We start from the raw sequence: 114,271 nt of genomic DNA, 5'->3' as shown, positions 1-114,271 counted from the left end.
TCGACATCTACGACGGCTGCGTGGACGAGGGCATAGAAGTCGTCGACGTACGCCACGAACAGGTCGCCGCCCACGCCGCCGACGGCTACGCACGCATCACCGGCCGGCCCGGCTGCGCGGTCGTCACGGCCGGGCCCGGCACCACCGACGCCGTCACCGGCGTGGCCAACGCCTTCCGCGCGGAGTCCCCGATGCTGCTCATCGGCGGCCAGGGGGCGCTCACCCAGCACAAGATGGGCTCCTTGCAGGACCTCCCGCACGTCGACATGATGACGCCGATCACCAAGTTCGCGGCGGCCGTGCCGGACACGGCACGCGCGGCGGACATGGTGTCGATGGCGTTCCGCGAGTGCTACCACGGCGCGCCCGGGCCCTCCTTCCTGGAGATCCCGCGCGATGTGCTGGACGCCAAGGTGCCGGTGGCCAAGGCGCGCGTGCCCAGGCCCGGCGCCTACCGTGCCTCCACCCGCTCGGCCGGCGACCCGGCGGCGATCGAGAAGCTCGCCGACCTGCTGGTGCACGCCGAGAAGCCCGCGATCCTGCTGGGCAGCCAGGTGTGGACGACCCGGGGCACCGAGGCGGCCATCGACCTCGTCCGGACGCTGAACGTCCCGGCGTACATGAACGGCGCCGGCCGCGGCACCCTGCCCCCCGGCGACCCGCATCACTTCCAGCTGTCGCGCCGCTACGCCTTCTCGAACGCCGACGTGATCGTGATCGTCGGCACGCCGTTCGACTTCCGCATGGGCTACGGCAAGCGGCTGTCGCCGGACGCGACCGTCGTCCAGATCGACCTCGACTACCGCACCGTCGGCAAGAACCGCGACATCGACCTGGGGATCGTCGGCGATGCGGGACTCGTGCTGAAGTCCGTCGCCGAGGCCGCCTCCGGCCGCGTCAACGGCGGGGCGTCCAGGCGCAAGGAGTGGCTCGACGAGCTGCGCGCCGCCGAGCAGAGCGCCCTCGACAAGCGGCTGCCCAGCCTGAGGTCCGACGCCTCGCCGATCCACCCCTACCGCCTGGTCAGCGAGATCAACGACTTCCTCACCGAGGACTCGATCTACATCGGCGACGGCGGCGACATCGTCACCTTCTCCGGGCAGGTCGTGCAGCCCAAGTCGCCGGGCCACTGGATGGACCCGGGCCCGCTGGGCACCCTCGGCGTCGGCGTCCCCTTCGTGCTCGCCGCCAAGCAGGCGCGGCCCGACAAGGAGGTCGTCGCCCTCTTCGGCGACGGCGCGTTCTCCCTGACCGGCTGGGACTTCGAGACCCTCGTGCGTTACGACCTCCCGTTCGTCGGCATCGTCGGCAACAACTCCTCCATGAACCAGATCCGCTACGGCCAGGCCGCCAAGTACGGCCCCGAGCGCGCACGGGTCGGCAACACCCTCGGCGACGTCCACTACGACAAGTTCGCGCAGCTGCTGGGCGGCTACGGCGAGGAGGTGCGCGACCCCTCCGACATCGGCCCCGCCCTGCGGCGCGCCCGCGAGTCGGGCAAGCCGTCGCTGATCAACGTCTGGGTCGACCCGGACGCGTACGCCCCCGGAACGATGAACCAGACGATGTACAAGTGAGGTGCCCCCGATGACCCCCATGACCTCCACGACGGCCGGGACAGCCAGGACGGCGACGGCCGGCAAGGCTCTCGAAGGCATCCGCGTCCTCGACATGACGCACGTCCAGTCGGGCCCGTCCGCGACCCAGTTGCTCGCCTGGCTCGGTGCGGACGTCGTCAAGCTGGAGGCGCCCTCCGGTGACATCACCCGCAAGCAGTTGCGCGACCTCCCGGACGTCGACTCCCTCTACTTCACGATGCTCAACTGCAACAAGCGCAGCATCACCCTCAACACCAAGACCGAACGCGGCAAGGAGATCCTCACCGAGCTGATCCGGCGCTCCGACGTCATGGTCGAGAACTTCGGACCGGGCGCGGTCGACCGGATGGGCTTCACCTGGGGCCGCATCCAGGAGATCAATCCACGGATCGTCTATGCCTCCATCAAGGGGTTCGGGGACGGCCCGTACACCGACTTCAAGGCGTACGAGGTCGTCGCTCAGGCCATGGGCGGGTCGATGTCGACCACCGGTTTCGAGGACGGGCCGCCGCTGGCGACGGGAGCCCAGATCGGGGACTCGGGGACGGGTGTGCACGCCGTGGCGGGGATTCTCGCGGCGCTGTACCAGCGGGAGAACACCGGGCGCGGGCAGCGGGTCAACGTGGCCATGCAGCATGCCGTGCTCAACCTCTGCCGGGTGAAGTTGCGCGACCAGCAGCGCCTGGCCCATGGACCGCTCGCCGAATATCCCAACGACGACTTCGGCGACGAGGTTCCCCGGTCCGGAAACGCGTCCGGCGGCGGCCAGCCCGGCTGGGCGGTCAAGTGCGCGCCGGGCGGCCCCAACGACTATGTGTACGTCATCGTGCAGCCCGTCGGCTGGCGGCCGATCAGCGAGCTCGTCGGCCGGCCCGAGCTGGCCGACGACCCCGAATGGGCGACGCCCGAGGCCCGGCTGCCCAAGCTCACCAAGATGTTCCAGCTGATCGAGGAGTGGTCCTCGACCCTGCCCAAGTGGGAGGTGCTGGAGAAGCTCAACTCCCACAACATCCCGTGCGGGCCGATCCTGTCCACCAGGGAGATCATCGAGGACGAGTCGCTGGCCGCCAACGAGATGGTGGTCCGGGTGCCGCACCCGCAGCGCGGCGAGTTCGTGACCGTGGGCAGCCCCCTGAAGCTCTCCGACTCCCCCGTCGAGGTGACCGGCTCACCGCTGCTCGGCGAGCACAACGAAGAGGTCTACATCGGCGAGCTCGGCCTCGGGGACGAGGAACTGCGCCTGCTCAAGTCGAACGGGGTGATCTGACGTGATGGCCGAGGACCGCGCGCCGCGGGTGCGCGCCCTGCTCGACGCGGTGCGGGCCGAAGGGCGGACCGCGCTGACCGCGCCCGAGGGCAAGGTCATCGCCGACGCGTACGGGATCGCCGTCCCGGGCGAGGAGCTGGCGAGGGACGTCGACGAGGCCGTCGCGTACGCGGCGCGCTTCGGCGGGCCCGTGGTGATGAAGATCGTCTCGCCGGACATCCTGCACAAGACCGACGCCGGCGGAGTGGTCGTCGGGGTACAGGGCGCGTCGGACGTGCGGGCGGCGTTCCACGCAATCGTCGACAACGCGCGCGCGTACGACGCCGCGGCCCGGATCGAGGGCGTGCAGATCCAGGAGTTGCTGCCGCCGGGCCAGGAGGTCATCGTCGGCGCGGTCACCGACCCGACGTTCGGCAAGGTGGTGGCGTTCGGGCTCGGCGGGGTGCTCGTGGAGGTGCTCAAGGACGTCACGTTCCGGCTGGCTCCCGTGGACGCCGACGAGGCGCTGTCGATGCTGGACTCGATCCGCGCGGCGGAGATCCTGCGCGGGGTGCGCGGACAGCGGGCCGTGGACCGGTGGGCGATCGCCGAGCAGATCCGGCGGGTGTCGCAACTGGTCGCGGACTTCCCGGAGATCGCCGAGGTGGACCTCAACCCGGTGATCGCCACGCCCGAGGGCGCGGTCGCCGCCGACATCCGGGTGATCCTGTCCGACGCGCCCGTCAAGGAACGTCGACGCTACACGCGCGTGGAGATCCTCGCCTCGATGCGCCGGCTGATGCAGCCGCGTTCCGTGGCGGTGATCGGCGCCTCCAACGAGCAGGGCAAGATCGGCAACTCGGTGATGCGCAACCTCGTCGACGGCGGCTTCGCCGGCGAGATCCATCCGGTGAACCCCCGGGCCGATGACATCGTGGGCCGCAAGGCGTACAAGAGTGTCACCGACGTTCCCGGAGAGGTGGATGTGGCGGTCTTCGCGATACCCGCCAAGTTCGTGGCCGCGGCCCTGGAGGAGGTGGGACGCAAGAACATCCCGAACGCCGTGCTGATCCCCTCCGGGTTCGCGGAGACCGGGGAACACGCGCTCCAGGACGAGATCGTGGCGATCGCCGAGCGCTACGGCGTCCGGCTGCTCGGGCCGAACATCTACGGCTACTACTCGACCTGGCAGGACCTGTGCGCCACGTTCTGCACGCCGTACGACGTCAAGGGCGGGGTCGCGCTGACCTCGCAGTCCGGTGGCATCGGGATGGCCATCCTGGGCTTCGCCCGCACCACGAAGACGGGCGTGTCGGCGATCGTGGGGCTCGGCAACAAGTCGGACCTGGACGAGGACGACCTGCTGACCTGGTTCGGCGAGGACCCGCACACCGACTGCATCGCGATGCACCTGGAGGACCTCAAGGACGGGCGCGCCTTCGTCGAGGCCGCGCGGGCGACCGTGCCGAAGAAGCCGGTCGTCGTCCTCAAGGCGGGCCGCACGGCGGCGGGCGCCAAGGCGGCCGGTTCGCACACGGGCGCGCTCGCGGGCGACGACGCCGTGTACGACGACATCCTGAAACAGGCCGGCGTCATCAGGGCTCCCGGGCTGAACGACATGCTGGAGTACGCGCGCGCGTTGCCGGTGCTTCCCACCCCCAAGGGGGACAACATCGTCATCGTCACCGGGGCCGGCGGCAGTGGCGTGCTCCTCTCGGACGCGGTGACCGACAACGGGCTGACGCTCATGGAGATCCCGCCGGATCTCGACGCGGCCTTCAGAAAGTTCATCCCGCCCTTCGGCGCGGCGGGCAACCCGGTGGACATCACCGGGGGCGAGCCGCCGTCCACGTACGAGGCGACGATCCGGCTGGGGCTCGAGGACCCGCGCATCCATGCGCTGGTGCTCGGCTACTGGCACACGATCGTCACTCCCCCGATGGTCTTCGCGGAGCTCACCGCGCGCGTGGTGGCCGAATTCCGCGAACGCGGCATAGAGAAGCCCGTCGTGGCATCGCTCGCGGGTGACGTCGAGGTCGAGGAGGCCTGCCAGTACCTGTACGAGCGGGGGGTCGTGGCGTACCCGTACACGACCGAGAAGCCGGTGGCCGTGCTCGGGGCGAAGTATCGCTGGGCGCGGGCGGCAGGACTGTTGGGAGCGCCGTCATGAGGTGAGCGAGGGCGGGGGCGGCCGACGGGTGCGCGTCGGCCGCCCCCGGGACCCGTGCGCGCACGAAAGGCAATGGACAGGGGGCGCTGGCCAGAACTTTCGACGCTAGGGGTGCGACACACATGACAACCACCGACATCTCGACAGCCCTCCCCTACCGGGAGGTGGCGGACCGCAACGGCCGCGTGTACCGGGTCGGGGAGAGTGACCGGGACATCATGGGACGGCCACGATGGACCATGGTGCTCTTCCCGTGGATGGGCATGCTGGGCATCAGTTCTTCGGAGTACGCGTTCACGTCCGCCGAGGACACCCTGCACGAGGCCCATCTGTGGAGCAGTGGGCACATCTTCTGGCTGATGGGCGTCTGGGTGTTCTTCCAGGCCGCCGTCGCCTTCCCCGCCGGGCAGCTGCGGGAGAGCGGCAGGCTCCCCGCGCGGTACGCGATGCTGCTGGGCGCGCTGGGCACGATCCTGGGGTACCTCTCGCTCGCCTTCGCGCCGCATGTGATCGTCGCCTACATCGGCTTCGGCATGTTCAGCGGCATCGGCGCCGGCCTCGTCTACGCGACGTGCGTGAACATGGTCGGCAAGTGGTACCCGGAGCGCAAGGGCGGCAAGACCGGCATGGTCAACGGCGGTTTCGCCTATGGCTCGGTGCCCTTCGTCTTCCTGTTCACCTCGTACATGGACCTGAGCAACTACAAGGGCGTCCTGGTCATGGTGGGCGTCATCTGCTGCTCCGTCGTGGCGTTCGCCGGGTGGTTCTTCAAGGACCCGCCGAAGAACTGGTGGCCGCCGCACGTGGACCCGCTGCGGGCCACCGACGACCCGAAGATCCGCCGGGCGCTGGAGAAGAACCCGCCGGCGGTCAAGCAGTACACCCCCAAGGAGGCCCGTCGCACCCCCGTCCTGTGGATGATGTGGTTCTGCCTGCTGTGCACGGCCGGCATCAACATCTTCGGCATCGCCTTCCAGGTGCCGTTCGGCAAGGACATGGGCTTCGCGGGCGGGATCGTGGCCACGGCGATGTCCCTGAAGGCCATCGTCAACGGCACCGGGCGCGGTGTCATCGGCTGGATTTCGGACCGCTACGGGCGGCGCAACACGCTGATCATCGTGTGCATCGTGCTCGGCAGCGCGCAGTTCGGCGTGCTGATCTCCGGCCAGATGGGCAGCATGCCGTTCTTCCTGTTCTGCTCCATGGTCTCCGGCTTCGGCGGCGGCGCGATCTTCCCGCTGTTCGCGGCCATGACGGCGGACTACTTCGGCGAGAACAACAACGCCACCAACTACGGGATGGTCTACAGCTCCAAGCTGATCTCGGGTCTCGTCGGCTCCGGCGTGGGCTCGATCGTGGTCGGCGTGTGGGACTACGAGGGCGCGTTCGTCATCGCCGGTTCCATCGGTCTCGCCTCCGCCGTCCTGGCCACCTTCCTGAAGGCGCCGGGCCGGCCGAAATCCCGGAGCGTCGCACCCAACCCGCACCCGCTCGGCGAGGAGACGGTGACCTGACGGCGGCGACCCCGAGCAGACCGCCGGACGGCCGGAGGGCCCTCCCCGCGTGGGCACGTTCGCGGGGAGGGCCCTCCGGCGCGTCGTCAGTGGCGCGTCGTCAGCAGCGCTTCTTGCGCAGGGCCGCCAGGTTGTCGTAGCCGATCTTCGCGTACGCCAGGGACTGCCCGGGGTCGGTGGTGCTCGGGGCGTTGTCCTGCTCGACCATCGGGTTGTGGTAGTCCCGCTCGCCGACGCGCGAGAAGAACGTCCGGTAGTCGATGACGCCGGCGCCGAACGGCACCATGTCGTACCCCATGCCGTTCGTCGTGTTGACCGTGCCGTCCTTGGCGTGGAAGAGCGGGTAGCGCTGGTTGTTGCGGGCGACGAGCCCCGCCGGGTCGAAGACCTTCTCCCGGGTGGATCCGTCGTGGGCGGTGTAGGTGTGGAACTTGTACTGGGCCACGTGCGCCCAGAAGACGTCCATCTCCAGCCAGACCGACTTCGGGTCGGTGACCTTCAGGAAGTACTCCAGCTTCCGGATGCCGGAGCTGCGGGTCGGGCGGCCCTGGGCGTCCGGCGGGCCCCCGTCGAGCAGGAAGCCGTAGGCCGCGTCGTGGTTGTGGGTGTACAGCTTGACGCCCTCGCGGCGGGCGATCCGGCCCAGAGCGTTCCACTTGTCGGCGGCCACGTCCCAGTCGGCGCGATACGAGCTGCCGGTGGGGTCGCCGCCGGTGCCCATGTGCGCCATGCCGAGGATGTTGGCGATCTCCAGGTGCTTCTTGAAGGTGTCCAGGTCGGCCGTGGTGAGCGGCCAGGACGGCGGTATGAAGCCGTGGTTGCCCTGGGCGCGCAGCCCGTAGTCGTCGAGCCACCCGCGCAGCAGCTTGGCGCCCGCGACGGATTCCAGGCTCGCGCCGCCCGGGGCGCCTGCGTGCTGGCCGTATCCGGCGAACTCCACCTGCCGGTAGCCGAATCGCGAGAGCTGTTTGAAGACCTCGCGGAAGCCGGACGGCAGGTCGGTGGCGAGCGGGTCGCGGCCCGTCGCGTCGCGGACGGTGTAGAGGATGATGCCGCGCCGGTGCGCGGGGACGAGTGCCTCGCCGCCGTGGTCGTGGCCTCTGCCCCGGTCCTGTGCCACGGCGGGTGCGGCGCCCAGGACGGGGGCGGCGATCACCGCGGTCGCGGCGGCGGTGCAGGTGCTGAGGAAACGGCGGCGGTTGACGCCGAGAGCGCGACGCAGGGCGTCGCCGGTTCCGGATTCGTCGTTGAACGCGGTCACGGTTTCTCTCTTTCGGGTCGGTGTTCAGCGGTGGCGGATGCCTTGCGGCGGACGCGTTGTCAGTGGCGCGTGTTTCACTTTCCGTAGTCGCTCGTCACGGCTCGTCAGGTCTCGTCAGCCGAGGCCGGCCAGGTCGAGCAGCAGGGATTTCACTTCGGTGGCCGCGACGCGGCCGGTTACTGCATGGGGGGTGGAGCAGATGAGGAGCGGACCGTCGTCGTCGCTCGTGGGGAGGCGGCCGTGGCTGCCGCGAACGGGTGCGGGATCGAGAGGCACGACCGCCATGCGGTAGCGCATGCCGAGCTTCTTGCGGGCCAGCGCCGTGGCCGCCTTGACCTTCACGTAGGGGTCACGGGGGTCCATGAACAGCTCGGCCGGGTCGTAGCCGGGTTTGCGGTGGATCTCGACGAGGCGCGCGAAGTCGGGCGCGCGGGCGTCGTCGAGCCAGTAGTAGTACGTGAACCAGGCGTCCGGCTCCGCCACGGCGACGAGTTCGCCCGAGCGCGGATGGTCGAGGTGGTGGGCCTTCTTGCCCTCGTCGTCGAGGAGTCGCTCGATGCCGGGCAGCTCGGCGAGCGCGGTGCGGACGGCGTCCAGGTCCTCGGGGCGGCGCACGTAGACGTGGGCGATCTGATGGTCGGCGACGGCGAACGCGCGGGACGCCATCGGGTCCAGGTACTCCATGCCGTCCTGGGTGTGCACCTCCAGCAGTCCGGCGCGGCGCAGGGCGCGGTTGACGTCCACGGGCCGGCTCACCCGGGTGATGCCGTACTCGGAGAGCGCGACGACGGTACGGCCCTCGGCGCGCGCGTCGGCCAGGAGCGGGGCCAGGGCCCGGTCCAGGTCGCCGACGGCCTTCAGGGAGCGGGGGTCGTCGGGGCCGTGGCGCTGCAGGTCGTAGTCGAGGTGAGGGAGGTAGCAGAGCGTCAGATCGGGGTGGCGGGTGCGGATGATGTGGCGGGTGGCGGCGATGATCCAGCGGCTGGACGTCAGGTCCGCGCCGGGGCCCCAGAAGCGGAAGAGGGGGAAGGTGCCGAACTCGGCGGTGAGTTCGTCGTGCAGAGCCGCGGGCCGCGTGTAGCAGTCGGGTTCCTTGCGGCCGTCGGAATAGTAGATCGGACGGGGGGTGACGGTGATGTCGGTGTCGGCGCCCATGGCGTACCACCAGCAGATGTTGGCGACCGTGTAGCCGGGGTGGGCGCGGCGGGCGGCGTCCCAGAGCTTGTCCCCGGCGACGAGCCCGTTGTGCTGGCGCCACAGCAGGACGTCGCCGAGTCCGCGGAAGTACCAGCCGTTGCCGACGATGCCGTGCTCGGCGGGGTGGGCGCCGGTGAGGAAGGTGGACTGGGCGGCGCAGGTGACGGCGGGCAGGACGGTCCCGAGCGACGCCTGGGAGCCGGATCGGGAGAGCGAGCGGAGGTGGGGCATGTGGTCGAGGAGACGGGGGGTGAGGCCTACGACGTCCAGGACGAGGAGGGGGGTGGGGGCCGCCGCTGTGCCGGGGGCCGGGGCCGTCATGGCAGCTCCTTGAGGCCGAGGTCCGTGAGGAGGTCGCGGGCGAAGGCGAGTTCGGCGGCGATGCCGTCGGCGAGCTGGGAGCGGGCGCGCGGCCGCAGCTCGGGCGGGAGGGCCTGCCAGGTGTAGGTCTCGACCTCGAGGTGCCGGGTGAGCGGGTGCGGGCCGCCGACGAGGCGGGCCAGCGCGGCCCTGAGCACCGGGAGGGTCGCGGTGAGGGGCGCGACGGGGGCCGCGTGCAGGGGGATGTGGAAGTGGGCGCGCCAGGGCGTCCCGTCGGGCAGGGCGCCGCCGGCGAGGGCTTCGCCGAGGTCGTCGGTGCCGTGCAGGCGGGTGGTGGTGGCGGTGGGGGTTGCGGTGGCCGTTCCGGCGGTGGGGGCCGGGGCGGTGGCGGTGGCCGATCCGGCGGCCGTGGCCGGGGCGGGGGCGGTGGCCGTTCCGGCGGCGGGGGCCGGGGCTGTGGCCGTTCCGGCGACGGTGGCTGGGGCGGGGGCGGTCAGCGTGCGGGTCTGGTGCAGGAAGCGGGGTTCGTCGAACTTGGCGAGCGCTTCGCGGACGGCTGGGAGACGGGGGTGTTCGGCGTGCAGGGCGGCCGACAGCTGGGATTTGACGATGGGGACGCGGGCCTCGGTCAGCGCGTCCAGGGCGGTGTCCGGGTCTTCGAAGGAGGTGGCGAGATGGCAGGTGTCGACGCAGACGCCGATGCGGTCGTGCGCGATCGCGGTGAGCGGGGCGAGGGCGTCGGCGGTGGTCTCGACGATGCAGCCGGGTTCCGGTTCGAGTCCGACGCGGACGGAGCGGCCGGTCAGGTCCGCCAGCGCGTCGAGGCGTTCGGCGAGGGTGAGCAGGGCGGTGTGGGCCGTCTCGGCGCGGTCGGCGTCCCAGGCGGTGCGCCAACCCAGCGGAAGGGTGGAGACGGTGCCTTCGGTGACGTCGTCGGGGAGGAGTCCGGCGAGCACCCGGGCCAGGGCCGTGGTGTGGTCGAGCCGTTCGGGGTCGGCCCAATCCGGCTTGTACACCCGGTACTTGACCTCCTCGGCGCCGAAGCCCTCATAAGGGAAGCCGTTGAGGGTGACGACCTCCAGGCCGCGCCGGTCGAGTTCGGTGCGCAGCCCGCGCAGCGCCGCCGGGTCGGCGTCGAGCGCACGCGCGGCGTCCCTGGCCAGCCACAGGCCGATGCCGAGCCGGTCGCGGCCGAGCCGGCGGCGGACGGGTTCGCAGTGGTCGCGAAGTTGCGCGAGGACGCCGTCGACGGTCTCGGCGGGGTGGACGTTGGTGCAGTAGGCGAGGTGGACGGTCGTGCCGTCGGGATGGCGGAAGCGCATCGCTCACTCCCCGCCGCGCAGGATGGAGTTGCCCTCGTGAGTGGCGTCGACGGTGGCCACGTCGAGACGAAGTCGGCCGCTGAGGCCGTAGAAGGCGACGGGGTTGCGCCACAGGACGAGATCGACGTCGTCCTCGGAGAAGCCCTCCGCGAGCATGAGGTCGGCGACCCTGCGCGTCTTGAGGGGGTCGCTCCGGCCCCAGTCCGCGGCCGAGTTCACCAGCGCCTTCTCCGGGCCGTGCACGCGCAGGATCTCGATCATGCGGTGCTCGTCCATCTTGGTGTCGGGATAGATGGAGAAGCCCAGCCAGCAGCCGGCGTCCTTGGCCTCCTTCACGGTGGTCTCGTTGAGGTGGTCGAGCAGGACCCGGTCGGGGGACAGGGCGGACTCCCGCACGACGTCGAGGGTGCGGCGCAGGCCGGCGAGCTTGTCGCGGTGCGGGGTGTGCACGAGCGCGGGCAGGGCGTGCTCGGCGGCCAGCTGGAGCTGGGCGGCGAGGGCGGTGTCCTCGGCGGGGGTCATCGAGTCGTAGCCGATCTCGCCCACGGCCACGACGTGGTCCTTGACCAGATAGCGGGGCAGCTCCTGGAGGACGGGCGCACAGCGCGGGTCGTTCGCCTCCTTCGGGTTGAGGGCGAGCGTGCAGTGATGGGCGATGCCGTACTGGGCGGCCCGGAAGGGCTCCCACCCGAGGAGGGAGTCGAAGTAGTCGAAGAACGACGCCGGGGACGTGCGGGGCTGGCCCAGCCAGAACGCCGGCTCGACGACGGCGCGGACGCCGGCGGCGTGCATCGCCTGGTAGTCGTCGGTGGTGCGCGAGGTCATGTGGATGTGGGGGTCGAAGATGCGCATCAGGACTCCTTGCCGTGGGGGTGGGCCGGGCGGTGGAGACTTCCCGTGCCGTGGGGGTCCGTGCGGTGGAGATCAGGGCTGTTGGGGCTTTCTGCCTCGTCCGGGCCTGTCGTGCGGGAGGGCGTGGCGGGCGTGATCGGTGTGGTGGGCGGGGTCGGCGTGTCCGGGTCGGTCAGCGTCAGGACGCGTTGCAGGTCCGCGGGTACGGGGCGGCCGGCGGCGGTGCGTTCGGCGGCGTAGTCGCCGAGCATGCGGGCGAGTTCGCCGTCGGCGCGGGCGCGCTGTTCGAGGCCCGCCACCTCGTCGACGGGCACTCCCGCGAACAGGCACTTCAGCACGGCGTGCCGCCAGGCGTGGGCGTCGAGGTGGCGGGCCGCGTAGGGGCCGACCGCGGCGGCGATGAGCCGGGTGTCGTGGGTGCGCAGGGCGTCCTCGACGAGCGGGCGGGCCTCGGCGCCGGGCACCAGGTGGGGCAGCGCGTGCAGGACCGCGCGACGCTCGTCGGCGGTGCCCTGGTAGTAGACGCGGGCCAGGGCGGCCGGGTCGGCGCGGGCGGCGTGGAGGATGAGCACGCGGGCGGCGTCGGCGTGCCGGCTGCCGCAGCGGCGTCCGGCCTCGGCGAGCCTCAACTCCCATACGGAGATGGGTCCGTGGGTGCCGGGGTGGGCGGCCGCCTCGGCGAGCGCCTGGCCGAACCAGGCGGAGGCGGCGGCATCGAGCCGGGTGTCGAGCTGGCCGCGCAGGGCGTCGAGGGAGGTGCGGGCGGGGGTGGGGCCCGTCTGTTCCGCTTCCGGGGTCGCCGGGGTGGGGTGGGGCTGCGTCATGGGGTGCTGGTGCTCCCTTCCGGGGTGGCGGAGGGCTCGCCGGGTGGTGCAGCAGGCGGGTTCGCGGCCGGGTGCGGGCGGCCTGGAGGCGGGGTGACGGACGTGCGGGCGACGGATGGGAGGTGCGTGGGCGGGCGGACGGTGGACGGGCGGGCGGTGGGCGGGCGGGCGGTGGGCGGGCGGGCGGTGGTCTCGGTGGCTGTCTCCGCCGCGCTGCGGAGGAACGGGAGGGAGAGTTCGGCGTAGTGCGGGCCGGCGTGGGAGTGGCGGGGCAGTTCGACCACCGTCAGCCCGCGGTAGCCGGTGGCGGCCAGGGCCGCGAGGACGGCCGGGAAGTCGATCTCGCCCTCGCCGAGCGGGAGGTGTTCGTGGACCCCGCGGCGCATGTCCTCGATCTGGACGTGCCGCAGCCAGGGGCCGGCGGCGCGGACGCAGTCGGCGGGCGGGAGTGGTTCGAGGCACTGGCAGTGGCCGATGTCGAGGGTGAGGCCGAGGGACGCCGGGTCGTCGAGGCTGCGGCGCAGCCGGTGGAAGTCGGCGAGCGTCGCGAGGAGGTGGCCGGGTTCGGGTTCGATCGCGAGGGGGATGCCTGCGGTCGCGGCGGCGTCCAGGACGGGGGTGAGGGTGTCGGCGAGGCGCTGCCATGCCGTGTCCGGGTCGGTGCCCGGCTGCATCGTCCCGCTGAAGCAGTGGACGGCGTGCGCGCCGAGGTCGCCGGCGATCCGGACGGCGCGCAGCAGCAGGTCGACGCGGCGGGCGCGGTCGTCCGGCACCGGGTCCAGCAGGGACGGACCGTGCTTGCGGCGCGGGTCGAGGACGTAGCGGGCGCCGGTCTCCACGGTGACGCCGAGCCCGAGCGCGTCCAGTCGCCGCGCGAGGTGTCGGGTGCGGGCGGCGAGGTCGGGGGCGAGCGGGTCGAGGTGCATGTGGTCGAGCGTCAGTCCGACGCCGTCGTAGCCGAGGTCGGCGAGGAGGCCGAGGGCGTCGTCGATGCGGAGATCGGCGAGGCCGTTGGTGCCGTAGCCGAAGCGGAGCGGGGGCCGGGCGCTCTCCGCCTCCGCGTATCCGACGGCTCCCCGCGCCGCCCTCCGATTCGTGCTCACCCCGTCTCCCCGCCGGACCTCGTCCCGGCCCCGCGTTGCGCATCGGGGGTCTCCCGTGCGCCGCGGCCGCCGCTCCCCCCGCCCTCGCCGAAGCCGCCTTCGCCGGATGCGGCGGATGCGGCGGATGCGGCAGATTCGGCGGCTGCTCCGGATGCGTCGCGTTCACCGGAGTCGTCGGGCTCGTCGGACTCGCTGGGCCCGGTGGGTCCGCCCCTCAACCGCTGGGCGAACCGGGCCAGTTCCGTGTACTGCTCGGCAAGGGCCGACGGTGCGTCGCCCACCGGGTCCTTGAAGAAGTAGGCGAGTTCGGTGAGCGGTCCGGACAGCGCCGCCTCGTGGGCCCGGGCCGCGAGGCGGGCCAGATCGAGGACGAGGGGCGCGGCGAGCGCGGAGTCGCAGCCCTGCCAGATGGTCTGGAGGACCATGCGGGCGCCGAGGAAACCGTCGAAGGCGACGTGGTCCCAGGCCGTCTTCCACTCCCCCAGGACGGGGACGTCGTCGATGTGGACCCGGCCCTCGGGAACGGCGCCCAGCGTGTCGGCGAGGACGCGTTCCTTGCCCGCGTTCTTCGCCTCGGCCGCGGCCGGGTCGGCCAGGGCGGCTCCGTCGCCGCCGCCCAGCAGGTTGACGCCGGACCAGGCCCGGACGGCGAGCGCCCGCCCGGCGAACATCGGACCGAGGACGGAGCGCAGGAGCGTCTGGCCGGTCTTGCCGTCGCGGCCCGCGTACGGGAGCCCGCTCGACTCGGCCAGGGAGGCGAGCGCCGGGTGGTGCAGCCCCGTGGACGGGGTGAAGTTCACGTACGGGCAGCCCGCGCGCAGGGCGGCCGCCGCGTACAGCGAGCTCGGCGGGAGCGCGAGGCCGGTCGCCGCGGGTTCCGTGGAGGCCACGTTCACGACCACCGCACGGGCCAGCCCGGACCGTCGCACGAAATCCCGGATGTCGGCGGCGAAGGCTGCGATCAGCTGTTCCTCGGTCCGGGTGTCCCCCGGGACGGGGCCACCCGGTCTGATCTCCCGGTCGGCGGCGACGAGTTCCGCGTCGACCGCCGCCGGGAGGCCGAACGGGAGGACTCCGCCGGCCGCGAGCTGCTCGGCGCGTTTGGGCAGGGGGCAGTCGGTCGTGTCGTGGCCGCCGAATACCAGACGGGACAGGGCCGGCAGGCCGCTGTCGGCGAAGGCGGGCGTCTCGGTGACCAGGCCCGTCGGCGGATGCAGACCGGCCGTGACGGCGGCGTGCCCCGCGACCACGGTCGTGGCCACGGAACCGCGGGCCCCGATCAGCCAGACGCCGACGCGCGCGGTACGGGAACGGGAGAGGGACGCGGACATGAGCAGCCTCCTTGTCGTGCGCGAACCCCGGAGAACGAGGAGGAAGGGCGGGCAGGCGAGCCGGAGGTCCGCAGTTGGGGAGGGGCACGGTGGAGACGGCGGGCGGGGGTCCGGCGTCCCCCGCCCGCCGCCGTTCAGTCGCCCTGTACGGGCCGTTCCCCGCCGGACGGTTCTCCGCCGGGCAGTTCCCTGCTGGGCAGTTCCTTGATCCGGACGTCGCGGAAGGACACCTGGTCGTCGGCTCCGTGGTTCTGCAGGCCGAGGTGTCCGTCGCGCAGGCTGCGGGCCGGATCGGTGTTGGTGAAATCGTTGATCTTCACGCCGTTGAGCCAGACGCGCAGGCGTTCGCCCTCCACGCGGATCTCGTACGTGTTCCACTCCCCCGGCGCGTTCAGCGCACGGTCCCGCTTCCCGAGGTCGGCGGACTGGAAGCCGTAGACGGACCCGGTGGTTTTCTCGGGGACGTCGGTGGCGTCGATCTGGATCTCGTATCCGCTGTTCACGGCGGACCACGGGTCGTCCGACAGCGGAAAGCCCACGAACACACCGGAGTTGTCCTCTCCGGAACCGGAACCGGAACCGGAACCGGAACTGGCACCGGAGCCGCCCGGATCGCCGGCCGTGGTCCTCCAGTCGAGCTTCAGGGAGTACGACCCGAAGCTCCGATCCGCGTACCAGAGCAGGCCCATGCCGCCCGTCGACGTCAACGTCCCGTCGTCGGAGAGGGTGAAGGAACCCGGTCCGGCCTGTCGCCAGCCTTCCAGGGACGCACCGTCGAACAGTGGACGGTATCCGTTCTCCGGTCGACAGTCCGCCTGCATCCCGTCGACTGCATACAGGATCCCGCCCAGCAGGTGTCCACGGAATACAGGATCCGCGTAGGACTCCTTCGTGTGGCCGCCCCCGGTGTAGAAGGCGCGGCCGCCCCGGTAGTTCTGGCACCAGGCGATCGGATGGTCGCCGTCCATGGTGCCGCCCGTGTAGGACGACTCGTCGAGCGAGGCCAGGACGTGCACCCGCTCGCGCGGATTGGAGCGGTAGTTGTACCACTCGTCGGTACGGTTCCAGGTGCGATCGAGTCCGGAGGTCGCCGGGTGGGCCCGGTCCTCCACATCGATCGTCGCGGACTGGATCGCCGGGTGCGACTCGAACCAGGCGCCCACGAGGCCGCCGTAGAACGCCCAGTCGTACTCGGTGTCGGCCGCCGCGTGGACTCCGACGTAGCCGCCGCCCTGTCGGATGTAGCCCTCGAAGGCGGCCTGTTGGGCGACGTTCAGGACGTCCCCGGTCGTCGACAGAAACACGACGGCGTCGTAGCGCCGCAGGTTCGCCGGCGTGAACGCGCCGGCGTCCTCCGTCGCGTCGACCCGGAAACCGTTTGTCGCGCCCAGTTCCCGCACCGCCGTGACGCCGTCCGGGATCGAGTCGTGCCGGAAACCGGCTGTCTTCGAGAAGACCAGCACGCGCTTCCCGCCGTCACCCTTCCCGTCGGGTCCGGAGTGCGAGGCGGCCGGGCCCGAGACGCTGCCGAGGAGCAGCGTCGCGCCCACCGCCACGGTCGCTAGTCTGCGGGTTGCGGGCATCATGCGCCCTCCTCTCAGCCGGTCGTGAAGGTGAAGTCGTCCACGTCGAAGAGAGCTCCGGAGCCGCCCTTGAAGACGAGGTAGAGCGTGGTGGTGCCACGCGGCGTGCGGGACAGGTCGGCGCTGACGTCCTGGAAGGTCTCCCAGCCGCCGGTCACCGGGACGGTGGCCTTGCCGAGCAGGGTGCCGGTCGGCGAGCCGGCGCGGATCTCCAGCCGTCCGCCCGAGCCGCCCGAGGAGACCCGTGCCGTGATCTTCTTGGCGTTGCTGACGACGTACGGCGTGAAGGAGATCCAGTCGCCGTTGTCGATGTCGCCGACCGTCCTGCCGCCGTGGGCGACGTCCTTGGCGATGACCGTGACACCGGAGGAGTCGCCGAAGTGCTCGGCCTGACGGTGGCGCGGCTGCAGGACGCTCTGGTCGTGCGAGGTGAGCGCGGCCTGGCCGCCGCCTCCGCCGTCGGTGTACTGCGCGTCGAGGACCCCGAAGATGTTGGCGTCCTCGTCGTGCCCGCCGTCGGCACTGGTCTGGAGGGTTCCGGTGCAGCCTGTCGCCGACGTCACCGGGTGGCCGTGGCTGTCGTGCCCGAGGACGAAGGTGACCTCGACCTTGGCGCAGTCGATCGCCCTGCCGTCCTCAGGGTCGGTGACCTTCACCTTGAACGGGATGGCGTCGCCGAAGCTGAACAGCTGCCCGTCCTTCGGGGTCTCCAGGACCACCTTGGGCGCCGTGTTTCCCACGACGATCTGCACACTCGCGCCGCCGGTGCGGCCGGAGGCGTCCTGGGCGGTCAGGGTCGCGGTGTACGTGCCGTTCTTCTTGTACTTGTGGGTGGGGTTCGCCGCCGTCGAGGTGCCGCCGTCGCCGAAGTCCCAGCTGTAGGTGAGCGCGTCGCCGTCCTGGTCGGTGGTGCCGGCGGAGGAGAAACGCACCTTCAGAGCGGCCTGCCCCGAAGTGCGGTCGGCCGCGACCTGGGCGACCGGGGAGTGGCCGTCGGTGGCGTTCTCGATGCGGTACAGACCCGAGTGCTCGTCGCCGCCGAACCAGGCGGTGCCGTAGTCGAGGACGTACAGCGCGCCGTCGGGCCCGAACGCCATGTCCATCACCTGGGTGCCGGTCCACGGGATGGAATTGATCGACTGCACGCCGCCGTTCGCGTCGCTGGCGATGCGCTTGATCCAGCGGCGGCCGAACTCCCCGGCGAAGAAGTCACCGTCGTAGGCCTCCGGGAACTTCACGGGCGAGTCGAGCGAGGCGTCGTAGTGGTAGACGGGGCCGCCCATCGGGGACTCCGAACCGTCGCCCAACTCGGGCACCGACGGGCCGTCGTAGGGGATCCAGGCGGGCTGGGCCGGGGGCAGGTCGGTGAGGCCGGTGTTGTGCGGCGAGGTGTTCTTCGGGGCGGCGCAGTCGAAGGGCGCGCCGGAGACACCGGTCGCGAAATCGTATGCGATATACGGGTCATTGTCGCCCGTGCAGAACGGCCATCCGAAGTTGCCGGGGCCGGTGACGCGGGCGAACTCGACCTGGCCGGCCGGTCCACGGGCCGGATCGGCGGCGCCGGCGTCGGGACCGTAGTCGCCGACGTAGAGGATGCCGGTGGCCTTGTCGACGCTGAAGCGGAACGGGTTGCGGAACCCCATCGCGTAGATCTCGGCCCGCGTCTTGTCGGTGCCGGGCGCAAAGAGGTTGCCGTCGGGGATGGCGTAGGAGCCGTCGGCGTTCACCTTGATGCGCAGGATCTTGCCGCGCAGGTCGTTGGTGTTTCCGGAGGAACGGCGGGCGTCGAAAGCGGGGTTGCGGCCTTCGCGATCGTCGATGGGCGTGAAGCCGTCCGACTGGAAGGGGTTGGTGTCGTCCCCGGTGGACAGGTACAGGTTCCCCGCCGCGTCGAAGTCGATGTCACCACCGACATGGCAGCACAGGCCGCGCGACGCGGGCACGTCGAGGATCTTCGTCTCGCTCGCGGCGTCGAGGGTGCCGTCCGTCTTCAGCACGAAGCGGGAGAGGCGGTTGACGCCGTCGAAGGCGGCGAAGTCGGCGGCCGTTCCGGTCTCGGGAGCGTCGCCCGCCGGGGTGTCCAACGGCGGTGCGTAGTAGAGGTAGATGAAGCGATTGGCCGTGAACTCCGGGTCCACGCCGATGCCTTGGAGACCTTCCTCGTCGTGCGAGTAGACGTCGAGCTTGCCGGCCAGTCGGGTGTTGCCGGCCGCGTCGGTGATACGGAGTTCGCCGTCGCGTGAGGTGTGCAGGACCGAGCGGTCGGGCAGCACCGCGAGCGACATCGGCTCGCCGACCTCGGCCTCCCCCTTGGCCAGGGTGACCTGCTGGAAGTCCTCGGCGGCCGCGACCACCGGGTCGGCGACGGCTGCGCCGGCCTGGGGTGTGGTGAGGGTGAGGGAGGCGCCGGCCAGCAGCGCGCCGCTCAGGAGGGCGATCGCTCTGCGCAGCGTGGGGCGTCGTCTGGGGGTCTCGGCTCTGCGGGTGCCGGTGGTGGGGTCGTTCCCGTGCACGGATGCCTCCAGGAAGGGGCTGGTTGTACGGGCGGGTGCGTACGCCGGGATGCGCCGTCATCCCGGAGACTGGTGGAGCGTCAGGGGACGCGCTCAGATCTGACGTACAGTCAGAGAGCGGCGATGCGAGCTCAGTTACCGAAGGCCGCGTCGAAGGCGGCGGACGGCGGTTCGAAGTCGTAGGCCTTGAGGCGGGTCAGGGCCTCCGGGGCGCCCTGCAGTCGGTCCATGCCGGCGTCCTCCCACTCCACGGAGATCGGCCCCTGGTAGTCGATGGAGCGCAGCATACGGAACACGTCCTCCCAGGGGACGTCGCCGTGACCGGCGGAGACGAAGTCCCAGCCGCGGCGCGGGTCGCCCCAGGGCAGATGGGAGCCGAGGCGGCCGTTGCGGCCGTCGAGGCGCTTGCGGGCCTCCTTGCAGTCCACGTGGTAGATGCGGTCGCGGAAGTCCCACAGGAAGCCGACCGGGTCGAGGTCCTGCCACACGAAGTGACTGGGGTCGAAATTGAGGCCGAAAGCCGGTCGACGGTCGACTGCATCCAGCGTGCGTACAGTCGTCCAGTAATCGTATGCAATCTCGCTGGGGTGGACCTCGTGCGCGAACCGCACGCCCTGCGCGTCGAAGACGTCGAGGATCGGGTTCCAGCGCTCGGCGAAGTCCTCGTAGCCGCGCGCGATCATCGACTCGGGGGCGGGCGGGAACATGGCGACCAGGTGCCAGATGGCGGAGCCGGTGAAGCCGATCACCGTGTCGACCCCGAAGGCCGCCGCGGCCCTCGCGGTGTCGGCGATCTCGGCGGCGGCCCGCTGTCGCACGCCCTCCGGCTCACCGTCGCCCCAGATGCGGGCGGGCAGGATGGTCTGGTGGCGTTCGTCGATGATGGCGTCGCATACCGCCTGCCCCACCAGATGGTTGGAGATGGCCCAGCACTTGAGGCCGTACTTGTCGAGGAGTCGGTGGCGGGACTTCACGTAGTCCGGGTCCGCGAGTGCCTTGTCCACCTCGAAGTGGTCGCCCCAGCAGGCGAGTTCGAGGCCGTCGTAGCCGAAGTCGCGGGCGAGCCGACAGACCTCTTCCAGAGGCAGGTCGGCCCACTGGCCGGTGAAGAGTGTGAATGTGCGCGGCATGCTCCAGGCCCTCCTCGGTCCTCAGTCCGCTATCGGGGTGTAGACGGAGTTCTTCTCGGCGCTCTCCTCGACCGCCGCCAGGACGCGCTGGACCTGCAGCCCGTCGGCGAAGGACGGCTCGGGCCGGCGACCCTCGGCGACTGCGTGGACCAGATCGCGGGCCTGGTGGACGAACGTGTGCTCGTAGCCGAGGCCGTGGCCCGGCGGCCACCAGCCGTCCAGGTAGGGGTGGTCGGGTTCGGTGACGAGGATGCGGCGAAAGCCCGCGTGCGTGCCGGGTTCGGTGGCGTCGTGGAACCACAGTTCGTTGAGGCGCTCCAGGTCGAACGCCAACGAGCCGCGCTCACCGTTGAGTTCGAGTCGTAGCGCGTTCTTGCGACCCGTGGCGAACCGGGTCGCCTCGAAGGAGGCCAGCGCCCCGGAGGCGAAACGGCCGGTGAAGAGGGCGGCGTCGTCGACGGTGACTGTGCCGACGCCGTCGGCGGACGTCGCGCTCAGCCCGCTCGTCGGCCCGCCGGGCAGCGGCCGCTGCCGTACGAAGGTCTCGGTGAGCGCGGAGACTCCGGCGAGCCGCTCCCCCGCCAGGTGCTGAGCGAGGTCGACGATGTGCGCGCCGAGGTCGCCGAGGGCTCCGGAGCCGGCCAGTTCCCTGCGCAGTCGCCAGGTCAGCGGGAACTCCGGGTCCACGAGCCAGTCCTGAAGGTACGTCACCCGCACATGGCGCAGCGTTCCCAACCGTCCCTCGACGACCATCCGCCGGGCCAGGGCGGTGGCCGGGACGCGACGGTAGTTGAAGCCGACCATCGCCAACTGACCGTACCCGTAAGCAGTTTCGGCGGCTCGCGCCATCGTCTCGGCTTCGTCGACGGTGTTCGCGAGGGGCTTCTCGCACAGCACGTGCTTGCCGGCGGCCAGCGCGGCGACGGCGATCTCGGCGTGCGAGTCGCCAGGGGTGCAGATGTCGACGAGGTCGACGTCGTCCCGGGCGATCAGGGCACGCCAGTCGGTCTCGGTCGCCGCCCAGCCGTGCCGGTCGGCCGCCGCGCGCACGGCGGAGGGGTCGCGGCCGCAGATCACGGCGAGGACCGGGCGGAGAGGCAGATCGAAGACGCGGCCCGCGGTGCGCCAGCCCTGGGAGTGGGCGGCGCCCATGAACGCGTAACCGACCATCCCCACGCGGAGCGGCGGCTTGCCGGCCTCCGGTCCCGCTGACTGCTGCGGCTGTTCCATACGGTTGTCCTCCTCGTCGTCGTGGCACGGTGGGGGGTGGGACGCCGTCGGGCCCAGGGGCGGACCGTCCGCCGCCGGACCCCTGGCAGGAGCCGGTGTCACCGCCCGGGAGGCGCTCGGGCGGCTCGGGCGGGGCCCGACCGGAACGGGCCGCGATCGCTCGAGCCCTCGACCGCCTCGGTCGATGACCGCCGCAGCCGATGAGCACGTCGGCCGATGGACGCGATGGCCGATGGACACGCCAGCCCGTTCGCGCATGTCGGTCCGTCGAGCACGTCAGCCCGTCGGGCGCGTCGGTCCGCCGAGCACTTCGGTCCGTCGGGCGCGTCGGTCCGCCGAGCACTTCGGTCGGCCCGGCAGCGCACGAATGCCGACAGCCCCTGGCTCCTACCGCAAGTGCCCGCCGCCTCCGATACCGCGGCGGCCTGGAACGCGTCCGCCTGGTGCCGATGGCTCCCGCGCCGGAAGCCGCGGTCCCGCCCCCGTCGGACCGGGCGTGTCCTACTTGAAGCCGGTGGACATGTACTGGTCGACGTTGGTCTTGTCGACGACCGCCGAGTACAGGGTGATCGAGGCGGGGATCTCGTACTCGGCGAGACCTCCGACGCCCTTGCCCTGACCCAGTGCGCGGGCGAGGTCGATCGCGGAGGCGGCCATGGTGGGCGGGTAGAGAACGGTTGCTTTCAGTACGCCGCTGTCCGCTTTGATCGCCTGGAAGGCGGCCAGGGCGCCCGCGCCGCCGACCATCATGAAGTCGTCGCGTCCGGCCTGCTCGATGGCGCGCAGCGCACCCACGCCCTGGTCGTCGTCGTGGTTCCACAGGGCGTCGAACTTGGGCTGCGCCTGGAGGAGTTGGGCCATCTTGGCCTGTCCCGACTCGACCGTGAACTCGGCGGCCTGGCGGGCCACCTTCTTGATGTTGGGGTAGTTCTTCAGGGCGTCGTCGAAGCCCTTGGTGCGCTGCTTGGTGAGCTCCAGGTTGTCCAGGCCGGCCAACTCGATGACGCGGGCGTCGGACGTGCCCTTGAGTTTCTCGCCGATGTAGTGGCCTGCGTTGAGCCCCATGCCGTAGTTGTCTCCGCCGACCCAACACCGGTATGCCTGGGGGGTGTTGAAGATCCGGTCGAGGTTGACCACGGGGATGCCCGCGCGCATCGCCTTCAGGCCGACCTGGGTGAGGGCCTTGCCGTCGGCGGGCAGTACGACCAGGACGTCGACCTTCTTGTTGATGAGCGTCTCGATCTGGCCGATCTGCTGGGCGGTGTCGTTCGAGCCCTCGGTGATCTCCAGGGTCACGTCGGAGTACTTCTTTGCACGGCTCGTGGCGTTGTCGTTGATGGCGTTGAGCCAGCCGTGGTCGGCCTGTGGTCCGGCGAAGCCGATGGTGACCTTCTTGCCGGGCTTGTCGTCCGCGGCCGGCTGGTCGTTCGCCGCCGGTTCGTCGTCCTTGGATTCGTTGCTGGTGCAACCCACGAGCAGGGTGCCGGCGGAGACGGCGGCGGCCCCGAAGAGCATGTTTCTGCGACTGGTGAAGCGGCTCGGATAAGGTGTCGGCTCTGGCATGGCGGTGAACCCTTTCCTCAGGTCGTGCTCGCGGTACGGCGCTGGACCAGCACGGCGGCGACGATGATCGCGCCCTTGGCGATCTGCTGGACGTCGCTCTGCAGGTTGTTCAGGGCGAAGATGTTGGTGATCGTGGTGAAGATCAGTACGCCGAGCACGGAACCGGTGATGGTGCCGCGCCCCCCGGTGAGCAGCGTGCCGCCGATGATCGCGGCCGCGATGGCGTCGAGCTCGTAGAGGTTTCCGTTGGTGTTCTGGCCGGAGCCGGACAGGATGATCAGCAGGAAGGCCGCGATACCGCAGCACAGGCCGGACAGCAGGTAGAGGTAGAGCCGTTGGCGGCGTACGTCGATGCCGGCGAGTCGGGCGGCCTCCGCGTTGCCGCCGACGGCGACCGCGCGGCGGCCGAAGGTGGTGCGGTTCAGCACCAGCCAGCCGATGATCGTCACAATGGCGAAGACGATCACCAGCGGCGGGACACCGAGCACGTAGGAGTCGCGCTCGCCGAGGTCGAGAATGCCGTCGACGGTCACGATCTGCGTCCGGCCGTCCGTGATCTGCAGCGCCAGTCCGCGGGCGGAGGCCAGCATGGCGAGCGTCGCGATGAACGGCACCATCCCCCCGTACGCGATGAGCAGTCCGTTGACCAGGCCGCAGCCCACGCCGACGATCACCGCCGTGAAGAAAATGCCCGCGAAACCGTATTCCTGAGTGGCGACCGTGGTGGCCCACACCGAGGAGAGGGCGACGATCGCGCCGACCGAGAGGTCGATCCCCCCGGAGGTGATGACGAACGTCATGCCGACGGTGACGACGCCGATCACCGAGGCCTGAGTGAGGACGAGTTGCAGATTGCGGGTGTCGAGGAACTCGTCCGGCTTGGTGATCCCGCCGATCACGACGAGCGCGGCGAGCACGCCCAGCAGGGAGAGGGTGCGGACGTCGGTGCGGGCCATCAGGGTGCGCCAGGCGGGAAGCGGGAGCTGCGGCACCTTGTCGGTGCTGTCCCGCGGTGGGGAGACGGGCTGCGTCATGACGCCGGACTTCCTTCCATGACGAGATCGAGTACGCGGTGTTCGTCCAGCTCACGGGCGGGCGCCGTGTGCACGACGCGGCCCTCGCGGAGCACCAGCACGCGGTCGGCGAGGCCGAGCACCTCGGGCACCTCGCTGGAGACCAGCAGCACGGCGAGGCCTTCGTCCGCCAGTCGACGGACGACTGCATACAGTTCGGCGCGGGCGCCGACGTCGACGCCGCGCGTCGGCTCGTCCAGCAGCAGCACCCGGCAGCCGCGCAGCAGCCATCGGGCCAGGACGGCCTTCTGCTGGTTGCCGCCGGAAAGGGTGCGCACGGGGACGGACGGGTTGTCGGGGCGTAGCGACAGCTCACGCGTCGCGGCCCGCGCCGCCCCCCGTTCGGCCCGCCGGTCGATCCAACCCCCGCGCGAGAAACGGGACATGGAGGAGACGGAGACATTGCGGGTGACGGACTCCAGCATCAGCAGGGCCTGCGCCTTGCGTTCCTCGGGGGCGAGCCCGAGCCCGGCCCGTACGGCCGCGGGCACACTGCCGGGGCGCAACGGCCGTCCATCGACCAGGACTTGACCTGCGCTGGGCTTTCGCGCTCCGTAGATCGTCTCCAGGATCTCCGATCGTCCCGAGCCGACCAACCCGGCCAGCCCGACGATCTCACCGGGCCGCACGGTCAGGTCGAGGGACGCGAACTCGCCGTCCCGGGCGAGCCCTCGCACCTCCAGCACCGGTTTCCCGGTCCCGGCCGCGGCTGCTGCCGCGTCGTCCGAGGGCCGCTCGGGGAAGACGTACTCGACGTTGCGCCCCGTCATCAAAGCGACGACCTCGCGTGTCGGCGTCTCCTTGGCGGGCAGCCCGCCCGCCACCGCCCGGCCGTCCTTGAGCACGGTCACGCGGTCGCCGATGCGGCGGATCTCCTCCAGGCGGTGCGAGATGTAGACGACGGCCACTCCGTCAGCGGTCAGGCCGCCGACGATGCGGAACAGGTTGTCGACCTCGTCGGGGTCGAGGGCGGCGGACGGCTCGTCCATCACGATGAGCCGTACGTCGTGGGAGAGGGCCCGCGCCATCGAGACGATCTGTTGCTGCGCCGCCGACAACTCGCCCACCAGTCGCGCCGGATCGATCTCCGGGTGCCCAAGTCGCTTCAGCAGCACGGCAGTCGAGGCGCGAGCCGCTTTGCCCCGCACGACGAACCCGGCGGCCGTGGGCTCATGTCCCAGGTGGACGTTCTCGGCCACCGACAGGTGTTCCACCAGGTCGAGTTCCTGGTAGATGGTGGCGATGCCCAGTCGCATGGCGGCGATGGGGGAACGGAGCGTGACGGGCTCGCCCTGCCAGCGGATGACGCCGTCGTCCGGCTGGTGCGCGCCGGCCAGGACCTTGATGAGGGTGGACTTCCCGGCGCCGTTCTGGCCGAGCAGACAGTGCACTTCGCCGGCCTGGACGTCGAGGTCGACGCCGTCCAACGCCCGTACGCCGGGAAAGGACTTGGTGATGCCGGACATGTTGAGCAGCGGTGGTGGTGATGCCATGTGGGTTCCCCTCGGCGGGCGGGCGGGCCGGAGTCAGGGCAGAACAAGTCGTCGTTCTCAGGGCAGGGTCGAGCAGGACGCGTGCCGGTGAACCGTGTCAACTGGATCGACGGCGGGATCGGCGGCGGGCTTGCCGAAACCGGGTGTCGAGTAGCGCGTGGCGGTAGGAGACAGCTGGTCTATGCGGGTGAGAACAGATGGTCGCTGATCAGTCGGGCCGCGCCGATGACACCGGCGGTGGGGCCCAACTCCCCCAGAACGATGGGCAGGTTGCCGGTCGCGAGCGGCAGCGACTGGCGGTACACCTGGGTGCGGATCGCGGCGAGCAGGGTGTGGCCGAGGCCGGTCACACCGCCGCCGATCACCACCAGGCCGGGGTTGAAGAACGAGACGAGTCCGGCGATGACCTGGCCGACGCGATTGCCGCCGTCCCGGATCATCTCCAGGGAGGTGGCGTCGCCCGCGGCGGCCGCGGCTGCGACGTCGACGGCGGTGAGGCCGCCGTTCGCCTCCAGCCGCGCCGCGAGTTCCGCCGAACGGCCCTGCTGGGCCGCCTCCACCGCGTCCCGGGCCAGGGCCGCGCCGCTGAAGTAGGCCTCCAGGCAACCGCGGTTGCCGCAGGCGCACGGACGGCCGTCGGGCACGGCCTGGATGTGCCCGATGTCCCCCGCGCTGCCGGTCGTCCCGCGGTAGACCTGGCCGCCGACCACGATGCCGCAGCCGATGCCGGTGCCGATCTTGACGCAGAGGAAGTCGGCGACGGTACGGGCGACGCCCGCGTGCTGCTCCCCCATCGCCATGAGGTTCACGTCGTTGTCGACCATGACCGGGCAGCCGAGTTCCTGGCTGAGCGCCTCCCGCACGGGGAAGCCGTCCCAGCCCGGCATGATCGGCGGCGCGACCGGCACGCCTTCGGGGAAGCGGACCGGCCCGGGTACCCCGATGCCGGCGCCGTCGAAGCCTTCGGCGAGCCCTGTCGCCCTCAACTTCGCGGCCATGGACAGGACTTGCTCGAAGACGGCGACCGGTCCGTCGCGTACGTCGAGGGGCTGGTTGAGGTGCCCGAGGGTCTCCAGCTCGGCGTTGGTGACGGCGACGTCGACCGAGGTCGCGCCGATGTCGACGCCGAGCAGGCGCAGTCCCGGGTTGAGCCGGACGTTGTGGGAGCGGCGGCCGCCGCGCGAGGCGGCGAGTCCGTCGGCCACGACCAGACCCGTCTCCAGGAGCCGGTCCACCTCCACCGCCAGCTTGGACCGTGAGAGGTCGACCTGATCACCCAGTTGCGCACGGGAGTTGGGGCCGCTGTCCCGCAACAGCTTGAGCAGAGCGGCCTGGTGAGCGTTCGCGGGTCGTGCCGTCATACGTCTCACGAACCCCTCCCCGCCTCAATTCGGCCACCAGCGTCGGGCTTTCGAAGGGAACGTAGCAGCGGCTGCCGAACCTGGGAAGAAGATGTGCACGGATTGCCGCGAACTTTCTCCACTCCCAGGACAAAGATCTGTGCGCGGCGATGCAGTGTGAGGTTGCGTGCGGCGGCGGGCGATGGGGTGCGGTGCGCGGTGTGTCCCGCGGGCGTTCAGGACTTGGCGCGGGCGTGGTACGAGCGACGGGTGTGTTCGGTGTGCTCACGCATCAGCTGGGTGGCCAACTGCTCGTCGTGGGCGACGATCGCGGCGATCAGATCGCGGTGCTCGATCCAGGACTGATGGCCGCGCTGGCGCGCAACGGGCGTGTAGTACCAGCGCACCCGGCGGTCGACGTGCGACGCCAACTCCGCGAGGACCGCGTTGCCCGCCAGCTCGATGACCTTCGCGTGGAAGCGGGCGTTCAGGGCGACGGCGGCGTCCACGTCGTCGCGGGCCACGGCCATCATTCCCTGCGCGACGATCTCGTCGAGGGCCTCGATGCCGGCCTTGTCCGCGTGGGCGGCGGCGAGCCTCGCGGCCTCGGCCTCCAACAGCGTGCGAACGGTGAGGAGTTGATCCGCCTCGTCCTCGGTCGGTTCGTGCACGAACGCGCCCTGGGCGGGCCTGAGATCGACCCACCCCTCGGTGTTCAGCCGCTGCAGCGCCTCGCGCACCGGCTGTCGTGAGACGCCGAGGTGGGTGGCGAGCTCACTCTCGACCAGGTGCTGGCCGGGCTGGAGGGCGCGGGTGGTGATCAGTTCGAGCAGCGCCTCGTAGACGCGGTCGCGCAACGGGCCCGGCCGTTCGAGCTTGGGCACCGCACCCTGTGGCAGTCCTGGCGACAACATCGGTCGGTCCCCCTCCTGAGCAACACCGGACAACTGCAGCCGGAAAGCCACACGTCGATCGACGCATCGGCCGTCCGCAGCCGAACCGACCGGCACGACCGGCACGACCGTCTACAGCCGAGTATCGATTGTCTTTCGTCTACAGTCTACGGCGCACAGTAGACCAGAGTCGGGAGCAGTCGATCGCGTCACACTATGCCGCGCCCACCCCGCACGGCCTGCCCGCAGGGCCGTCCGCCGACTGCCTCCCGCCCCTTGTTCACGGGCAGCGCACGACCAGCCCCGCGTAGGACAGATTGCCGCCGAAGCCGAACAGCAGCACCGGGTCGCCCGTGGAGACGGCGCCCTGCTCGACGAGCTTGGAGAAGGCGAGCGGAATGCTGGCGGCGGAGGTGTTACCCGATTCGGTGACGTCCCGCGCGACCACCGCGTTGACCGCGCCGATCTTCTGCGCGAGCGGTTCGATGATGCGCAGGTTCGCCTGGTGCAGGACGACGGCCGCGAGGTCCTCGGGCTTGAGTCCGGCCCGCTCACAGGCCTGCCGGGCCAGGGGCGGCAGCTGGGTGGTGGCCCAGCGGTAGACGCTCTGCCCCGCCTGCGCGAACCGCGGCGGCTGCCCCTCGATGCGCACCGCGTGCCCCATCTCGGGCACCGAACCCCACAGCACGGGCGCGATGCCGGGCTCGACGCCGTCGGAACAGGCCTCGACCACGAAGGCGCCCGCTCCGTCACCGACCAGCACGGCCGTGGTGCGGTCGGTCCAGTCGGTCACCTCGGACATCTTGTCGGCGCCGATGACCAGGGCGCGGGTCGCGGCGCCCGCACGGAGGGTGTGGTCGGCGGTGGCCAAGGCGTGCGGGAAACCGGCACAGACGACGTTGACGTCCATCGCGGCCGGGCCCGGGATGCCGAGGCGGGCCGAGACCCGGGCGGCCATGTTGGGCGAGCGGTCGATGGCCGTCGAGGTCGCCACCAGCACCAGGTCGATGTCGTCCGGCGTGAGGCCGGCCGCCGCGAGGGCCTTGGCGGCGGCGTGCGCGGCGAGCTCGTCCACGGGTTCGTCGGGGCCGGCGATGTGGCGCGTGCGGATGCCCACCCGACTCCTGATCCACTCGTCACTGGTGTCGACCATGCGTGCCAGGTCCTCGTTGGTGAGCACCTTGGCGGGCTGGTAATGGCCGACGGCGGCGATGCGTGAGCCGTTCATTGGGGGGTCCCCCTCGTTGCCGTGGGTAGCGGGATCCACCAGTCTGATCAGTGACTCACCGGTACGAGGGCGCGTGAAGCGACAGGAAACCGGTTCCCGGGTTGTCGGCTTCCCCATAGCCCTCGGCCGCCCGAGGAGCCGCCGACGTCTTCCCGCCGAACACGCGCCGCACCGCTGCCGTTACCCGGTGAACAACTGCGTCGCCTTCCGTACCAGCTCATACAGCCCGTAGGCGAGCGGCGCGCCCACCCACAGCCAGGCGAAGGCGATCAGCGGCCGCCGGTCAGGCTGCGGATTCGGGCTGGTGTCGTGCGACATCGGCGGCCTCCGTCTGTGCGGGAACGTGGTGGCGGGCGTCGACGGGCCGGACGAGTTCGTTGGCGACGAATCCGACGGCCAGCAGCCCGATCATGATGAACAGGGACAGGGTGTACAGCGACGAGCCGTGTTTTCCGGCCTCCTCCTGCCGGTCGGCGATCCAGTTGACGATCAGCGGGCCGAGGACGCCGGCGGTGGACCAGGCGGTGAGCAGACGGCCGTGGATCGCGCCGACCTGATAGGTCCCGAACAGGTCCTTGAGGTAGGCGGGGATCGTCGCGAAGCCGCCGCCGTAGAAGGAGAGGATCACCAGAGCGGACAGGACGAACAGCGGCTTCGACGAGTCGCCGATGAGCGCGATCAGGGCGTACATCAGGGCGCCGACGCCCAGGTAGACGCGGTATATGTTCTTGCGTCCGACCAGGTCGGAGGTCGACGACCAGCCGATCCGGCCGGCCATGTTCGCCGCGGACAGCAGGGCGACGAAGCCGGCGGCCGCGGTCGCCGACACGGGCGTGGAGGTGTCGGCGAAGAAGTCCGCGATCATCGGCGCGGCCTTCTCCAGGATGCCGATGCCCGCGGTCACGTTCATGCAGAGCACGACCCACAGGCACCAGAACTGCGGGGTGCGCACGGCGCTGCGCGCCGATACCTGTACGCCCTCGACCGCGCTCGGCGCGCCCTCGACCGGCCGCTCGCCGCGCGGCACCCGCACCAGCAGGACGCCCAGCGTCATGAATACCGCATACGAAAGACCGTGTACGAGAAACGCGAGCGCGATCCCGGAGCTGTCTGAGCCGAACGACTCCAGCATCTGCGCCGACCAGGGCGAGGCGATGAGCGCGCCCCCGCCGAAGCCCATGATGGCTATGCCGGTGGCCATGCCGGGACGGTCCGGGAACCACTTGATCAGCGTGGAGACGGGCGAGATGTAACCGATTCCGAGACCGATTCCACCGACGAAGCCGTAGCCGAGGACGATCAGCCAGTACTGCTCGGTCGCGGCGCCGAGCGCGGAGATCAGGAAGCCGGACGAGAAGCAGACCAGGGCGACGGTCATCGCCCAGCGCGGCCCGTTGCGCTCCACCAGCGTGCCGCCGAAGGCCGCGGAGAGGCCGAGCATCACGATGGCGAGCTGGAACGGGAGCGCACTCTGCGTACCGCTGAGGTCGAGCGCGGACTCCAGTGGCGGTTTGAACACGGACCACGCGTAGGCCTGGCCGATGGAGAGGTGGACCGAAAGGGCAGCCGGGGGGACGAGCCAGCGGCTCCAGCCCGGCGGTGCGACGGGGGGACTCATAAATCCTGAACAGTAGGAACCGGTACAGGCGTTGAGAAGGCGGCGCGTCGACAGCGTTCGCCGAACGGTACGACGGCTGCGACGAACGGTCGGACCGCCCGGTTTCCGAGGTTCCTCGGCCGCTGCCCCCGTCGGCGGCGCTGCGCGAACCCTTGCCGCCCCCACCTCCATACTGTAGACAATATTTCGTCGACAGAGTTCGGCAGTTCCTCGGTACCCTCGACCGAACGGAGCTCCCTCGCAATGAAAGTCGCAGTCCTCGGCGCCGGTGCGATCGGCGCCTACGTCGGTGCAGCGCTCCACCGCGCAGGCGCCGACGTGCATCTCGTCGCCCGTGGACCGCATCTCGCGGCCATGAGGCGCAGCGGGGTGCGGGTGCTCAGTCCGCGCGGCGACTTCACCGCCCGCGCCCACGCCACCGACGACCCGGCCGAGATCGGCCCGGTCGACTTCGTCTTCCTCGGCCTCAAGGCACACTCGTACGCGGCGTGCGGGCCGCTGATCGAGCCCCTGCTGCACGACTCCACCGCGGTCGTCGCCGCCCAGAACGGCATCCCCTGGTGGTACTTCCACCGGCACCGCGGCCCCCACGACGGCCGACGCGTCGAGAGCGTGGACCCGGACGGCGCGGTCAGTGCGGTGCTCGCGCCCGAACGGGCCGTCGGCTGCGTGGTCTACGCGGCCACCGAGCTCGAAGACCCGGGCGTCGTACGGCACTTGGAAGGCACCCGGTTCTCGATCGGCGAGCCCGACCGAAGCGTCTCGGTGCGCTGTCTGGCGCTCAGCGAGGCCATGCGGGCCGGCGGGTTGAAGTGCCCGGTGGAGCCGGACCTGCGCAACGACATCTGGCTCAAGCTGCTGGGCAACATCTCCTTCAACCCGATCAGCGCACTGGCCCGCGCGACCATGCGGCAGATGTGTCTGCACGGCGGCACCCGCGAGGTCATCGAGACGATGATGCGCGAGACGCTCGACGTCGCCGAGGCGCTCGGCTGCGAGGTGGGCGTCTCCATCGAACGCCGGCTCGCGGGCGCGGAGAAGGTCGGCGACCACCGCACCTCCACGCTCCAGGACCTGGAGCGCGGCAAGCCGCTCGAACTCGACGTACTCCTCGCGGCCGTCGTCGAGTTGGCGGAGATCACCGGCGTCCGGGTGCCCACGTTGCGCACCGTGCACGCCATCTCGGACCTGCTCGCGCTGAGGAGTGCCGCATGAGGAAACGCGACCGGACCCCGAAGACCTACACCCGGCTCACTCGACCACTGGTCAGGGACTCCCGCAACGAGCCGTTCCGAGAGGCGAGTTGGGAGGAGGCGCTGGAGCGCACCGCGCGGGGCCTGCAGCGCAACCGCGGCGCGTTCGGCATGTTCTCCTGCGCCCGCGCGACCAACGAGATGAACTACGTGGCCCAGAAGTTCGCCCGGGTCGTCATGGGCACCAACAACGTCGACTCCTGCAACCGCACCTGTCACGCCCCGAGTGTCGCGGGTCTGTCGGCGGCGTTCGGCTCCGGCGGCGGTACGTCGTCGTACGAGGAGATCGAGCACACCGACGTCATCGTGATGTGGGGTTCCAACGCCCGTTTCGCGCATCCGATCTTCTTCCAGCATGCGCTGAAGGGGATCCGCAACGGCGCCCGGATGTACGCGGTCGACCCGCGGCGGACGTCCACCGCCGAGTGGGCGGAGAGCTGGCTCGGCCTCAACGTGGGCACGGACATCCCGATGGCGCACGCGATCGGCCGCGAGATCATCCAGGCGGGTCTGGTCAACGAGGCGTTCGTCGAGCGGGCGACCAGCGACTTCGAGGAGTACCGGGCGCTGGTCGAACCGTGGACGCTGTCTCTGGCGCAGAAGGTGACGGGCGTACCGGCGGCCGCCATAAGGGAGTTGGCGCACGCCTACGCCCGCGCCGAGCGGGCCCAGCTCTGCTGGACCCTCGGCATCACCGAGCACCACAACGGCACCGACAACGTGCGCGCGCTCATCAATCTCTCGCTGCTGACCGGGCATGTGGGCCGGTACGGCTCGGGCCTGCAGCCTCTGCGCGGGCAGAACAACGTCCAGGGCGGCGGAGACATGGGGGCGATCCCCAACCGGCTGCCCGGCTTCCAGGACATTCTCGACCCGGATGCCCGGCTGAAGTTCGAGACGGCCTGGGACACCGTCATCCAGCCGCACTACGGGCTGAACCTGACGGAGATGTTCGAGGCGATGGAGGAGGGCTCGCTGAAGGCCGTCTACTGCATCGGGGAGAACCCCGCGCAGTCGGAGGCGGACAGCGAGCAGGCGGTACGCCGTATGCGGGCCCTCGACTTCCTCGTCGTGCAGGACATCTTCCTCACGAAGACAGCGGAGTTGGCGGACGTCGTGCTGCCCGCGACGGCCGGCTGGGCGGAGACGAACGGCACGACCACCAACAGCGAACGGCGAGTTCAGCGGGTGCGGCAAGCCGTCACCCCGCCGGGCGAGGCGCGCGAGGACATCGACATCCTCTGCGACCTGGCGGCCCGGCTCGGCCATGAGTGGAAGTACGCGGACGCCGAGGCGGTCTGGAACGAGCTGAGGTCGGTGTCCCCGGACCACTACGGCATGACCTATGACCGGCTGGCGGAGCACCAGGGCATCCAGTGGCCGTGTCCGAGCACCGAGCGGCTCGAACCCACCTACTTGCACGGCCGGTTGTGGGACAAGGAGCCGGAGCGGCGCGGCAGGCGAGCGCCGTTCGGGATCGTCCGGCACGATCCGCCGGTCGACCTCACGGACGAGGAGTACCCGATCCGGCTGACGACCGGGCGTCGGCTCGACTCCTACAACACCGGTGTGCAGAGCGGGAGTTTCGCCTCCCCGCTGCGGCGCGGCGAGTTCGTCGAGCTGTGCCCGGAGGACGCGGAGCGCTACGGAATCGTCGTCGGCGAGGAGGTCCGGGTGACGTCACGGCGTGGATCCGTGGTGGCACCGGTCTGGGTCGACACCGCCCTGCGACCCGGGCTCGCCTTCATGACCATGCACTTTCCCGACGAGGTGGACACCAACCAGCTGACGATCGAGGCGAATTGCCCGATCGCGGGGACGGCGGAGTTCAAGGCGTCGGCGATCCGGATCGAGAAGCTTCCGGCGACGACCCAGGTGAGGTGATGTCGTGGACCTGCACTTCGGCGACAGCAAGCCGACGGACGAGGAACGGGCCGCCGTGGACTCCCTGTTGGGCCCACCGGAGTCCTCCTGGGAGGGCGCCGCCCGTGACGAGATGCGGGCCGCCGATCTCCGGTGGGCACGGGGCGGACGCGAGGCCCGGGACCGCCGCGAACTGCTGCTGCCGGGGCTGCACGCCGTCAACGACCGGGTCGGCTGGATCAGCGAGGGCGCCCTCGACTATCTGTGCCGCCGCCTGACCGTGCCCCCGGCGGAGGCGTACGGCGTCGCCACGTTCTACGCGATGTTCTCGGTCCGACCGCGGCCGGCGACGGTGCTGCACGTGTGCACGGACCTCGCCTGCACGGCCGCGGGCGCCTCGCAGCTGTGCGCCGGGATCGAGGCACGCCTGGGCCCGGGCAGCGGCGTCCATGTCGAGCGCAGCCCCTGCCTCGGCCTGTGCGAACGCGCCCCGGCCGCCCTCTCGATCAAGGCGGGCGATCCGGTGCGGACGGCGGTGTCGGCGCCGGCGAGCGTCGAGTCGGCCGTGCTCGCCGCGAGCGCGCCCGACTCGGCGGCCGAGGAGCCGCCCGCGGCGACGGCGGTGCCCCAGGCCGGAGACCCGTCACTGACCCTGCTCGGCCGGGTCGGTGCGGTGGATCCGTCGTCGCTAGACGACTACCGGGCGCACGGCGGGTACACGGCTCTGCGCCGGGCTTTCGCGCTCGGTCCGGCCGCGGTCATCCGCGAGGTCACCGACTCCGGGCTGCTGGGGCGGGGCGGGGCCGCCTTCCCCACCGGCCGCAAGTGGCAGGCCACGGCGTCCCAGCCCGACCGCCCGCACTATCTGGTGTGCAATGCGGACGAATCGGAGCCCGGCACCTTCAAGGACCGGGTGCTCATGGAGGGCGACCCGTACGCCCTGGTGGAGGCGATGACGGTCGCGGCGTATGCGATCGGCGCGCACAAGGGCTATCTGTATCTCCGTGGCGAGTATCCGCGTGCGATACACCGTATGCAATATGCGGTCGACCGTGCACGGGAGCGCGGGCTCCTCGGCGACGACATCCTCGGCCAGGGCTACTCCTTCGACATCGAGCTCCGCCGGGGCGCGGGCGCGTACATCTGCGGCGAGGAGACGGCCCTGTTCAACTCCATCGAGGGCTACCGGGGCGAACCGCGCTCGAAGCCGCCGTTCCCCGTGGAGAAGGGCCTGTTCGGGAAGCCGACGGTCGAGAACAACGTCGAGACGCTGGTCAACGTGCTGCCGATCCTCACCCTGGGCACTGCCGCCTACACGGCCATCGGCACGGCCAGGTCCACCGGCCCCAAGCTGTTCTGCGTCTCGGGCAGCGTCGCCCGTCCCGGCGTCTACGAACTCCCCTTCGGCGCGACGCTGGGCGAACTGCTCGCGCTCGCCGGGGTCCGCGAGGGCCTGCGCGCCGTGCTGCTCGGCGGTGCGGCCGGTGGCTTCGTACGGCCCGACGAACTCGACATCCCGCTGACCTTCGAGGGCACCCGGGAGGCCGGCGCCACGCTCGGGTCGGGGGTCGTGATGGCCTTCGACGACACGGTCCCGCTGCCCCGACTGCTGTTGCGGATCGCCGAGTTCTTCCGGGACGAGTCGTGCGGGCAGTGCGTGCCCTGCCGGGTCGGGACCGTGCGGCAGGAGGAGGCGCTGCACCGGATCGCGGAACGGACCGGCGCCGACGCCGCCGGCGACATCGCCCTGCTGCGCGAGGTGGGCCGCGCGATGCGCGACGCCTCGATCTGCGGGCTCGGGCAAACCGCGTGGAACGCCGTGGAATCAGCCATCGACCGTCTGGGGGCCTACGAATGACCGCGACCGGACGCACCGGAGCCGCCGTATGACCACCGTATCTCTGGGAGTGCCCCGCCGGCTGGTGGAGTTCACGATCGACGGGCAGGAGGCCAGGGTCCCCGAGGGGGCGACGATCCTCGACGCCTGCCGGGCGGCCGGGAAGGACGTCCCGACCCTGTGCCAGGGCGACACGCTCACGCCGAAGAACGCCTGCCGGGTCTGCGTGGTGGAGGTCGAGGGCTCCCGGACCCTGGTGCCGGCGTGCTCCCGCAGGGCGGAGCCCGGCATGGAGGTCCGCACCGACACCGAGCGCACCCGGCACAGCCGCAAGATCGTCCTGGAACTGCTCGCCTCCTCGGTCGACCTGTCCACGACGCCGGGGGCCGCGGAATGGATCAAGGAGTACGAGGCGAAGCCGGACCGCTTCGGACCGGACGCGGCCCGGCTGAACGAGGAACCGAAGATCGACAACGATCTCTATGTACGCGATTACGACAAGTGCATCCTCTGTTACAAGTGCGTCGACGCGTGCGGCGACCAGTGGCAGAACAGTTTCGCAATCTCCGTCGCAGGGCGCGGCTTCGACGCCCGGATCGCCGTCGAGCACAACGCTCCGCTGACCGATTCGGCGTGCGTGTACTGCGGAAACTGCATCGAGGTGTGCCCGACCGGGGCGCTGTCGTTCAAGTCCGAGTTCGACCGACGGGAGGCCGGGACCTGGGACGAGTCCTCCCAGACCCGGACCACGACCGTGTGCGCATACTGCGGGGTGGGCTGCAACCTCACGCTCCATGTGCAGGACAATGAAATCGTGAAGGTCACCTCACCGCACGACAACCCGGTGAGTCACGGCAATCTTTGCATCAAGGGCCGCTTCGGCTACCAGCACGTACAGAACCGGGGCTGATCACGACATGGGACGAGTCACCGAACGACGCAAGGTGATCCGCATCAGGGACGGAGTGGTCTCCGCCCGACCGGACACCCTCGTCGCCGAGGAACCACTGGAGATACGGCTCAACGGCAAGCCGCTCGCCATCACCATGCGCACGCCCGGTGACGACTTCGCGCTGGCCGCGGGCTTCCTGGTCAGCGAAGGCGTACTGGCCACCGCATCCGATCTACTGAATATCGTCTACTGTGCGGGCGCGACCGTCGACGGATCCAACACCTACAACGTGGTGGACGTACGGACGGCCCCCGGTGTGAAGATTCCCGACATCACCCTGGAGCGGAACGTCTACACGACGTCGTCCTGCGGCCTGTGCGGCAAGGCGAGCCTGGACGCGGTCCGCACGACGACCCGCTGGCCCATCGCCGACACTCCCCCGCTCCGGATCGAGCCCGAGTTCCTCGCGAGCCTCCCCGACCGGCTGCGCGCGGCCCAGCAGGTGTTCGACCGGACCGGGGGGCTCCATGCTGCTGCCCTCTTCTCCGAGGACGGCGAACTGCTGGACGTGCGGGAGGACGTGGGTCGGCACAACGCGGTCGACAAACTGGTCGGCCGCGCGCTGCAGAACGGGGACCTGCCCTTGTCCCGGGCGATCCTGCTGGTCTCCGGCCGGGCTTCGTTCGAGCTGGCACAGAAGGCCGTGATGGCGGGGATCCCGGTGCTCGCGGCGGTCTCGGCGCCGTCCTCCCTGGCGGTGGACCTGGCTGTGGAGACCGGGCTGACGCTGGTGGGTTTCCTGCGAGGCAGTTCCATGAACGTGTACGCGGGCGAGGACCGCATCGCTCTGCGGGCCGCGGCCGCCCAGGGCTGACCCGGTTTCCCCGCTGCACGGCGGCGGGGCCCCGACCGGCGGGGAGCGCCCCCTGCGCCGAGGGGCTCCGCCTCAGCCCGGGCCAGCTCGGCAAGCTCGACGAACGCCGCGGCGAACGCCCCTGGCGAGCGCCTCGCATACTGCATACCGTCGACTCTCGGTCGACGACCGTAGACCGTAGACCGTAGACCGTAGTCAGCAGACGGCAGACGGCAGACGGCAGACGGCAGACGGCAGACGGCAGACGGCAGACAATCTCACGCTGTGGCCGACGCCGGCTCGTCCCTGCGTTCCCCGGACGACTCCAGCGGATCCCGCGCACGCCGCTTGGCGATGACCGCGCACACCATGAGCTGCATCTGGTGGAAAAGCATCAGCGGCAGCACTGCAAGCGAGGCGTCCGCGCCGAACAGGACGCTCGCCATGGGCAGCCCGGAGGCAAGGGACTTCTTGGAGCCCGCGAACTGGATGGCGATGCGGTCCTCCCGGTTGAATCGCAACGCCTTGCTGCCGTACCAGGTCAGCGCGAGCATCACAGCGAGCAGCACAGCCTCGACGACGAGCAGTCCGCCCAGCCGTGCGGCGCTCACCTGGTGCCAGATGCCCTGGACCATGCCCTCGCTGAACGCGGTGTAGACGACGAGCAGGATCGAGCCGCGGTCGACGAGTCCCAGCACCTTCTTGTGCCGGGTGACGAATCCGCCGATCCAGCGCCGCAGCAGCTGTCCCGCGACGAACGGCAGAAGCAGTTGCAGGACGATCTCGACGACCGCGTCCGCGGAGAATCCGCCGCCGCTGTTGCCGAGCACGGCGGCGGCCAGCAACGGCGTGACGACAATGCCGACCAGCGAGGAGAAGGAACCCGCGCAGATCGCCGCGGGAACGTTGCCGCGGGCGATGGAGGTGAAGGCGATCGACGACTGGATGGTCGACGGGACGAGCGTGAGAAACAGCAGTCCCTGGTAGAGCGGGTGGGTGAGAAACACCGGGACCAGGCCGCGCGCCGCCAGGCCCAGCAGCGGAAAGATCACGAACGTGCAGGCCAGGACGGTCACATGGAGGCGCCAGTGTTTCAGTCCGTCCAACGCCTCCCGGGTGGAGAGTCGAGCGCCGTAGAGGAAGAAGAGGAAGGCGATCGCGGCCGTGGAGGCGCCGGAGGCCACATCGGCGGCGGCACCGCGCGCCGGGAACAGCGCCGCCAGCCCGACGGTCCCGAGCAACAGCAGGATGTAGGGGTCGACCGGCATCCAACTGGGCCAGCGCAGGCGTTTCACGGTGCTCCACGTGCTGTTCGATGGGCGTGCGTCGGGGCCCGGAGGGGCCCTCTCCATCGTCCTCCTCAGAATCGTGATCGGGAATCCGGTATACCGCTCTCACTGTCATCATGAAACGCGATGGCAAACGGTTACAGTGGCGGCGTGTACGAGCCCTCCCATCTGCGGACCTTCCTCGCCGTGGCCCAGACGCTGAGTTTCACGCAGGCCGCGCGACGGCTCGGGCTGCGTCAGTCGACCGTCAGCCAGCACGTACGCCGACTGGAGGACGCGACCGGGCGGGCGCTGTTCACGCGGGACACGCACTCGGTGGAACTGACGGAGGACGGCGAGGCGATGCTCGGGTTCGCCCGCCGCATCCTGGACGTCCACGAGCAGGCCACGGCGTTCTTCACCGGCACCCGGCTGCGCGGGCGGCTGCGCTTCGGCGCCTCGGAGGACTTCGTGCTGACCCGGCTGCCGGAGATCCTGGAGGGTTTCCGCCACGACCATCCCGAGGTCGACCTGGAACTGACGGTGGAGCTGTCGGGCACCCTGCACGAGCAGCTCGCCGCGGGGAAACTGGACCTGGTGCTGGCCAAGCGCCGCCCCGAGGATCCGCGCGGCGAGCTGGTGTGGCACGACAAGCTGGTGTGGATCGGCGCGGAGCGGCTGCGCTTGGACGCCGATCGTCCCGTCCCGCTGATCGTGTTCCCGCCCCCCGGCATCACCCGCGCCCTGGCCCTGGAGGCGCTGGAGCGGCAGGGGCGGGCCTGGCGGATCGTCTGCACGAGCGGCAGCCTCAACGGACTCATCGCGGCGGCCCGAGCGGGCCTGGGTGTCATGGCGCACTCACGGGGCCTGATCCCGCCGGGCCTGGTACGGATCCCGGAACGGGCGGGCATGCCTGAGCTGGGGCGGGTCGACTTCGTGCTCGTGCACGGACGCAAGGCTTCGTCGGCGCAGGGCGCCGCGGACGCGCTGGCGGCGGCGATCCTGGCGGGCGGCGACCGACTGCACCGCCGGACCGCGTCCGCCGCCCTTCACCGCCCTTCAGGCTGATACGTCAACTGCTTCACCCTCCGCAGGATCGGCGTGGCCTCCACGTGCTGGACGCCCTCCAGCCGGCCCAAGGGCCCGCTGAGGTAGCCGTACAGGCCGGCCGTCCCCCGGACCACCGCCGTCACCACGATGTGGGAGGGACCGGCCGTGGCCGAGGCGAAGGCGACCTCGTCGTGGGTGGCGAGCGCCTCGCCGACCGAGTGCAGCGCGGAAGGCGTCGTGGTGATCCACAGGACGGCGGCGAGGGGATAGCCCACGAACTCGGAGTGGTACTCGACGTCGATGTAGATCGCGCCCGAGGCGAGCAGGGCGGCGAGACGGCGTTTCACGGCGGACTCGGAACGGCCGGTGGCCCGCTGGAGTTCGGGGTAGGTGGCGCGGCCGTCGCGTTCGAGCACCGCGAGCAGGGGCTCGTCCTCGGGGTCGATTCGGGCCGGCCCCGGCGCCGCCCCCATCAGGCCCCCCACTGCTCTCCCGGCCGCTCCCCCGGCTGCTCCCCCGATCGCTCCCGCCGCCGTTCCCGGGTCGAGGCGCGGAGTCAGGGCGGCGACCTGATCGTCGTCGAGCGCCCCGAACTTGCGCATCCAGCCGCTGGGGCCGCCGTAGAAACGGTGGAGGAGTTGCTGAGCACGGATCTCCACCACGCTCGGCGTGCGCGGAAGTTTGCCGAGCAGCAGGTCGTCGTGGTCGCCGGGGTGGCGGGGCCGGGTCATGCAGACGATCTCGGTGCCGCCCGAGCCCAGGCCGATCCAGTGCGTGTCGGGCCGTTTGGCGAGCGCGTCGGCGATGACCGTGGCGCTGTCGGGAACGCAGCGCAGACGCAGCATCCACTGATCCTGACCGAGGCGTTCGGCGTCGCGGACGGCGACGACCCTGAGGCCGGCCTCGGCGCAGAGCCGACGGTAGCGACGGGCGATCGTCTGGTCGGAGACCCCGAGGACCGTGCCGATCCTGCTGAAGGAGGCCCGGCCGTCCACCTCCAGCGCCGACAGCAGTTCCAGGTCCAGCTTGTCCAGGGTGTGGGATTCCATCTCCATCGAGCTGCCCTCCGTCGGATTCCGTCGACCGTTCATCGGTTTCCATGGTGATCGACCGCCCCCACCCCAGGGTGGAGACGCAGGAAACCCATCGCAGGAAAACGGGAAAATCGAGGAGTGGAACATGCGCACAAGCGGAAACATGCGCACCTGGGGGCCGCTGACCGCGGTGTGCCTGGGCACGTTCATGCTGCTGCTGGACGTGACGATCGTGCTGGTGGCGCTGCCGGACATGGCGCGGGCGATGGACGCCTCGCTGAGCGATCTGCAGTGGGTGGTCGACGGGTACGCGCTGGCGCTGGCCGCGCTGCTGCTGGGCGCGGGAGCCGCCGCCGACATCCTGGGGCGACGCCGGGTGCATGTGGCGGGGGTGGGGTTGTTCGCGTCCGCGTCGCTGCTGTGCGGGCTGGCGAGCGGGCCGGTGACCCTCGTGGCCGCGCGGGTCGTGCAGGGCGTGGGTGCGGCTGCCATGCTCGCGACGACGCTCCCGCTGCTCGGCTCGGTCTACCAGGGCCGGCAGCGGTCGGTGGCGCTCGGGGTGTGGGGCGCGGTGAGCGGCGCGGCAGCAGCCGTCGGGCCGGTGCTGGGCGGGCTGCTGACGGAGGGCCCGGGCTGGCGGTGGATCTTCTTCGTGAACCTGCCGGTGAGCCTGGTCGCGCTGTGGCTGACGCTGAAGGAGGTGCCGGAGTCGCGGGGCGCGCGCGGGATGCGGGTCGACTGGGCGGGCACGGCGGCTTTCGCAGCCTTCGCGGGCGGGACGACGTACGCGGTGGTGCGGGCCGGTCAGGACGGCTGGACGGCGTCGGCGACGCTCGTCTCGTTCGGGCTCGCCGCGCTCGCGCTGGTGTGTTTCGTGCTGGTGCAGCGTCGGGCGGCGCATCCGCTGCTGGATCTGTCGCTGCTGCGCCGGCCCGCGTTCGTGGGGGTGATGGTGGGCGCGCTGGCCTTCAACGGCGTGGCGTTCGGGGTGACGCCGTATCTCTCCCTCTGGATGCAGACGCTGTTGGGGATGAGTCCGGTGCGCAGCGGACTGACACTGCTGCCGATGACCGTGGCCGCCATGGTGACCGCGATCCTGGTCGGGAAGCGGCTGCACGGGGCGCCGGCCCGGCTGACCATCGGAGGCGGGCTGTTTCTGATCGGTTTCGGCTGTTTCTGCCAGGCTGTGCTCGACGCGGGTTCGGACTGGACGGCGTTGATACCCGGGTTCGTGCTGGTGGGCATAGGAACCGGTTTCGTCGCACCTACCGTGGCGGGGGCGGCGCTGGCCGCGGTGGAGCCGGCGCGGGCCGGAATGGCGGGCGGAGCCGTGAACACCGTGCGGCAGCTCGGGTTCGCGCTCGGAGTGGCGGTCTTCGGCACCGTCGCGACCTCCCGGATGACCGAGACACTGCCGCACGACGCGTCCCACACGCTGGCGGGCGGGGGCGCAGCGGCGCTGCGAGGTGCGTTCTCCGAACACGCCCTGCGGTCCGCGTTCGCCTCCGGGCTGGACGCGGCGCTGGTGATGGCTGGCTGCATCGGCATCGCGGCCGCCGTGCTCGTCCTGGCGCTGGTCAGGCCGCCGCGCGCGGCCGCGGCAGCGGTAACGGAATCCGCGACTCCGGCGCTGTCCGAGGAGAGGGTGACCCCTCGCCCGTGACATCGGGGGACGGGGTCGGGCGGTGCAGGCCGTGACGGGCCTCGGAAGGGGTCAGGCAGCGTAAGCGGTAAGGGCAGATTCGGTGGAGATTGCGGTACCGAAACTTACTCAACCGTCAGTTTCCTGTCCGACCCTTCCCCATGTGAGCCCATTTTCCGGCACTGACCAGCGCAGACACGAGCATCACTCGTTTTCCGCCCCCCTCCCGCACCGTCGTTCGGTGGGGTAGCTTTCACGGCGCTGTGCGGCCATGAGAAGCGGGGTGCTGGGTTTGCGCGAGTTCACCAACCCTCCGTTGGCGTTGGCGCCGCCCGTCGGCGGTCTGGCCGACGTCGTCTTCCAGTACGCCCAGGAGGAGCCGCACTACATCGCCCTCGGCCGCAAGGACGACCGGGACGAATGGCGCGACGTCACCTCCGCCGAGTTCCGCGACGAGGTCCTCGCCCTCGCCAAGGGCCTTCTCGCCCAGGGCATCCGCTTCGGCGACCGCGTCGCGATCATGTCCCGCACCCGCTACGAGTGGACGCTGTTCGACTACGCCCTGTGGACGGTGGGCGCCCAGGTGGTGCCGGTCTACCCGACCTCCTCCGCCGAGCAGTGTTTCTGGATGCTCTACGACGCCGAGTGCACCGCCGCGATCGTCGAGCACGAGGACCACGCGATGACGATCGCCACCGTCATCGACCGGCTCCCCCGGCTGCGTCAGCTGTGGCAGCTGGACTCGGGGTGCGTGCAGGAGCTGTACGACGCCGGCGCCTCCATCGAGGACGACGTCGTCCACCGGCACCGGGAAGCGCTCACCCCCGACTCGACCGCGACGATCATCTACACCTCCGGTACGACGGGCCGGCCCAAGGGCTGTGTCATCTCGCACGGAAACTTCATGTTCGAGGCGGACACCGTGATCGAGCGGTGGGAGCCGGTGTTCCACTCGAAGAAAGGCGATGAGGCGGCGACGCTGCTGTTTCTGCCGCTCGCGCATGTCTTCGGCCGGATGGTGCAGATCGCCGCGATCCGGGGCAGGGTCCGTTTCGGCCACCAGCCGCAGCTGCACGCGGCCGCCCTGCTGCCCGACCTGGCCGCCTTCAGGCCGACGTTCTTCCTCGCCGTGCCGTACATCTTCGAGAAGGTCTTCAACGCGGCCCGCCGCAAGGCGGAGCGGGAGGGCAAGGCAGGCCCCTTCGAGAAGGCCGTCGACGTGGCCGTGAACTACGCGGAGGCGGTCGAGGCGAAGGCGTGGGGCATCGGGCCCGGCCCCTCCGCTGGCCTGCGCATGCAGCACCAGCTCTTCGAAAAGCTCGTCTACGCCAAGGTCCGCGCGGCCATGGGCGGCCGCGTCCGGCATGCGATGTCCGGCGGCTCGGCCATGGACCGCAAGCTCGGCCTGTTCTTCGCCGGCGCGGGCGTGCAGATCTACGAGGGCTACGGTCTGACCGAGTCGACGGCGGCCGCGACCGCCAACCCGCCCGGGCGCACCCGCTACGGCACCGTCGGCCAGGCCATCCCCGGCATGACCGTGCACATCGCGGACGACAACGAGGTCTGGCTGCGCGGCGAGAACATTTTCCAGGGTTACCTCAACAACCCCAAGGCCACCGACGAGACCCTGCACGACGGCTGGCTCGCCACCGGCGACCTCGGCTCACTCGACGAAGACGGTTTCCTCACCATTACCGGCCGCAAGAAGGAGATCCTGGTCACCTCCGGCGGCAAGAGCGTCTCGCCGGGACTGCTGGAGGAGCGGGTGCGCGACCATCCGCTGGTCAACCAGTGCATCGTCGTCGGCAACGACCGGCCGTTCGTGGCCGCTCTGGTCACCCTCGACCAGGAGGCCGTCGAGCACTGGCTGCAGATGCGCGACAAGCCGCAGCTCACGTCGGTCGAGCTGGTGCGAGACCCGGACCTGGAGGCGGAGGTGCGCAGGGCCGTCGTCGCGGCGAACACGCTGGTCTCGCAGGCCGAGTCGATCCGCACCTTCCGGATCCTCGCCCAGCCCTTCACCGAGGAGCACGGTCTGCTGACCCCGTCGCTGAAGCTGAAGCGCAAAGCCATCGAAAACGCTTACGCGAACGAGGTCGACGCGCTGTACCGCACGTAGGGTTTCCCACGGACGGTAAATGTGTTTCATATGTTTCATGCGTTTCATGTGATTCTGAGAGGCGTGAAACGTGTTTCCGATGGGCTCCCGCGAACGAAAACCGGGGTCAGGAATGCAGCACCCGCCGTGATCGTTCACGATGGGAGCATTACTTTGACGGACAACCGAAGGATCAAGAGCTCGTGAGCAGCAAGGTCCCCCCGATCATCCTCAACAACGGCGTGGAGATGCCCCAGCTGGGCTTCGGTGTCTGGCAGGTGCCGGACGACGAGGCCGAGCAGGCGGTCGCCACCGCGCTGGAGGCCGGGTACCGCAGCATCGACACAGCGGCGATCTACGGCAATGAGGAGGGCACCGGCAAGGCCATCACCGCCTCCGGCGTGCCCCGCAAGGACATCTTCGTCACCACCAAGCTCTGGAACGGCGACCAGGGGTACGACGCGACGCTCCGCGCGTTCGACGCCTCCCTGGAGAAGCTCGGTCTGGACTACCTGGATCTGTACCTCATCCACTGGCCGCTCCCGGCCCGCGACAAGTACGTCGACTCGTACAAGGCGTTCGAGAAGCTCCTCTCGGACGGCCGCGTCCGCGCGATCGGCGTGTCCAACTTCCTGCCCGACCACCTGGAGCGGCTGATCGGCGAGACCTCGGTCATCCCGGCGGTCAACCAGATCGAGCTGCACCCGCACCTGCAGCAGCACGCTTCCCGCGAGTTCCACGCGCAGCAGGGCATCGCGACCGAGGCCTGGTCCCCGCTGGGTCAGGGCAAGGGACTTCTCGAGGTCCCGGCGATCGTGGCCATCGCCCAGAAGCACAACCGCACCCCGGCCCAGGTCGTGCTGCGCTGGCACCTCCAGCTCGGCAACGTCGTGATCCCGAAGTCCGTGACGCCGTCGCGGATCAAGGAGAACATCGACGTGTTCGACTTCAGCCTGGACACCGAGGACCTGGCCGCGATCAGCGCGCTGAACGAGGACCGTCGCATCGGTCCCGACCCGGCGACGTTCGACGCCGGCTGAGCACCGAACGGGGGTGAACCGCCCCCGTGACGCGTAGCGGGCGCCCCTCGCCGGGGCGCCCGCTACGCGCGTCGCAGTGGCTCGCCGCCCAGGTCAGTTGGGCTGCCCGATCGGTCGTACGACGACGGTGTTGACGTCGACGCCCGCGGGTTGCCGGATCGCCCAGACGACGGAGTCCGCGATCTGGTCGGCGGTCAGCAGGTGCCCGGGCGGCAGGCTGCCGTAGCTGTCCCAGAACGGGGTCTCCACCCGGCCGGGCGCGATCAGCGTCACGCCGACGCCCCACTCGGTGACCTGGCGGCGCGTGTTCTCCGCGAGACCGGTCACCGCAAACTTCGTCGCTCCGTAGACGTTGCCCGGCGTGGGCACGAAACCGGCGACACTGCCCACCAGCACGATCCGTCCGCGGGTCGCCTTGAGTGCGTCGATCGAGGCACGGATCAGGAGTGCGGGGCCGAGGACGTTGGTCAGCACCATGTCCGTCCAGCCCGCCGGGTCGCCCTCGGCGACCGAATCATGGGTGGCGGTCCCCGCATTGGCGACGACTGTATCCAGTCGACCGTATTCCTTGAGCGTACGGTCGACCGCCGACTGTACACAGTCGTAGTCGGCGGCGTTCCCGGCGACCGTCAGCAGCCCCGCCGGCTCGCCGAGTTCCCCGGCGAAGGCGCGCAGCCGCTCCTCTCCACGGCCGGTCACGGTGACCCGGTACCCGACGTCCAGCAGCTGCCGTGCGACGGCGGCGCCGATTCCGCTGCCACCGCCGGTGATCAGTGCGACCGGAGCATCCGGCGAGCTGGAAGAGTCGGTCATGGCGTGCCCCCATCGCGTTGCCTGCGTTACCTGGGTTACCTGCGATATCTACATTGGCCGCGTCGCCTTCTTCACACGACGCGGCACGCAGTTCATCACTTGGAGCGCTCTCCAAGTCAAGCCCAGGCTGTTGCTAAACCGGTTTCACAGCCGTGTGCACGGTGTGCGCCGCCAGCACGAACACGTCCGCCCTGCGGTGCAGGCCCGCCTCGTCCTGCGGGTCGAGCAGCCGGTCCAGCGTGGCCCGGTCGTCGGCGTCCAGGTCATCGCCGACGACGTCCCGCAGCCGGGACAGGGACACGGCGATGTAGGCGCGGGCCCGGTCGGAGGCGGGGGCCGGCAGGTCGAGCAGGAAACTGCGGGTGCGGGAGTGCTTCAGGCCGGCCGCGCCGAGCAGAGCCGCCCAGTCCTCGGTCTCGGCCACGGAGCCGGGCAGTTCGGCCCGCATCCGGGCGAACCACTTCTCCTGCAGCACGTCGAGCCGCGCCTCCAGGCCGGGCCGTCCGAAGCCGAGGTCGCGCGGCAGGAACCGGGGCGGCAGTCCGCCCTCCATGATCGCCAGCGTTCCGCCGGGCGCGAGCCGCTCCGCGAAGGCCGTCAGGGCGGCGCGCTGGTCGCCCAGGTGATGCAGGCTGCGGCCGGCCCACAGCAGATCGGCCGGGTAGTCCAACTCCTCCAGCACACCCGGGAGTTCACCGGCCAGGATGCCGAAGCGGTCGCCGTACCCGAGCCGGTCGGCACGTTGCCGCGCCCGCTCCAGCAGCGGCGCGGAGCCGTCGACCGCCATGACCCGCGCCCCGGAGAACGTCTCGGCGAACAGGCAGGAGACCACCCCGGGACCACTGCCGACGTCCACGATCAGCCCCGGCTCGGTCACCTCCTTGCCGAGCCAGGACAGGGCCCGCTCGTACAGGGGCGCGAACAGCTCGGCCTGCGCCTCCAGGTGCGGGGCCATCTCGGCCCAGTCGATGTCGGTGCCATGACCGCGCGCATGGCCCTGGCGCTGACCGGCATGACCCTGACCGGGATGCCCCTGGCCGTGGGCATGGGCTTGTGGCTGACCCTGGGCTTGTGGCTGACCCTGGGCTTGTGTCTGGCCTTGGGCGTGCTGGTCGCCGTGGGATTCGTGCGGATGGTGCGCCATGGTGGTCAGCCTCTCGTCCGGTGTGCCGTCAGCGTGCGCCGACGCACCGGCCGAGGGCCACTCCTGTTGCCGGGACGGCAAAAAACAGGATGCGGACGGCAAGCCGATTCACCGCGGACGAGGCACGGGAACCGCTCGGCGGCGGAGTGAGCGATCCGCCGGAGTCCGGCCCGAAAGACGCGGCCGACCTCGGCGGATCACCGTTGCTTCACCTCAGTGCCGTGCCGATCGGCTCACCGACCTACAGCGGCGGGTACGCGTTCTGCATCAGCTGCTGGAACTGGGCCGAGAACCAGTGCCCGGACAGCGGGGCGTTGGCCAGGGAGCCGGACATGTTGTTGCCGTTGCGAGGGTTGCCCGTGTACGTGGGGTCGCACATCCGGTCGAAGCCCTTGCCCTCGTCGTTCGGGATGGCTGAGCTGGAACCGTCGGACTCGCCCGGCGGCTTCATCCACACATACGCGTCGATCCCGGCGGCCGGGGCGGCCTGCGGGCGCTCGCCGAGGCCGGCGCCGGACTGGTTGCACCAGTTGCCGATGTGGATACGACGGTCGTAACGGCCGCCGTCGACATAGGTGTCCACGCTGGTCGTCGCGCCCGGACCGGCGGGCCGGGCGGCGCCGCCCCAGCCGTTGCGGGAGGTGTCGATCAGCATGCCGATGTTCGACCTGAAGCCGGCGGAGACCAGCTGGTTGCGGAAGGCCTGGGCGTACGACAGCTCGTCGACGTAACGGTTCCAGTCCACCCACTTGGACTCGCGTACCGACTTGCCGACCACGGAGTCGTTGATGGTGAAGTTGTTCTCCTTCAGGGCGCTGTAGTTCGCCGTGTTGGTGATGAAGCCGTGCACGTCGTCGACGGTCGCGCCCTCGGCGGTGGCGGCCTGGTAGAAGAGCTGGGCGGAGGGGGCGAAGTTGTCGTCCCAGCCGAGCCAGCCGTGGTGACCGGCGTCGATGTAGTTGTAGACGTTGGGGATCGCGCCGAGCTTGTCCAGCGCGTAGCCGACGCCCTTCACATAGTTGCCGTTGGCCTTCATGGTGTCGCAGGCCGCGGTGGCGGTGGGCCGGCTGCCGGTGTTGGTGACGAGGTTGGGCAGCGAGTCGATCTCGATGGTCGTGACGATGCGCAGGCCGGCGTACTTGCTGTCGGCGAGGATCGTCGCGATCGGGTCGATGAACTGCGTCTTGTACTTGTCGATCTCCGTCGGGCCGAGCTCGCCGTTGGAGGCGAGGGCCGCGCAGTCCCGTCCGGGCAGGTCGTAGACGACCAGCTGGACGACTTCGTCGCCGCTGCCCTTCTGGGCGAGGGCCGCGTCCAGGTGGGCGCGCAGACCCATACCGCCGTTCACGCCGTTGATGGCGGCGATGCGGTCGAGCCAGACACCGGTGGGCTGGCTGGAGATACGGCTGCCGCCCGTCTCGGCCGCGGCCTTCGCCGACCACTCGGGGTTCACGTACACCTTGGCGCCGGCGTAGGGGTTGTCCACCTTCGTGGACGGAGTGCCGGGGTCGGTCGGGCCCGGGTCGGTGGGTCCGCCGGTGCCGCTGTCGACGTTGCAGGTCACACCGTCGAGCGTGAAGGTGGTCGGGATCGCGTTGGCGCCGCTGTACGAGGCCTGGAACCCGAAGCTGACCGAACCGCCGGTCGCCAGCGTGCCGTTGTAGGTCTCGTTGTTGGCGGTGACGGCCGTACCGGACTGGGTGATCTTCGCGTTCCAGCCGTTGGTGACCGTCTGGTTGCCGGCGTACGCCCACTTCACCGACCAACTCGACTTGGCGGCCGAGTTGTTGGTCACGGTGACGGCGGCGGTGAAGCCGGTGCTCCACTGGTTCTGCACCTGGTAGGCGACGGTGCACGGGATGGCGGCGATGCCCGAATCGCCGGGGACGACCGCGAGTGCCGTCCCGGAGGCGCCGGCGACCAGCGCCAACGCGGCGAGTACCGCTGTTCTGCTACGGCTCATGAGTGCGGGTTTCCTTCTTGGTTGAGGGTGTTGTCCGTTCCTTCGCTGGTTCCGTTCGGTGGTTCCGTTCGGTGGATCGGTTCGCGGAAACGGTTTCGGCTCGCCGGCTCCGTCCGCCGGATCGGCTCGCGGAATCGGCGCGCTCAAATCGGTCGCGCCTATCCGTCGAGTGCGCGCAGGTGGTCGCGCAGGCCGGTGCCGTATGCCGTGGGCGTCCCGTCGTAGCCCGAGATCAGGGACGGACCGGAGGAGCAGTCCCAGGTGTTCCAGGTCCAGCCCAGGTAGGACAGGCCGCGGTCGTCGAACCACTTCATGACCTGGTCGACGAAACCGTGCGAGCAGGTGTTCTCCCCGATCTCCCCTGCCACGAGCGGCACTTGGGCGGCGACGGGGGCGAGGGTGGAGTTCCAGCAGCTCTCGTTCGCGCAGCTGTTGAAGTTGTAGACGTGGTACGCGGCGGCGAGATTGCCGGTCGGGTCGGTCGGCTTGTACGTCAGCCACTGGCCGAGGTCGTTGGAGTACGCGAGCCCGCCGGCGAGGATCACGTTCTGGGCGCCGGTAGATCGTATGGAGTCGACGAGATCCTGCATACCGGCGACCTCATACCCGATGCCGGGGCAGGTTCCGCCGTCCCGCCAGCACTGCCATGCCTGGGTGATCGTCGAGGTGGCGCGGTCCGGGTAGGGCTCGTTGAACAGGTCGAACACGACGGCCTGGTCGTTCTTGAAGGCGTTGGCCACCGAGGTCCAGAACGACGGGGTGTACTGCATGTCGGGCATCGGCTTCTGGCAGCTGGCGTGCACGTCGGAGCAGCCGGCCGAGTTTCCCGTGTACTGACCGTAGCTCCAGTGCAGTTCGACGACCGGCGTCATGCCGTGCGCCTCGACGCGAACCACCAGGTCCTTGACGGCGTTGACGTAATTCGCGCCGCCATAGGCGGGGTTGATGTTCGCCAGGCCCAGCCAGCACTCCTCGTTGAGCGGGATGCGGACCGTGTTGACGTTCCAGTCGGCGATCGCCCGGACGGCGGCGTCGTCGACAGGGCCGTCCCAGATGCCGTGCCCCTGCACGCACATGAACTCGCCGCCGGAGCGGTTCACGCCGAGCAGACGGCGGGTCTTCCCGTCGGCGTCCACAAGCTTGTTGCCCACGACGCGCAGCTCAGGCGGCTCGTCACCGGTGTCCGGCGGCTCCGTCGACGGCGGCACGGTCGGGGTCGGAGTGGGGGTGGGGGTCGTCGTAGAGGTGGTGGTGGGGGTGGGCGTGGGAGTCGGTTCCGTGTCGACGTTGCAGGTCGTGCCGTTGAGCCTGAACGTCGCCGGCGCGGCGTTCGCCCCCGACTTCGAGGCGAGGAAGCCCGCGCTGACGCTCGCGCCGGTACCCAGGGAACCGTTCCAGCTCTCGTTCGCCGCGGTGACGGTCGTGCCGGACTGGGACCACTTGCCGTTCCAGCCCTGGGTGACCTTCTGGCCGTTCGCGAAGTCGAAGGAAAGGCTCCAACTACTGACCGCTGCGGCGTTGTTGGTGATCTTCACGGCACCCTGGAAACCTGCGTCCCACTGGCTGGTGACGGAGTACTCCACCGTGCACGCGGGTGTGGCTCCCTGCGCCGCGACGACCGGTAACAGGGCGCCCGCGACGAGGGCGACCGTGCCGGCGACGGCTAAAAAAACTGAACGCGGGGGGTGTCGCATGAGCGACTCCTTGCAGCTCAGGCGCGTCTTGACAGACGCGTCGACTGATGGAACCGCTCCCACTGGTGTCTCGAAGTTAGCGCCAAGCGCTGGCAAAGAACAGGGGAGTCGCTGACTTTCCCTCAACTTCTGACGTCGAATCTTTTCGACTCTTCAAGCACCTTGACCGCGTTCACCCCCGTCCCCACTATGGGAGCGCTCCCACTGGTTCAAGGCTTGTTGCTCCTCCCCCTTCTCCGAGCCGCAAGGAGGAACCAGCACCATGGATCACTCACGCAGACGTCGCGGGGCGCGGCGCCTGTGGACCGCCGTCGCAGCGGCCCTCGCGCTTCCCCTCGCCATGCTGAGTTCGACTTCGACTCCCGCACAGGCAGCGGCACTTCAGTGCAGCGTGGACTACAAGACCAACGACTGGGGCTCCGGGTTCACCGCGGATCTGACCCTCACCAACCGGGGCACCGACCCGATCAGCGGCTGGGCCCTGACGTATTCCTACGCGGGCAACCAGAAGCTGACGAACGGCTGGAACGGCAGCTGGTCGCAGTCCGGTCAGCAGATCACCGTGAACAACGCCACCTACAACGGGACGATCGCCGTGGGCGCGGCGGTCAGCACGGGTGCGCAGTTCACCTACAGCGGCACGAACGCCGCTCCCACGAGCTTCGCCATCAACGGCACCACCTGCGTCGGCGCGCATCAGCCGCCGGTCACCGTGCTGACCAGCCCTGCCGCAGGCGCCGTCTACACGCAAGGGGACGCGGTGCCGCTCGCGGCGACCGCCGCGGCCGCCGACAGCGCGACGATCACCAAGATCGAGTTCTACGACGACACAACCCTGCTGGGCACGGACACCAGCTCGCCGTACTCCCTGTCCGCTTCCGGATTGTCCGTGGGCAGCCACTCCCTGGTCGCCAAGGCCTACGACAGCCTGGGGGCGTCGGCGTCGTCGACACCGGTCGGCATCACGGTCGCCTCGGGGCCGGCCGTGGTCGCCTCCGCGACCCAACTGGCGGTGCAGCAGGGCAAGACGGGCTCCTATGCGCTGAAGCTGTCGACCCAGCCGTCGGCCAATGTGACCGTCACGACCGCGCGCACCTCGGGCAACACGGGTCTGACGGTGACAGGCGGCGCGAGCCTCACGTTCACACCGTCGAACTGGGCCACGGCCCAGAACGTGACCATCACCGCCGACGCCACGGGCACGGGCGCCGCGACCTTCGAGTCGACGGCGACCGGGCATGCGAAGGCCTCGGTCACGGCCACCGAGATCGCGGGCGCGAAGGCGTACGACGCCCGGTTCCTGGAGCTCTACGGCAAGATCACCAACCCGGCAAACGGTTACTTCTCACCCGAGGGCATCCCCTACCACTCGGTCGAGACGCTGATCGTCGAGGCCCCGGACCAGGGTCACGAGACCACGTCGGAGGCCTACAGCTACCTTCTCTGGCTGCAGGCCATGTACGGGAAGATCACGGGCGACTGGACCAAGTTCAACGGCGCCTGGGACATCATGGAGAGGTTCATGATCCCCACCCACGCCGACCAGCCGACCAATTCCTTCTACAACGCGTCCAAGCCGGCGACGTACGCGCCCGAGCTGGACACCCCGAACGAGTATCCGGCGCGGCTGGACACCGGGGTGTCCGTGGGATCGGATCCGATAGCCGGTGAACTGAAGACTGCATACGGTACGGACGACGTCTACGGTATGCACTGGCTGCAGGACGTCGACAACACCTACGGCTACGGCAACGCGCCCGGCAAGTGCGAGGCCGGCCCGACGGACACCGGCCCGTCGTACATCAACACCTTCCAGCGCGGCGCGCAGGAGTCGGTGTGGGAGACGGTGCCGCAGCCGACCTGCGACGCCTTCAAGTACGGCGGCGCGAACGGCTATCTGGACCTGTTCACCGGCGACGCCTCCTACGCCAAGCAGTGGAAGTTCACCAACGCCCCGGACGCCGACGCGCGGGCCGTGCAGGCCGCGTACTGGGCGGACATCTGGGCCAAGGCGCAGGGCAAGGGCAGTGACGTTTCCGCGACCGTCGGCAAGGCCGCGAAGATGGGCGACTACCTGCGCTATGCGATGTACGACAAGTACTTCAAGAAGATCGGCAACTGCGTCGGACCGACCGCCTGCGCGGCCGGCGCCGGCAAGGACGCCTCGCACTATCTGATGTCCTGGTACTACGCCTGGGGCGGCGCCACGGACACCAGCGCGGGCTGGGCCTGGCGCATCGGGTCGAGCCACACACACGGCGGCTACCAGAATCCCCTGGCCGCCTACGCCCTCAGCAGTTACGCCGACCTGAAGCCCAAGTCGGCGACCGGACAGGCGGATTGGGCGAAGTCGCTCGGCCGGCAGCTGGAGTTCTACCGCTGGCTGCAGTCCAGCGAGGGCGCCATCGCGGGCGGGGCGACGAACAGTTGGGCGGGCCGCTACGCGACTCCCCCGGCCGGTACGTCCACCTTCTACGGCATGTACTACGACCAGCAGCCCGTCTACCACGACCCGCCGTCCAACCAGTGGTTCGGCTTCCAGGCGTGGTCGATGGAACGGGTCGCCGAGTACTACCAGCAGACGGGGAACGCGAGCGCCAAGGCGGTCCTCGACAAGTGGGTCGACTGGGCGCTGTCCAAGACCACGATCAACCCGGACGGCACCTTCCGGATCCCCTCCACCCTCCAGTGGTCGGGGCAGCCCGACACCTGGAACGCGTCAAGTCCCGGCGCGAACACGGGACTTCACGTCACCGTCGCCGACTACACCAACGACGTCGGCGTGGCCGCCGCGTACGCCAAGACCCTGACGTACTACGCCGCCAAGTCCGGTGACACGGAGGCGAAGACGACCGCCAAGGCGCTCCTGGACGGCATGTGGACCCACAACCAGGACGCCCTCGGCATCGCGGTCCCCGAGACCCGCGCCGACTACAACCGCTTCGACGACGGCGTGTACGTCCCGAGCGGCTGGAGCGGCACGATGCCGAACGGCGACCCGGTCAACTCCTCCTCGACCTTCGCCTCGCTGCGTTCGTTCTACGAGAGCGACCCGGCCTGGTCGAAGATCGAGAGCTATCTCGCGGGCGGAGCCGCGCCCGTGTTCACGTACCACCGCTTCTGGGCCCAGGCGGACATCGCCCTGGCCATGGGCTCGTACGCGGAGCTACTCGAATAGCCCCCGCCGGGCGCTCCGCGGATCGGGCGGTTCATGGCTGCGTGCCGTCTGCGGCCGGTCGCGCAGTTCCCCCGCGCCCCTGAAGGGGCGCGGTACCGCACCGCTCCTTCGCTCAGTCGCCCGAAGCTCCGCGTGCGTGGTCCCGTCACCTGACGACGGGGCCCCGGCCGGGCGGCCCTCACCCGCACAGGGGGCCGCCCGGCAGTCGCACGTCCCTCGGCCCTCGTCACCCGTCACCCGTCACCCGTCCCTCATCCCCCGCGCCGTTCGTCTCCTCCCGCTCCGTTCCCCCGCACCGATCTCCTCCCCCCTCCCCCCATGGCTTCGCGAGGAAGGACCCCCACCGTGCGAAGAACCCGCATCCTCACGGCCGTACTGGCGCTCGCCGCCGGACTCGTCGCGGGCAGCCCGCCCGCGCTGGCGGCGGACAGCCCGAGAGCGACACTGGCCGCAGAGTCGTACACCTGGAAGAACGCCCGGATCGACGGCGGCGGCTTCGTACCGGGCATCGTCTTCAACCGCAAGGAGAAGAACCTCGCCTACGCCCGCACCGACATCGGCGGCGCGTACCGCTGGCAGGAGTCGAGCAAGACCTGGACGCCGCTGCTGGACTCGGTCGGCTGGGCGGACTGGGGGCATACGGGCGTGGTGAGCCTGGCCTCCGACTCCGCCGACCCGAACAAGGTGTACGCGGCGGTCGGCACATACACCAACAGCTGGGACCCCGGCAACGGGGCCGTGCTGCGCTCCGCCGACCGGGGCGCGAGCTGGCAGAAGACGAACCTGCCGTTCAAACTGGGCGGCAACATGCCCGGCCGGGGCATGGGCGAGCGTCTCGCGGTCGACCCGAACAGGAACAGCGTGCTCTATCTGGGCGCGCCGAGCGGCAAGGGGCTGTGGCGGTCGACGGACTCGGGGGTCACCTGGTCGCAGGTGACGAACTTCCCCAACGTCGGCAACTACCAGCAGGATCCGACGGACACGAGCGGATACGCCTCCGACAACCAGGGCATCGTCTGGGTCACCTTCGACGAGTCCACGGGGACGTCCGGCACGGCGACGAAGACGATCTACGTCGGGGTCGCGGACAAGGACAACGCGGTGTACCGCTCGACGGACGCGGGTGCGACCTGGACCCGGGTGGCCGGGCAGCCGACGGGATATCTGGCGCACAAGGGTGTGCTGGATACCGTCAACGGTCATCTGTACATCGCATACAGCGACAAGGGCGGGCCGTACGACGGCGGCAAGGGCCGGCTGTGGCGGTATGCGACGGCGTCCGGGACGTGGACGGACATCAGCCCGGTGGCGGAGGCCGACACCTACTACGGCTTCAGCGGGCTGACCGTCGACCGGCAGAAGCCGGGCACCGTCATGGCCACCGCGTACAGCTCCTGGTGGCCGGACACCCAGATCTTCCGCTCGACGAACAGCGGCGGCGCCTGGACGAAGGCGTGGGACTACACCTCGTATCCCAACCGCGCCAACCGGTACACGATGGACGTCTCCTCGTCGCCCTGGCTGACCTGGGGTGCGAATCCCTCACCTCCCGAGCAGACGCCCAAACTCGGCTGGATGACGGAGGCGTTGGAGATCGACCCGTTCAACTCCAGCCGGATGATGTACGGGACGGGAGCAACGATCTACGGCACGGAGAACCTGGCCAACTGGGACAGCGGCGGCCAGTTCACGATCAAGCCGATGGTGCAGGGGCTGGAGGAGACGGCCGTCCTCGACATCGCCTCTCCCCCGTCCGGCGCGACGCTGCTCAGCGCGCTCGGTGACGTCGGCGGCTTCCGCCACACGGACCTCACCAAGGTGCCGTCGATGATGTTCACCTCACCGAACTTCACCTCCACGACGAGCCTGGACTACGCCGAGACGAACCCGAACACGGTGGTACGGGTCGGCAATCTGGACTCGGGGCCGCATGTGGCGTTCTCGACGGACAACGGGGCCAACTGGTGGGCGGGCACGGACCCTTCGGGGGTCAGCGGCGGCGGGACGGTCGCCGCGGCGGCGGACGGCAGCCGCTTCGTGTGGAGCCCGGCGGGCACCGGAGTGCATTACACAACCGGTTTCGGAACGTCGTGGCAGGCATCGAGCGGGATCCCGTCCGGTGCGACCGTGGAGTCGGACCGGGTCGACCCCAAGGTCTTCTACGGCTTCAAGTCGGGCAAGTTCTATGTGAGTTCGGACGGCGGGGCGACCTTCACCGGGTCCGCGGCTACCGGCCTGCCCGCCGGGGACAGCGTGCGCTTCAAGGCGCTGCCGGGCACGAAGGGGGACCTCTGGCTGGCCGGTGGGGCGAGCGACGGGGCGTACGGGCTGTGGCACTCCACCGACTCCGGCGCGACCTTCGCCAAGCTGTCGACGGTCGAGCAGGCCGACACGATCGGCTTCGGCAAGGCGGCGACGGGCGCGTCGTACCAGACGCTGTACACCAGCGCGAAGATCGCCGGCGTCCGCGGGATCTTCCGCTCCACGGACAAGGGCGTGACCTGGACCCGCATCAACGACGATGCCCACCAGTGGGGTTGGACGGGAGCGGCGATCACGGGCGACCCGAGGGTGTACGGGCGGGTCTACGTCTCGACGAACGGCCGGGGCGTCGTCTACGGGGACACCTCCGACACGAGCGGCGGGGGCGGGGGCACGGACCCGACGGATCCCACCGATCCCACGGACCCCACGGACCCCACGGACCCCACTCCGACGGGCGCCTGCGCGGTGACGTACACGATCACCAACCAGTGGTCCGGCGGCTTCCAGGCGGACGTCAAGCTCGCCAACACCGGAACGAGCGCGTGGTCCGGCTGGAGCCTCGACTGGGCCTTCCCGAACGGCCAGAGCATCTCCCAGCTCTGGAACGCCGACTACACCCAGTCGGGTTCCACGGTGACGGCGAAGAACGTCGGCTGGAACGCCAACGTGGCGGCCGGCTCGTCCGTGAGCTTCGGTTTCACGGGCAGTTGGTCGGGCGCGAACACGAAACCGACGGCGTTCCAACTGGGTGATCAGGACTGCACGGTGAGCTGACCCGACCCCGGTCAACCGGATGATCTCGTTCAGCGCCACTGCCGAGTTCTCGCTCATACGATCGACCCCGCCTCCCACCCGGGAGGCGGGAGAGCTTGGAGGGGAACATGGGAGTGTCCAGACGCGCCCTGTTGGGCTATTCGAGTACGGCCGCGGCGGGAGCGGTCCTCGCGGCCGCCGGCCCGGCCCAGGCCGAGGGGAGCGACGGCGCCGAGCAGGCCGCCGAGACGGCCACCGACACAGCCACCGACACGGCGACGGACCCGGACTGGGGCTGGAGCGTCCCGTTCCGTGGTGTCACCCCGCCCGGACCGGAGGACGGAAGCATCATCATGAGCTTCACCATCGACTTCATGCACTCGCCCACGGCGCAGAAGGTCACCGCGCTCGACGTCGCCGACGCCATCAACGAGCTGCTCACGTCGCGTGGTTGGCCCGCCATCCAGTTCTACGGGAACGTGCCCCAGGCCCTGAACTGAGCTGCCGCACGAGCGTGCCGAGGCCCCGTCCCGCTGCTCCGGGCGGGGCCTCGGCACGTCCGCGTCAGGGGGTGTACACCGTCGGCCTCGGCGCCGTCGCCATGCCGTTGCCGAGGAAGAAGCTCGGGTGCGGCGGTTGGTTGTAGGCGGTGTTCTGCCAGGCCAGGCCGGTGCGGTACATCGTGTCGTGGAGCAGGGTGGTGATCTTCGTGGTCGTCTCGATCGGGGTCGAGTAGATCCTCAGGGCCGTGTTGTCCGACGTGGGCCAGACGACCTCCTCGCGCCAGTCGCCGAGGAGGTCGCCGGACAGGGACGGGGTGGCCTTGGTGCTGTTGTTGGAGTGGACGCCCGAGCCGGTCAGCAGGCGGGTGTCCGAGGACGTGCCGTACTTGTCGATGTGGGTGCCGTCGAGGAGTTCGCGGACCGGGTCGCCGTCCCACCAGGAGAGGAAGTTGGCGGAGGACGGTTCGCGGCCCTTCGTCGCTCCGGCCTCGTCGCGGATCGACGAATCCGAGGCGGACCAGACCTCCGCACCGTCGTTGCCCGCCCAGATGTCACCGGCGACTCCGCGACCGTTGTCGCAGCAGGCGGCGAGGCTCCAATTGACCGTGCCGTTCGCCGGGTTGATGTACAGCTCGGCGGGCTGGGACGTCGACTCCGAGACCTTGAAGTACTCCAGGCCGGCGTGCGAGGGGTCCAGGTCACCGAGGTGCTGGGCGTCGCCGTGGCCGGTCTTCGTCGTCCACAGGCCGTTTCCGTTGTCGTCGACCGCCATCGCGCCGTAGACGATCTCGTCCTTGCCGTCGTCGTCCACGTCCCCGACGGAGAGGCTGTGGGAGCCCTGGCCGTCGTAGCCCTTGCCGGTGTTGGTGGAGGAGGAGCTGTCGAAGGTCCAGCGGCGGGTGAAGGAACCGTTCCGCCAGTCCCAGGCGGCGATCACGGTGCGCGTGTAGTAACCCCGCGCCATGATCAACGACGGCCGTGCGCCGTCCAGGTAAGCGGTTCCCGCGAGGAAGCGGTCGACGCGGTTTCCGTATGAGTCGCCCCAGGACGAGACCGTGCCGCGGGCCGGGACGTAGTCGACGGACTGCATCGCCCGGCCGGTCTGGCCGTTGAACATGGTCAGATACTCGGGGCCGGACAGCACATAGCCGCTGGAGTTGCGGTAGTCGGCGGAGGAACTGCCGATCACCGTGCCCGCGCCGTCCACCGTGCCGTCGGCGGTCTTGGTCGCGACCTCGGCCTTGCCGTCGCCGTCGTAGTCGTACACCTGGAACTGGGTGTAGTGGGCGCCGGAGCGGATGTTGCGGCCGAGGTCGACGCGCCACAGCCGGGTTCCGTCGAGCTTGACGCCGTCGAGGATCGTGTTTCCGGTGTAGCCGGACTGGGAGTTGTCCTTGGCGTTGGTCGGCTGCCACTTCAGGACGATGTCCAGCGCGCCGTCGCCGTCCAGGTCGCCTACGGAGGCGTCGTTGGCCTCGTAGGTGTAGGCGACGCCGTCCGGGGTCGTGCCGCCGGCGGGCGGGGAGAGGGGAACGTCCTTGTAACCGGTGCGCAGTTGGATCGCATGGACGGAGTCCGCCTGCTCGACGCCGCCCACGATCGCCCGGATCGTGTAGTCGGCCTGGGCGGGCGCGCCGGCGTGGAAGTAGTTGGTGGAGCCGGTGATCGGGGTCGAGTTGACCAACGCACCGGCCCGGTAGACGTTGAAGGAGACGTCGTTCGGGTCGGTGCCGAGCCAGCGCCAGCCGACCAGGTTGCCGCTGTCGGTGTGGACGCTGACCACACCCCGGTCCAGCTTCTCGACCTGGCGGGCGGTGGCGGCTTCGGCGGTGCCGCTGCCGAGTGCGGTCAGGCCTGCGGCGACGAGGGTCGCCGCCGCTGTCACCGCCGAGAAGAGGGCGGCGTGGCGCCTGCGGTGCTTGTACGGGTGCTGCACGGACGAACCTCCAGAGAGGACGGACGGGTTCCGCACTCAGTCGCCGCCGCGGGGAGTCAAGTTGCCGTACCTTTCGGCCAGTTCGGCAACCGTTCGGGCGATGCGTTCGCGCAGCTCGGGCGGCTCCAGCACCTCGATGTCCGTGCCCAGGCGCAGGAATTCGCCATGCGCGTGATCGACCGACTCGATCGGGACCGTGGCCAGGGTCCAACCTCGGTCGTCCGGCGGTCCGTCGGCCGACTTCGGCAGCCGCACGCCGGGCGCGAGCCGGACGACGGCTGTCCCCCGGTGGAGCCGGTCGTGGAAGTCGCGCTGGTACGCCGTCCAGTACGCGGCCAGGTCGAAGTCCTCGGGGTGGGTGAACTCCTCGTCGGATGCCGCGAGTTCGAGGATCTGGTCGACGCGGAAGGTGCGCGGGCCCGGTCCCGCGACGACGTACCAGCGGCCCGCCTTCAGCACCAGGCCGTACGGCTCCAGCCGGCGTTCCACGTCGGTGGGTTCGGCCCAGCGGCGGTAGCGGACGTGGAGCACCCGGCCGTTCCACACCGCGTCCGCCACCGCCGGGAGATACGGCGCCTCCTCCGCCTGCGCGTACCAGCCCGGCGCGTCGAGGTGGAAGCGTCCGCTGATCCGGTCGGCGTGGGCGCGCAGTTCGGGCGGCAGCGCGGCCCGTACCTTCAGCTGGGCGGCGGCGAGGACCGAACCCAGGCCCAGCTCGGCGGCCGCATCGGGCGCACCGGCGAGGAAGAGGGCCTCGGCTTCGTCCGCGTTGAGTCCGGTCAGGCGGGTGCGGTAGCCGTCGAGCAGGCCATAGCCGCCGGCGTGACCCGCGTCGCCGTACAGCGGGACGCCCGCCGCGCTCAGGGCGTCCATGTCGCGGTAGACCGTGCGGACCGAGACCTCCAGCTCCTCGGCGAGCTGGGCGGCGGTCATCCGGCCCCTGGTCTGGAGCAGCAGGAGGATCGAGACGAGTCGGCTGGACTTCACTGACACAGGATGGCAGTGAAGCGCGCTTAGCGTCGCCGCCATGACCTCGACCCCACGCCCACCTTCACCGTTGCCGTCGCCGCCTGCGCCTGCGCCGTCGACGTCAGCCTCGACCTCGACCTCGACCTCCGGCTTCGCCGAGAAGCTTCTGACCGTGCCGCCGCCCATCGAGGTGGCGGGGCGGCGGATCAAGCGCTATCACGTCACCCGGGACCCCGCGGGCATCGCGCCGGAGGTGGAGCGGGCCGCGTACGCGATGCTGCCGCGGCTGCTGCCGGAGCCGGACGGGACCCCTCCCGCGACGTTCGTCGTGCTGCACCGGGGCGACGACACGGGCGCCTACCTGAACGCGTACAGCTGGGTATGGGGCAACGTCCTGCACTTCCGGGGCGCGGCGGCGGGCCAGCCGGTGCTGGGCTGCCCGGACCTCGATCCCACCCACTTCGTCGCCGCCGACCGGCCGTGGATCGGCTGCGTCTGGGAACTGCCGCCGATCCTGCACGAACGGGACGCGTGGGTGCGCCACATGCTCGCCCGCGCAGCACCTCAAGTCCCCGATCTCGAAGCCTACTTGACCGATTCCCTGCCCGAAGGCACCACAGGAGACCGCATATGAGCAGCCCGCACGACTTCGACTTCCTCCACGGCGAGTGGGAGGTCCGCCACCGTCGGCGCACCGACTTCCTCGACGCCGGCAGCGCGTGGGAGGAGTTCCCGTCCACCGTCCGGTGTTGGCCGTTGTTCGACGGGGCCGCGAACATCGACGAGATCGACATGCCGCACCTCGGGGCGAAGGGGCTGACGCTGCGGCTCTTCGACCGGGAGAGCCGTCTGTGGTCGCTGAACTGGTCGTCCAGCAGCAGCGGCAGACTGTTTCCACCGGTGATCGGCTGCTTCGGCGGCAACGGAAACGCTCTCACCGCCCCCGATGCCGACCCCGCGTCCGCCTCCGCCACCGCCTCCGCCACCGCCCCCGGCACCGACCCCGCGCCCACCCCCAGTGACGGTCGGCGCGACCGTGGTGAGTTCTACGGTGACGACACGCACGACGGCAAGGACGTGCGGGCCCGCTTCGTCTGGTCGGGAGTTTCAGAAACGTCCGCCCGCTGGGAGCAGGCCTTCTCGCTGGACGGCGGGAAGACCTGGCTGACCAACTGGGTCATGGACTTCACGCGTCCGGAAACGAGCCAGGAACCGGTTTCCGGAACGCCCTCAGCGTGAACGCGGGGTCCGGGCGGGGCCGGTCCTGGTCGGGCAGGGCCGCGAGGCGGGCGGCGAAGTCGTCGGCCAGAGGGTGTCCCGGCGGAAGGGTGACGAACCACCCGCGTCGCAGGTCGGCGATGGCCCGGCGCGGGCTGCGGCCCTGCCCCCGCCCGGGGAAGCGGGCCTGCCCCGCCGGGACCAGACCGCATCCGACGGCGTACGACTCCACCAGCGCGGCGGTGTCGGAGGCCGGCCGACGCGGACGCGAGGCCAGCACGACATCGATGTCGCTGCCCACGTTGTGCGAGGCGCCCTTGTCGACCGTGGTGACGTACGTCCCGCCGGGCCGCAGCACCCGGGCGCATTCGGCGAGGATCCGCCGCGTGTCCACGGGATCCTCGACGAGGTGCAGCAGCCACACGCTGCTGACGGCGTCGAACTCCCCGTCCCTGAAGGGGAGTCGGCGGCCGTCGGCGAGGACGACCGCACCGGGCAGCCGGGCGGCGGCGTACCGGGCCATGGCGGGCGCCCGGTCCACGCCCGTCACCCGCAGCCCGGCCCGTCCGGCCGCGAGCCGCCGGGTCACGATGCCCGTACCGCAGGCGACGTCCAGCAGGCTGCGCGCCTGAACCGGGACGAGACCGAGGACGGCCTTGGCGGCGGCCGCCGCGCGGGGCTCGCCGCCGCGCGAGACGTCGTAGCGTTCGGCTTCCTTGTCGTAGTCCAGCACGCGCGCTCCCGTTCGGTCGCAGCCATACCCGTATCCGTATCGCTATCGGTACTCGTCCCTATACCCCGCCCCCGTCCATGCCCCCGCCCATGCCCGCGCCCGCGCCTACGCCCGCGCCTGTCGGCAGACCGATCCGCAGGTCAGTGCGCTCCGTGTGCGGGCGCCGCTTCCGTCACGCGACGGGCGAGTTCGAAGTCGAGTTCGGTGACGGCGCCGCCCACGCTGTGGGTGTTCACGGCGAGGGACACCGAGTGGTAGCCGAGGGTGAGCTCGGAGTGGTGATCGAGCTCCTCCTGGATGCGTGCGACATGCACGACCAGGGCCGTCGCGGCGAAGTGGGAGCCGAGCCGGAATCTGCGGGTGAGGCGGTCGCCGTCCAGGGACCAGCCGGGCAGCTCGGACAGCCGCTCCTCGATCTCCTTCTGCGACAGCGGTTCGACGGCCATGGCCCGGCTCCTTTCCTGGGCAGCGCATACCCGTCAAGCGTGCCACAGGAGAGCCGCCGCGGCCCTGGTCAGACAGGTGCGCCGGGGTCAGTCACGAACGCATTCCGCCGCCAGATCGTCCCCCAGTGCGATGATCGTGGCCCGGCCCTCGACCTGCTCCAGCCACTCGTGCGGCAGCCCGACGTCGCCGTGCCGGGCGCCCAGCAGGTTGCCGCAGATGGACCCCGTGGAGTCGCTGTCGCCGGAGTGGTTCACGGACAGCAGCAGGGCGTCCTCGACCCGCCGGGTGGCCAGCACCGCGTAGACGCCGATCGCGAGGGCCTCCTCGGCGACCCACCCCGCGCCCAGCTTCTCCACTTTCTCGGCGGTCGGCTCGCCTTCGGCGGCCAGGTCGAGGGCCTGGTTCAGCGCGGCCGAGGTCTCCTCGTGAGCGGAGTGACGGCCGAGCAGCCGCAGGGTGCGCAGGGTCGCGCCCTCGACGGACTCCCCCTGCACCAGATACGCGACGATCGCGGCGAGCGCACCGGCCGCGTAGTAGCCGGTGGGGTGGCCGTGGGTCGTCTGGGCGCAGCGGGCGGCCATCGCGAAGGCCCGCTCGGCGGAGCGGTGGGCGAGCCCGAAGGGGGCCGAGCGCATCACCGTGCCGCAGCCCTTGGAGCCGGGGTTGACCGGTCCGGGCGCGCCGCTCAGCTCGGCCCGCGGATCGGGAACGTACTCCTGGGCGAGCCCGGAGAGACAGGCGTCGCCGGGGGCCCGGCGGGCGTACAGCCGGGGCTCGGCGAGGAGGCCGCCCTTGACCCCGTCGGCCGGTCCCGGCCGCTGCTGGGTCTCCAGCCAGCGCCCGTAGGCCTGGCGGACCAGGGCGGTCTCCGCGCCGCCGATGCCCTTCAGCCGGGCCCGCCTCGCCGCCGCCCGCAGCCCCTCGACGGTGAACAGGGTCAGCTGGGTGTCGTCGCTCACCCGGCCGATCACGCCCTCGCCGTCCGGGACGAGGCGGGTCAGACCCCTCGGGCCGTGGGCCGCGCGGATGTCGTCGAGGGAGGAGAACTCGACGGCGTAGCCGAGGGCGTCACCGAGAGCTCCGCCGAGGAGACAGCCCCGGACCCGGGCGCGGTACACCGCCGCCGACTCCAGGGAGGACTTCCGCCAGTCGTTCATCCACTCTCTCCTCAACCCTCGGCCCGCAACCCGCAACCCGCAACCGTCGGCCCTCGGCCCTCGGCCGTCAACTACGGTCGTGCTTATGCCCATGGTCCCGACCAGTACGAACGCCGACTCCGCCGCCCCCGCACCCGCCCCCGCCGCCGCACCCGCGGCCCCCACTGACTACGCCGACTCCGCCGGCCGGGGCGTCGGCCCGCTGCTGCGGGACTGGCGGGTGCGGAGGCGGATGAGTCAGCTGGAGCTGGCGTTGCGCGCCGACTCCTCGGCCCGGCACATCAGTTTCGTCGAGACGGGCCGCTCGCGGCCCAGCGAGGACATGGTGCTGCGGCTCGCCGAGCACCTCGACGTGCCCGTGCGCGAGCGCAACGCGCTGCTTCTGGCCGCCGGGCACGCCCCCCGCTACCCGCACACCCCGCTGGACGACCCGGCGCTGGACGCGCTGCGCGCGGGCATGGAGCGGCTGATCCAGGGCTACGAGCCGTATCCGGCGCTGGTGATGGACGCCCGGTACGACGTGCTGGCGGCCAACCGGGGCATCGCGCTGCTGCTGGACGGCGTCCCGGCGTCGCTGCTCGCGCCCCCGCTCAACGCGATGCGCCTCACCCTCCACCCGCAGGGCCTCGCGCCGCGCATCCGCAATCTGCGGGAGTGGCGGGGTCACCTGCTCGCGCAGCTGGAACGCCAGGTCGCCCTGCACCGCTCGGCGGCGCTGCGGGAGTTGTACGAGGAGGTCGTCGCCTATCCGGTCCCCGAGAGCGCCTCGGCCGGCGAACAGGCCGAGCCCGTACCGTACTTCGCGCTGCCGATGCAGATCGAGCACGAGGGGCGGACGCTGTCCTTCATCTCGTCCGTCGCCACCTTCAACACCCCGATGGACGTGACCGTCGCCGAGCTGGCCATCGAGACGTTCCTCCCGGCGGACCCCGCCACGGCCAAATATCTTCATTCGTTGGTGAACTGATGATCCATCAGTGTGATTCTCGGGTAGATTCCCCGATGAATGTTCGACTCCGTTCTCGTGAGATCGACGCCGGAGCGTGTCACACTGGCCCGCGTGCCCGGACGCGTAGGGGAGACGTGGCGTGAGTGAGCGACGGCCCGCACCCACGGTGGGCCAGGTGGTACTCGGCAGGCGGCTGCAGGAGTTGCGCGAAGCAGCCGGCCTCGGCCGCGAGGAGGCGGCCCGCGCCCTGCGCGTGGCCGCGGCGACCGTGCGCCGGATGGAGACGGCCGACGTCGCGCTCAAGGTCCCTTATGTACAGGTGCTGTTGGAGACGTACGGCGTCCCCGTCGCGGAGGCCGAGGCGTTCGTCTCGCTCACCGAGGAGGCCAACCGGCCCGGCTGGTGGCAGCGTTACCACGACGTGCTGCCGGAGTGGTTCAGCCTGTATGTGAGCCTGGAGGGCGCGGCGCGGCTGATCCGCTCCTACGAGCCGCACTTCGTGCCCGGGCTGCTGCAGACGGAGGCCTACGCGCGGGCCGTGCTGGAGGCCGGGACCGTCGGGCGGACGACCCCGGGGGCGCTCGAGCGGCACGTGTCACTGCGCATGGCCCGGCAACGGCTGCTGGAGAACGCCGACCCGCCGCATCTGTGGGTGGTGATGGACGAGACGGTGCTGCGCCGCCCGGTGAGCGTCGAGCCGGAGGTGATGGCCGAACAGCTCGACAAACTGGTGGAGTTCGCCGAGCGCGACCGGATCACCCTGCAGGTCTCCGAGTTCGCGGCCGGCCCGCATCCGGGGACGTCCGCGCCGTTCTCGCTGTTCCGTTTCGCCGAGCCGGAGCTGCCCGACATGGTCGTCACCGAGTATCTGACCGGTGCTCTGTATCTCGACGACCGCAAGGAGGTCTCCGCCCACCTGGAGGTTCTCGACCACATGACGACCCATGCCGCGTCCGCGCAGCGCACCAAGGAGATCCTGCGGAACGTCCGCGCGAACCTCTGAGTTCCGACCTTCCAGGAGCAGACCCGTCATGACCGGATCCGAGGCAGAGCAGGCCGCCGCCGCTCCGATGGACACCACCAGGCCACATCCGGCCCGTGTCTACGACTGGTGGCTGGGCGGCAAGGACAACTACCCCGTGGACGAGGAGCTGGCCCGCCGTATCCTCGCCGTGGACGGCACGGTGCTGCGCGGGGCGCGGGCCAACCGCCGGTTCATGCAGCGGGCCGTGCGGGCGGCCGCCGAGGCCGGGCTGCGCCAGTTCCTGGACATCGGCACCGGCATCCCCACCGAGCCCAACCTGCACCAGGTGGCGCAGGGCGTGGCCCCGGCGTCCAAGGTCGTGTACGCGGACAACGACCCGATCGTGCTGCGGCACGCGGAGGCGCTGCTGCACAGCTCGGCCGAGGGCTCCACGCAGTACGTGCACGCCGACGTCCGCGACCTCGACGCGCTGCTGCGGCGGGCCGGCGAGTCCCTGGACTTCGCGCGGCCGGTCGCGCTGTCGCTGGTGGCGCTCACCCACTATCTGGGCGAGGACGAGGCCGGCGACGACGTGTACGGCCTGCTGAAGAGGTACGTGGCCGCGCTCGCCCCGGGCAGTTGGCTGATCCTCTCGCAGGTCACCCCGGACCTGAGTCCGCAGGCCGTCGGGAAGGCCGCCGAGAACTTCCGGCGCAGTGGCACCCCGTTCCACCCCCGCTCGCTGCCCGAGTTCTCGCGTTTCTTCGAGGGTCTGGAGCTGCTCGGTCCGGGTGTCATCCCGGTCTCCGGGTGGCGGCCGGACCCGGAGGACGTGGCCGCCCAGGCGGAGGGCATCGTGCCGGTGTACGCGGGCGTCGCCCGCAAGGCCTCGGAGTAGGTCGGGAGTCGACGACCCGCCGCGCGGGCTGCGTTGCGGCACCAACCGGATCACCGGCCTTTGTGCAGGCGGTCCTAGCCCCTCGCCTCGGCTCGGCCCGAGAGTGGACAGAGCTCAGGGCCGATACCGGATGGAGGGTGACTCATTCATGGCGCAGACCCCCAACGTGATCCTGGAGGGCGGCGGACCTCTCATTCCCACCGACGAGAGGATCCGCTTCCTCTCCAACACCGCCGAGACGTTCAAGCTCTTCCTCGGCAACCGGCACGAGCACTATGAGCCGAGCGACAGACGGCGGGCGCACCACGACGGTCGCGAACTGCGGGTCTTCACCTGGGTGCGCCGCACCTACGTGGCCGAATAGCGCGTGCGGGCCGCCGATGATCGGCGGCCCGCACTACGTTCCGGCCCGCACCAAGCAGGTCAGGCGAAGTCGGCAGCGCCCCGCAGGGGCGCGGGGAACTGCGCGACCGGCCACGACGGCGCCGCAGCGGAACGACGGCACATCACGGCACGTCCAGCGGAGCGCTCAGGCGAGTTTGGCCGACAGCGTCATCGGGACGGCCTTGAGGGCCTGGCTGACGGGGCAGTTGGCCTTGGCGTCCTCGGCCGCGGCGACGAAGCCGTCCTCGTCGAGGCCGGGCACGGTGCCCTCCACGGTCAGGTGGATGCCCGTGATGCCCTCACCCGGCTGGAAGGTGACGTCGGCCGAGGTGGTGAGCCTGGTGGGCGGGGTGCCGGCGCCGGCCAGGCCGTGCGACAGGGCCATCGAGAAGCAGCTGGAGTGGGCGGCGGCGATCAGTTCCTCGGGGCTGGTCTTGCCGTTCGCCTGCTCGGCGCGCGACGGCCACGACACCGGCTGCTCACCGATGCCGGAGGAATCGAAGGTCACGACACCGTTGCCCTCGAGCAGGTTGCCTTCCCAGACGGTGTGTGCGGAGCGCGTGGTAGCCACGGTTCTTCCTTTCGGATGGGGTTCCCGTCGGACGGGATTCCGTGTCCCCCATCCGATCACACTCCGCTCACACTCCGCGTCACTGCACCCGGAACACCGGCCCCTGCGCCGTGAACGGCAGCCTGCTGCCCTGCGGGATCAGGTAGGCGTGCTCGCGGCGAACCCGCAGGACGTCGCACCAGCCGTCGGTGATGACGAGCAGCGGCGCGCCGGGCGGGAAGTCGTCGGCTCGGTGCAGCAGGTCGATGCCGGGCTGCAGCACCGTGCCGCCGCGGCCGTGCACCCGGACCCGGCCGGCGATCTCGGTGACCGGCAGGTAGCCCGCGTCGTGCGGGGCCGCGTCGCAGAACACGACCCGGGCGGCCGGTACGTCGCGGGCCTCGGCGTAGGAGGCGATCGCGCCGAGCGCCTTGCCGAGGAGGGTGCGGTCCATGGAGCCCGAGGTGTCCAGGACGACGCCGAAGGTGCACCGGGCGATCTCCTCCGGCGGGAACCAGCGGCCGGCCCGCGGGATGTCGGGGGTGGAGGCCTGGCGGCGCGCGGGACGGGCGTACGTCCGCAGCGGCTCGGGGCGCGGCACGAACTCGTCGAACCAGCGGGCGAGTCGGGCGTCCCAGGGCAGCGGCGGATGGCTGAGCGCGCGGATCTCCTCGACCAGCCCGCCGGGCAGGAAGCCGCGTTCCTGCCGCTGGTGCAGGTCCAGGCCCTGGGCGAGGCCGCGGCGGTAGAAGCCGTCGAGGTCGACGTGGTCGCCGGGCGGGCCGATCGGGGCGCCGAGGATGTCGCCGAGGCCCTTGCCGCGCAGGGTGGCCAGACGGCGCATCCGGCGCAGGTCGCCGGCGATGCGGTCGTAGACCTCCTCGGCGGACAGGCCGGCCAACTCCGCGTCGTACAGCAGCCCTTCGGGCATCGTGCCGACCTGCATCTCGCGCAGCCAGCCGTTGATGACGTAGTCGCAGGCGACGTTGAAGAGGTAGGGGTCGCGGGTGCCGCAGCGCTCGCCGTGCCGCAGGGCGGCGTGCAGCATCTCGTGGGCGAGGACGAAGCGCCACTCCTCGTCCTCGAAGGTGCGCAGCGGATTGACGTAGATCTCGCCCGCCTCCGCGTTCACGGCGGCGACCTGGATGCCGTGGGCGCGGGCGAGTTCGGCGTCGGCGACGAGCTTGATGCCGGCCGCGATGCCGCCGAGCAGCGGATAGGAGGAGACGAACCAGCTCAGCGCCTCCTCCCAGGGGCGCCGGTCGGCCGTCTCGCCGTGGAGGGAGTCGCGGCGCCCGCCGGCCATGTCCATGGCGGCGGACACGGTCCGGGTGAGGGCGGTGGCGAACGCCAGCTGCCAGTCGTGGGGCTTTCCCCGGCCCCGGTCCTCCCAGGTCAGGAGCACCTGGTCGGGTTCCGTGCCCGCCGTCCCGCAGTGCTCGTAGGCGGACGGCAGACCGGTGTTGCGCCAGCGGGCGGCGAGCTGTTCCTCGGAGCCGTCGGGGTAGGCGCGCGGCAGATCCTCGGGGGCGCGGCCGATGGGAAACGTGAGCAGAAAACGGTTCACGACGGCACAGCGCGCGGCGCGTTCGTAGCGGTCGGGCTGGACGCGTTCGCCCCGGGCGATCGGCAGATGCCCGAAGCCGAGGTGCAGGGCGGCGTGGGCGAGCGACCAGGCCCACAGGGCGGGGGCGGCGATGCGGTCGGGGTGCGCGTGGATCGCGCCGCTGGAGTGGACGGCGAGGAGGCCGTCCCGGGGCGCCTCGGCGCAGTCCGGTTCGCGGCAGACGCCGAACTCGACGGCTGCCAGCGCCGGGTTGGCCTGCACCAGCCGCGTGCCCTCGGCGAACGCCTCCGCGGCGGCGTCCCGCTTCTTCTTGCCGCGACCGCCGCGGCTCACCGGCGGGCCTGCACCAGGCGGGGCATGTCCCGGGCCGCTTCGACGAGGAACCAGGCGGGCAGCACGGGGTTGCCGTCGGCGTCGGAGGCGATGACGGTCTGGGCGACCTCGACGGAGATCTCGGCGAGCTGCACGAGCAGCGACTTGGCGCGGTACGCGGTCTGCCGGCCGTTCGCCGACATGTGCTCCTTGACGGCGGGCAGTTCCTTGAGGAGCCGGCCGCGGAACGACTCGGCCAGGTAGTAGAGCAGGTCGCGGTCCTCGATGCGGCGCGGCCACGGGGCGTCGCCCTTGAGGACGGCGTCGATGCCGTAGCGGCTGCGCACGATCTTGACGTAGCCGCAGAAGGCGGTGGCGTGCGCGGGCGTCAGCGTGCCGTGCGCGAGGACCTTCAGGGTGTCCTCGTCCAGGTCCGGTCCGAAGGAGTGCAGGGCGTCGGAGAGCATGTGCCAGGAGCGGGGCGTCGAAAACGGTTCCTCGGTTTTCGGCGGCTTGGACCACAGATGGTCGGGACGGTCGACGAGGTGGTCGAGGACCCACGGGTGGATGGCGTTTCCCTCGGCCCACTTCAGCCAGTCCTTCGCGGACGCCTCCAGATGGACGTGGGTGAGCCGGTTGACGAGCGCGGAGGCGATGGGCCGGGCGAGCGCGTTGTCCGTGGCCCGGTTCCCGGCGCCGATGACGATCGAGCCCTTCGGCAGCTCGTAGTCGCCGATGCGCCGGTCGAGGATCAGCGAGTAGAACGCTTTCTGGACATCGGGCGTGGCCGCGTTGAGCTCGTCCAGGAACAGGCAGTACGGCTCGTCGCGGGCGATCGCCTCCGGCGGGCAGAACACCGACCGGCCGTCGCGGATCTGCGGGACGCCGATGAGGTCCTCGGGCGCGAGCTGGGTGCCGAGCAGGCTGACGCACTCCAGTCCGAGCGACTCGGCGAACTCCCTGACCAGGGAGGACTTTCCGATGCCGGGGGCGCCCCAGAGGAACACCGGGCGCACGGTGGCGAGGCCGAGCAGGAGTTCGGGGATACGGGAGGGCGTGACGGTCACGGCAGCCTGCAAGGCGGCGGCTCCTGGGAGGAGTGGGCGGATGTACGGACAGTGTGTGCGTAGTCCCCCGTCGGCGCAGCCGAATTTCAGGCGGCGCGCTCCTCCGGCGCCGTCCGCAGGGGCACCTGGGGCCCGTTCGATTCGCGCAGCCAGCGGGCCAGGACCCGGTGGACGTGCTCCGCGCCGGCGAGCTCCTCGTCGTCCTCGACCGGCGCGGACAGGGCGAGCGGCGACAGCAGGAAGGGCCTGCCCTGGGCGCCGCCGAGGCCGCCGTGCGATCCGATCTGCTCCTCGAAGGCGAGGACCTCGCCGTCGGCCGGGTCGTGGAAGGAGTTGACCATGATGTCGGCGGTGTGCGGGAAGGAGTGGGTGCGGCGCACGGCGTCGGCCGCGCCGGGCCCGAAGACGGCCAACGGGCCCGGATCGCGGTCGAGTCGGTCGAGCGGGATCTCCGCGCCGTACGCGCCGAGGACGACCCCGCCGTGCTCCTCGCTGCGGACGAGGAGGAATCCGATGCCGGGGTGGTTGGCGAGGGTGGTCAGCAGGGCGGGGTGGCGGGCGTCGATCTCCTCCTTGCTCATCCGGTGGTGGACGTCCGGGAAGGAGATCAGGCCGAGGTTGCCGGAGGCCAGCACGATCGGCTCCGAGCCGCGGCCGGACGGCCGGTGCCGTTCGCCGCCCTCCTCCACGGGACGGCGCAGCGCAGCGCGGACGGCGGCGCGGGCCTCGGCGCCGCTGTGGGTGCGTTCGGCCTTGCGCGGCACGGGCAGTCCGCAGCCGGCCCGCACCAGGTCGCCCAGGGTGAGGCCGTAGCGGGCGCGGAACGTCTCGCCGGGGCTCTGGCCGTGGTCGGACAGGACGACGATCCGGTACGGGCGCGGAGCGTGCTCGGCGACGGTCCCGATCAGCGCGAGCGCCCGGTCGAGCCGGCCGAGGACCTGCTCGGTGTCCCGGCCGAGCGGCCCGGAGTGGTGCGCGACCTCGTCGTAGGCCACCAGGTCGGCGTAGACGGAGGTGCGGCCGGCCAGCATGTCGCCCATCACGGCGGCCACGACGACGTCCCGCTCGACGACGGTCGCGAAGGCGCGGACGAACGGGTAGAGGCCGCCGCGTCCCACGCGCGGGCGGTCCTCGCGCAGCCGGGCGCGGGTGGACTGGGCGATCTCGCGGACCACCTCGGCGACGAACGACAGGGCGGTGCGCACGGCGTTGGCCGGGTCGGAGAAGTACGCGAAGTAGCCGGACCGGGACCGGGTCTCCCGGCTGCGCCGGCGCGTGGCGATGGACAGTACGAGCGCCTGTTCGTCGGCGCCGCCGCTGAACAGGTTGCCGCGGCTGGCGCCGTCGGCGGACAGCAGCCCGCCGTCACCGGTGTGCGCGACGGCCCGGCGCTGGAGTTCGGCGGCGCTGGTGGGGCGGTTGCAGACCATCACCTCCTGGCTGTCCTTCTCGTACCAGCGGAAGGCGGGCACGTCGTGGTTGCTGCCATGCAGGATCCCCAGCTGGCTGGCCCCGGTCTGGCTGGACCAGTCGGTCCGCCAGCAGGTGAGCCGGTGCGTGGGCCGGATCCGGGGAGCGGGCGCGCGTGGCGGGCCGCTCGGCTCCGGGGACGGCCTGCCCAGCCAGGCGGCGACGGTCGGCATCAGGCCCTTGTCGACGGCGCCGACGAGCACGTCGTGGCCGACGCCGTCGAGTTGGAGGAAGAGCGTGCCGGGCGTGGCGGGGCCGGCCGGGGCGCCTCTGCGCCGGCGGTCGGCGAGGCGGTACAGGCGACGGCGGTAGGCGTCGTCGTCGCGTACGGCCAGCGCGCCGCCCGTCGCGGAGGCGACGGCGGACATCACGGCGGCGACGATGACGGCGGTCTCGGGCGCCGCCTCGCTCTGCCCGGAGGGGGTCAGCCGCAGGGCGAGCAGCAGCAGCGAGCCGTTGAGGAAGAACACCAGCAGGCCCAGGACCAGCGCGGGCACGAGCAGCAGCAGACGGACGAGCAGGGGCCAGACCAGGGCCGACAGCACACCGAACACCCCGGCGCCGACGGCCGCCGTCACGGCGATGGTGGTGGCGCTGTCGCCGTCGGCGGACTGCAGCCGGAAGTCCGGCAGGATCCCGGCCAGCACCAGCATGGTGAGCGTGGAGACGCCCCACACCGTGACGCTGCGCCCCACCTGACTGACGGCCCGCCGCCACCGCACCCCACGCACGCCCCGTACACCTCGCGTTCCGCCCCCGACGACCGCAGGGGCCGCCTCCCACCCTGTCACACCCCACCGACAGCCACCCGGGGTCGCGCCCCGAAGGGGCGCGGGGAACTGCGCGACCAGCCACGACGGCGCCGCAGATGAACCACCGCACATCGCGGCACTCCCAGCAGAGCGCCTAGCGCCCGTCGTAGCCGGCCGTCGGCATCGACAGTCTCCGGTGCACCCGGGCCTTCATCTGCGCGTCGTAGGCGGGCTCGGCGCTGCCGACGGTCTCCACCCGCACCCCGCGCCGCGCGCACTCCTCGGAGAACTCCTCGACGGACGACAGCGCGCTCTCCAGCACCCGGCGGCTCGGCGCGACGAACAGGTCGACGCCGGGCCTCACCCCGTCCCACAGCACGCAGTGGTCGGCGCGCAGCCCGCGCACCAGCAGTTCCCGGCTGACGACGTACCCGCGCTCCGCGGCCCACCGCGCGCACATCGCGTGCTGGCTGCGGGAGTCCACCAGAAAGGGATCGTCGTCCAGTTCCTCGAGCGGCGTCAGACTCGCGATCGCCGTGACCCGCATGACCCGCGTGACCCGCACCGGTCCCATGGCGTCCCCCTCACCTCCGGGTTTCGCCGCCGACCCTACTCCTGCCCGTACGCTTCGGGGGAGTCGCGCGAAGGAGGCAAAGGGGTGCCGGTGGAGATCACGTGGTGGGGTCACGCCACCTGCACGGTGGAGGATTCGGACGTACGTGTGCTCACCGACCCCCTGTTCGCCCACCGCCTCGCTCATCTGCGCCGGCGCCGGGGCGCGCCGCCCCCGCCCGAGGCCTGGCGGGCGGACGTGGCGCTCGTCTCCCACCTGCACGCCGACCATCTGCACGTGCCGTCGCTGGCGCGCCTCGCGCCGGGCACGCGCCTGCTGGTGCCCCGGGGCGCACCGCGCGCCGTCCCCGGGCTGCGCCGGCTGAGCCGGCTGAGCCGGCTGCGGCTGACCGAGATGGGGCCGGGGGACGAGACCACCGTGGGCGACCTGCGGATCCGGGCCGTGCCCGCCCGCCACGACGGGCGCCGGCTGCCGGTCGGCCGGCACCGCTCCCCCGCCCTCGGCTACGTGGTCGAGGGCGAGGCGCGGACGTACTTCGCCGGGGACACCGGCCTGTTCGAGGACATGGCCAAGGAGGTCGGGCCGGTCGACGTGGCGCTGCTGCCGGTGGGCGGCTGGGGGCCGTATCTCGGCGAGGGGCACCTGGACGCGGGGCGCGCGGCCGAGGCTCTGACCCGGATCGCGCCGCGGAGCGCCGTGCCGGTGCACTACGGCACCTATTGGCCGATCGGCATGGACGCCGTGCGCCCCCATGAATTCCATGCCCCCGGCGAGGAGTTCGTACGACTTGCGGCGGAGCGTGCGCCAGGGGTCGCGGTGCACCGGCTCGGGCACGGGGAGAGCGTGCGCCCGGAGGTCGCGCGGTGAGCTGGCGGCTCGCCGCGGCGGTGACGGCCGTGCCCACGGAGTCCACCCAACAGGCCCTCGGCTACCCGTCGTTGTTCCTGCTGGTGCTGATCGGGGCACTGGTGCCGGTGGTGCCGACGGGAGCGCTGGTGAGTTCGGCGGCGGTGGTCGCCTTCCATCAGACGGCGCCCTTCTCGCTGGCGCTGGTGTTCGTGACGGCGTCGCTGGCGGCGTTCTGCGGGGACGCGGCGCTGTACTGGCTGGGGCGGCGCGGAATGCGGTCGAGGAACGGCTCGCGCTGGCTGGAGGCGATCCGGTCACGGGCGCCGGAGGAGCGGCTGACGCAGGCGCAGGAGAAGCTCGCCGAGCACGGCACGGCGGTGCTGGTGCTGTCCCGGCTGGTGCCGGCGGGCCGGATCCCGGTGATGCTGGCCTGTCTGATGGCGCACTGGCCGCTGCGCCGCTTCCTGCGGGGCAACTTCCCGGCCTGCCTGGCCTGGGCGCTGACCTACCAGCTGATCGGCATCCTGGGCGGCTCCCTGTTCCCGGAGCCCTGGCAGGGCGTGGTCGCCGCGATCGCCCTGACCGTCACGATCACCGCCCTCCCCACCCTCTGGCGCAGAACCAGAGGAACCCGCCCCACGTAACCCCACACGAAGACAAGGCCACCCGGCGGGGGCTACTCCAGTACTTGTGAGGCTCCCACCGGGAGGTCCCACAGGGTGTTGCGGTCCAGGCCTGCGTCGTTCCAGGCCGCACGCACGCGCGTGAGGGGTTCGAGGACGGGCTCGGCGGACAGCACGAACGTGCCCCAGTGCATCGGGGCCATCCGCCGCGCACCGAGGTCGAGGGTGGCGCGGACGGCCTCCTCCGGGTCGCAGTGGACGTCGCTGAGCCACCAGCGGGGCTCGTACGCGCCGATGGGCAGCAGGGCCAGGTCGATGCCGGGGTAGCGGCGGCCGATGCGGGAGAACCAGTGGCCGTAGCCGGTGTCCCCGGCGAAGTAGAGGCGCTGTCCGTCGGGGGCCGTGAGCACCCAGCCGCCCCACAGCGAGCGGCAGGTGTCGGTCAGGGTGCGCTTGGACCAGTGGTGGGACGGCACGAAGTCGAAGCGCACGCCCGACAGTTCGGCCGCCTCCCACCAGTCCAGCTCGGTGACCCGGGTGAACTTGCGGCGCAGAAACCAGCGGCCGAGCCCGGCCGGCACGAACACCGGTGTGTCGCGCGGGAGTCGGCGCAGCGTGGGGGCGTCGAGGTGGTCGTAGTGGTTGTGGCTGACGACGACCGCGTCGACGCGCGGCAGCGCCTCCCAGGGGACGCCCACGGGGGTGATGCGGGCCGGGGTGCCGAGGATGCGGCGGGACCAGACCGGGTCGGTCAGCACGGTCAGGCCGCCGATCCGCACGACCCAACTGGCGTGTCCCGCCCAGGTGACGGCGATCGTGCGGGCGTCCACGCGCGGCAGCGGGGCGGGTGCGAAGGGCAGTCGGGGGATGTCGGCGAGGCCGTCGCGGCCGGGCCGCACGGAGCCCTCGCGGGCGAACCGGGCGAGGGCCTTGAGGCCGGGCAGCGGAGAGGTCAGCCGGTCGTGGAAGGTCCGTGGCCACACCCGCCGTTCGCCCAGCCGGCGGGGCTCGGCGAGCGGCGGCGCGAGGGGGGACGGGGACGAAGGGGCGCAGACATCGGCAGAGCTGTCGGCAGAGGTCTCGGCGGAGGTGTCGGCGGTGGTCACCGTGCTGGTGGCGGTCGACTCGGACTGCTGCGTCATCGAGGAGGCTCCCATCGCTGAGCGTCGTCACGGAGATCGTCGAAGACAGACCTCACCAGCGTCAACGCGCGTTGCACGTGTGGCAGTTCCAACGGTGTCGGTGACGTGAGGCATTCCGCGCGCTGCGCGTCCGTGCCGGGCAGCAGCATGCCGGTGGACAGCCGGACGCGCAGCGCCCCGAGGTCGTCCCCGAAGCGGTGACCGCCGGGCGCGGGCATGCCGAGCCGGGCGGAGAGGAAGTCCTCCAGTTCCTGCGCGTCGCCCACCCCGTGCGCGGACAGCGCCTCGCGCAGCGGCCCGAGATCGACGTACAGGTGCCGGCCGGCCCGGGGCGGCAGGGCCAGCCCGCCCGCGGCGGTCACGGTGGCGTGCACGGCGTCCGCCACGCGCGCGTGCAGGCGGACGGCGGCGGCCGTGCGCGCTGTGACCGGCTCCGGCTCGGCCAGGGCGTACGCGGCGGCCGCGGCGACCGGTGCGGCCACGCGCGCGTCGAGCGCGGTCAGGACGTCGAGCACGCGCGCGTGCAGACCGTCGCCGACGGCCGAGGCGGGGAAGCGGGCGACGGCCGCCGGCCAGCCGACGGGCAGCAGCGCGCCGGCCAGGTCGCTGACGACGGTGACCTGCTCGGGCAGCATCTCGGCGGGACTCACGAGCACGGTGTCGTAGGGGGCGTGCAGCGTGTCGCGCCAGGTCTCGTCGCTGACCAGGTGCAGGCCCTCGCCCGCGGCGGCCTCCACCGCCTCGTGCAGCACCTCGGGCGGCGCCACGGTCGCGGTGGGGTCGTCGGCGACGGACAGCACCAGCAGTCGCGGGTCCCCGCCCTCGGCGCGCACCCGCCGCACGGTCTCCAGCAGGGCGTACGGGTCCGGGACGCCCCCGCACTCGGCGGGCGTCGCCACATGGAAGACGGGTCTGCCCAGCAGGCGCGCGTACGGCGCCCACCAGGCCGCACAGGGCCGGGGCACCAGGACGTCGCCGCCGAGCGCGGCGGTCAGCGCGAGCAGCAGCGCGGGAGCCCCGGGCCCGGCCACGACCCGTCCCGGTTCGGCGGGGGCGCCGCGCCGGGCCCAGTAGCCGCGGGCGGCGTCGAGGAGGACGGGGCCGCCGCCGACCGGCTCGCCGTCGGCGCGGCCGGCCGCCCCCGCGAGCACCGAGGCGAGTTCGGGCAGCACGGGCAGCCCGTCCGGGGGGAGCGGCGGGCCGTAGCGGACGGGCCCGTGGTCCTCCGGTTCCGTCTGCCGCATGTCGTCCTCCGCGCAGTCCGTGCCCGACGCCGTCTCCGGCGTCCTGTGCCGTCCCCGGCCGCCGGACGCCGACCTGGGCCGTGTGGTGCGTGACGTCTCGGTCCTGACCCCGTGCCCGCACGAAACCGTCGGGGTCTGCGGGGTCGCCGGGGCCGTCGAGGCCGTTCGTGTCTCTGGGCTGTCCGTACCCGGTGGCGCCCCGCCCCATGACCGTCCGCGCGCGTCGCGCCGGTCACAGGCCGGGCCGGACCGGCTCCGCGGCGGGGTCAGGCGTCCCTCGCGGGGTCGCGGCGGCGCAGTCGGTGCACGGCGGCGCCGAGCGCACCGGCGATCAGCAGGCCGCCGGCGGCGAGCGCGGGAACGGAGTCGGTGAAGGCGCCGCCCGCTCCGGCCCGGACGCCGTGCCCGAGATCGGCGGGGGCGCAGGTCGCGTCCGGGGACGCGATGCCACGGGGCTGGGGCACGGGCCGGTCGCACGGCCGGACGGTGGCGCAGGCGTCGGGGTTCGGCTGGGAGACGCCCTGCGCCGGCGACGGCGGACAGGGCCGACCGGTGGCGCAGGACCCGCCGACGGTCGCCGGCCCGCACGGCTGCGCCCCGCCGCCGCGCGCGACGTCCAGGGTCGCGCTCCACGGCTTGCCCGGTGCGCCGGCCGCCGCCGGGCAGGTGCCATCGACGGTCCAGGCCGCGTCCGTGCCGACCGCCGCCGGACTCGCCTCCAGGTCGGCGGCGGGGGCGATCCGTGCGGTGCCCTCGTAGACGGGCCCGGTCCCGGCGTCGTCCCCGGGGACCTTGCTCAGCTTGACGGTGCCGTCGGCGAAGGCCTGCGAGGCGGCGTCGACGCTCTCGGGGGCGGCGACGCCGAGCGGCCCGCACGAGACGGACACGGTGACGCTGCCGCCCGGGGCGACGCTGCCGGGGCTGACCTCCGCCGCGGGATCCGCGAACGCGGCCGGACCGGCGGCGACCAGGACGGCACCGGCCACGGCGAGGGCGGAGAGGAAATGGGCGGTGCGACCCATGGAACGGCTCCTTCGGCCGGCGGCTGCGGGGCGGGGCGTTGCCGCCCCACAGCCATCACAGCCCGAGGGAACACGGGGCGCGCGCGGCCGGACGCCATTGGCGGGACGCGAGCCCCCATGCGGGTGACACGGACCACCGGCCCCGCTCCTCCGACGTCATTCGCCTCTCATACGACGTCCTCCGACGTCCTCCGACGTCATGCGTCGTCGCTCACCGGCGTCGCACCCGTGGCCGCGTCGAGGAGCGGGCCGAGTTCCCGGGCCACGGCGGTCAGGGCGCGGACGTCCCGCTCGGCACGGGCGATGAGGATCGCGCCCTCCAGGGCGCTGATCATGAGCGTGGCGAGCGCACCGGCCCGCTCCTCGGGCACGCCCATGTCCACCAGGGCCTGTGCCACCGGCCCGGTCCAGGCGGCGAACGCGGCAGACACGGCCTCCCGGGTGGACGACGTCGACTCCGCGCAGTCCACCGTGGCGGCGGCCACCGGGCAGCCGCCCGCGAAGCCGACGGCCTCGTACTCGTCCGTCCACTGCCGCACCATCTCGGCGAACAGCGCGCCGGGCGTCGGCTCGGGCAGCGCGGCGAGAAGGCGGGCGACCCGGTTGCCCGAGTACCGGCCCGCCCAGCCGACCGCCTCGTTGACCAGCTGTTCCTTGCCGCCGGGGAAGTAGTGCTGGAGCGATCCGCGCGGCGCCCCGGCGTGCGCGGCGACCTCGCGCATACCGGTGCCGGCGACCCCGTCGCGCCGGATGAGCTGGGCCGCGCTGAACACCATCCGCTCGCGCGGCCCCCGTTCGGACACCGCCATCCCGGCCTGCCTTCCTGAACCCCCGGCCCGTCGAACCCTCCGCCGCCAGCCTATGACCGCCGTCATGGAACCGACCACCATGACCGCTGTCATAGCGAGTGCCCACAGCCGTGGAAGGCCGTGCTGCACGTGCTGGTGAAGTGGCCGCGTCGATCCCGTGTCGGCCTCCCGTCCTCGGGTACGCGGTGGCCATCTGGCGGATCTGCCGGCAGATCTGGAGGGAGAGCGCAGCCATGCAGCGAGGCAGTGACCGGCTCAGCGTGCACCGGGACGAAGAGATGAAGCACGAACTGCAGGGCCTGCTGAGGTCCGGACACCCCACGCGGAGCGAGGAGTGGCACGACCCCGAGCCGTCCGCCGAGGACGATCCCGCGCTCTGGGGCGGACCGGTGGCGCCGGGGAGCCCCCGGGCGTCGCTGGCGACGGTGCGGCTGGAGCTCGGCCGCATCCTGGGGCGCAGCTCCTTCCCCGCGGGCCCGGGCGCGCTGGCCATGGGCCTGCGCCGCAAGAACGCGTCGGACACGCTCGTCGAGGCGGTACGACGCCTGCCGCACAAGGACCGCTACGCCAACGCCCAGGAACTGGCCCAGGCGCTGGTCGGCAGCCGCGGCGGCAGCGGCAGCTGACGGACAGGGAAGAACACGAGAACCCGGACAGCGACTCCGCGGCCGGCTTCGGTGGGCTCAAACCCTGCCGGAGCCGCCCGGGCCGCCCGGGCCGCCCGTCGTTCCGGGGCCCCACTTGCCGACCGGAGCGCCGGACCGGCCGGCCGGGGTCTGCCGGGCGCGGCCGCCGTTCGCCCCGGCGGCCCGTTCCCTGGCTCCGTCGCGGGTGCGGGACGGGGAGACGAAACGGCGAGGGTTGCGGCGCAGGTACTCGCCCTCCAGCTGGGCCATGCGGTCGTTGTGGGCGCGCAGGGCGTCGTTCGAGCCGTGGAGCAGTGTGTCGTGGCGCGTGCGGTGGATCGTCTCCAGCTCCTTCATGAGCTGTTGGTCGTCCAGCCGGTCCGGGTCGACTCCGGTCATGGTGGTGCCCCGTCCGTCGTTCCGACTTCTGCCTCCACTGTACGAACATTCGGGCTCCCGGGCCCTCCGTGCGCCGGCAAAGTCCCGGAAGCCCCTCGCGTCTACCGGGCGCGCTCCACGCGCCGCTCGTCCCACACCGGCTCCGGGGTCTCCCGGACCCGGCCGTCGCTGCCGAAGACCAGGTAGCGGTCGAAGGAGCGGGCGAACCAGCGGTCGTGGGTGACGGCGAGGACCGTGCCCTCGAAGGCCTCCAGGCCCTCCTGGAGGGCCTCGGCGGACTCCAGGTCGAGGTTGTCGGTCGGCTCGTCGAGGAGCAGGGCCGTGACGCCCTGCAGTTCGAGCAGCAGGATCTGGAAGCGGGCCTGCTGGCCGCCGGAGAGCCGGTCGAAGCTCTGCTCGGCCTGCTGGGTCAGCTCGTAGCGGCGCAGCCGGGACATGGCCGGGCCCCGGTCCTGGGCGTGTTCCTTCCACAGGATGTCCAGGAGGGTGCGGCCCAGGAGCTCGGGGTGGGCGTGGGTCTGCGCGAAGTGCCCGGGCACCACGCGCGCGCCGAGCTTCCACTCCCCCGTGTGCGCCACGGTGTCGCCGGCCAGCAGCCGCAGGAAGTGCGACTTGCCCGAGCCGTTGGAGCCGAGGACCGCGACCCGCTCACCGTAGAAGACCTCCAGGTCGAACGGTTTCATCAGGCCGCTCAGCTCAAGTCCCTTGCAGGTGACGGCCCTTACTCCGGTGCGGCCGCCCTTGAGGCGCATGGTGATGTCCTGCTCGCGCGGCGGCTCCGGCGGCGGTCCGGCCTCCTCGAACTTGCGCAGCCGGGTCTGGGCCGCGGCGTACCGGGAGGCCAACTCATGGCTGATGGAGGCCGCCTGACGGAGGCTCAGGACGAGCTTCTTCAGCTGGGCGTGCTTCTCGTCCCAGCGGCGGCGCAACTCCTCGAAGCGGGCGAAGCGTTCGCGTCGCGCCTCGTGGTAGGTGGCGAAGCCGGCGCCGTGCACCCAGGCGTCGGCGCCCGCCGGACCGGGCTCGACCGAGACGATCTTCTCGGCGGCGCGGGAGAGGAGTTCGCGGTCGTGGGAGACGAAGAGGACCGTCTTGCGGGTCTCCTTGAGCCGCTCCTCCAGCCAGCGCTTGCCGGGCACGTCGAGGTAGTTGTCGGGTTCGTCGAGCAGCAGCACCTCGTCGGTGCCGCGCAGCAGCGCCTCCAGCACGAGCCGCTTCTGCTCGCCGCCGGAGAGCGTGCGCACGAGCCGGAACTGGGCCTTGTCGTAGGGGACGCCGAGCGCGGCCGTGGTGCACATGTCCCACAGCGTCTCGGCCTCGTACCCGCGCACCTCGGCCCAGTCGGAGAGGGCCTGCGCGTACTGGAGCTGGGCCGCCTCGTCGTCGACGGTCATGATCGCGTGCTCGGCCTGGTCGACAGCCTGCGCGACCTCGCGGATCCGGGGCTGGGCGACGGACACCAGCAGGTCGCGGACGGTCGTCTCGTCCCGTACCGATCCGACGAACTGGCGCATCACGCCGAGGCCGCCGGTCACGGTGACCGTTCCGCCGTGCGGTTTCAGCTCGCCTGAGATCAGCCGCAGCAAGGTCGTCTTGCCGGCGCCGTTGGGCCCGACGAGGGCCATGACGGCCCCTTCCCCCACCCGGAACGACACGTCGCCGAGCAACGCCCTCCCGTCGGGGAGGTAGTACTCGAGGTGCGCGGCTTCCAGATGTCCCATGAGGACGCATTCTGCGGGCCGCCCACCGGATGCGGCAAACCGTTATGAACACGACCCGGGCACCCCGGGCGACCCGGGCACCGCGGGCGACCCGCGCGGCGCGCCGCCCGCGCCCGTCAGGCGTCGGCCCCGGTCACCGGCCGGCCCGCCGGTCCGCTCTCGCCGGCGGGCGTCACCGTGGCGCCCGCCCACTCGACGACCTTCCAGCCGTCGGCCGGGGAGCCCTCCAGGACGACCGTGCCGGTGTTGGCGAGGCGGTGGGCGGCGGCGAAGGGCACGTCGACGCCGGCCACCCGGGCGGCCGCCCAGGTCCGGATCGCGGCGCCGTGGCTGACCAGCGCGACGGCCCGGGCGCCGCTCGCGGCGGCTTCGGCGACCACGCCGTCGTAGCGGGCCAGGAACTCCGCGCCGCTCTCCCCGCCGGGCATCCGCAGGTCCACGTCGCCGGCCGCCCAGGCGAACGCCGTGCGCATGTAGAGCTCGCCGTGCTCGGAGTCGCCGGGGAGCATCTCCAGGTCGCCCGCGGAGATCTCCCGGATCCCGTCGCGGACGAGGACGTCCAGACCGCGCGCGGCGGCCAGCGGGGCGGCCGTGAGCTGGGTGCGCACGAGGGTGGAGGCGTAGAGGGCGTCGATGTCGTGGCCGGCCAGGGCCTGCGGCAGGGCGGCCGCCTGCTGTGCGCCGAGTTCGGTCAGGCCGGCGCCGGGGACGGCGGTGTCGAGGAGGTAGTCCACGTTCGCGGTGGTCTGGCCGTGACGGACGAGCAGCAGGCGCATGCAGGGACCTCCGGTGTCGCCGATGCCGAGAACCGCCCCCGCACGGGAGACGGCCGTTTCAGGGTAACCCCACCCTTTCCCCACCCTTTCCCCACCCTTCCGTACCCTTTCCCCACCCTTTCCGACGCCCCGCCTGTCCATATATCGAAACGATCTGTCTCAGCATGCGAGTGGCGGCCTACCGTGATCGCACCGGGAACCCCGGTGCGGACCCGTTTCGTCGAGAAGGGGCAGAGCCATGCCGAAAGCGCAGGAGACCGCCGTCTACACGCACGGGCACCACGAGTCGGTGCTGCGGTCGCACACCTGGCGGACCGCCGCCAACTCCGCCGCCTATCTGCTCGGTTCGCTCAAGCCCCATATGAAGATCCTGGACATCGGCTGCGGGCCGGGCACCATCACCGCCGACCTGGCCGCCCTGGTCCCCGACGGGCACGTCACCGGCGTCGACCACGCGCCGGGGATCCTGGAGCAGGCCCGGGCCACGGCGGCGGAACGGGGCCTGGCCAACGTCGACTTCGCGGTCGCCGACGTGCACGCCCTGGACCACCCCGACGCGACGTTCTGCGTCGTCCACGCCCACCAGGTGCTCCAGCACGTGGGCGACCCCGTCCAGGCGCTGCGCGAGATGCTGCGGGTGACCAAGCCGGGCGGTTACGTCGCCGTCCGCGACTCGGACTACGCGGCGATGACCTGGTACCCCGCCTCGCCCGGGATGGACGACTGGCTGGACCTGTACCGGCGGGTGGCGCGGGCCAACGGCGGCGAACCGGACGCCGGGCGGCGGCTGAAGTCCTGGGCGCTGGCCGCCGGATTCACCGACATCACCGCCACCTCCGCGACCTGGACGTTCAGCACGCCCGAGGAGCGGGCCTGGTGGAGCGGCCTGTGGGCCGACCGCACCCTGGCCTCGGCCTACGCGGAGCGCGCCACCGCGGGCGGGCACGCCACCGTGGACGAACTGCGCGCAGTCTCGGAGGCCTGGCGGGAGTGGGGGCGGCGGGAGGACGGCTGGTTCAGCGTCCTGCACGGAGAGATTCTGTGCCGAAAGGCAGCCTGATCCGCGGAATTCGGGACACCCGCATTGCAGGAGGTTGACACTATGGTTCCCGTCCTGCTGGTACTTCTGCTGGCGCTGCTGCTTTTCGGCGCCGGATTCGCGCTGAAGGCGCTCTGGTGGATCGCACTCGCAGTTCTCGTCCTCTGGCTCCTGGGATTCCTCGCTCGCGGCACCGACGCGACGGGAGGCAGGGGCCGCTGGTACAGGTGGTGACCTGACGGCGGTGGCGGCCCGAGGTCCGGATCGAGGACCTCGGGCCGCCGCGTTCCACGCCGGTCACGCGCCCTCCACAAAGGAATAGGCCGCCCACGGTCCGGCGAGTTCCACGCGTATTCCGGATTCCTCGCCCTTCGTGCGGTCCACCGTTTCCACGAATTCCTCGGAACACGCGCGCGGCACGAGATAGGCGGCGTTCAGCACATTCTGCCCGGCGGCCTCGGCGGCCTCGGCGGGGGCGGAGGCCTGCGGCGGACGCAGACGGACGTCGTCGGCGTGCACGCACAACGCGGTGTGCAGTCGCCGGGCGAACCGCCCGGCCCGCTGCCGGATGTCGTCCCCCGCGCCCTCCCCCACGTCCTCCTCGGGCTCCGCGTACACCCGCACCCCCCACTCGACCCGCCCGGCGAGCCGCTCCAGGGTGCGCCGGAAGTCGTCCTCGCGCTCCTCCATCATCACGCGGACGCCGCTGTCGTCCCGGAACACGGTGGCGAGCCGGAGCGGCAGCGGTGTGGTGACGGCCGTGAGCGCGTCGATCACCTGCTGATGGGCGCGGGCGGTCCCCGCGAGCCAGTCCACGTCCGCCAGCCGGCTGCGCAGCGCCTCCTGCGCGAAGTCGCGCGCCGGCACATGGCTGACCACGGCGATCAGGCCGTGGTGGGCGAGCAGTCTCGGCGGATCGCCCGCCACGCCCGACAGGTCGGCCTGCAGGGGCGCGCCGAGCGGACGGCACACGGCGTACACGTAGCGCAGTCCGGTCACAGGGACTCCTCTCCGGCCGGAGGTCCTCCCGTCATGGTCCTTCCCGCCATGGTCCTCCGCTCACGGCACGATCGCCTGTTCCACCAGCAGCCGGGCGGACGCGGCGATCGACTCGGCGTCGATGCCGGCGGCGTGCAGCTGCTCGGCCGGGCTCGCCGAACCGGGCATCGTCCGCACCGCGAGCCGCACCAGCCGGGGCAGCGGACGTCCGTCGAGGAAGGCGTCCAGCACGGCATCCCCGAGGCCGCCCTGCTCATGGTGGTCCTCGACGCTGAGCAGACAGCCGGTCTCCTCGGCGGCCCGCCGCAGCGTGGCCCGGTCGACGGGCTTGACGCAGTACAGGTCGACCACGCGAACCGCGATGCCCTGCGCTGCCAGCGCATCGGCGGCCTTCAGCGCCTCGTGCACGGTGACTCCGGCCGCGACGATCGTCAGCCGGTCCCGGTCGGAGGAGCGCAGCACCTTGCTGCCGCCGACCGGGAACTCCTCGTCCGGCCCGTACAGCACCGGGGCGGCGCCGCGCGAGGTGCGCAGATAGCGGACGCCGTCCAGACCGGCCATGGCGGTCACGAGCCGGGCGGTCTGGTTCGGGTCGCAGGGGTACAGCACGGTGGAGCCGTGCACGGCCCGGAACATCGCCAGATCCTCCAGGCCCATCTGCGAGGGCCCGTCCTGGCCGATGGCGACCCCGGCGTGCGAGCCGACCAGGTTGATCCCGGCGCCGCTGACGGAGGCCATCCGGACGAAGTCGTACGCCCGGGTGAGGAAGGCGGCGAACGTGGAGGCGTACGGCACCCAGCCGCGCGTCGCGAGGCCGACCGCCGCGGCGACGAGCTGCTGCTCGGCGATGTAGCACTCGAAGAACCGGTCGGGGTGTTCCTTGGCGAAGAACTCGGCGCGGGTGGAGTCGCCCACCTCGCCGTCGAGGGCGACGACGTCCTCGCGGGCGGTGCCGAGGGCGGCGAGGGCCCGGCCGTAGGCGTCCCGGGTCGCGGCCTCCTCGCCCTCGGCCCAGCGGGGCGGGTCGAGCCGGCCGGTCGGCACGGAGTGCAGCATGCGGGCGTCGGCCGGTTCGCGCACCCGGACCCGCAGGTCGCGCACCCCGCCCAGCTCCTCGATCGCCTCCTCGGCGTCGGGCAGCGGTTTGCCGTGCAGGCCCTCGCGGTCCTGGACGGAGGCGACGCCCTTGCCCTTGAGGGTGCGGGCCAGGATCGCGGTGGGCCGGCCCTTGACGGCGATCGCCTCGCCGTAGGCCCGGTCGATCGCCTCCACGTCATGGCCGTCGACGCGGACGGTGTGCCAGCCGAAGGCCTCGAAGCGGCGGGCGTACGCGTCCAGGTCGTGGCCGTGCCGGGTGGGGCCGCGCTGGCCGAGCCGGTTGACGTCGACGATCGCGGTGAGGTTGTCCAGATGCTCGTGTCCCGCGTGCTCGGCGGCCTCCCACACCGAGCCCTCGGCGAGCTCGCTGTCCCCGCACAGCACCCAGACGCGGTACCCGGGGCGGTCCAGCCGCTTCCCGGCCAGCGCGATGCCGACGCCCACCGGCAGCCCCTGCCCGAGGGATCCGGTGGCCGTCTCGACCCAGGGCAGCCGCCGCGGGGTGGGATGGCCCTCCAGCCGGCTGCCGAGCGTGCGGAAACCCAGGAGTTCCTCGTCGTCGAGGGCTCCCGCGGCCTTGTAGGCGGAGTACAGCAGCGGCGAGGCATGGCCCTTGGAGAGGACGAAGCGGTCGTTGCCGGGGTGCGCGGGGCGGTCGAAGTCGTAGCGGAGGTGGTGCGCGAGCAGCACGGCCATCAGGTCCGCGGCCGACATCGAGGACGTCGGATGCCCGGACCCCGCGGCGGCACAGGCGCGCACGCTGTCCACCCTCAGCTGCTGTCCGAGTTCGGTGAGTTCGGCGGTGTCCATGGCCGCCGGGTACCCGCCGCCCCGGACGCTTAACGCCGCGGACGGGCACACCGGGAAGGCGCCGCGGGAGAGGGAGAGAGGAGAGGGAGAGAAGGGATCGGGTGAAGGGACGACGACTCGGCTGCCGCCCCAACTAGGCTCGTGCGCATGGACATTCTGGGAACCGCACTGCGTGTCTGTGTAGACGATCTGGACGCCTCGGTCGCCTTCTACGAGCGGCTGGCGGGCGCGCCCGCGCTCCGCTTCGAGCGGGGCGGGGTCCGGGTCGCGGCGGTCGGCTGCTTCCTGCTGATGAGCGGCCCCCCGGCGGAGCTGGAGCTGCTGCGCAAGGTGGCGGCGACGATCGCCGTCTCGGACGTCGACGAGGCGCACCAGACCCTCACCGAACTGGGCGCGGACGTCATCGCGGGCCCGGTGCCGACTCCGGTGGGCCGCAACCTGATCGTCCGGCACCCGGACGGAGCGGTGTACGAGTACGCGGACCGCCGCCGCCGCTGACGCGCGGACCGCCACCGCTGACGCCCTGGCCGGAGCCGGGCCCGGCCGCAGGCCCCTGACCGCGGGCCGCGGGCCGCGGGTCGCAGGCCGCCGGTCGCAGGCCGCCGGTCGCGAGCCGCGGGCCGCAGGCCGCCGGTCACAGGCCGCCGGGCGCCGGGCGCCGGAAAATCCCGCGTGCGGTGCGCCCGCGCGGCCGTACAGTCGGGCGATCGACGGCAGGCGCGAAGAGGCGCAGGCGCGAGGGGCCGAGGAGCCGCAGTGAGTGAGCAGCACACCTACCGGGTGATCGTCCGGGGCGCCTGGGACGGCCTCGCCGAGGAGGCCCGCGCCCGGCTGCTCGCCGAGGCCGCCGACCACGGCCTGACCAGCATGCGCTTCACCGAGGAGGGCACGCTGTCGTACGAGCCGTCGCCGCTGAAGCACTTCTCGATGCGCTACGTGGTGGTGTCGGACGCGGCGGACGGCGAGGAGATGGCGGGCGCGCTCGCCGAGGAGCGCGCCGAGACCACGCTGCGGCAGCTCGGCTACGGCTTCGCCGCTCTGCGGTCGACGGTCACGGACCTCGACACCATGAAGATCAACTTCAAGCCCGCGTCTCGACGGTGATCGCCCACCGCTCGTGGTCCCGCCACTCCCCGTCGATGTAGATCATCTTCGGGGAGAACCCCTCCAGCCGGAAGCCGCAGGCCCGGGCGAGGGCGATCGAGGCGGCGTTGCCGGGCTGCACATTGATCTCCAGCCGGTGCAGCCGCAGCGGCCCGAAGGCGTGGTCCACCACGAGGTCGAGCCCCTCGCGCATCAGCCCGCGCCCCGCCGCGTGCACGAAGGCGCCGTAGCCCAGCGCACCGCACCGGAAGGCGCCCTCGACGATGTTGTTGATGTTGACGAACCCGGCGACGGCTCCGTCCTCCCGGGTGCAGACCAGGAAGCCGGCCTTCGACCGGTCCTCGATCAGCCGGCCCGCGTACGCCGTGTACGCGTCGGCGCTCGCCGGCGGGAACAGCCACGGGTGGTGCAGATCCTTGCTCTCCCGCACCCGGGCGGTGAACTCCGGCCCGTCCTCGTAGGCGAAGTGACGTATCCCCACACGGGGGCCCTCAGCGAGGTAACGGGATGCGGTGTGCGGCATCGAAGCAGCCTACGACGCCGGTCGCGTCACCTGCGCCGGGTCCTGGAATACGCCCAGTACGCCCCGCACAGCGCGCCGATGACGCCCGTGGCGAGCAGCGCCGTCCACAGCGGCACGGTCACCAGGGGGATCAGCAGCCGGATCTCCGTTTCGTCGGTGTTCTGGAAGATGAAGATCAGGCAGAGGACAGCCAGCACCAGAACGATGATCCGGCCGGGCGTCATGGCCGGGTTCCTGCCGCCGTGCTTTTCACGGGTCTCGGAGGTCTTCGGGCTCATACCTCCAGGGTGAGCCCTGGCCCGCGCTCACGCACGGTGAGACGCGACCTCCGGGTGAGCTCTGCCCTCACCCGGGCGGGCCGTCAGCGCAGGGCGGGTGCGTCGAGGGTGAGGGCGCCCGCGTCCGCGTCGAGTTCGGCGCGCACGCCGAAGGGCACGGTCAGCGCCCCCTCGCAGTGCCCGAATCCGAGCTCCTCGACCACGGGGACGCCCAGGCCGCCGAGCCGGTCGACGAGGACCGGGCGCAGTTCGTCATAGGGTCCGCAGCTGTCCCAGGAGCCGAGTGCGACGCCCGCGACGCCGTCCAGCCATCCGGTGCGCAGCAGTTGGGTCAGGCTCCGGTCGACGGCGTACGGCCGCTCCCCGACGTCCTCGACCAGCAGCAGCCCGCCGCGGGCGCCGGCGCGGGTGTGCGGGGTGCCGTAGCCGGTGGCGAGCAGGGTGAGACAGCCGCCCAGGGTGACGCCCCGCGCCCGGCCCGGAGCGATGGCGCTGCCGGTGGAGGCGAGGGTGCGGACCGTCTCCGGGGCGAACAGGGTGGCCTTGAGGTGTTCCTGCGCGCGGGCGTTCTTGGTGAAGTCGATGCCCGCGGCCACCGGCCCGTACAGCGTGACCAGGCCCAGCCGGACGGCGAACGCCTCGTGCAGGGCGGTGCTGTCGCTGAAGCCGACGAACACCTTCGGCCCGGCCGCGCGCATCGCGTCCCAGTCGAGCAGGTCGACGACGCGCTGGGCGCCGTAGCCGCCGCGGGCGCACAGCACGGCGTCGACGTCCGGATCGCACCAGGCCCGCTGGAGGTCGGCGGCCCGGTCGGCGTCGGCGCCCGCGAGATGGGGCAGCCGGTCGTCCCGGTCCAGCACATGGGGGGCGACCACGGGGTCGAGGTCCCAGCCGCGCAGCACGTCGAGTCCGGCCTGCAGCCGCTCCTCCGCCACCGGCCCGCTGGGCGCGACGACAGCCACCCGGGCGCCTGCGGCGAGCCGGCCCGGCCGCACGAGTTCCTTCACTGCACCAGCTCCAACCTGGGGATTCCGGGCGGACGCAGCCCGAACACCTGAGCGTACAGCGACAACTCGGCCTGCAGGGCGCGCACCGTCGTCGCCGCCTGCCGGAACCCGTGCCCCTCCCCCTCGAAGGCGAGATACGCGTGCGGCGCGGGCCGCTCGGCCAGCCGGTCCAGGAACCGCTCGCACTGGACGGGCGGGCAGATCACGTCGTCCAGGCCCTGCAGCAGCAGTAAGGGGACGGTGATCCGGTCGGCGTGCTCGACGGGCGAGCGCTCCGCGTACCGCTCGGGCACCTCGGCGAGGGGTCCGACGAGGCTGTCCAGGTAGCGCGACTCGAAGTCGTGGGTCCCGCCCGTCGCCCAGCCGACCAGGTCCAGCACGGGGTAGCGGATCGTGCCGCAGGCGTAGACGTCGGCGCCGCTCGGCGAGACGGCCGCGGTCAGCGAGACGGCGGCGGTCCAGCCGCCCGCGCTGCCGCCGCGGATCGCCAGCCGTCGGCGGTCGGCGGCGCCCTCGGCCGCGAGAGCCAGGGCGACGGCCGCGCAGTCCTCGACGTCGACCACGCCCCACTGTCCGCGCAACCGCTCCCGGTACTCCCTGCCGTACCCGGTGGACCCGCCGTAGTCGACCTCGACGACGCCGATGCCCCGGGAGGTGAAGTAGGCGATCTCCAGGTCCAGCACGAGCGGCGCCCGGTCGGTGGGCCCGCCATGCGCCCACACGACGTACGGCGGCAGCTCGTGCGCGGGCGCGACGACGCCGGGGTGGCGGGGCGGGTACACCTGCGCGTGGATGTCCCAGCCGCCGGGGCCCGCGAAGGTGCGGATCCGGGGCTCGGGGTAGTGGGCCGGGTCGACCGCGTCCTCGTGCGCCGCGCCGATCACCCGGGCATGGCCGGTCCGGGCGTCCAGTTCCACGACCTCGTAGGCGCTGCGCGGACCGGCCGCCACGGTGACGACGCGGTCGCCGTGCACCGCGAGGGTGGCCGCGCACTCGGTCCACGGCCCGGCGGCGTCGACGAGCACACCCGTCTCCGGGTCGAGGATCCCGAGGACGCCGGCCCCCCGGCCGTGCAGGACCGCGACGAGACCGTTCTCCAACGGCGCGAACCAGCGCTGCCCGAGCTTCCACAGCGCCCCGCCGAACTCCTCGTCGCGCGGGCAGACGGGCTGATGGTCGCGATACAGGTTCCACCAGCCGCTACGGTCGCTTGTATACAGTAGACAGTCACCCGACGACTGCACACTGGCATCCGCCGACCGACTACCGCCGCCCGACGACTGCCGACCGTCCTCCGGCGACCGTCTCCGGTCGTCCGACGCCCGCATCCCGTCGCCAGTCCCCGGCATCCGATCGCCCGACGACCGCATCCAGTCGACCTGGGCGATCGACTCCGTCGGTCCGCCGGCCACCACCCGGGCGTCGCCGAGCGCGCCGTCCGCCGTGACGTCGGCGACGACGACCTCGGTGCCCTCCCAGGGCATCAGCGGGTGGTCCCAGGCCAGCCACGCGGCCCGGCGGCCGTCGGGCGAGAGACGGGCTCCGGTGACGAACCGGCGGCTGCCGTCGGTGAGTTCGCGGACGGCCGACCGGTCGTCGGCGGCCGATCCGTCCAGGGGTACGGCGGCCAGGACCCGGCGTACATCGGTGGGGCCCGGCCCGGTGAACTCCTCCAGTACGCACCACACCTCGCCCCGGTCGAGCAGCAACTGCGGCTCCGCCCACCGCAGTCCACCGCCCACCGAGGAGACGGGAGTGAGCGGACGCGGCTCGCCCCCGGCCTCCGGCGCCGGCCCGGGCTCGTACACGTACAGCCGCTGGTCGGCGAAGTGCACGAAGACCACGAGGAGCCGGCCTTCGCGGACGGCCCCGGCCCAGGGCTGTCCCCCGTACTCGACGACTCGGCTGCGGACGTTCCACGGCGCGGGCAGGACCGACTCCTGCGTGCCGTCCGCGCGCCGCCGGACGAGAGTGCGGCGGCCGTTCTCGGTGGGCCGGGGCGCGGTCCACCACACCTCGTCGCCGACGAAGCCGACGTACTCGGGGCGCCCGTCGTGGGCGGCCGCCAGACGCGCGTCGATGGGCGAGGGCCAGGAACCGTAGGGCAGGACCTGCATGTGCTCTCCGATCACGAGTCCGTTCCCGATCCCGAGCCTGCTCCCGAGCCCGGTCCCGATCCTGCTTCCGGCCCGATTCTGCTTCCGCTCGCCTAGGCCGTGCGCAGGAAGCGGTCGAGGACGCGGACGCCGAAGTGCAGCGCCTCCACCGGGACCCGTTCGTCGACGCCGTGGAAGAGGGCCTGGTAGTCGAAGCCCTTCGGGAGCTTCAGCGGGGCGAAGCCGTAGCCGGTGATGCCGAGCCGCGAGAACTGCTTGGCGTCCGTGCCGCCGGACATGCAGTACGGCACCACATGCCCCTCGGGCGCGAACTCCTCGACGGCGGCGCGCATCCGGGCGTAGAGGGGTGTGTCCAAGGGTGCCTGGAGGGCGACTTCGCGGTGGTGGTACTCCCAGTCGACGTCGGGGCCGGTGAGTTGGTCGAGGGTCGCGCGGAACTCCTCCTCGTGGCCCGGGAGATACCGGCCGTCGACATGGGCGACGGCCTCCCCCGGGATCACGTTGACCTTGTAACCGGCCGCCAGCATGGTCGGGTTGGCGCTGTTGCGGACGGTCGCCTCGACGAGCGCCGCGGCCGGGCCGAGCTTCGCCAGCAGGCCGTCGACATCGCGCAGGTCGGTCTCGAGGCCGTAGAGCACGGCGAGTTCGGTGAGGGCGGCGCGGACGACCGGGGTGAGCCTCAGCGGCCATTCGTGCTCGCCGATGCGGGTGACGGCGGCGGCCAGCCGGGTCACCGCGTTCTCCCGGTTGACCTTGGAGCCGTGTCCGGCGCGCCCCCGTGCGGTGAGCTTCAGCCAGCCGGTGCCACGCTCGCCCGCGGCGATGGGATAGAGCTCGCGGCCGGAGCCGTCGTGGAAGGTGAAGCCCCCCGATTCGCCGACGGCCTCGGTGCAGCCCTCGAACAGCCCTGGATGCCGGTCGGCGAGAAAGCCCGAGCCGTCCTCGGCGCTGGCCTCCTCGTCGGCGGTGAAGGCGATGACGAGGTCGCGCCGCGGCCGGACGCCCTGCCGGGACCAGGCCTTCAGCACGGCCAGGATCATCGCGTCCATGTTCTTCATGTCGACCGCGCCGCGCCCCCACACCACCCCGTCGCGCACCTCGCCGGAGAACGGGGGCACGCTCCAGTCGGCGGCCTCGGCGGGGACGACGTCCAGGTGGCCGTGGACGAGCAGGGCGTCCGCCGACGGATCGGTGCCCTCGACCCGGGCGACGACGTTCGTGCGGCCCGGGGTGCGTTCCAGCAGGGTCGGCTCGATGCCGGCCTCGGCGAGCACCGCGGCCGCGTACTCGGCGGCGGGCCGTTCCCGGCAGTCCCCGTCGCCCCGGTTGGCGGTGTCGATGCGGATGAGGTCGGAGGTGAACCGGACGACCTCGTCCCGCGCCTGCGCGTCAGCCATGCCGCTCCCGCCTCCGTCGCCCGGCCGGCCGCTGCCGCCCGTCCCGCCTGCGCTGCTCAGCCATACTGCTCCTCGATCGCGGCCGAGACGATCGTGGTGACCGCCTTGAAGGTGCGAATGCCCTCGTACATGGTGCCGCTGGTGTACGCGACCTTCCGCTCGCCGATGCGGGCGACGCCGGGCACGACCGTGGCCGACATCGCGAGATGCTCGGCGTCGAACTCCACCGCGACGGTGAACGGCCCGCGCTCCACCGGTTCCTGACGGACCGCCAGCCGCGTCGCCTCCTTCGCCGCCGCCCGGATGTGGGCGGCGGTGCGGGCCGGCGTGCGGCACACGGCCGCGTACCGCGAGACATGGTCCTTGACGGCGACCTTCAGCGCCTCGGGCGCGTAGCCGAGCGCGTCCTCGCAGGCCACGTCGTCGCCGGTGACCAGAACGACCGGCACGCCGTACTCGGCGACGACGTGCGCGTTGAGCAGCCCCTCACTGGCCCGCACGTCGTTCAGCCAGACGCCGGTGACGGAGTTGGCCAGGTAGGTGTGGGCGAGGACGCCCTCCGCGCCGGCCCCCGCGTGATAGCCGACGAACGCGATGCCGTCGACGTCGCCGTGCTGGACGCCCTCCACCATCGACAGGGACTTGTGCCGGCCGGTGAGCATCTCCGCCCGCTCGTCGAGCTGTTCGAGGAGCAGGTTGCGCATGGTCCAGTGGGCCTCGTTGATCAGGACCTCGTCCGCCCCGCCGTCGAAGAAGCCCAGCACGGCGGCGTTGACGTCCGAGGTGAACATCGACCGGCACCGCTGCCACTCCGGCGTCCCCGGCAGCACGTCGGCGGGCCAGGTGACGCCCGTCGCGCCCTCCATGTCGGCGCTGATGAGGATCTTCACGTCCGGGCCCCTCCGCTGCAGACGACCGGAAATCCAGCGGATCAGAGCCTATCGGGCCGCCTCCGGCTCCCCCGGGAGCGACGCGCAAAAATACCCCCTGGGGTATCTCTGTTACGGTAGGGACCGGATGCCCGATACCCCCGGGGGTAATTTTTCGGGGCTTTCGAGTTCTCCGAGTTCTTCGAGTTCTCCGCGAAGGAGTGTGTGCCGTGTTCTTTGTCGACATCCTCGAGACCGAGGGGCTGGGCAACCGCAGCCACCTGGCGGGCGGCGCCGAGCGGGCGGTGGTGGTGGACCCGCCGCGTGACGTCGACCGCGTGATCGCCGCGGCGGCGCGGCGCGGGGTGCGGATCGTGGCCGTCGCCGAGACCCATGTGCACAACGACTACGTGACCGGCGGCCTGGAGCTCGCCCGGCTGACCGGGGCGCGCTATCTGGTGCCGACCGGGGCCGAGGTGGCGTACGCGCGCGTGCCGGTCGCCGACGGGGACGTCGAGCCGCTCGACGACGGTCTCGTGCTGCGCGCGGTGGCCACCCCCGGGCACACCCCGCACCACACCGCCTATGTCCTGGAGGAGGCGGGCCGGCCGGTGGCCGCCTTCACCGGCGGTTCGCTGCTGATCGGCAGCGTGGGGCGGCCCGACCTCGTCGAGCCCCGGCTGACGGAACGGCTGGCCCGGGAGCAGCACGCCTCCGCGCGGCGGCTGGCGCGCGATCTGCCCGACGAGGTGGCGGTGCTGCCCACGCACGGCTTCGGCAGCTTCTGCTCCGCCTCGCAAGGAGGCGGCGACCGGAGCACGATCGGCGCCGAGAAGGCGTCCAACCCGGTGCTCGTGCAGGACGTGGACACGTTCGTGAAGGAGCTGCTCGCGGGGCTGGGCGACGTCCCGGCGTACTACGCGCACATGGGCCCGGCCAACGCGGGCGGTCCCGCCCCGGTGGACCTGACCGCGCCCCGGCGCGCCGACGCGGCGGAGATCGCCCGGCGGCTCGCGGCCGGTGAGTGGGTGGTGGACCTGCGCAGCCGGGTGGCCTTCGCCGCCGGGCATGTGGCCGGGGCGTTCAACTTCGAGGTCGACGGGCAGCTCGCGACCCAGCTGGCCTGGCTGATCCCGTGGGGCAGGCCGGTGACGCTGCTCGCGGAGAGCGCCGAGGACGTCCGGCGCGCCCAGCGGGAGCTGGCCCGGGTGGGCATCGACCGCCCGGCCGCGGCGGCCGTCGGCTCCCCGGCCGACTGGGTCGAGGAGGGGGCGCGACCGGCCTCGTTCCCGCGCGCCGTCTTCGCCGACCTGGCGGCGGCCCGCCGCCGGGGCGAGGACCTGACGGTGGTCGACGTGCGCCGCGCCGGCGAACGGGCGGGCGGCTGGATCGAGGGCAGTGTGCACATCCCGCTCCACCAGCTCCCCCGGCGGCTGGCCGAGGTGCCCGCGGGCACGGTCTGGGTGCACTGCGCGGGCGGCCTGCGCGCGGCCATCGCCGCGTCCCTGCTGGACGCCGCCGGCCGTGCCGTGGTGGCCGTCGACGACGGCTACGCCGCAGCGGCCGCCGCCGGCCTCACCGCCACCGACCCCACACCCCACAACTGACCCGAACGGCCCCCGCCCGACCCCACACCCCACGACTGACCCGGACGGCCCCAGCCCGACCCCGCTCGCCCCCATCCGCCCTCGGCCGACCCCGCCCGACCCAGCTCGCCCCTATCCGCCCTCGACCGACCCCGCCCGACCCCGACGGCCCCCGCCCGCCCTCGGCCAACCCTGACCGCCGTCGACCGACCTCGACCCCGCTCGGCCCCGTCCAACCCCGACAGCCCCCGCTCGACCCCGTCCAATCCCGACAGCCCCCGCTCGACCCCGACCGCCCCTGACCGCCTCGACCGACTCCGCACGCCACCGACCGACCCGTCCGACCCCACCCGACCCCGACCGCCCTTGACCGACCCCGCACGCCACCGACCGCCCTCAACCACCCAGACCGACCCTGACCGACCCCGTCCGAACCCGACCGCCCCGCACGCCACCGACCGCCCTCGACCGACCCCGCCCGACCCCGACGGCCCCGACCGACCCCACCCAACCCCAACCGCCCTTGACCGACCCCGCACGCCACCGACCGCCCTCGACCGACCCGCCCGACCCCGACCGCCCTACCCGAACCCGCCCGACCCCGACCGCCCCGACCGATGAACCCGAGGACCACCCGAGATGCTCGTCTCCCGTGTCACCGCCGCTCAGGCCCACCGCATGCTCCGGGACGGTACGGCCGTCCTGGTCGACGTCCGCGACCCCGACGAGTACCGGGCCGGTCACGCGCCCGGCGCGCTGCACCTTCTGCTGCCCTGGTCGGCAGCGACCGCGTCGAGCCTGGCGAGCCGGACGGCGGGACGTGCTCTCGTCCTGGTCTGCCGCTCCGGCGCCCGCTCGCGGCGGGCCGCCGCCCTGCTCGCCGAGCACGGCACACAGGCGGCGGACGTGATCGGCGGCCTGCGCGACTGGGCCGCCCAGGGGCTTCCCGTCGAGGACGGCCGAGGGGCCGCCGGGACCGTCATATGAGCGCGGTCGTCCTGGCGCTGCTGGCCGGCGGCCTGGTCGGCCTGGCGCTGGGCGCGCTGGGCGCGGGCGGCAGCATCCTGACCGTCCCGGCCCTGATCTACCTGCTCGGGTTCAGCCCGGCGGCGGCGACCACCGCGGGCCTGATCATCGTGATCGTCACATCGGTCACCGCGCTGCTGGCCCATGCGCGGGCGGGGGCCGTGCGCTGGCGGGCGGGCCTGCTGTTCGCGGCGGCCGGTCTGCCGCCCGCCGCGGCCGCGGGGGCGCTGTCCTCCCGCGTCCCGGAGCCCGTGCTGACGCTGATGTTCGCGTCGCTGGCCGCCCTGGCCGCCGTGCGCATGCTGCGCCGCCGCGCCCCGCGCGGGAGCGGGACCGTCTCGGCGGCGCGGGCGGCGGGCGCCGGCGCCGGGCTGGGGGCGGTGACCGGGTTCCTCGGCGTCGGCGGCGGGTTCCTCGCCGTGCCGGCGCTGGTGAGCGTGCTGGCCGTGCCGATGAGCGCGGCGGTGGGCACGAGTCTGCTCGTCATCGTCGCCAACGCGCTGGCCGCGCTCGCGGCCCGGGCGGTCACGGCCGGCCAGCTGGACTGGGCGCTGATCATGCCGTTCCTCGCGACCGCCGTCCTCGGGGCCTGGGACGGCAGGCGGCTGGCCTCGAAGGTCTCCGCCGCGGCGCTGCAGCGCGTCTTCGGCAGCGTGCTGCTGGCCGTCGCCCTGGGCATGGGCGTGACGGCCGTCCGATGAACGCTCCGGCGTTCAGGGCCTTCAGGGCCTTCAGGGCGTTCAGGGCCTTCAGGCCAGCGACAGGAAGAGCTTCTCCAGCCGGGCCCGCATCTGCGCGGAGTCCCGCACCTGCGGATCCTCGCTGGTCATGCACTGTTCCAGCCCGGTGGCGATGATCGAGAAGCCGGCCCGGTCCAGCGCCCGGGAGACGGCGGCGAGCTGGGTGATCACGTCCTCGCAGTCGCGCCCCTCCTCGATCATCCGGATCACTCCCGCGAGCTGCCCCTGGGCGCGTCGCAGCCGGTTGAGCGCCGACTTCAGGTCCTCGGCCGACATGTCGAGTTGCACGCTTCCTCCTCCTCTATACCCCCGCGGGTATCCTACCCGTGCGGGACAACACCCCACCGAGAGGTTCTGTTCCGTGACCGACCACCCGACCGCAGCCGCCCGTTTCGACGAGCACACGGTCGTCGACGTCCGCACCCCCGGCGAGTACGCCGGCGGCCACCTGCCCGGTGCGCACAACATCCCCCTGGACCGGCTCGGCGAGGCCGTGAGCGCGCTGCGCGCCGCCGCCGCGCGCGGGCCACTGCTGCTCGTGTGCGCGTCCGGCGCCCGGTCCGCGAAGGGCTGCGCACAGCTCGCGGACCTCGGCGTCACGGCGACCACGCTGGAGGGCGGCACCGCCGGGTGGGCGGCGGCCGGGCACCCGGTCGAGCGCCCGGCGGGCGGACGCGCCCCCTGGCCGATGGACCGCCAGGTCCGGCTCGCCGCAGGTTCCCTCGTGGTCGCCGGTTTCGCCGCGGGCCTCGCCCGGCCGCGCGCCCACTGGCTGTCCGGACTGGTCGGCGCGGGCCTGGTCTTCTCCGGGGTGACCAACACCTGCGGCATGGCAGCCCTGTTGGCCCGACTCCCGCACAACCGGCCACCCAGGGACGCCACTTCGTTCGAAGAGACGCTGCTCCGGCTGAGCCATGACTGACGTGTGGACCCTCACCCGACCCGGGCGGCCACCAGCCACTTCGACGGCAGCTCGATGCGGGTGCCGTCCGGGGTGAACTCGGTGGTGGCGAGGGGCAATTCGCCCGAGGCCAGCACGGTGAGCCCCGCGGCCCGCAGATACTCGGGCACCGCGTCGTCGGCGACCTCCCCGGGGGCGATGCCGTGCCGGAAGACGGGCGCGAGCTTGGGCGGCGGACCGGCCGGGCTCTGCGCCAGCGCGCCGAGCACCGGACGGGCGGCCTCGGACAGTTCGACGACGAAGGCCCGGCCGCGCTCCCCGACCAGCGCGGCGATCCCGTCCACCAGCGGCTGCCGGTCGGCGGGCTCGCACTGGTGCAGTACGCCCCGCATGTACACGTTCGCGTCGCCGAGTTCGGCGTGCAGGGTCTCGGCGACGCCCTTCTCGGCCGCGTCCAGCAGCCGGTACGTCGCCTGTCCGGCGGGGTCGGCGCGCCGGGCGTGGTCGAGGGCCGCGGCGGCCAGGTCCGCGCCGATCACGTGCGGGAAGCGGTCGGCGAGATACCGGGTCTGGGTGCCGTTGCCGCAGCCGAGGTCCACCAACGGCAGCCCCGGATCGATGAGCCGGGGTTCGAACAGGGCGAGGTGGAGCGCGGCGGTGACCCTCGGATCCGCGTCCCAGAACACTGCGCCGGGTTCCTCCGGAGCCTCGCTCCAGAAGCCCTCCCATGCCGCCCGGTACCTGCTCGCCACGCTCATGCCCAACTCCCCAGGATGCAAGGCCGATCCGCCGTAAGCGACGGGCGAGTACGGTTTACCGCTCCGGGGTTGCCGCTACAAGTATCAGCCTCGACGCCGTGGCAGGGTCAGCTCGAACCACACGGTCTTGCCCGCGCCGGTACGGCTGGCGCCCCACTCGCGGGCCAGGGTGCTCACCACGCGCAGGCCCCGGCCGCACTCGTCGCCCGCGCCGGCGCTCAGCAGGGTCGGCAACTCGTGGTCGTCGTCCTCCACTTCGCACAGCAGGGTCTCGCCGCGCACCAGGCGCAGCGCCACGGGCCGCCGGTGGGAGTGCCGGACCGCGTTGGTGACGAGTTCGCTCACCATGAGCCCGACGGCGTCGGCCGACTTGGCGAGCCCCCAGTCGTGGAGCTGTTCGCGGACCGCCGCGCGGGCCCGGCCGACCTCGGCCGGGTCGAGGGGGAACCGCCACTCGGCGACGTCCTCCGGCTCGATGCCGTTGAGCCGGGTCATGAGCAGGGCGACGTCGTCCTTGCGGCCGCCGCGGCCCGCTTCCGAGAACGTCGCGGCGAGGGCGCGGATGATGGTGTCGCAGGCGTCGTCCATCGACGCGGACGGGTGCGCGGCGGACTCGCACAGCGTCGCGAGCCCCACGCCGATGTCCTCGCCGCGGACCTCCACCAGCCCGTCGGTGCACATCACCAGCCGGTCGCCCGGCTCCACGCGCACGCGTACCGCCTCGAACGGCACGCCGCCGACGCCGATGGGGGCGCCGGTGGGCAGGTCGAGGAGTTCGCTGCGGCCGTCGGCGGCCCGCACCAACACGGGTGGGATATGGCCCGCGTTGGCGAGGTGCAGCTCGCTCTCGATCGGGTCGTAGACCGCGTACAGGCAGGTCGCGAGGTAGTTGTCGCCCAGGCGTTGCGCCAAGTCGTCCAGGTTGCGCAGGAGTTGGGCGGGCGGCAGGTCGAGGGCGGCCATGGTCTGCACGGCGGTGCGCAACTGGCCCATCATGGCGGCCGAGTTGAGGCCGTGGCCCATGACGTCGCCGACGACGAGTGCGGTGCGGGCGCCGGGCAGCTTCACCGAGTCGAACCAGTCGCCGCCGACCCGTCCCAGCAGTGTGCCGGGCAGATAGCGGGTGGCGATGTCGCAGCCTGCCATGCGGGGCGGGATGTGCGGCAGCATGCTGTCCTGGAGGGTCTCGGCGACGCTCTCCTGGTAGGTGTACATGCGCGCGTTGTCGAGCACGAGGCCCGCGCGGGCGGCGAGTTCGGCGCCGGTGACCCGGTCCATGTCGTTGAAGACGGCCCGCTCGGGGTGGCGCAGCAGGACCATGAAGCCGAGGACGACCTGACGCGCCTTCAGCGGGACGACCAGCATGGAGCGGCCGGTGATCAGGGGCCGGATGTCGCGCTTCTCGAACTGCGAGGCGATGGCGTGCCCCATCTCCTCGCTGATGCGCGGCACGAGGACGGGGTCACCGGTGGTCATGCACTGGAAGAACGGGGTGGGCGCGGGGAACGGCATGGCCTCGCCGACGGGTACGACGTCCTCCCAGCGGCCGGGTTCGTCGGTGTGCTCGATGGCGACCCGGTGCCACATGGTGGTCGTGTCCGGCACGCCGTCGGGAAATCCCTCGCCGGCGACGACCTGTTCGCGCAGATAGGTGCCGGCGACGTCGGTGAAGCGCGGGACGACGGCTCTGGAGACTTCCAGGATGGTGCGGGAGAGGTCGAGGGAGGTGCCGATCCTGCCGCTGACCTCGTTGAGGAACTCCAGCCGTTCGCGGACGGCGACGTACTCGAGGTCCTCGCCCTCGTCGTCGACCAGTTCCTGCGGCAGGGGCAGCCCTTCGGCGGCGGCGCGGGCGGCCCGCTCCCGGCGCGCTCTGCGCTCGACGCGCCGGGCGACGCCCCAGTCGGGGGTCACCGGCACCCGGTCGTTCTGGCTGAACTCCATTACGGGATAGCCGAGTTCGAGGACCTGGGAGACGATGCGGGCGCTTTCGCCGACGCTCATGCTGGGCAGGATCTCGGGCAGTCGGCGGGCGAGTTCCTCGGCGCCGGGGAAGTCGGTGTGCAGCGCGAAGGCGGGCGCGATGCGTTCGACGGCCAGGGGGTCCTCGGGACTGTCCCGGCGCAGTGCCGCCGCGTCCGCGGCCAGCACCAGCAGCTGTTCGGCGCCGGGCCCGACCAGCGGGTAGGCCCACCACAGCACGTCGACCCGGCCGCGGTCGCGCTCCGGCTCGGGCACGGTCAGCCGGGCCCGTCCGGCGGCCGGGTAGCCGAGGCCTCGGTCCAGGGAGGAGTCCAGCCCGGGCCCGAGGCCGTCGTAGGCGGCGTACTCGCCGTAGGGCAGGTCGTCGTCGGGCTCGGGGAGCGCGCCGGAGACGGGGAGCAGGTCGATCGCGGGGCGGCCGATCGCCTCTTCCTTGACGACGCCGAAGAGCCTGCGGGCGCCGGCGCTCCAGTGCGAGACGAGGCCCTCGCGGTCCACCACCACCACGGCCAGCGGGACGCGTCCGGCGTCGGCAGTCCGGTCGGCCGCCTCGGGTGCGGCTCCGCGGCGGGGAGGTGCGTCCCTCTCGGTGCCACGGTCCATGGCCCAGGCCCTCTCTCCCCAGAGCTGTGCAAGATCTGTCCCGCCGGTCACCACCGTACGGCGCACGCCAGTCTGCATGTGCGGCAATGCCGTAATTGGTTTCGGCCGGGTGCGCCGGGGTACGCCGCACGTCCCGCGGCCGTGCGCCGCCCCTGCGCGGCGGGGTCAGTCCGCGTGGCCGAGTTGCAGATCGCGTTCCGTGCGGCCGCCGCCCGCCACGTGCAGGACGGTGGCCAGCGGCGGGTAGCCGGCGGCGATGACGGTGTATTCGCCGCAGGACAGGTCGACGAAGCGGAACGCTCCGTCGCCGCCGGTGGTGAGGGTGTCGACGACGTTGCCGGCCGCGTCGAGCAGGGTCACGCGCGCGTCCTGGACGGGTCGCCCGCCGTCGGCCCGGACGGTGCCGCCCAGCAGGGCGTCGCCGGCGAGTTCGACGTCCTGGCGGGTCTCCCGCGCGGCCTGGACGCTGACCGGCAGGGCGGCCGGGCGGAAGGCGGCCGCGCTGGCGGCGAGGGTGTACTCGCCGGCGACGAGCTCGGTGATGACGTAGCCGCCCTCGTGTCCGCTGCGGGTGCTGGCGACGACCTCGCCGTGGACGTCGGTGAGGGTGACCGTGGCCTCGCGCACCGGGGCGCCGTCCGCGCCGCGCACGCTCCCGGCGAGCCGGCCGGCGCCGCCGAGGACGATGTCCAGTGCGACGGGGTGCTCGCCGACGGTGACGGAGACGGCCTGCGGCTGGTGGCCGCCCGCGGCGGCGATCAGGACGTACGCCCCGGCGCCGGGCGTGGACAGCGTGTACCGGCCGTCCTCGCCGCTGGCGCCCCGGCCGAGCTGCTGCCCGCCGACGTCGATGAGGGTGAGCGCCGCGCGCGGCACCACGGACCCGTCGGTGTGCTGCACCGTGCCGCACACCGGGAGGTCGTCGGTGCGGGAGGAACGGGCCTCCAGGGCCGGGGTGTTCACGGGCGCGGGCTCGATCTCGGCGGCGTGGTGGGCCACCAGCGGTTTCTCCTCCAGGAAGAAGGCGATGAACAGGCCGAGCACGAGCACCGGCACGAGGTAGAGGAAGATCCTCGGCATGGCGTCGGCGTAGGCCTGGATGTAGGCGTCGCGCAGCGCCGGGGGCAGTCGGTGGACGAGTTGCGGGGTGAGCGACTCGGGGTCGGGGAGCTGGGCCCCCGCGTGCGCGGGCAGGCGTACGCGCAGGGCGTCGGCGAGCCGGTCGGCGAAGAGGGTGCCGAAGAGCGCCGCGCCGACACTGCCGCCGATCTGCCGGAAGTAGGTGTTGGCGCTGGTGGCGGTGCCGAGGTCGGCGGGGCGCACGGAGTTCTGCACGGCGAGCACGAGGACGGGCATCACCAGGCCGATGCCGGAGCCGAGGACGGCCATCCAGAGGCTGTACTGCAGCCGGGGCGTGTCGGTCTCCAGCCGGGACAGCAGCCACATGCCGAGCGCGGCGAGGGCGGTGCCGAGGACGGGGTAGATCCGGTAGCGGCCGGTCTGGGTGATGAGCTGTCCGGACAGGATCGAGGCGGCGACGATGCCGCCCATCATGGGCAGCATCAGCAGCCCGGACTCGGTGGCGGTGGCCCCGTCGACCATCTGCAGGTAGGTCGGCAGATAGCTGGCGGCGCCGAACAGTCCGACGCCGATCGCCAGGCCCACCAGCGCGGTGACGTTGAAGACGGAGTCCCTGAACAGCCGTAGCGGGATGAGGGGTTCGGCGGCGCTGCCCTCGACGACGAGGAAGAGGACGGCCGCGGCGGCCGCCCCCGCGGCGAGGCCGACGACGACGGTGGAGTTCCAGGCGTACTCGGTGCCGCCCCAACTGGTGAGCAGCACCAGGCAGCTGGAGGCGACGGCGAGCAACAGGGCGCCGAGGACGTCGAATCGGGGCCTGCGCTGCGGCTTCGGCAGTTTCAGGACGACACTCACGACCGCCAGGGTGAGCAGGCCGAAGGGGACGTTGAAGTAGAAGCACCAGCGCCAGGAGAGGTGGTCCGTGAAGTAGCCGCCGAGCAGCGGTCCGGCGACCGAGGCGAGGCCGAACGCGGCGCCGATGACGCCCATGAACCGGCCGCGCTGCCGGGGCGGCACGATGTCCGCGATGATCGCCTGCACGCCGATCAGCAGTCCGCCCGCGCCGACGCCCTGGACGGCGCGGAAGGCGATCAGCTGGTCCATGGTCCGGGCCCGCCCCGCGAGCGCGGAGCCGATGACGAAGACGACGATCGCGAACTGGAAGACGCCCTTGCGGCCGAGGAGGTCGCCGAGCTTGCCGTAGACGGGCAGTCCGACGGTGGAGGTGAGCAGATAGGCGGTGATCGCCCAGGACATCCGGTCGACGCCGTGCAGTTCGCCGACGATCCTCGGCAGGGCGGTGGCGACGATCATCTGCTCCAGCGCCGCGAGGAGCAGCGCGAGCATGAGGGCGAGGAAGACCAGCCGCACCCGGCGGCCGCCCGGTCCCGTGTCCATGGCCGGCGCCGGCGGCGGGTCCTTGGCGGGCGGCGCCGTGACCGGCTCGTCCTGTACCAGAGTGGTCCCGCCCATGTGCCGCTCCCTCGTCGCACCTGCCACACAATTCCCGCGTAAAGCGACAACTACGAGCAAGCGCGACGAGTTACGGCGCCATCCCGGTCACAAGGGAGATCCACTCGAACCGGTGACGTTCGTGCGGACCCCGGGGTCAACGCGCGCGGAGCGCACGGGCGTTGGGCTACTTCTCGACCTCGGTGGCGAGGTTGGCGAGGATCGCGTCGTAGATCCGGCCGAGGCCCTTGGGCGCGAAGGTCTTCTCGAAGAAGCCGCCGATGCCGCCGGCGCCGGTCCAGGTGGTGGTGACGACGACCCGGGAGCTGCCCTCGCCGGCCGGGGTGACGCGCCAGGTGGTCACCATCGAGGAGTTGCGGTCCTTCTCGACGAGCTCGCCGTCGGTCGGTTCGGCGACCTCCAGGAGGCAGTCGCGCACGCGCTTGCTGGTGGCCTGGAGCTTCCAGTGGACGAGGGTGCCCTCGCCGTCGCCGCCCTCGCGCACCTCGTACTCGCTGAACTGCTCGGGCAGCAGATTCGCGCGCGTGCCGCTGTAGTCGGCGATGGTGTCGAACACCTTCTCCGGGTCCGCAGCGACGACCCGCTCGGTGGTGGCCTCGACCTGCGCCATGGGGTTCCTCCCGGTCCGTGTTGCTCAGGGTTGCTCAAGTGCGGGGCAAGCCAACCACCCCGGTCCTCGGCCGCCCAAATCGGGGTCGCACAAGCGATCGTCGGCCGATCGAAAACGGCTGCCGAATCGCCTTCCGAACTGTCCGCCGATCTCTCCGTATTGTCCGCCGGCCTCTCCGCCGATCTCTCCGCCGGATCGCCTGCCGGATCGCCTGCCGGAGGATCCGTCGCACGATCATGAGAACACATGTTCTATTGTGGGCGCAGTGCTACCGAGGGAGGCGCCATGCGCTGGGACAACCTCACCGACCGGCCCCGCCACGACCGGCCGGCCGACGCCGCGCTGTTCGGCGCGGACGCGGTCACGACCAGGACGTTCGACACGCCCGAGTTCGCCGGCATCACGTTCCACGAGATCCGGGCCCGCTCGATCCTCAACCGGGTGCCGGGCGCCTCCCGGATGCCGTTCGAGTGGACGGTGAACCCCTATCGGGGCTGCACGCACGCGTGCGTGTACTGCTTCGCCCGCAAGACGCACAGCTATCTCGACCTCGACACCGGGACCGGCTTCGACAGCCAGATCGTCGTCAAGGTGAACGCGCCGGAGCTGCTGCGCCGGCAGCTGGCCTCGCCCCGCTGGCACGGGGAGCACGTCGCGATGGGCACGAACGTGGACTGCTACCAGCGGGCGGAGGGCCGCTACCGGCTGATGCCGGGCATCCTGGCCGCCCTGCGCGACCACGCGAACCCGTTCTCGATCCTGACCAAGGGCACCCTGATCCTGCGCGACCTCGATCTGCTGCGGCAGTCCGCCGAGCGGGCCGACATCGGCGTGTCGGTCTCCGTCGGCTTCACCGACACCGAGCTGTGGCGCACCGTGGAGCCCGGCGCCCCGGCCCCGCAGCGACGCCTGGACGTGGTGCGGACCCTCACCGAGCACGGCATCGGCTGCGGGGTGCTGATGGCGCCGGTGATCCCGTTCCTCGGCGACGATCCGGCCCGACTGCGGGCCACCGTGCGGGCGATCGCGGCCGCGGGCGCCACCTCCGTCACCCCGCTCGCGCTGCATCTGCGGCCCGGCGCCCGCGAGTGGTTCATGGCCTGGCTCGGACAGCACCACCCCTACCTGGTACGCCGGTACGAACGCCTGTACGCGGACGGCGCCTACGCCCCGAAGTGGTATCAGCGCCGGATCACCCGCCAGGTCCACGAGCTCGCCGAGGAGTACGGGATCGGCCCCACGCGCGCGGGGATGCCCCGCCGGATCCCGCAGCCCGAGCCGGTCGAGGAGCCCGCCGAGTCGGGGCCGACCCAACTCACGCTGATCTGAGCGCGTTAGAGCGCATCCGGCGACCCGAACGGGTCAACTCGCTCCATAACAGGTTCTTCCGGTCGATCTTTCCGGGACGATGCGGCCAGGACCGTGACCTGCGCGGTCCGGCCACCTCCGTCCTGGGAGGACTCCCATGAACCAACGCGCAGCCGTGCTGTGCGCCGCCGCAGTCGTCGTGGCCGGGACGGTCACGGCCGTGCCCGCCGGCGCGAGCCCGTCGCACGCCGCGGAGCCCACCCGTGCGGCGAAGCTCTCCTGGAAGGGCTGCGGCACCACGGCCCAGCCGAGGCTCCAGTGCACGTCCCTGAAGGTGCCGCTCGACCACACGCGGCCGGACGGGAAGCAGATCGCCCTGGCGCTGTCCCGCGTCCCGCACACCGCCAAGACGTACCAAGGGCCGCTGCTGGTCAACCCCGGCGGCCCCGGCGGCCGGGGGCTGAGCCTCGCCTCGTTCGTCGCCTCGGCGCTGCCCAAGGCGGTGGCGACGCAGTACGACGTCATCGGCTTCGACCCGCGCGGGGTGGGCAGGAGCACGCCCGCGCTGGACTGCAAGCCCGGTCACTTCGGCGCCGTCCGCCCGGACTCCGTGCCGAGCACCGAGGCGATCGAGCGGGCCAACGTGGAGCGCGCCCGGTCCTTCGCCGCGGCCTGCGGCAAGAAGTACGCGGACGTCCTGCCGTACATCGACACGCTCAGCACGGTGCGGGACATGGACGCCATCCGGGACGCGGTCGGCGCGCCGCGGCTGAACTACTTCGGCTACTCGTACGGCACCTACCTGGGCGCGGTGTACGCCAAGCTCTACCCGCAGCGGGTGCGGCGGCTGGTCCTGGACTCGATCGTCGACCCCACCGGCGTCTGGTACGAGGACAACCTCACGCAGGACCTCGCCTTCAACGACCGCCACCGTGCCCTGATGGCCTGGATCGCCCGGTACGACAAGACGTACAAGCTCGGCACCGACCCGGAGAAGGTCGAGACCAAGTGGTACGCGATGCGGGCGGCCCTCGGCAGGAAGCCGGCCGGCGGCAAGGTGGGCGCCTCGGAACTGGAGGACACCTTCCTGCCCGGCGGCTACTACAACGGCTACTGGCCCCACCTCGCCGAGGCGTTCGCGGCCTACGTGAACAAAAAGGACGCCGACCCGTTGGTGGAGGCGTACGAGAACTTCGCCGCCGTCGACGCGGCGGGGGACAACGGCTACAGCATCTACACCTCGGTGCAGTGCCGTGACGCCTCCTGGCCGCGCGACTGGGACGAGTGGCGGTCGGACAACTGGTCGGTGCACGCGAAGGCGCCGTTCATGACCTGGAACAACGTCTGGTACAACGCGCCGTGCGCGTTCTGGCCGACCAGGCCGCTGGGGCCGGTGAACCTCGCCGACGTCCGGCTGCCGCCGGCCCTGCTGTTCCAGGCCACCCACGACGCGGCCACCCCGTACGAGGGCGGCGCCACGGTGCACGCGCTGCTGCGCAGGTCCAGCCTGGTGGTCGAGGAGGGCGGCCAGAACCACGGCATCACGCTGAGCGGGAACACCTGCCTGGACAAGCACCTGGCGGCCTATCTGGCCGACGGCACGGTGCCGCGCGGCGTGGGCGAGGTCGACGCGGTGTGCGAGGCGCAGGCCGACCCGAAGCCGCTGGGCTCGAAGGTCGCCGCGCGCACGGCCCACGGCTCGGCCCTGCACGGGCTGCTGGGCTTCCGAGGCTGAGCGCGCCGACGGCCGACGGCTGAGCCGTCGGGGGCATTGTCAGACCCATGGTCCACCATGGACGCATGAGTGAACTGACCAGGATTCCCGCCCCCGACGGGGTCGCCGCCGCGGCCCAGTACTCCCATGTCGTGCTGGGCACCGGCCGGTTCGTGGCCGTCGCCGGTCAGCTCCCGCTCGACGAGCAGGGCGCGCTGGTCGGCGAGGGCGATCCGCAGGCGCAGGCCCGCCAGGTCTTCGAGAACCTGAGGCGGTGCCTGGCCGCGGCCGGGGCGACGTTCGACGACGTCGTCAAACTCACCTACTTCGTCACGGACATGGGCCATATGCCCGCCATCCGCGCCGCCCGGGCCTCCCACATACCCGACGACCGGCTCCCCGCCGCCTCGGCCGTCCAGGTGGCCGCGCTGGTCCGCCCGGAGTTCCTGATGGAGATCGAGGCGTTCGCGGTCGTGGGGGACTGAATTCTCAGATCGCGGGTTCGGCGTACGTGTTGAACCGCAGGTAGAGGCCTATGTCCGCGGGCAGGTCCGGAGAGATCGTCCGGTAGCTGCACAGCTCCTGCAGGGGCCCGCCGCCCCCCGGCGGCTCCGCCGTCAGCTGCCCCAGTATCTCGGCGTGCGGACGCGGGTCGATCCCCTCCAGCTCCATGAGCCGGGCGACGCGTACGGCCGCCTCCGCGTCGCCGCGGGTGTTGTCCGGCAGTCGCAGATAGACGTTGGCCTCCTCGGGGCCGGACACGCCCTCCCGGAAGGCCAGGCAGGTCATCGGCTCGTTGTTCACGATGCCGCTGTCCCGCCCGTAGATGACGGCGCGCGCCCGGGCCGTCCGGGCCGGATCGTAGCGGTGCGCCAGGTCCGCCACGGTGTCCAGCTCGGCCATCGGCATCGGTCCGTGCCGGAAGTAGACCTTCACCCGGGAGGTGTCTCCGCCGTCCAGATCGAGGGCCATCAGCTCCAACTCATGGCCCCGGCCGACGAGTTCACCGGCCCGCTCGGCGACCGGTTCCCAGGCCGCCGCCAGGCCCAGCCGGTGCATGGCCCGTGCCATGACCTCGTAGGCGCGGTCCAGTCCGTGCACCTGCGGGTTGAGGTAGACCTTGTAGTGCGGCCGCTCCCCCGGCCGCCAGGCCAAGGAGTGCCAGAGGGTGGCGCGGTAGCGATCGGGGGCGGGCGTGATGAAGAGGTCCTCGATGCCGAGGTACCGCGTGATGTCCGTCCCGGGTCTCGCGGCGAGTCGCCGTGTCAGTTCCCGGCCGGCCTCCTGGCAGCCGAGCGGGGTGCCGTCGGAGCCGAGCGATTCGAACAGGATGCGGACCTCGGGCCGGCCGCCCTTCCAGCTGACGGAGAGTTCGGCGGGGAAGCCGTCGGCCGAGACGAACGACGGCGGATCGCACTGCGTTCCGACGGGCCGCTCGGCCCACGGGTGGAGCACTTCCCTCAGATCCTGGAGCGCGCTCTTCGTCTCCCACAGGTCTACCCCCAGACCCCGGCAGACTGCCGACCACTTTTCTTCCAGGAACCGCCCGAATGTTTTTGCCGGGTCTTGAGACGGTCTCAGGACTGGTATCTCGTCGGGGAGTTGTGTGCTGGTCATGGCCTATCACCCTCCACAGCCGGACAGGTCCGGCTCGTCCGCGGTCACTTCGGCAGCAGCCCTACGGGCGCGCCGAGCCAGGCAGTTCGGCGGAAGGCGATCTTCCCCTAGTGAAGGTTTTCGAATCTCGAACGCATGGGCGATAAACGCCGGGCTTCCGCATACCGGGAAAGCGAACTGCGCGCAGCGGACAGGGAGTTGGTCACCGCATCCGGAACCTGACGGTCCGCAGGCGGCTCAGCGCTGCCGGGGGATGCGCGCCAGCGCGTGCACGGCCGCCTCGGCGAGCACCGGGTGGGCCAGGGCGTCGTTCAGCACCGGGCGGGCCCGGCCGTCCCCCAGCGCGCCGAGCCCCTCCACACAGGCCAGGGCGACCCGCCGGTACGGGTCGTGCGGCCGCAGCCGGCGGCGCAGCGTCGTGATCAGCGCGGGCACCGACTCGGGCGCGCGCAACTCCACCAGCAGCCGGACGGGGTGCAGGGCGTAGGCCACACGCAGTTCGTTGGTGGCCAGGGCGGCCGCGGCGCGGGCGGTGCGGGGGTCGCCGAGGCGGGCCAGCGCATGGGCGGCGGAGGCGCAGCGCGGCGGATCGCGGTGGTTGAGCAGCAGGACGAGCGCCTCGAAGGCCCGCCGGTCCCCGGCGAGCCCCAGCCGGAACGCGGCCAGCTCCCGGGCCCACAGCGGCTGCCCCGACTCGATGAGCACGTCCGCCAGTTCGTCGTGGTCGGCGGTGCCCGTCAGCCGCTCATAGGCGGCCGTCGCGCCGGACTCGCGCCGTAAGCGCTCCGTGAGTGATCGCAACTCTTCGTCCATGCAACGAGCCTAGGCGGGTCGGACGAAGTCGACTGCGGTTCGGCAGCGCCCGGAAGGGGCGCGGGGAACTGCGCGACCGGCCACGACGGCGCCGCAGCAGAACGACGGCACATCGCGGCACGTCCAGCGGAGCGCTCAGGCGCCGGCCGCGTACGAGCCGAATACGTCACAGTCACGGGGACTGGCGCGCTCGTTACCCACCGGTTAAGCTCATACGAGCGAGTTACCCACTCGCTTCACCTCCTCGTGGCGACCTGGTGACGCAGTCGCCGCGAGACGTCGGTTCGGTACTTCGTACCGCTGCGCGACCCGGCCACGGGACAGGGCCGGTCGGATCTCCCGCTCGCCCGGGGGCGTGTGCACGCCCTTGGCGACGGCACCGGGCGTGTGCGCCTGCAGCCCGAAACACCCGCACTGCTTTTCCGCACCCGGTGCGCCCAGGCCTCGCAGAGGTTCCCTCGGCGCACCCGGGCGCGTTCCCAGTCGTCACCCTCAATCTGGAGTCCCGCCATGGCCGCTCCCCTGTCCGACAGTCCCCTGTCCGACACCCCTCTGTCCCCGCTCCGGACGATCGCCGTCATCGGCCTCGGCACCATGGGCACCGGCATCGCCGAGGTCCTGGCCAAGGCCGGCCGCGAGGTGATCGGCATCGACGTCAGCGAGGAGCTGACCGCGCGCTCCCTCGCCGTGCTGGCGGCCTCCACCGACCGCGCCGTGCAGCGCGGGCGGCTCACCGAGCAGGAGCGCGCTGCGGCCCTGGCCCGGGTCCGCGTCTCCACCGACCTGCGCGCCGCGGCCGAGGCCGATCTCGTGATCGAGGTGGCGCCGGAGTCGTACGAGATCAAGCAGCAGATCTTCCGCGAGCTGGACGGGATCGTGCGTCCCGACACCATCCTCGCCACCGGCACCAACGCGCTCTCCGTCACCCGGCTCGCCGCCGACTCGGCCCGCCCCGAGCGGGTGCTGGGCCTGCACTTCTTCAACCCGGCGCCGGCGATGAAGCTGGTCGAGGTCGTCTCCTCGGTGCTGACCGCGCCCGCCGCCGTCACCGCCGTCACCAATCTCGCGCTCGACCTCGGCAAGGAGCCCGTCGCGGTCGGCGACCGGCCCGGTTTCGTCGCCGACGGCCTGCTGTTCGGCTACCTCAACCAGGCCGCCGCGATGTACGAGGCCCGCTACGCCTCCCGGGAGGACATCGACGCGGCGATGCGGCTGGGCTGCGGCCTGCCGATGGGCCCGCTCGCGCTGCTGGACCTGATCGGCGTCGACACCGCCCGTACGGTCCTGGAGGCCATGTACGCCGAGTCCCGCGACCGGCTGCACGCGCCCGCTCCGATCCTCAAGCAGCTCAGCGAGGCGGGCCTGACCGGCCGGAAGTCGGGCCGCGGCTTCTACACCTACGAGGCCTCCGGCAGCGCGACGGTCGTCCCGGACGCGCTGACGCCGCTGTCCGGCGTGGCCGGGGCCGTCGGCCGTCCGGTGGGTTCCGTCGGCGTCGCCGGCTCCGGCACCATGGCCTCCGGCATCGCCGAGGTCTTCGCCAAGGCCGGCTACGACGTCGTCCTCGCCGCCCGCAGCGAGGAGAAGGCGCGGACCGCCAAGGCCCGGATCGGCAAGTCCCTCTCACGCTCCGTCGACAAGGGGCGGCTGACCGCCGAGGCCGCCGCGCAGATCCTGGACCGGATCACCCCGGCCGGTTCCTACGACGCCTTCGCCGACGTCGATCTGGCGCTGGAGGCGGTCGCCGAGGACCTGGCGGTCAAGCAGCAGCTGTTCGCGACGCTGGACAAGGTGTGCAAGCCCGGCGCGGTCCTCGCCACCACCACCTCCTCGCTGCCCGTCGTCGCCTGCGCCCGCGCCACCTCGCGCCCGCAGGACGTGATCGGGATGCACTTCTTCAACCCGGCGCCGGCGATGAAGCTGGTCGAGGTCGTCCGCACGGTGCTGACCGCCGACGACGTCCACGCCACCGTGCGCGAGGTGTGCACGCGGATCAAGAAGCACGCGGTCGACTGCGGCGACCGTGCGGGCTTCATCGTGAACGCGCTGCTGTTCCCGTACCTCAACAACGCGATCAAGATGGTGCAGGAGCACTACGCGTCCCTCGACGACATCGACGCCGCGATGAAGCTGGGCGGCGGCTATCCGATGGGCCCCTTCGAGCTGCTGGACGTCGTCGGACTCGATGTCTCGCTGGCGATCGAGAAGGTCCTGCACCGCGAGTTCCGCGACCCGGGACTCGCTCCGGCGCCGCTCCTGGAGCACCTGGTGGCCGCGGGCTGCCTCGGCCGCAAGACCGGCCGCGGCTTCCGCGAATATGCCCGCCGCTGAGCGGGACGGCGACCGGCTCACCGACGACCGGGACTGGGGCGGGCTGCTCGACCCCACCGGCGGACCCCCGCCCGGCGAGGGCGGGGGAAACCCCGGACATGCGCACCGAGCTGCGGACATGCAGTACGTTCGGGTCATGTCCCAGCCCGCCAGGTCCTCACGTACACCAGCCACGCCCGACGCGCCGGAGAGTGCCGCAGGCACCCGCGCCGCCGCCCAGCGGCTCAAGATGCGCCGAGAGCTGGCGGCCGCGGCCATGGAGCTGTTCTCCACCAAGGGGTACGAGGCGACCACCGTCGACGAGATCGCGGCCGCGGCCGGGGTCGCGCGCCGCACCTTCTTCCGGCACTTCCGCTCCAAGGAAGAGGCGATCTTCCCCGACCACGACGACACCCTGATCCGGGCCGAGGCGGTGCTCAACGCGGCCCCGGCGCACGAGCATCCGCTCGACACGGTGTGCCGGGGGATCAAGGAGGTCATGAAAATGTACGCGGCGCGGCCGGAGATCTCGGTCGCCCGCTACAAGCTGACGCGCGAGGTGCCCACCCTGCGCGAGGCGGAGATCGCCTCGGTGGCCCGCTACGAGCGCCTCTTCACCCGCTATCTCCTCGGCCACTTCGACGAGCACGCGCACGACGACGACGCCAACGACGACCCGCTGCTCGCCGAGGTCGCCGCGTCCGCCGTGGTCACCGCCCACAACCACGTCCTGCGGCGCTGGCTCAGGGCGGGCGGCCAGGGCGACGTCGAGGCCCAGCTCGACCACGCCTTCGCGATCGTCCGCAGGACGTTCGGGACCGGCATCGGCGCCGGCCGCAGCACCGTCGGCGCCGCTCAGCAGACCCCGGCGACGGTCTGCGCGCAAGGCGAGGTGCTGGTGACGGTGGCCCGCACCGACGCGCCGCTGGACGAGGTCATGCGCGCCATCGAGCAGGCCCTCAAGGAGCGCTGAGCCACCCCGAGCCCCTCCGACCGCTGTGACGACGGCCACCCCACCGGGTGGCCGTTTTGGCATGTCAGAGCCCCTTTTCGCGCACCTTTCCTCCTCCGTTCGATCGATCATCGCTCATTTGTTACGTAAAGATTTCAGCTGAGAGGAAGTTCTGGCACTCAGTGCCTTGCAGGGTGACACGCGGTGTCATACGTTGAAGGTGTCCGGGCGGCCGGCGTGCAGAGACCTTTCGTACGCCGGCTGTCCCCGCAATCTCATGGATTGCGCGCCCGGACGCCTGCGTCACAGGCAACCTCCCGCGCCACAAAGCGCTGCCGAACAGCACCACCGCCGAACCGACGGCACTTCCCCAACCCCTCAGCAGCACCGACGTAACCCTCAGCGCCCCGCCCTCAGGGCGCTCAACGCCGGAGGCAACACCGTGACCACAAAGGACATCCTGGACGCGATCCAGTCGCCGGACTCGACGTCCGCCGACTTCGCCGCTCTGCAACTCCCCGAGTCCTACCGCGCGATCACCGTGCACAAGGACGAGACGGAGATGTTCGCGGGCCTGGAGACCCGCGACAAGGACCCGCGCAAGTCGATCCACCTCGACGAGGTGGCCGTGCCCGAGCTCGGCCCGGGCGAGGCCCTGGTGGCCGTCATGGCATCGAGTGTCAACTACAACTCGGTGTGGACGTCGATCTTCGAGCCGCTGTCCACGTTCGGGTTCCTGGAGCGCTACGGCCGGCTGAGCGAGCTGACCAGGCGGCACGACCTGCCGTACCACGTCATCGGCTCCGACCTGGCGGGCGTCGTCCTGCGCACCGGTCCGGGCGTGAACGCCTG

The 114,271-nt window shown here is 71.7% G+C and carries 94 protein-coding genes and 2 pseudogenes (1 of these 96 cut by a window edge); 39 read left to right on the top strand and 57 right to left on the bottom strand.

The genetic code is table 11. From position 1 onward, the window contains the following. From ACWCPF_RS12525 to ACWCPF_RS12510, 4 genes are all read left to right on the top strand, one after another. Positions 1-1,577: the 3' portion of a thiamine pyrophosphate-binding protein gene (locus ACWCPF_RS12525; protein WP_451044968.1), read on the top strand. Its footprint begins 106 nt before the window's first position; the window shows 1,577 of its 1,683 coding nt (coding positions 107-1,683); the start codon falls outside the window, past its left edge; the stop codon is at positions 1,575-1,577. Between the two features lie 19 nt (positions 1,578-1,596). Further along, complete coding sequence (gene frc / locus ACWCPF_RS12520) at positions 1,597-2,865, top strand: formyl-CoA transferase (RefSeq protein WP_451045159.1); 1,269 nt, start codon at positions 1,597-1,599, stop codon at positions 2,863-2,865. Between the two features lie 4 nt (positions 2,866-2,869). Then, positions 2,870-5,014: an acetate--CoA ligase family protein gene (locus ACWCPF_RS12515; RefSeq protein ID WP_451044967.1), complete on the top strand. Its 2,145-nt coding sequence runs from the start codon at positions 2,870-2,872 to the stop codon at positions 5,012-5,014. A 122-nt stretch (positions 5,015-5,136) separates the two neighbouring features. Next, positions 5,137-6,528: an OFA family MFS transporter gene (locus ACWCPF_RS12510; protein WP_451044966.1), complete on the top strand. Its 1,392-nt coding sequence runs from the start codon at positions 5,137-5,139 to the stop codon at positions 6,526-6,528. Positions 6,529-6,628: 100 nt separating this feature from the next. On the opposite strand, the gene ACWCPF_RS12505 is transcribed toward ACWCPF_RS12510, so the two are convergent. The 19 genes from ACWCPF_RS12505 to ACWCPF_RS12415 form a co-directional block, all read right to left on the bottom strand. Next, on the bottom strand, positions 6,629-7,789 hold the full coding sequence (locus tag ACWCPF_RS12505; RefSeq protein ID WP_451044965.1) for a sugar phosphate isomerase/epimerase family protein: 1,161 nt from the start codon (positions 7,787-7,789) through the stop codon (positions 6,629-6,631). A 114-nt stretch (positions 7,790-7,903) separates the two neighbouring features. After that, complete coding sequence (locus ACWCPF_RS12500; RefSeq protein WP_451044964.1) at positions 7,904-9,307, bottom strand: alkaline phosphatase family protein; 1,404 nt, start codon at positions 9,305-9,307, stop codon at positions 7,904-7,906. After that, positions 9,304-10,629 (bottom strand): metabolite traffic protein EboE, encoded by a 1,326-nt coding sequence (gene eboE / locus ACWCPF_RS12495; protein ID WP_451044963.1) that lies wholly within the window; start codon positions 10,627-10,629, stop codon positions 9,304-9,306. The genes ACWCPF_RS12500 and eboE overlap by 4 nt, the downstream gene beginning before the upstream one ends. A 3-nt stretch (positions 10,630-10,632) precedes the next feature. Then, entirely contained in the window at positions 10,633-11,481 is an 849-nt protein-coding gene (locus ACWCPF_RS12490) for a TatD family hydrolase (RefSeq protein ID WP_451044962.1), read from the bottom strand. Then, complete coding sequence (locus tag ACWCPF_RS12485) at positions 11,481-12,305, bottom strand: EboA domain-containing protein (protein ID WP_451044961.1); 825 nt, start codon at positions 12,303-12,305, stop codon at positions 11,481-11,483. Before ACWCPF_RS12485 ends, ACWCPF_RS12490 begins: the two co-directional genes overlap by 1 nt. Then, entirely contained in the window at positions 12,302-13,408 is a 1,107-nt protein-coding gene (locus ACWCPF_RS12480) for a sugar phosphate isomerase/epimerase family protein (RefSeq protein WP_451044960.1), read from the bottom strand. Before ACWCPF_RS12480 ends, ACWCPF_RS12485 begins: the two co-directional genes overlap by 4 nt. Next, entirely contained in the window at positions 13,405-14,739 is a 1,335-nt protein-coding gene (locus tag ACWCPF_RS12475) for an inositol-3-phosphate synthase (RefSeq protein WP_451044959.1), read from the bottom strand. Before ACWCPF_RS12475 ends, ACWCPF_RS12480 begins: the two co-directional genes overlap by 4 nt. 134 nt (positions 14,740-14,873) lie before the next feature. Then, complete coding sequence (locus tag ACWCPF_RS12470; RefSeq protein WP_451045158.1) at positions 14,874-16,322, bottom strand: ThuA domain-containing protein; 1,449 nt, start codon at positions 16,320-16,322, stop codon at positions 14,874-14,876. 14 nt (positions 16,323-16,336) lie between these two features. Next, entirely contained in the window at positions 16,337-18,835 is a 2,499-nt protein-coding gene (locus tag ACWCPF_RS12465) for a carbohydrate-binding protein (RefSeq protein WP_451044958.1), read from the bottom strand. A 131-nt stretch (positions 18,836-18,966) separates the two neighbouring features. After that, entirely contained in the window at positions 18,967-19,965 is a 999-nt protein-coding gene (locus ACWCPF_RS12460) for a sugar phosphate isomerase/epimerase family protein (RefSeq protein ID WP_451044957.1), read from the bottom strand. Between the two features lie 21 nt (positions 19,966-19,986). Next, a complete protein-coding gene (locus ACWCPF_RS12455) occupies positions 19,987-21,195 on the bottom strand; it encodes a Gfo/Idh/MocA family protein (RefSeq protein ID WP_451044956.1) in 1,209 nt (402 codons plus the stop codon). A gap of 501 nt (positions 21,196-21,696) precedes the next feature. Then, positions 21,697-22,758, bottom strand: coding sequence for a substrate-binding domain-containing protein (locus ACWCPF_RS12450; protein WP_451044955.1), 1,062 nt, complete (start codon positions 22,756-22,758; stop codon positions 21,697-21,699). 17 nt (positions 22,759-22,775) lie between these two features. Continuing rightward, on the bottom strand, positions 22,776-23,792 hold the full coding sequence (locus ACWCPF_RS12445) for an ABC transporter permease (RefSeq protein ID WP_451044954.1): 1,017 nt from the start codon (positions 23,790-23,792) through the stop codon (positions 22,776-22,778). Next, the gene (locus ACWCPF_RS12440) at positions 23,789-25,324 is read right to left on the bottom strand and encodes a sugar ABC transporter ATP-binding protein (protein WP_451044953.1); all 1,536 of its coding nucleotides are present in this window, start codon (positions 25,322-25,324) and stop codon (positions 23,789-23,791) included. Before ACWCPF_RS12440 ends, ACWCPF_RS12445 begins: the two co-directional genes overlap by 4 nt. Before the next feature lie 179 nt (positions 25,325-25,503). Then, positions 25,504-26,685 (bottom strand): ROK family protein, encoded by a 1,182-nt coding sequence (locus tag ACWCPF_RS12435; protein WP_451045157.1) that lies wholly within the window; start codon positions 26,683-26,685, stop codon positions 25,504-25,506. Positions 26,686-26,900: 215 nt separating this feature from the next. Then, positions 26,901-27,578 (bottom strand): GntR family transcriptional regulator, encoded by a 678-nt coding sequence (locus ACWCPF_RS12430; protein WP_451044952.1) that lies wholly within the window; start codon positions 27,576-27,578, stop codon positions 26,901-26,903. A 259-nt stretch (positions 27,579-27,837) separates the two neighbouring features. Beyond that, positions 27,838-28,785 (bottom strand): beta-ketoacyl-ACP synthase III, encoded by a 948-nt coding sequence (locus ACWCPF_RS12425; RefSeq protein ID WP_451044951.1) that lies wholly within the window; start codon positions 28,783-28,785, stop codon positions 27,838-27,840. A 180-nt stretch (positions 28,786-28,965) separates the two neighbouring features. Then, positions 28,966-29,103, bottom strand: a complete 138-nt coding sequence (locus tag ACWCPF_RS12420) for an MFS transporter small subunit (protein WP_451044950.1) — start codon at positions 29,101-29,103, stop codon at positions 28,966-28,968. Then, positions 29,069-30,403, bottom strand: a complete 1,335-nt coding sequence (locus tag ACWCPF_RS12415) for an OFA family MFS transporter (RefSeq protein WP_451044949.1) — start codon at positions 30,401-30,403, stop codon at positions 29,069-29,071. The genes ACWCPF_RS12420 and ACWCPF_RS12415 overlap by 35 nt, the downstream gene beginning before the upstream one ends. Before the next feature lie 243 nt (positions 30,404-30,646). Here ACWCPF_RS12415 and ACWCPF_RS12410 point away from each other — a divergent pair, with 243 nt between their 5' ends. From ACWCPF_RS12410 to fdhD, 5 genes are read left to right on the top strand one after another with little or no spacing between them, the layout of a single operon-like run. Continuing rightward, complete coding sequence (locus ACWCPF_RS12410; protein WP_451044948.1) at positions 30,647-31,618, top strand: 2-dehydropantoate 2-reductase; 972 nt, start codon at positions 30,647-30,649, stop codon at positions 31,616-31,618. Next, positions 31,615-33,540, top strand: a complete 1,926-nt coding sequence (locus tag ACWCPF_RS12405; RefSeq protein ID WP_451044947.1) for a molybdopterin oxidoreductase family protein — start codon at positions 31,615-31,617, stop codon at positions 33,538-33,540. Before ACWCPF_RS12410 ends, ACWCPF_RS12405 begins: the two co-directional genes overlap by 4 nt. 4 nt (positions 33,541-33,544) lie before the next feature. Beyond that, positions 33,545-35,377: an NAD(P)H-dependent oxidoreductase subunit E gene (locus ACWCPF_RS12400; RefSeq protein WP_451044946.1), complete on the top strand. Its 1,833-nt coding sequence runs from the start codon at positions 33,545-33,547 to the stop codon at positions 35,375-35,377. A 28-nt stretch (positions 35,378-35,405) separates the two neighbouring features. After that, entirely contained in the window at positions 35,406-36,266 is an 861-nt protein-coding gene (locus ACWCPF_RS12395; protein WP_451044945.1) for a 2Fe-2S iron-sulfur cluster-binding protein, read from the top strand. A 7-nt stretch (positions 36,267-36,273) separates the two neighbouring features. Beyond that, positions 36,274-37,122: a formate dehydrogenase accessory sulfurtransferase FdhD gene (gene fdhD / locus ACWCPF_RS12390; RefSeq protein WP_451044944.1), complete on the top strand. Its 849-nt coding sequence runs from the start codon at positions 36,274-36,276 to the stop codon at positions 37,120-37,122. A 257-nt stretch (positions 37,123-37,379) separates the two neighbouring features. On the opposite strand, the gene ACWCPF_RS12385 is transcribed toward fdhD, so the two are convergent. Beyond that, the gene (locus ACWCPF_RS12385; protein ID WP_451045156.1) at positions 37,380-38,369 is read right to left on the bottom strand and encodes a bile acid:sodium symporter family protein; all 990 of its coding nucleotides are present in this window, start codon (positions 38,367-38,369) and stop codon (positions 37,380-37,382) included. Between the two features lie 171 nt (positions 38,370-38,540). Between ACWCPF_RS12385 and ACWCPF_RS12380 the strand changes: the two genes are divergently transcribed. After that, positions 38,541-39,437: a LysR substrate-binding domain-containing protein gene (locus ACWCPF_RS12380; RefSeq protein WP_451044943.1), complete on the top strand. Its 897-nt coding sequence runs from the start codon at positions 38,541-38,543 to the stop codon at positions 39,435-39,437. Here ACWCPF_RS12380 and ACWCPF_RS12375 read toward each other — a convergent pair. Continuing rightward, positions 39,419-40,474, bottom strand: a complete 1,056-nt coding sequence (locus ACWCPF_RS12375; RefSeq protein ID WP_451044942.1) for an Lrp/AsnC family transcriptional regulator — start codon at positions 40,472-40,474, stop codon at positions 39,419-39,421. The genes ACWCPF_RS12380 and ACWCPF_RS12375 overlap by 19 nt on opposite strands. Positions 40,475-40,616: 142 nt before the next feature. Here ACWCPF_RS12375 and ACWCPF_RS12370 point away from each other — a divergent pair, with 142 nt between their 5' ends. From ACWCPF_RS12370 to ACWCPF_RS12360, 3 genes are all read left to right on the top strand, one after another. Beyond that, positions 40,617-42,116: an MFS transporter gene (locus ACWCPF_RS12370; protein WP_451045155.1), complete on the top strand. Its 1,500-nt coding sequence runs from the start codon at positions 40,617-40,619 to the stop codon at positions 42,114-42,116. Between the two features lie 271 nt (positions 42,117-42,387). Then, positions 42,388-44,214: an AMP-dependent synthetase/ligase gene (locus ACWCPF_RS12365; protein WP_451045154.1), complete on the top strand. Its 1,827-nt coding sequence runs from the start codon at positions 42,388-42,390 to the stop codon at positions 44,212-44,214. A 182-nt stretch (positions 44,215-44,396) separates the two neighbouring features. Continuing rightward, positions 44,397-45,233 carry an aldo/keto reductase gene (locus ACWCPF_RS12360; RefSeq protein WP_451044941.1) on the top strand — a complete coding sequence of 279 codons (837 nt, stop codon included), beginning with the start codon at positions 44,397-44,399 and terminating at the stop codon, positions 45,231-45,233. A 93-nt stretch (positions 45,234-45,326) separates the two neighbouring features. Here ACWCPF_RS12360 and ACWCPF_RS12355 read toward each other — a convergent pair whose 3' ends face one another. The 4 genes from ACWCPF_RS12355 to ACWCPF_RS12340 form a co-directional block, all read right to left on the bottom strand. Further along, positions 45,327-46,046, bottom strand: coding sequence for an SDR family oxidoreductase (locus ACWCPF_RS12355; protein ID WP_451044940.1), 720 nt, complete (start codon positions 46,044-46,046; stop codon positions 45,327-45,329). A gap of 133 nt (positions 46,047-46,179) precedes the next feature. Beyond that, positions 46,180-47,190: a class I SAM-dependent methyltransferase gene (locus ACWCPF_RS12350; RefSeq protein WP_451044939.1), complete on the bottom strand. Its 1,011-nt coding sequence runs from the start codon at positions 47,188-47,190 to the stop codon at positions 46,180-46,182. 241 nt (positions 47,191-47,431) lie between these two features. Next, a complete protein-coding gene (locus tag ACWCPF_RS12345) occupies positions 47,432-49,153 on the bottom strand; it encodes a glycoside hydrolase family 6 protein (protein ID WP_451044938.1) in 1,722 nt (573 codons plus the stop codon). Between the two features lie 158 nt (positions 49,154-49,311). Further along, complete coding sequence (locus ACWCPF_RS12340) at positions 49,312-50,847, bottom strand: cellulase family glycosylhydrolase (protein ID WP_451044937.1); 1,536 nt, start codon at positions 50,845-50,847, stop codon at positions 49,312-49,314. A 262-nt stretch (positions 50,848-51,109) separates the two neighbouring features. Between ACWCPF_RS12340 and ACWCPF_RS12335 the strand changes: the two genes are divergently transcribed. From ACWCPF_RS12335 to ACWCPF_RS12325, 3 genes are all read left to right on the top strand, one after another. Then, the gene (locus tag ACWCPF_RS12335; protein ID WP_451044936.1) at positions 51,110-54,025 is read left to right on the top strand and encodes a glycoside hydrolase family 48 protein; all 2,916 of its coding nucleotides are present in this window, start codon (positions 51,110-51,112) and stop codon (positions 54,023-54,025) included. A gap of 345 nt (positions 54,026-54,370) precedes the next feature. After that, complete coding sequence (locus ACWCPF_RS12330) at positions 54,371-57,064, top strand: cellulose binding domain-containing protein (protein ID WP_451044935.1); 2,694 nt, start codon at positions 54,371-54,373, stop codon at positions 57,062-57,064. Between the two features lie 107 nt (positions 57,065-57,171). Beyond that, a complete protein-coding gene (locus ACWCPF_RS12325) occupies positions 57,172-57,543 on the top strand; it encodes a hypothetical protein (protein ID WP_451044934.1) in 372 nt (123 codons plus the stop codon). A 64-nt stretch (positions 57,544-57,607) separates the two neighbouring features. Here the strand turns inward: ACWCPF_RS12325 and ACWCPF_RS12320 are convergent, their stop codons facing one another. Then, complete coding sequence (locus ACWCPF_RS12320) at positions 57,608-59,482, bottom strand: rhamnogalacturonan lyase (RefSeq protein WP_451044933.1); 1,875 nt, start codon at positions 59,480-59,482, stop codon at positions 57,608-57,610. 36 nt (positions 59,483-59,518) lie between these two features. After that, the gene (locus ACWCPF_RS12315) at positions 59,519-60,469 is read right to left on the bottom strand and encodes a helix-turn-helix transcriptional regulator (RefSeq protein WP_451044932.1); all 951 of its coding nucleotides are present in this window, start codon (positions 60,467-60,469) and stop codon (positions 59,519-59,521) included. 154 nt (positions 60,470-60,623) lie between these two features. On the opposite strand from ACWCPF_RS12315, the gene ACWCPF_RS12310 reads away from it, so the two are divergent. Continuing rightward, complete coding sequence (locus ACWCPF_RS12310; protein WP_451044931.1) at positions 60,624-61,085, top strand: hypothetical protein; 462 nt, start codon at positions 60,624-60,626, stop codon at positions 61,083-61,085. After that, positions 61,082-61,690: a hypothetical protein gene (locus tag ACWCPF_RS12305; RefSeq protein WP_451044930.1), complete on the top strand. Its 609-nt coding sequence runs from the start codon at positions 61,082-61,084 to the stop codon at positions 61,688-61,690. Before ACWCPF_RS12310 ends, ACWCPF_RS12305 begins: the two co-directional genes overlap by 4 nt. Here the strand turns inward: ACWCPF_RS12305 and ACWCPF_RS12300 are convergent. The 3 genes from ACWCPF_RS12300 to ACWCPF_RS12290 form a co-directional block, all read right to left on the bottom strand. After that, positions 61,638-62,402: a class I SAM-dependent methyltransferase gene (locus ACWCPF_RS12300; protein ID WP_451044929.1), complete on the bottom strand. Its 765-nt coding sequence runs from the start codon at positions 62,400-62,402 to the stop codon at positions 61,638-61,640. The genes ACWCPF_RS12305 and ACWCPF_RS12300 overlap by 53 nt on opposite strands. A gap of 140 nt (positions 62,403-62,542) precedes the next feature. Continuing rightward, complete coding sequence (locus ACWCPF_RS12295; RefSeq protein WP_451044928.1) at positions 62,543-62,848, bottom strand: 4a-hydroxytetrahydrobiopterin dehydratase; 306 nt, start codon at positions 62,846-62,848, stop codon at positions 62,543-62,545. An 87-nt stretch (positions 62,849-62,935) separates the two neighbouring features. After that, on the bottom strand, positions 62,936-64,006 hold the full coding sequence (locus ACWCPF_RS12290) for an ADP-ribosylglycohydrolase family protein (RefSeq protein ID WP_451044927.1): 1,071 nt from the start codon (positions 64,004-64,006) through the stop codon (positions 62,936-62,938). An 85-nt stretch (positions 64,007-64,091) separates the two neighbouring features. On the opposite strand from ACWCPF_RS12290, the gene ACWCPF_RS12285 reads away from it, so the two are divergent. The 4 genes from ACWCPF_RS12285 to ACWCPF_RS12270 all read left to right on the top strand — a co-directional run bounded on the left by ACWCPF_RS12285 (position 64,092) and on the right by ACWCPF_RS12270 (position 67,181). Next, positions 64,092-64,973, top strand: a complete 882-nt coding sequence (locus tag ACWCPF_RS12285; protein ID WP_451044926.1) for a helix-turn-helix domain-containing protein — start codon at positions 64,092-64,094, stop codon at positions 64,971-64,973. A 121-nt stretch (positions 64,974-65,094) separates the two neighbouring features. After that, on the top strand, positions 65,095-65,958 hold the full coding sequence (locus ACWCPF_RS12280) for a helix-turn-helix domain-containing protein (RefSeq protein WP_451044925.1): 864 nt from the start codon (positions 65,095-65,097) through the stop codon (positions 65,956-65,958). Between the two features lie 28 nt (positions 65,959-65,986). Continuing rightward, on the top strand, positions 65,987-66,817 hold the full coding sequence (locus ACWCPF_RS12275) for an SAM-dependent methyltransferase (RefSeq protein ID WP_451044924.1): 831 nt from the start codon (positions 65,987-65,989) through the stop codon (positions 66,815-66,817). Between the two features lie 148 nt (positions 66,818-66,965). After that, positions 66,966-67,181 carry a DUF5988 family protein gene (locus ACWCPF_RS12270; protein ID WP_451044923.1) on the top strand — a complete coding sequence of 72 codons (216 nt, stop codon included), beginning with the start codon at positions 66,966-66,968 and terminating at the stop codon, positions 67,179-67,181. A 165-nt stretch (positions 67,182-67,346) separates the two neighbouring features. On the opposite strand, the gene ACWCPF_RS12265 is transcribed toward ACWCPF_RS12270, so the two are convergent. The 5 genes from ACWCPF_RS12265 to ACWCPF_RS12245 all read right to left on the bottom strand — a co-directional run bounded on the left by ACWCPF_RS12265 (position 67,347) and on the right by ACWCPF_RS12245 (position 73,493). Beyond that, positions 67,347-67,772 (bottom strand): OsmC family protein, encoded by a 426-nt coding sequence (locus ACWCPF_RS12265; protein WP_358803915.1) that lies wholly within the window; start codon positions 67,770-67,772, stop codon positions 67,347-67,349. A 79-nt stretch (positions 67,773-67,851) separates the two neighbouring features. Then, positions 67,852-69,651 carry a vWA domain-containing protein gene (locus ACWCPF_RS12260; RefSeq protein ID WP_451044922.1) on the bottom strand — a complete coding sequence of 600 codons (1,800 nt, stop codon included), beginning with the start codon at positions 69,649-69,651 and terminating at the stop codon, positions 67,852-67,854. Continuing rightward, on the bottom strand, positions 69,648-70,709 hold the full coding sequence (locus tag ACWCPF_RS12255; protein ID WP_451044921.1) for an ATP-binding protein: 1,062 nt from the start codon (positions 70,707-70,709) through the stop codon (positions 69,648-69,650). Before ACWCPF_RS12255 ends, ACWCPF_RS12260 begins: the two co-directional genes overlap by 4 nt. Before the next feature lie 74 nt (positions 70,710-70,783). Beyond that, a complete protein-coding gene (locus tag ACWCPF_RS12250) occupies positions 70,784-72,898 on the bottom strand; it encodes a phage holin family protein (RefSeq protein WP_451044920.1) in 2,115 nt (704 codons plus the stop codon). Between the two features lie 175 nt (positions 72,899-73,073). After that, the gene (locus ACWCPF_RS12245) at positions 73,074-73,493 is read right to left on the bottom strand and encodes a hypothetical protein (protein WP_451044919.1); all 420 of its coding nucleotides are present in this window, start codon (positions 73,491-73,493) and stop codon (positions 73,074-73,076) included. An 84-nt stretch (positions 73,494-73,577) separates the two neighbouring features. Between ACWCPF_RS12245 and ACWCPF_RS12240 the strand changes: the two genes are divergently transcribed. Both ACWCPF_RS12240 and ACWCPF_RS12235 read left to right on the top strand, forming a co-directional pair. Further along, entirely contained in the window at positions 73,578-74,360 is a 783-nt protein-coding gene (locus tag ACWCPF_RS12240) for an MBL fold metallo-hydrolase (RefSeq protein ID WP_451044918.1), read from the top strand. After that, entirely contained in the window at positions 74,357-74,986 is a 630-nt protein-coding gene (locus ACWCPF_RS12235; RefSeq protein ID WP_451044917.1) for a DedA family protein, read from the top strand. The genes ACWCPF_RS12240 and ACWCPF_RS12235 overlap by 4 nt, the downstream gene beginning before the upstream one ends. A 32-nt stretch (positions 74,987-75,018) precedes the next feature. Here ACWCPF_RS12235 and ACWCPF_RS12230 read toward each other — a convergent pair whose 3' ends face one another. From ACWCPF_RS12230 to ACWCPF_RS12215, 4 genes are all read right to left on the bottom strand, one after another. After that, positions 75,019-76,107, bottom strand: coding sequence for an MBL fold metallo-hydrolase (locus tag ACWCPF_RS12230; protein ID WP_451044916.1), 1,089 nt, complete (start codon positions 76,105-76,107; stop codon positions 75,019-75,021). Then, entirely contained in the window at positions 76,104-77,351 is a 1,248-nt protein-coding gene (locus ACWCPF_RS12225; protein WP_451044915.1) for an aminotransferase class I/II-fold pyridoxal phosphate-dependent enzyme, read from the bottom strand. The genes ACWCPF_RS12230 and ACWCPF_RS12225 overlap by 4 nt, the downstream gene beginning before the upstream one ends. Positions 77,352-77,617: 266 nt before the next feature. After that, a complete protein-coding gene (locus ACWCPF_RS12220) occupies positions 77,618-78,373 on the bottom strand; it encodes a hypothetical protein (protein WP_451044914.1) in 756 nt (251 codons plus the stop codon). Between the two features lie 197 nt (positions 78,374-78,570). Beyond that, positions 78,571-79,182, bottom strand: coding sequence for a TetR/AcrR family transcriptional regulator (locus tag ACWCPF_RS12215; RefSeq protein WP_451044913.1), 612 nt, complete (start codon positions 79,180-79,182; stop codon positions 78,571-78,573). Between the two features lie 233 nt (positions 79,183-79,415). Between ACWCPF_RS12215 and ACWCPF_RS12210 the strand changes: the two genes are divergently transcribed. Continuing rightward, positions 79,416-79,808, top strand: a complete 393-nt coding sequence (locus ACWCPF_RS12210) for a DUF2795 domain-containing protein (protein WP_451044912.1) — start codon at positions 79,416-79,418, stop codon at positions 79,806-79,808. 177 nt (positions 79,809-79,985) lie between these two features. Here ACWCPF_RS12210 and ACWCPF_RS12205 read toward each other — a convergent pair. The 3 genes and pseudogenes from ACWCPF_RS12205 to ACWCPF_RS12195 all read right to left on the bottom strand — a co-directional run. Continuing rightward, positions 79,986-80,207 (bottom strand): annotated as a pseudogene (locus ACWCPF_RS12205) (DUF6158 family protein); the annotation flags it as partial. A 101-nt stretch (positions 80,208-80,308) separates the two neighbouring features. Then, positions 80,309-81,928 (bottom strand): ABC-F family ATP-binding cassette domain-containing protein, encoded by a 1,620-nt coding sequence (locus ACWCPF_RS12200; RefSeq protein ID WP_451044911.1) that lies wholly within the window; start codon positions 81,926-81,928, stop codon positions 80,309-80,311. A 116-nt stretch (positions 81,929-82,044) separates the two neighbouring features. Next, positions 82,045-82,704, bottom strand: coding sequence for a histidine phosphatase family protein (locus tag ACWCPF_RS12195; protein WP_451044910.1), 660 nt, complete (start codon positions 82,702-82,704; stop codon positions 82,045-82,047). Positions 82,705-82,942: 238 nt separating this feature from the next. Between ACWCPF_RS12195 and ACWCPF_RS12190 the strand changes: the two genes are divergently transcribed. Together ACWCPF_RS12190 and ACWCPF_RS12185 are read left to right on the top strand one after the other, a co-directional pair. Next, positions 82,943-83,764, top strand: a complete 822-nt coding sequence (locus tag ACWCPF_RS12190) for a class I SAM-dependent methyltransferase (RefSeq protein WP_451044909.1) — start codon at positions 82,943-82,945, stop codon at positions 83,762-83,764. Positions 83,765-83,806: 42 nt separating this feature from the next. Continuing rightward, the gene (locus tag ACWCPF_RS12185) at positions 83,807-83,977 is read left to right on the top strand and encodes a hydrophobic protein (RefSeq protein WP_451044908.1); all 171 of its coding nucleotides are present in this window, start codon (positions 83,807-83,809) and stop codon (positions 83,975-83,977) included. A 63-nt stretch (positions 83,978-84,040) separates the two neighbouring features. Here the strand turns inward: ACWCPF_RS12185 and ACWCPF_RS12180 are convergent, their stop codons facing one another. Both ACWCPF_RS12180 and ACWCPF_RS12175 read right to left on the bottom strand, forming a co-directional pair. Beyond that, complete coding sequence (locus tag ACWCPF_RS12180; protein ID WP_451044907.1) at positions 84,041-84,742, bottom strand: GvpL/GvpF family gas vesicle protein; 702 nt, start codon at positions 84,740-84,742, stop codon at positions 84,041-84,043. A gap of 60 nt (positions 84,743-84,802) precedes the next feature. Further along, a complete protein-coding gene (locus ACWCPF_RS12175; protein ID WP_451044906.1) occupies positions 84,803-86,650 on the bottom strand; it encodes a transketolase in 1,848 nt (615 codons plus the stop codon). Between the two features lie 147 nt (positions 86,651-86,797). Here ACWCPF_RS12175 and ACWCPF_RS12170 point away from each other — a divergent pair, with 147 nt between their 5' ends. Both ACWCPF_RS12170 and ACWCPF_RS12165 read left to right on the top strand, forming a co-directional pair. Then, positions 86,798-87,148, top strand: a complete 351-nt coding sequence (locus ACWCPF_RS12170; protein ID WP_451044905.1) for a VOC family protein — start codon at positions 86,798-86,800, stop codon at positions 87,146-87,148. Positions 87,149-87,406: 258 nt separating this feature from the next. Continuing rightward, positions 87,407-87,754, top strand: a complete 348-nt coding sequence (locus ACWCPF_RS12165; protein WP_451044904.1) for a DUF6204 family protein — start codon at positions 87,407-87,409, stop codon at positions 87,752-87,754. Here ACWCPF_RS12165 and ACWCPF_RS12160 read toward each other — a convergent pair. From ACWCPF_RS12160 to ACWCPF_RS12135, 6 genes are all read right to left on the bottom strand, one after another. After that, positions 87,732-88,277: a GNAT family N-acetyltransferase gene (locus ACWCPF_RS12160; protein WP_451044903.1), complete on the bottom strand. Its 546-nt coding sequence runs from the start codon at positions 88,275-88,277 to the stop codon at positions 87,732-87,734. The two genes, ACWCPF_RS12165 and ACWCPF_RS12160, sit on opposite strands and share 23 nt — an antisense overlap. Before the next feature lie 26 nt (positions 88,278-88,303). Next, positions 88,304-88,555, bottom strand: coding sequence for a DUF1049 domain-containing protein (locus ACWCPF_RS12155; RefSeq protein ID WP_451044902.1), 252 nt, complete (start codon positions 88,553-88,555; stop codon positions 88,304-88,306). An 83-nt stretch (positions 88,556-88,638) separates the two neighbouring features. Next, complete coding sequence (locus ACWCPF_RS12150) at positions 88,639-89,562, bottom strand: S66 peptidase family protein (RefSeq protein ID WP_451044901.1); 924 nt, start codon at positions 89,560-89,562, stop codon at positions 88,639-88,641. Beyond that, positions 89,559-91,679, bottom strand: a complete 2,121-nt coding sequence (locus ACWCPF_RS12145) for a prolyl oligopeptidase family serine peptidase (protein ID WP_451045153.1) — start codon at positions 91,677-91,679, stop codon at positions 89,559-89,561. The genes ACWCPF_RS12150 and ACWCPF_RS12145 overlap by 4 nt, the downstream gene beginning before the upstream one ends. 92 nt (positions 91,680-91,771) lie before the next feature. Continuing rightward, positions 91,772-93,076, bottom strand: a complete 1,305-nt coding sequence (locus tag ACWCPF_RS12140) for a M20/M25/M40 family metallo-hydrolase (protein WP_451044900.1) — start codon at positions 93,074-93,076, stop codon at positions 91,772-91,774. Between the two features lie 56 nt (positions 93,077-93,132). Next, complete coding sequence (locus ACWCPF_RS12135; protein WP_451044899.1) at positions 93,133-93,966, bottom strand: M55 family metallopeptidase; 834 nt, start codon at positions 93,964-93,966, stop codon at positions 93,133-93,135. A 209-nt stretch (positions 93,967-94,175) separates the two neighbouring features. On the opposite strand from ACWCPF_RS12135, the gene ACWCPF_RS12130 reads away from it, so the two are divergent. The 3 genes from ACWCPF_RS12130 (at position 94,176) to ACWCPF_RS12120 (ending at position 97,258) form a co-directional block, all read left to right on the top strand. Continuing rightward, positions 94,176-95,552 carry an MBL fold metallo-hydrolase gene (locus ACWCPF_RS12130; protein ID WP_451044898.1) on the top strand — a complete coding sequence of 459 codons (1,377 nt, stop codon included), beginning with the start codon at positions 94,176-94,178 and terminating at the stop codon, positions 95,550-95,552. Between the two features lie 618 nt (positions 95,553-96,170). Beyond that, complete coding sequence (locus ACWCPF_RS12125; RefSeq protein ID WP_451044897.1) at positions 96,171-96,518, top strand: rhodanese-like domain-containing protein; 348 nt, start codon at positions 96,171-96,173, stop codon at positions 96,516-96,518. Next, the gene (locus ACWCPF_RS12120; RefSeq protein WP_451044896.1) at positions 96,515-97,258 is read left to right on the top strand and encodes a sulfite exporter TauE/SafE family protein; all 744 of its coding nucleotides are present in this window, start codon (positions 96,515-96,517) and stop codon (positions 97,256-97,258) included. The genes ACWCPF_RS12125 and ACWCPF_RS12120 overlap by 4 nt, the downstream gene beginning before the upstream one ends. Before the next feature lie 48 nt (positions 97,259-97,306). Here ACWCPF_RS12120 and ACWCPF_RS12115 read toward each other — a convergent pair whose 3' ends face one another. Continuing rightward, complete coding sequence (locus ACWCPF_RS12115; protein ID WP_351905092.1) at positions 97,307-97,585, bottom strand: metal-sensitive transcriptional regulator; 279 nt, start codon at positions 97,583-97,585, stop codon at positions 97,307-97,309. 73 nt (positions 97,586-97,658) lie between these two features. Here ACWCPF_RS12115 and ACWCPF_RS12110 point away from each other — a divergent pair, with 73 nt between their 5' ends. After that, on the top strand, positions 97,659-98,219 hold the full coding sequence (locus tag ACWCPF_RS12110; protein ID WP_451044895.1) for a rhodanese-like domain-containing protein: 561 nt from the start codon (positions 97,659-97,661) through the stop codon (positions 98,217-98,219). A gap of 11 nt (positions 98,220-98,230) precedes the next feature. Here ACWCPF_RS12110 and ACWCPF_RS12105 read toward each other — a convergent pair whose 3' ends face one another. From ACWCPF_RS12105 to ACWCPF_RS12090, 4 genes are all read right to left on the bottom strand, one after another. Next, positions 98,231-98,956, bottom strand: a complete 726-nt coding sequence (locus ACWCPF_RS12105) for a methyltransferase domain-containing protein (protein WP_451044894.1) — start codon at positions 98,954-98,956, stop codon at positions 98,231-98,233. Between the two features lie 84 nt (positions 98,957-99,040). Further along, a complete protein-coding gene (locus ACWCPF_RS12100) occupies positions 99,041-101,542 on the bottom strand; it encodes a SpoIIE family protein phosphatase (protein WP_451044893.1) in 2,502 nt (833 codons plus the stop codon). Between the two features lie 165 nt (positions 101,543-101,707). Then, a complete protein-coding gene (locus ACWCPF_RS12095) occupies positions 101,708-104,095 on the bottom strand; it encodes an MFS transporter (RefSeq protein ID WP_451044892.1) in 2,388 nt (795 codons plus the stop codon). 166 nt (positions 104,096-104,261) lie between these two features. Beyond that, complete coding sequence (locus ACWCPF_RS12090; RefSeq protein WP_351905108.1) at positions 104,262-104,705, bottom strand: SRPBCC family protein; 444 nt, start codon at positions 104,703-104,705, stop codon at positions 104,262-104,264. Between the two features lie 285 nt (positions 104,706-104,990). Here ACWCPF_RS12090 and ACWCPF_RS12085 point away from each other — a divergent pair, with 285 nt between their 5' ends. From ACWCPF_RS12085 to ACWCPF_RS12075, 3 genes are all read left to right on the top strand, one after another. After that, positions 104,991-106,034, top strand: a complete 1,044-nt coding sequence (locus ACWCPF_RS12085) for an Rv2578c family radical SAM protein (RefSeq protein ID WP_451044891.1) — start codon at positions 104,991-104,993, stop codon at positions 106,032-106,034. Between the two features lie 136 nt (positions 106,035-106,170). Continuing rightward, positions 106,171-107,748: an alpha/beta hydrolase gene (locus ACWCPF_RS12080; RefSeq protein ID WP_451044890.1), complete on the top strand. Its 1,578-nt coding sequence runs from the start codon at positions 106,171-106,173 to the stop codon at positions 107,746-107,748. Positions 107,749-107,813: 65 nt separating this feature from the next. Next, positions 107,814-108,212, top strand: coding sequence for a RidA family protein (locus ACWCPF_RS12075; RefSeq protein WP_451044889.1), 399 nt, complete (start codon positions 107,814-107,816; stop codon positions 108,210-108,212). Positions 108,213-108,216: 4 nt separating this feature from the next. Here the strand turns inward: ACWCPF_RS12075 and ACWCPF_RS12070 are convergent, their stop codons facing one another. Together ACWCPF_RS12070 and ACWCPF_RS12065 are read right to left on the bottom strand one after the other, a co-directional pair. Further along, entirely contained in the window at positions 108,217-109,182 is a 966-nt protein-coding gene (locus ACWCPF_RS12070; protein WP_451044888.1) for a tryptophan dimethylallyltransferase family protein, read from the bottom strand. Between the two features lie 399 nt (positions 109,183-109,581). Beyond that, positions 109,582-110,157: an adenylosuccinate lyase gene (locus ACWCPF_RS12065; protein WP_451044887.1), complete on the bottom strand. Its 576-nt coding sequence runs from the start codon at positions 110,155-110,157 to the stop codon at positions 109,582-109,584. Between the two features lie 510 nt (positions 110,158-110,667). Between ACWCPF_RS12065 and ACWCPF_RS12060 the strand changes: the two genes are divergently transcribed. From ACWCPF_RS12060 to ACWCPF_RS12050, 3 genes and pseudogenes are all read left to right on the top strand, one after another. Continuing rightward, a complete protein-coding gene (locus ACWCPF_RS12060) occupies positions 110,668-112,488 on the top strand; it encodes a 3-hydroxyacyl-CoA dehydrogenase family protein (protein ID WP_451044886.1) in 1,821 nt (606 codons plus the stop codon). A 118-nt stretch (positions 112,489-112,606) separates the two neighbouring features. After that, entirely contained in the window at positions 112,607-113,440 is an 834-nt protein-coding gene (locus ACWCPF_RS12055; protein ID WP_451045152.1) for a TetR family transcriptional regulator, read from the top strand. 421 nt (positions 113,441-113,861) lie between these two features. Further along, positions 113,862-114,271 (top strand): annotated as a pseudogene (locus ACWCPF_RS12050) (crotonyl-CoA carboxylase/reductase); the annotation flags it as partial.

The sequence above is a fragment of the Streptomyces sp. NPDC001858 genome (assembly GCF_053594615.1).
Note: the sequence above shows the minus strand (reverse complement) of the source record. Positions and strands in the feature narration are given on the sequence as shown.

Excerpts from the sequence above, each read along its gene's own strand:
- ACWCPF_RS12230 (WP_451044916.1), bottom strand. The coding sequence starts at position 76,107 with ATGACGCAGCAGTCCGAGTCGACCGCCACCAGCACGGTGACCACCGCC.
- ACWCPF_RS12075 (WP_451044889.1), top strand. The coding sequence starts at position 107,814 with ATGAGTGAACTGACCAGGATTCCCGCCCCCGACGGGGTCGCCGCCGCG.
- ACWCPF_RS12125 (WP_451044897.1), top strand. The coding sequence starts at position 96,171 with ATGCTCGTCTCCCGTGTCACCGCCGCTCAGGCCCACCGCATGCTCCGG.
- ACWCPF_RS12370 (WP_451045155.1), top strand. The coding sequence starts at position 40,617 with ATGCGCACCTGGGGGCCGCTGACCGCGGTGTGCCTGGGCACGTTCATG.
- ACWCPF_RS12420 (WP_451044950.1), bottom strand. The coding sequence starts at position 29,103 with ATGTCGCACGACACCAGCCCGAATCCGCAGCCTGACCGGCGGCCGCTG.
- ACWCPF_RS12105 (WP_451044894.1), bottom strand. The coding sequence starts at position 98,956 with ATGAGCGTGGCGAGCAGGTACCGGGCGGCATGGGAGGGCTTCTGGAGC.
- ACWCPF_RS12355 (WP_451044940.1), bottom strand. The coding sequence starts at position 46,046 with ATGACCGACTCTTCCAGCTCGCCGGATGCTCCGGTCGCACTGATCACC.
- ACWCPF_RS12305 (WP_451044930.1), top strand. The coding sequence starts at position 61,082 with ATGAGCAGCCCGCACGACTTCGACTTCCTCCACGGCGAGTGGGAGGTC.
- ACWCPF_RS12225 (WP_451044915.1), bottom strand. The coding sequence starts at position 77,351 with ATGCGGCAGACGGAACCGGAGGACCACGGGCCCGTCCGCTACGGCCCG.
- ACWCPF_RS12160 (WP_451044903.1), bottom strand. The coding sequence starts at position 88,277 with ATGCCGCACACCGCATCCCGTTACCTCGCTGAGGGCCCCCGTGTGGGG.
- ACWCPF_RS12455 (WP_451044956.1), bottom strand. The coding sequence starts at position 21,195 with ATGGAACAGCCGCAGCAGTCAGCGGGACCGGAGGCCGGCAAGCCGCCG.
- ACWCPF_RS12140 (WP_451044900.1), bottom strand. The coding sequence starts at position 93,076 with ATGGCTGACGCGCAGGCGCGGGACGAGGTCGTCCGGTTCACCTCCGAC.
- ACWCPF_RS12490 (WP_451044962.1), bottom strand. The coding sequence starts at position 11,481 with ATGCGCATCTTCGACCCCCACATCCACATGACCTCGCGCACCACCGAC.
- ACWCPF_RS12410 (WP_451044948.1), top strand. The coding sequence starts at position 30,647 with ATGAAAGTCGCAGTCCTCGGCGCCGGTGCGATCGGCGCCTACGTCGGT.
- ACWCPF_RS12080 (WP_451044890.1), top strand. The coding sequence starts at position 106,171 with ATGAACCAACGCGCAGCCGTGCTGTGCGCCGCCGCAGTCGTCGTGGCC.
- ACWCPF_RS12145 (WP_451045153.1), bottom strand. The coding sequence starts at position 91,679 with ATGCAGGTCCTGCCCTACGGTTCCTGGCCCTCGCCCATCGACGCGCGT.
- ACWCPF_RS12215 (WP_451044913.1), bottom strand. The coding sequence starts at position 79,182 with ATGGCGGTGTCCGAACGGGGGCCGCGCGAGCGGATGGTGTTCAGCGCG.
- ACWCPF_RS12515 (WP_451044967.1), top strand. The coding sequence starts at position 2,870 with ATGGCCGAGGACCGCGCGCCGCGGGTGCGCGCCCTGCTCGACGCGGTG.
- ACWCPF_RS12475 (WP_451044959.1), bottom strand. The coding sequence starts at position 14,739 with ATGTCCGCGTCCCTCTCCCGTTCCCGTACCGCGCGCGTCGGCGTCTGG.
- ACWCPF_RS12340 (WP_451044937.1), bottom strand. The coding sequence starts at position 50,847 with ATGCGACACCCCCCGCGTTCAGTTTTTTTAGCCGTCGCCGGCACGGTC.
- ACWCPF_RS12375 (WP_451044942.1), bottom strand. The coding sequence starts at position 40,474 with ATGGAGATGGAATCCCACACCCTGGACAAGCTGGACCTGGAACTGCTG.
- ACWCPF_RS12425 (WP_451044951.1), bottom strand. The coding sequence starts at position 28,785 with ATGAACGGCTCACGCATCGCCGCCGTCGGCCATTACCAGCCCGCCAAG.
- ACWCPF_RS12220 (WP_451044914.1), bottom strand. The coding sequence starts at position 78,373 with ATGGGTCGCACCGCCCATTTCCTCTCCGCCCTCGCCGTGGCCGGTGCC.
- ACWCPF_RS12185 (WP_451044908.1), top strand. The coding sequence starts at position 83,807 with ATGGTTCCCGTCCTGCTGGTACTTCTGCTGGCGCTGCTGCTTTTCGGC.
- ACWCPF_RS12285 (WP_451044926.1), top strand. The coding sequence starts at position 64,092 with ATGCCCATGGTCCCGACCAGTACGAACGCCGACTCCGCCGCCCCCGCA.
- ACWCPF_RS12335 (WP_451044936.1), top strand. The coding sequence starts at position 51,110 with ATGGATCACTCACGCAGACGTCGCGGGGCGCGGCGCCTGTGGACCGCC.
- ACWCPF_RS12245 (WP_451044919.1), bottom strand. The coding sequence starts at position 73,493 with ATGGGACCGGTGCGGGTCACGCGGGTCATGCGGGTCACGGCGATCGCG.
- ACWCPF_RS12445 (WP_451044954.1), bottom strand. The coding sequence starts at position 23,792 with ATGACGCAGCCCGTCTCCCCACCGCGGGACAGCACCGACAAGGTGCCG.
- ACWCPF_RS12450 (WP_451044955.1), bottom strand. The coding sequence starts at position 22,758 with ATGCCAGAGCCGACACCTTATCCGAGCCGCTTCACCAGTCGCAGAAAC.
- ACWCPF_RS12415 (WP_451044949.1), bottom strand. The coding sequence starts at position 30,403 with ATGAGTCCCCCCGTCGCACCGCCGGGCTGGAGCCGCTGGCTCGTCCCC.
- ACWCPF_RS12395 (WP_451044945.1), top strand. The coding sequence starts at position 35,406 with ATGACCACCGTATCTCTGGGAGTGCCCCGCCGGCTGGTGGAGTTCACG.
- ACWCPF_RS12065 (WP_451044887.1), bottom strand. The coding sequence starts at position 110,157 with ATGGACGAAGAGTTGCGATCACTCACGGAGCGCTTACGGCGCGAGTCC.
- ACWCPF_RS12295 (WP_451044928.1), bottom strand. The coding sequence starts at position 62,848 with ATGGCCGTCGAACCGCTGTCGCAGAAGGAGATCGAGGAGCGGCTGTCC.
- ACWCPF_RS12440 (WP_451044953.1), bottom strand. The coding sequence starts at position 25,324 with ATGGCATCACCACCACCGCTGCTCAACATGTCCGGCATCACCAAGTCC.
- ACWCPF_RS12510 (WP_451044966.1), top strand. The coding sequence starts at position 5,137 with ATGACAACCACCGACATCTCGACAGCCCTCCCCTACCGGGAGGTGGCG.
- ACWCPF_RS12275 (WP_451044924.1), top strand. The coding sequence starts at position 65,987 with ATGACCGGATCCGAGGCAGAGCAGGCCGCCGCCGCTCCGATGGACACC.
- ACWCPF_RS12470 (WP_451045158.1), bottom strand. The coding sequence starts at position 16,322 with ATGCCCGCAACCCGCAGACTAGCGACCGTGGCGGTGGGCGCGACGCTG.
- ACWCPF_RS12055 (WP_451045152.1), top strand. The coding sequence starts at position 112,607 with ATGCAGTACGTTCGGGTCATGTCCCAGCCCGCCAGGTCCTCACGTACA.
- ACWCPF_RS12095 (WP_451044892.1), bottom strand. The coding sequence starts at position 104,095 with ATGGGCGGGACCACTCTGGTACAGGACGAGCCGGTCACGGCGCCGCCC.
- ACWCPF_RS12435 (WP_451045157.1), bottom strand. The coding sequence starts at position 26,685 with ATGACGGCACGACCCGCGAACGCTCACCAGGCCGCTCTGCTCAAGCTG.
- ACWCPF_RS12290 (WP_451044927.1), bottom strand. The coding sequence starts at position 64,006 with ATGAACGACTGGCGGAAGTCCTCCCTGGAGTCGGCGGCGGTGTACCGC.
- ACWCPF_RS12155 (WP_451044902.1), bottom strand. The coding sequence starts at position 88,555 with ATGAGCCCGAAGACCTCCGAGACCCGTGAAAAGCACGGCGGCAGGAAC.
- ACWCPF_RS12270 (WP_451044923.1), top strand. The coding sequence starts at position 66,966 with ATGGCGCAGACCCCCAACGTGATCCTGGAGGGCGGCGGACCTCTCATT.
- ACWCPF_RS12345 (WP_451044938.1), bottom strand. The coding sequence starts at position 49,153 with ATGAGCCGTAGCAGAACAGCGGTACTCGCCGCGTTGGCGCTGGTCGCC.
- ACWCPF_RS12085 (WP_451044891.1), top strand. The coding sequence starts at position 104,991 with ATGCGCTGGGACAACCTCACCGACCGGCCCCGCCACGACCGGCCGGCC.
- frc (WP_451045159.1), top strand. The coding sequence starts at position 1,597 with ATGACCTCCACGACGGCCGGGACAGCCAGGACGGCGACGGCCGGCAAG.
- ACWCPF_RS12190 (WP_451044909.1), top strand. The coding sequence starts at position 82,943 with ATGCCGAAAGCGCAGGAGACCGCCGTCTACACGCACGGGCACCACGAG.
- ACWCPF_RS12195 (WP_451044910.1), bottom strand. The coding sequence starts at position 82,704 with ATGCGCCTGCTGCTCGTCCGTCACGGCCAGACCACCGCGAACGTGGAC.
- ACWCPF_RS12170 (WP_451044905.1), top strand. The coding sequence starts at position 86,798 with ATGGACATTCTGGGAACCGCACTGCGTGTCTGTGTAGACGATCTGGAC.
- ACWCPF_RS12350 (WP_451044939.1), bottom strand. The coding sequence starts at position 47,190 with ATGGCGCACCATCCGCACGAATCCCACGGCGACCAGCACGCCCAAGGC.
- ACWCPF_RS12460 (WP_451044957.1), bottom strand. The coding sequence starts at position 19,965 with ATGCCGCGCACATTCACACTCTTCACCGGCCAGTGGGCCGACCTGCCT.
- ACWCPF_RS12090 (WP_351905108.1), bottom strand. The coding sequence starts at position 104,705 with ATGGCGCAGGTCGAGGCCACCACCGAGCGGGTCGTCGCTGCGGACCCG.
- ACWCPF_RS12405 (WP_451044947.1), top strand. The coding sequence starts at position 31,615 with ATGAGGAAACGCGACCGGACCCCGAAGACCTACACCCGGCTCACTCGA.
- ACWCPF_RS12385 (WP_451045156.1), bottom strand. The coding sequence starts at position 38,369 with ATGCCGGTCGACCCCTACATCCTGCTGTTGCTCGGGACCGTCGGGCTG.
- ACWCPF_RS12175 (WP_451044906.1), bottom strand. The coding sequence starts at position 86,650 with ATGGACACCGCCGAACTCACCGAACTCGGACAGCAGCTGAGGGTGGAC.
- ACWCPF_RS12430 (WP_451044952.1), bottom strand. The coding sequence starts at position 27,578 with ATGTTGTCGCCAGGACTGCCACAGGGTGCGGTGCCCAAGCTCGAACGG.
- ACWCPF_RS12120 (WP_451044896.1), top strand. The coding sequence starts at position 96,515 with ATGAGCGCGGTCGTCCTGGCGCTGCTGGCCGGCGGCCTGGTCGGCCTG.
- ACWCPF_RS12325 (WP_451044934.1), top strand. The coding sequence starts at position 57,172 with ATGGGAGTGTCCAGACGCGCCCTGTTGGGCTATTCGAGTACGGCCGCG.
- ACWCPF_RS12060 (WP_451044886.1), top strand. The coding sequence starts at position 110,668 with ATGGCCGCTCCCCTGTCCGACAGTCCCCTGTCCGACACCCCTCTGTCC.
- ACWCPF_RS12485 (WP_451044961.1), bottom strand. The coding sequence starts at position 12,305 with ATGACGCAGCCCCACCCCACCCCGGCGACCCCGGAAGCGGAACAGACG.
- ACWCPF_RS12100 (WP_451044893.1), bottom strand. The coding sequence starts at position 101,542 with ATGGACCGTGGCACCGAGAGGGACGCACCTCCCCGCCGCGGAGCCGCA.
- ACWCPF_RS12200 (WP_451044911.1), bottom strand. The coding sequence starts at position 81,928 with ATGGGACATCTGGAAGCCGCGCACCTCGAGTACTACCTCCCCGACGGG.
- eboE (WP_451044963.1), bottom strand. The coding sequence starts at position 10,629 with ATGCGCTTCCGCCATCCCGACGGCACGACCGTCCACCTCGCCTACTGC.
- fdhD (WP_451044944.1), top strand. The coding sequence starts at position 36,274 with ATGGGACGAGTCACCGAACGACGCAAGGTGATCCGCATCAGGGACGGA.
- ACWCPF_RS12500 (WP_451044964.1), bottom strand. The coding sequence starts at position 9,307 with ATGACGGCCCCGGCCCCCGGCACAGCGGCGGCCCCCACCCCCCTCCTC.
- ACWCPF_RS12210 (WP_451044912.1), top strand. The coding sequence starts at position 79,416 with ATGCAGCGAGGCAGTGACCGGCTCAGCGTGCACCGGGACGAAGAGATG.